The organism is Bradyrhizobium ottawaense, assembly GCF_900099825.1.
Taxonomy (GTDB): domain Bacteria; phylum Pseudomonadota; class Alphaproteobacteria; order Rhizobiales; family Xanthobacteraceae; genus Bradyrhizobium; species Bradyrhizobium ottawaense_A.
Genome location: NZ_LT629693.1, coordinates 2,925,001 through 3,037,025 on the forward strand (window position 1 = coordinate 2,925,001; position 112,025 = coordinate 3,037,025).

General features: G+C 64.0%; 110 protein-coding genes, 3 tRNA genes, 1 rRNA gene, 1 pseudogene and 1 riboswitch (1 of these 116 running past the window's edge). Of the genes and pseudogenes, 51 read left to right on the plus strand and 64 right to left on the minus strand.

All coding sequences use genetic code 11. The annotated features are described in order from the left end of the window. Positions 1–303: 303 nt before the first annotated feature. The 3 genes from BLR13_RS13625 to BLR13_RS13635 all read right to left on the minus strand — a co-directional run bounded on the left by BLR13_RS13625 (position 304) and on the right by BLR13_RS13635 (position 2,228). Positions 304–379 (minus strand) — tRNA-Ala (locus BLR13_RS13625). 35 nt (positions 380–414) lie between these two features. Then, positions 415–491 (minus strand) — tRNA-Ile (locus tag BLR13_RS13630). A gap of 246 nt (positions 492–737) precedes the next feature. Beyond that, positions 738–2,228: ribosomal RNA gene (locus tag BLR13_RS13635) — 16S ribosomal RNA — on the minus strand. Between the two features lie 885 nt (positions 2,229–3,113). On the opposite strand from BLR13_RS13635, the gene BLR13_RS13640 reads away from it, so the two are divergent. The 4 genes from BLR13_RS13640 (at position 3,114) to BLR13_RS13655 (ending at position 7,919) form a co-directional block, all read left to right on the plus strand. Beyond that, complete coding sequence (locus tag BLR13_RS13640) at positions 3,114–5,189, plus strand: M23 family metallopeptidase (protein WP_074823225.1); 2,076 nt, start codon at positions 3,114–3,116, stop codon at positions 5,187–5,189. Positions 5,190–5,344: 155 nt separating this feature from the next. Beyond that, the gene (locus BLR13_RS13645; RefSeq protein WP_074823222.1) at positions 5,345–6,976 is read left to right on the plus strand and encodes an SMP-30/gluconolactonase/LRE family protein; all 1,632 of its coding nucleotides are present in this window, start codon (positions 5,345–5,347) and stop codon (positions 6,974–6,976) included. 242 nt (positions 6,977–7,218) lie between these two features. Then, on the plus strand, positions 7,219–7,578 hold the full coding sequence (locus BLR13_RS13650) for an SPW repeat protein (RefSeq protein ID WP_074823219.1): 360 nt from the start codon (positions 7,219–7,221) through the stop codon (positions 7,576–7,578). Between the two features lie 65 nt (positions 7,579–7,643). After that, positions 7,644–7,919, plus strand: coding sequence for a hypothetical protein (locus BLR13_RS13655; RefSeq protein WP_074823216.1), 276 nt, complete (start codon positions 7,644–7,646; stop codon positions 7,917–7,919). Positions 7,920–8,010: 91 nt separating this feature from the next. On the opposite strand, the gene clpB is transcribed toward BLR13_RS13655, so the two are convergent. Further along, positions 8,011–10,650, minus strand: a complete 2,640-nt coding sequence (clpB, locus tag BLR13_RS13660; RefSeq protein ID WP_074823214.1) for an ATP-dependent chaperone ClpB — start codon at positions 10,648–10,650, stop codon at positions 8,011–8,013. 221 nt (positions 10,651–10,871) lie between these two features. On the opposite strand from clpB, the gene BLR13_RS13665 reads away from it, so the two are divergent. Both BLR13_RS13665 and BLR13_RS13670 read left to right on the plus strand, forming a co-directional pair. Beyond that, a complete protein-coding gene (locus tag BLR13_RS13665) occupies positions 10,872–11,648 on the plus strand; it encodes an MOSC domain-containing protein (RefSeq protein WP_074823212.1) in 777 nt (258 codons plus the stop codon). Between the two features lie 87 nt (positions 11,649–11,735). Continuing rightward, positions 11,736–12,755 carry a YeiH family protein gene (locus BLR13_RS13670; RefSeq protein WP_074823209.1) on the plus strand — a complete coding sequence of 340 codons (1,020 nt, stop codon included), beginning with the start codon at positions 11,736–11,738 and terminating at the stop codon, positions 12,753–12,755. Between the two features lies 1 nt (position 12,756). Here BLR13_RS13670 and BLR13_RS13675 read toward each other — a convergent pair whose 3' ends face one another. Next, positions 12,757–13,452 (minus strand): TIGR02594 family protein, encoded by a 696-nt coding sequence (locus tag BLR13_RS13675; protein WP_074823204.1) that lies wholly within the window; start codon positions 13,450–13,452, stop codon positions 12,757–12,759. A 227-nt stretch (positions 13,453–13,679) separates the two neighbouring features. On the opposite strand from BLR13_RS13675, the gene BLR13_RS13680 reads away from it, so the two are divergent. Beyond that, positions 13,680–14,546 (plus strand): alpha/beta fold hydrolase, encoded by an 867-nt coding sequence (locus BLR13_RS13680; protein ID WP_074823201.1) that lies wholly within the window; start codon positions 13,680–13,682, stop codon positions 14,544–14,546. Between the two features lie 88 nt (positions 14,547–14,634). Here BLR13_RS13680 and metW read toward each other — a convergent pair whose 3' ends face one another. Both metW and metX read right to left on the minus strand, forming a co-directional pair. Continuing rightward, complete coding sequence (gene metW, locus BLR13_RS13685; RefSeq protein WP_074823199.1) at positions 14,635–15,303, minus strand: methionine biosynthesis protein MetW; 669 nt, start codon at positions 15,301–15,303, stop codon at positions 14,635–14,637. 1 nt (position 15,304) lies between these two features. After that, a complete protein-coding gene (gene metX, locus BLR13_RS13690) occupies positions 15,305–16,522 on the minus strand; it encodes a homoserine O-acetyltransferase MetX (RefSeq protein ID WP_074823194.1) in 1,218 nt (405 codons plus the stop codon). Between the two features lie 84 nt (positions 16,523–16,606). Next, positions 16,607–16,686: riboswitch (SAM riboswitch) on the minus strand. A 183-nt stretch (positions 16,687–16,869) separates the two neighbouring features. Here metX and BLR13_RS13695 point away from each other — a divergent pair. From BLR13_RS13695 to BLR13_RS13705, 3 genes are read left to right on the plus strand one after another with little or no spacing between them, the layout of a single operon-like run. Continuing rightward, positions 16,870–17,718, plus strand: coding sequence for a chorismate mutase (locus BLR13_RS13695; protein ID WP_074823191.1), 849 nt, complete (start codon positions 16,870–16,872; stop codon positions 17,716–17,718). A 57-nt stretch (positions 17,719–17,775) separates the two neighbouring features. Next, the gene (gene hisC / locus BLR13_RS13700; protein WP_074823189.1) at positions 17,776–18,873 is read left to right on the plus strand and encodes a histidinol-phosphate transaminase; all 1,098 of its coding nucleotides are present in this window, start codon (positions 17,776–17,778) and stop codon (positions 18,871–18,873) included. Continuing rightward, positions 18,874–19,815 (plus strand): prephenate/arogenate dehydrogenase family protein, encoded by a 942-nt coding sequence (locus tag BLR13_RS13705; protein WP_074823186.1) that lies wholly within the window; start codon positions 18,874–18,876, stop codon positions 19,813–19,815. 718 nt (positions 19,816–20,533) lie between these two features. Here the strand turns inward: BLR13_RS13705 and BLR13_RS13710 are convergent. The 5 genes from BLR13_RS13710 to BLR13_RS13730 form a co-directional block, all read right to left on the minus strand. Then, positions 20,534–20,782 (minus strand): hypothetical protein, encoded by a 249-nt coding sequence (locus tag BLR13_RS13710; protein ID WP_143039740.1) that lies wholly within the window; start codon positions 20,780–20,782, stop codon positions 20,534–20,536. A 94-nt stretch (positions 20,783–20,876) separates the two neighbouring features. After that, positions 20,877–21,395 (minus strand): hypothetical protein, encoded by a 519-nt coding sequence (locus BLR13_RS13715; protein WP_197679548.1) that lies wholly within the window; start codon positions 21,393–21,395, stop codon positions 20,877–20,879. Positions 21,396–21,410: 15 nt separating this feature from the next. Next, a complete protein-coding gene (locus tag BLR13_RS13720) occupies positions 21,411–22,955 on the minus strand; it encodes a hypothetical protein (protein ID WP_074823177.1) in 1,545 nt (514 codons plus the stop codon). A gap of 191 nt (positions 22,956–23,146) precedes the next feature. Next, on the minus strand, positions 23,147–23,374 hold the full coding sequence (locus BLR13_RS13725) for a hypothetical protein (protein WP_074823174.1): 228 nt from the start codon (positions 23,372–23,374) through the stop codon (positions 23,147–23,149). Between the two features lie 273 nt (positions 23,375–23,647). After that, the gene (locus tag BLR13_RS13730; RefSeq protein WP_074823171.1) at positions 23,648–24,835 is read right to left on the minus strand and encodes a DUF2125 domain-containing protein; all 1,188 of its coding nucleotides are present in this window, start codon (positions 24,833–24,835) and stop codon (positions 23,648–23,650) included. Positions 24,836–25,000: 165 nt separating this feature from the next. Between BLR13_RS13730 and BLR13_RS13735 the strand changes: the two genes are divergently transcribed. Further along, positions 25,001–25,600 (plus strand): gamma-glutamylcyclotransferase, encoded by a 600-nt coding sequence (locus BLR13_RS13735; RefSeq protein ID WP_074823167.1) that lies wholly within the window; start codon positions 25,001–25,003, stop codon positions 25,598–25,600. 7 nt (positions 25,601–25,607) lie between these two features. On the opposite strand, the gene BLR13_RS13740 is transcribed toward BLR13_RS13735, so the two are convergent. The 3 genes from BLR13_RS13740 to ftsE all read right to left on the minus strand — a co-directional run bounded on the left by BLR13_RS13740 (position 25,608) and on the right by ftsE (position 28,093). Next, positions 25,608–26,324: a YdcF family protein gene (locus BLR13_RS13740; protein ID WP_074823164.1), complete on the minus strand. Its 717-nt coding sequence runs from the start codon at positions 26,322–26,324 to the stop codon at positions 25,608–25,610. A 113-nt stretch (positions 26,325–26,437) separates the two neighbouring features. Further along, on the minus strand, positions 26,438–27,409 hold the full coding sequence (locus tag BLR13_RS13745; RefSeq protein WP_074823161.1) for a cell division protein FtsX: 972 nt from the start codon (positions 27,407–27,409) through the stop codon (positions 26,438–26,440). 24 nt (positions 27,410–27,433) lie between these two features. Continuing rightward, positions 27,434–28,093 (minus strand): cell division ATP-binding protein FtsE, encoded by a 660-nt coding sequence (gene ftsE, locus BLR13_RS13750; RefSeq protein WP_074831559.1) that lies wholly within the window; start codon positions 28,091–28,093, stop codon positions 27,434–27,436. Between the two features lie 180 nt (positions 28,094–28,273). Here ftsE and BLR13_RS13755 point away from each other — a divergent pair, with 180 nt between their 5' ends. Continuing rightward, positions 28,274–29,173, plus strand: a complete 900-nt coding sequence (locus tag BLR13_RS13755) for an MJ0042-type zinc finger domain-containing protein (RefSeq protein WP_074823158.1) — start codon at positions 28,274–28,276, stop codon at positions 29,171–29,173. A 39-nt stretch (positions 29,174–29,212) separates the two neighbouring features. Then, complete coding sequence (locus tag BLR13_RS13760) at positions 29,213–29,587, plus strand: response regulator (protein WP_074823156.1); 375 nt, start codon at positions 29,213–29,215, stop codon at positions 29,585–29,587. Positions 29,588–29,717: 130 nt separating this feature from the next. Here the strand turns inward: BLR13_RS13760 and BLR13_RS13765 are convergent, their stop codons facing one another. Next, positions 29,718–32,315, minus strand: coding sequence for a TIGR02302 family protein (locus BLR13_RS13765; RefSeq protein ID WP_074823153.1), 2,598 nt, complete (start codon positions 32,313–32,315; stop codon positions 29,718–29,720). 168 nt (positions 32,316–32,483) lie between these two features. Between BLR13_RS13765 and BLR13_RS13770 the strand changes: the two genes are divergently transcribed. Both BLR13_RS13770 and BLR13_RS13775 read left to right on the plus strand, forming a co-directional pair. After that, positions 32,484–32,864, plus strand: a complete 381-nt coding sequence (locus BLR13_RS13770; protein WP_074823150.1) for a carboxymuconolactone decarboxylase family protein — start codon at positions 32,484–32,486, stop codon at positions 32,862–32,864. Between the two features lie 129 nt (positions 32,865–32,993). Then, on the plus strand, positions 32,994–33,902 hold the full coding sequence (locus BLR13_RS13775) for an NAD(P)-dependent oxidoreductase (RefSeq protein WP_074823147.1): 909 nt from the start codon (positions 32,994–32,996) through the stop codon (positions 33,900–33,902). Positions 33,903–34,178: 276 nt separating this feature from the next. On the opposite strand, the gene BLR13_RS13780 is transcribed toward BLR13_RS13775, so the two are convergent. Beyond that, on the minus strand, positions 34,179–34,556 hold the full coding sequence (locus BLR13_RS13780) for a hypothetical protein (RefSeq protein WP_074823143.1): 378 nt from the start codon (positions 34,554–34,556) through the stop codon (positions 34,179–34,181). 153 nt (positions 34,557–34,709) lie between these two features. Here BLR13_RS13780 and BLR13_RS13785 point away from each other — a divergent pair, with 153 nt between their 5' ends. Continuing rightward, positions 34,710–34,922, plus strand: coding sequence for a hypothetical protein (locus BLR13_RS13785; RefSeq protein ID WP_074823140.1), 213 nt, complete (start codon positions 34,710–34,712; stop codon positions 34,920–34,922). Between the two features lie 113 nt (positions 34,923–35,035). Here the strand turns inward: BLR13_RS13785 and lysA are convergent, their stop codons facing one another. The 3 genes from lysA to argH all read right to left on the minus strand — a co-directional run bounded on the left by lysA (position 35,036) and on the right by argH (position 38,143). Beyond that, complete coding sequence (lysA, locus tag BLR13_RS13790; protein WP_074823137.1) at positions 35,036–36,301, minus strand: diaminopimelate decarboxylase; 1,266 nt, start codon at positions 36,299–36,301, stop codon at positions 35,036–35,038. 69 nt (positions 36,302–36,370) lie between these two features. Further along, positions 36,371–36,643, minus strand: coding sequence for an LPS translocon maturation chaperone LptM (gene lptM, locus BLR13_RS13795; protein WP_074831558.1), 273 nt, complete (start codon positions 36,641–36,643; stop codon positions 36,371–36,373). Between the two features lie 102 nt (positions 36,644–36,745). Further along, positions 36,746–38,143 (minus strand): argininosuccinate lyase, encoded by a 1,398-nt coding sequence (gene argH, locus BLR13_RS13800; RefSeq protein ID WP_074823134.1) that lies wholly within the window; start codon positions 38,141–38,143, stop codon positions 36,746–36,748. Positions 38,144–38,251: 108 nt separating this feature from the next. Here argH and tlpA point away from each other — a divergent pair, with 108 nt between their 5' ends. After that, on the plus strand, positions 38,252–38,941 hold the full coding sequence (gene tlpA, locus BLR13_RS13805) for a thiol:disulfide interchange protein TlpA (RefSeq protein ID WP_074823131.1): 690 nt from the start codon (positions 38,252–38,254) through the stop codon (positions 38,939–38,941). Here the strand turns inward: tlpA and BLR13_RS13810 are convergent. The 6 genes from BLR13_RS13810 to BLR13_RS13835 form a co-directional block, all read right to left on the minus strand. Beyond that, positions 38,938–39,135, minus strand: a complete 198-nt coding sequence (locus BLR13_RS13810; RefSeq protein ID WP_074823128.1) for a hypothetical protein — start codon at positions 39,133–39,135, stop codon at positions 38,938–38,940. The two genes, tlpA and BLR13_RS13810, sit on opposite strands and share 4 nt — an antisense overlap. Before the next feature lie 176 nt (positions 39,136–39,311). Next, positions 39,312–40,193 (minus strand): 3-hydroxybutyryl-CoA dehydrogenase, encoded by an 882-nt coding sequence (locus tag BLR13_RS13815; protein WP_074831557.1) that lies wholly within the window; start codon positions 40,191–40,193, stop codon positions 39,312–39,314. 190 nt (positions 40,194–40,383) lie between these two features. Beyond that, positions 40,384–41,334, minus strand: a complete 951-nt coding sequence (locus BLR13_RS13820) for an electron transfer flavoprotein subunit alpha/FixB family protein (protein WP_074823125.1) — start codon at positions 41,332–41,334, stop codon at positions 40,384–40,386. Then, positions 41,334–42,083 (minus strand): electron transfer flavoprotein subunit beta/FixA family protein, encoded by a 750-nt coding sequence (locus tag BLR13_RS13825; RefSeq protein ID WP_074823123.1) that lies wholly within the window; start codon positions 42,081–42,083, stop codon positions 41,334–41,336. The genes BLR13_RS13820 and BLR13_RS13825 overlap by 1 nt, the downstream gene beginning before the upstream one ends. 127 nt (positions 42,084–42,210) lie before the next feature. Continuing rightward, positions 42,211–42,783 (minus strand): cob(I)yrinic acid a,c-diamide adenosyltransferase, encoded by a 573-nt coding sequence (locus tag BLR13_RS13830; protein WP_074823120.1) that lies wholly within the window; start codon positions 42,781–42,783, stop codon positions 42,211–42,213. 12 nt (positions 42,784–42,795) lie between these two features. Then, positions 42,796–42,990 (minus strand): twin transmembrane helix small protein, encoded by a 195-nt coding sequence (locus BLR13_RS13835; protein ID WP_074823117.1) that lies wholly within the window; start codon positions 42,988–42,990, stop codon positions 42,796–42,798. A 169-nt stretch (positions 42,991–43,159) separates the two neighbouring features. Here BLR13_RS13835 and BLR13_RS13840 point away from each other — a divergent pair, with 169 nt between their 5' ends. Further along, on the plus strand, positions 43,160–44,020 hold the full coding sequence (locus tag BLR13_RS13840) for a YihY/virulence factor BrkB family protein (protein WP_171945050.1): 861 nt from the start codon (positions 43,160–43,162) through the stop codon (positions 44,018–44,020). On the opposite strand, the gene BLR13_RS13845 is transcribed toward BLR13_RS13840, so the two are convergent. Both BLR13_RS13845 and gluQRS read right to left on the minus strand, forming a co-directional pair. Beyond that, positions 43,947–45,239, minus strand: coding sequence for an ATP-binding protein (locus BLR13_RS13845; protein WP_074823111.1), 1,293 nt, complete (start codon positions 45,237–45,239; stop codon positions 43,947–43,949). The genes BLR13_RS13840 and BLR13_RS13845 overlap by 74 nt on opposite strands. A gap of 83 nt (positions 45,240–45,322) precedes the next feature. After that, entirely contained in the window at positions 45,323–46,195 is an 873-nt protein-coding gene (gene gluQRS / locus BLR13_RS13850) for a tRNA glutamyl-Q(34) synthetase GluQRS (RefSeq protein ID WP_074823108.1), read from the minus strand. Between the two features lie 97 nt (positions 46,196–46,292). Between gluQRS and BLR13_RS13855 the strand changes: the two genes are divergently transcribed. Further along, entirely contained in the window at positions 46,293–47,030 is a 738-nt protein-coding gene (locus tag BLR13_RS13855; protein ID WP_074831555.1) for a DNA-3-methyladenine glycosylase family protein, read from the plus strand. Here the strand turns inward: BLR13_RS13855 and BLR13_RS13860 are convergent. Next, positions 46,987–47,874, minus strand: coding sequence for a LysR family transcriptional regulator (locus BLR13_RS13860; RefSeq protein ID WP_074831554.1), 888 nt, complete (start codon positions 47,872–47,874; stop codon positions 46,987–46,989). The genes BLR13_RS13855 and BLR13_RS13860 overlap by 44 nt on opposite strands. Before the next feature lie 155 nt (positions 47,875–48,029). Here BLR13_RS13860 and BLR13_RS13865 point away from each other — a divergent pair, with 155 nt between their 5' ends. From BLR13_RS13865 to BLR13_RS13890, 6 genes and pseudogenes are all read left to right on the plus strand, one after another. After that, positions 48,030–49,004, plus strand: coding sequence for an NAD(P)H-dependent flavin oxidoreductase (locus BLR13_RS13865; RefSeq protein ID WP_074823106.1), 975 nt, complete (start codon positions 48,030–48,032; stop codon positions 49,002–49,004). 46 nt (positions 49,005–49,050) lie between these two features. After that, complete coding sequence (locus BLR13_RS13870; protein ID WP_074823102.1) at positions 49,051–50,238, plus strand: ABC transporter substrate-binding protein; 1,188 nt, start codon at positions 49,051–49,053, stop codon at positions 50,236–50,238. A 30-nt stretch (positions 50,239–50,268) separates the two neighbouring features. Next, a pseudogene (locus BLR13_RS13875) lies at positions 50,269–51,740 on the plus strand (AMP-binding protein). 193 nt (positions 51,741–51,933) lie between these two features. Continuing rightward, a complete protein-coding gene (locus BLR13_RS13880; RefSeq protein WP_074823099.1) occupies positions 51,934–53,016 on the plus strand; it encodes a DUF2855 family protein in 1,083 nt (360 codons plus the stop codon). Positions 53,017–53,199: 183 nt separating this feature from the next. Further along, positions 53,200–54,984: a flavin-containing monooxygenase gene (locus BLR13_RS13885; protein WP_074823096.1), complete on the plus strand. Its 1,785-nt coding sequence runs from the start codon at positions 53,200–53,202 to the stop codon at positions 54,982–54,984. Positions 54,985–55,096: 112 nt separating this feature from the next. Then, on the plus strand, positions 55,097–56,065 hold the full coding sequence (locus tag BLR13_RS13890; RefSeq protein ID WP_074823091.1) for a peptidyl-alpha-hydroxyglycine alpha-amidating lyase family protein: 969 nt from the start codon (positions 55,097–55,099) through the stop codon (positions 56,063–56,065). On the opposite strand, the gene BLR13_RS13895 is transcribed toward BLR13_RS13890, so the two are convergent. After that, positions 56,062–57,819, minus strand: a complete 1,758-nt coding sequence (locus BLR13_RS13895; RefSeq protein ID WP_074823089.1) for a chloride channel protein — start codon at positions 57,817–57,819, stop codon at positions 56,062–56,064. The two genes, BLR13_RS13890 and BLR13_RS13895, sit on opposite strands and share 4 nt — an antisense overlap. A 190-nt stretch (positions 57,820–58,009) precedes the next feature. Between BLR13_RS13895 and BLR13_RS13900 the strand changes: the two genes are divergently transcribed. Beyond that, positions 58,010–58,567 carry an HNH endonuclease gene (locus tag BLR13_RS13900; RefSeq protein ID WP_074823087.1) on the plus strand — a complete coding sequence of 186 codons (558 nt, stop codon included), beginning with the start codon at positions 58,010–58,012 and terminating at the stop codon, positions 58,565–58,567. Positions 58,568–58,677: 110 nt separating this feature from the next. Here the strand turns inward: BLR13_RS13900 and BLR13_RS13905 are convergent, their stop codons facing one another. Next, positions 58,678–59,709, minus strand: a complete 1,032-nt coding sequence (locus BLR13_RS13905; RefSeq protein WP_349517845.1) for a DUF1236 domain-containing protein — start codon at positions 59,707–59,709, stop codon at positions 58,678–58,680. A gap of 109 nt (positions 59,710–59,818) precedes the next feature. On the opposite strand from BLR13_RS13905, the gene BLR13_RS13910 reads away from it, so the two are divergent. The 6 genes from BLR13_RS13910 to BLR13_RS13930 all read left to right on the plus strand — a co-directional run bounded on the left by BLR13_RS13910 (position 59,819) and on the right by BLR13_RS13930 (position 64,684). Further along, positions 59,819–60,160: a hypothetical protein gene (locus tag BLR13_RS13910; RefSeq protein WP_171944962.1), complete on the plus strand. Its 342-nt coding sequence runs from the start codon at positions 59,819–59,821 to the stop codon at positions 60,158–60,160. A gap of 151 nt (positions 60,161–60,311) precedes the next feature. Then, complete coding sequence (locus tag BLR13_RS40125; RefSeq protein ID WP_154070830.1) at positions 60,312–60,467, plus strand: hypothetical protein; 156 nt, start codon at positions 60,312–60,314, stop codon at positions 60,465–60,467. Positions 60,468–60,618: 151 nt separating this feature from the next. After that, positions 60,619–62,136: an AMP-binding protein gene (locus tag BLR13_RS13915; RefSeq protein WP_074823083.1), complete on the plus strand. Its 1,518-nt coding sequence runs from the start codon at positions 60,619–60,621 to the stop codon at positions 62,134–62,136. Positions 62,137–62,349: 213 nt separating this feature from the next. Then, complete coding sequence (locus BLR13_RS13920) at positions 62,350–63,321, plus strand: S1C family serine protease (protein WP_074823080.1); 972 nt, start codon at positions 62,350–62,352, stop codon at positions 63,319–63,321. Positions 63,322–63,352: 31 nt separating this feature from the next. Continuing rightward, on the plus strand, positions 63,353–64,423 hold the full coding sequence (locus tag BLR13_RS13925; protein WP_074823078.1) for a phospholipase: 1,071 nt from the start codon (positions 63,353–63,355) through the stop codon (positions 64,421–64,423). Between the two features lie 54 nt (positions 64,424–64,477). Continuing rightward, complete coding sequence (locus BLR13_RS13930; protein WP_074823076.1) at positions 64,478–64,684, plus strand: hypothetical protein; 207 nt, start codon at positions 64,478–64,480, stop codon at positions 64,682–64,684. Between the two features lie 80 nt (positions 64,685–64,764). Here BLR13_RS13930 and BLR13_RS13935 read toward each other — a convergent pair whose 3' ends face one another. The 5 genes from BLR13_RS13935 to BLR13_RS13955 all read right to left on the minus strand — a co-directional run bounded on the left by BLR13_RS13935 (position 64,765) and on the right by BLR13_RS13955 (position 68,001). Continuing rightward, positions 64,765–65,445 (minus strand): DsbA family protein, encoded by a 681-nt coding sequence (locus tag BLR13_RS13935; protein ID WP_074823074.1) that lies wholly within the window; start codon positions 65,443–65,445, stop codon positions 64,765–64,767. A gap of 39 nt (positions 65,446–65,484) precedes the next feature. Then, positions 65,485–66,264, minus strand: coding sequence for a sulfite exporter TauE/SafE family protein (locus BLR13_RS13940; RefSeq protein ID WP_074831549.1), 780 nt, complete (start codon positions 66,262–66,264; stop codon positions 65,485–65,487). 91 nt (positions 66,265–66,355) lie between these two features. After that, positions 66,356–67,078, minus strand: a complete 723-nt coding sequence (locus BLR13_RS13945) for an LrgB family protein (protein WP_074823072.1) — start codon at positions 67,076–67,078, stop codon at positions 66,356–66,358. Further along, positions 67,075–67,461 carry a CidA/LrgA family protein gene (locus BLR13_RS13950; protein WP_074823069.1) on the minus strand — a complete coding sequence of 129 codons (387 nt, stop codon included), beginning with the start codon at positions 67,459–67,461 and terminating at the stop codon, positions 67,075–67,077. Before BLR13_RS13950 ends, BLR13_RS13945 begins: the two co-directional genes overlap by 4 nt. Before the next feature lie 60 nt (positions 67,462–67,521). Continuing rightward, a complete protein-coding gene (locus BLR13_RS13955) occupies positions 67,522–68,001 on the minus strand; it encodes a PaaI family thioesterase (RefSeq protein WP_074823066.1) in 480 nt (159 codons plus the stop codon). Between the two features lie 94 nt (positions 68,002–68,095). On the opposite strand from BLR13_RS13955, the gene BLR13_RS13960 reads away from it, so the two are divergent. Further along, a complete protein-coding gene (locus BLR13_RS13960; protein WP_074823062.1) occupies positions 68,096–68,680 on the plus strand; it encodes a TetR/AcrR family transcriptional regulator in 585 nt (194 codons plus the stop codon). Between the two features lie 125 nt (positions 68,681–68,805). On the opposite strand, the gene BLR13_RS13965 is transcribed toward BLR13_RS13960, so the two are convergent. After that, the gene (locus tag BLR13_RS13965; protein ID WP_074823059.1) at positions 68,806–69,291 is read right to left on the minus strand and encodes a hypothetical protein; all 486 of its coding nucleotides are present in this window, start codon (positions 69,289–69,291) and stop codon (positions 68,806–68,808) included. Between the two features lie 188 nt (positions 69,292–69,479). Between BLR13_RS13965 and BLR13_RS13970 the strand changes: the two genes are divergently transcribed. After that, positions 69,480–69,758, plus strand: a complete 279-nt coding sequence (locus tag BLR13_RS13970; RefSeq protein WP_074823056.1) for a PsiF family protein — start codon at positions 69,480–69,482, stop codon at positions 69,756–69,758. 118 nt (positions 69,759–69,876) lie between these two features. Then, complete coding sequence (locus BLR13_RS13975; protein ID WP_074823054.1) at positions 69,877–70,962, plus strand: AbrB family transcriptional regulator; 1,086 nt, start codon at positions 69,877–69,879, stop codon at positions 70,960–70,962. Between the two features lie 665 nt (positions 70,963–71,627). On the opposite strand, the gene BLR13_RS13985 is transcribed toward BLR13_RS13975, so the two are convergent. Further along, positions 71,628–72,167 (minus strand): disulfide bond formation protein B, encoded by a 540-nt coding sequence (locus BLR13_RS13985; RefSeq protein ID WP_074823051.1) that lies wholly within the window; start codon positions 72,165–72,167, stop codon positions 71,628–71,630. A 148-nt stretch (positions 72,168–72,315) separates the two neighbouring features. On the opposite strand from BLR13_RS13985, the gene BLR13_RS13990 reads away from it, so the two are divergent. Beyond that, positions 72,316–72,400 (plus strand) — tRNA-Leu (locus BLR13_RS13990). A 145-nt stretch (positions 72,401–72,545) separates the two neighbouring features. Here the strand turns inward: BLR13_RS13990 and ltrA are convergent. Then, on the minus strand, positions 72,546–74,078 hold the full coding sequence (ltrA, locus tag BLR13_RS13995) for a group II intron reverse transcriptase/maturase (protein ID WP_171944961.1): 1,533 nt from the start codon (positions 74,076–74,078) through the stop codon (positions 72,546–72,548). A 795-nt stretch (positions 74,079–74,873) separates the two neighbouring features. On the opposite strand from ltrA, the gene BLR13_RS14005 reads away from it, so the two are divergent. After that, positions 74,874–75,626, plus strand: coding sequence for an SDR family NAD(P)-dependent oxidoreductase (locus tag BLR13_RS14005; RefSeq protein ID WP_074831546.1), 753 nt, complete (start codon positions 74,874–74,876; stop codon positions 75,624–75,626). 88 nt (positions 75,627–75,714) lie between these two features. Here BLR13_RS14005 and BLR13_RS14010 read toward each other — a convergent pair whose 3' ends face one another. Then, positions 75,715–76,728, minus strand: a complete 1,014-nt coding sequence (locus BLR13_RS14010) for an adenosine deaminase (RefSeq protein WP_197679549.1) — start codon at positions 76,726–76,728, stop codon at positions 75,715–75,717. A gap of 200 nt (positions 76,729–76,928) precedes the next feature. Next, entirely contained in the window at positions 76,929–77,855 is a 927-nt protein-coding gene (locus BLR13_RS14015) for a LysR substrate-binding domain-containing protein (RefSeq protein WP_197679550.1), read from the minus strand. Positions 77,856–77,960: 105 nt separating this feature from the next. Here BLR13_RS14015 and BLR13_RS14020 point away from each other — a divergent pair, with 105 nt between their 5' ends. After that, positions 77,961–78,941: a Bug family tripartite tricarboxylate transporter substrate binding protein gene (locus BLR13_RS14020; RefSeq protein WP_074823042.1), complete on the plus strand. Its 981-nt coding sequence runs from the start codon at positions 77,961–77,963 to the stop codon at positions 78,939–78,941. Here the strand turns inward: BLR13_RS14020 and BLR13_RS14025 are convergent. Further along, on the minus strand, positions 78,935–79,189 hold the full coding sequence (locus BLR13_RS14025) for a hypothetical protein (protein ID WP_074823039.1): 255 nt from the start codon (positions 79,187–79,189) through the stop codon (positions 78,935–78,937). The genes BLR13_RS14020 and BLR13_RS14025 overlap by 7 nt on opposite strands. On the opposite strand from BLR13_RS14025, the gene BLR13_RS40130 reads away from it, so the two are divergent. Continuing rightward, on the plus strand, positions 79,178–79,327 hold the full coding sequence (locus BLR13_RS40130) for a hypothetical protein (RefSeq protein ID WP_157793699.1): 150 nt from the start codon (positions 79,178–79,180) through the stop codon (positions 79,325–79,327). The two genes, BLR13_RS14025 and BLR13_RS40130, sit on opposite strands and share 12 nt — an antisense overlap. 15 nt (positions 79,328–79,342) lie before the next feature. On the opposite strand, the gene BLR13_RS14030 is transcribed toward BLR13_RS40130, so the two are convergent. The 3 genes from BLR13_RS14030 to BLR13_RS14040 form a co-directional block, all read right to left on the minus strand. After that, positions 79,343–79,981, minus strand: coding sequence for a hypothetical protein (locus BLR13_RS14030; protein WP_074831545.1), 639 nt, complete (start codon positions 79,979–79,981; stop codon positions 79,343–79,345). Positions 79,982–80,108: 127 nt separating this feature from the next. Next, positions 80,109–80,831, minus strand: a complete 723-nt coding sequence (locus tag BLR13_RS14035) for a hypothetical protein (RefSeq protein WP_074831543.1) — start codon at positions 80,829–80,831, stop codon at positions 80,109–80,111. Between the two features lie 121 nt (positions 80,832–80,952). Next, entirely contained in the window at positions 80,953–81,198 is a 246-nt protein-coding gene (locus tag BLR13_RS14040) for a hypothetical protein (protein ID WP_074831542.1), read from the minus strand. Between the two features lie 150 nt (positions 81,199–81,348). Here BLR13_RS14040 and BLR13_RS14045 point away from each other — a divergent pair, with 150 nt between their 5' ends. Then, the gene (locus BLR13_RS14045; protein WP_079586346.1) at positions 81,349–81,993 is read left to right on the plus strand and encodes a hypothetical protein; all 645 of its coding nucleotides are present in this window, start codon (positions 81,349–81,351) and stop codon (positions 81,991–81,993) included. Here the strand turns inward: BLR13_RS14045 and BLR13_RS14050 are convergent. Then, positions 81,990–82,928 carry a DMT family transporter gene (locus tag BLR13_RS14050; protein ID WP_244525175.1) on the minus strand — a complete coding sequence of 313 codons (939 nt, stop codon included), beginning with the start codon at positions 82,926–82,928 and terminating at the stop codon, positions 81,990–81,992. The genes BLR13_RS14045 and BLR13_RS14050 overlap by 4 nt on opposite strands. Before the next feature lie 77 nt (positions 82,929–83,005). On the opposite strand from BLR13_RS14050, the gene BLR13_RS14055 reads away from it, so the two are divergent. Further along, positions 83,006–84,448, plus strand: a complete 1,443-nt coding sequence (locus BLR13_RS14055; RefSeq protein ID WP_091976488.1) for a PLP-dependent aminotransferase family protein — start codon at positions 83,006–83,008, stop codon at positions 84,446–84,448. A gap of 7 nt (positions 84,449–84,455) precedes the next feature. Here BLR13_RS14055 and BLR13_RS14060 read toward each other — a convergent pair whose 3' ends face one another. Then, positions 84,456–85,430, minus strand: coding sequence for an NAD(P)H-dependent flavin oxidoreductase (locus BLR13_RS14060; RefSeq protein ID WP_074823032.1), 975 nt, complete (start codon positions 85,428–85,430; stop codon positions 84,456–84,458). 100 nt (positions 85,431–85,530) lie between these two features. On the opposite strand from BLR13_RS14060, the gene BLR13_RS14065 reads away from it, so the two are divergent. Beyond that, positions 85,531–87,093, plus strand: coding sequence for an AMP-binding protein (locus BLR13_RS14065; protein ID WP_074823030.1), 1,563 nt, complete (start codon positions 85,531–85,533; stop codon positions 87,091–87,093). A 13-nt stretch (positions 87,094–87,106) separates the two neighbouring features. Here the strand turns inward: BLR13_RS14065 and BLR13_RS14070 are convergent, their stop codons facing one another. From BLR13_RS14070 to minC, 6 genes are all read right to left on the minus strand, one after another. Next, the gene (locus BLR13_RS14070; protein WP_074823028.1) at positions 87,107–89,164 is read right to left on the minus strand and encodes a hybrid sensor histidine kinase/response regulator; all 2,058 of its coding nucleotides are present in this window, start codon (positions 89,162–89,164) and stop codon (positions 87,107–87,109) included. Then, positions 89,161–90,660: an ATPase domain-containing protein gene (locus BLR13_RS14075; protein WP_074823025.1), complete on the minus strand. Its 1,500-nt coding sequence runs from the start codon at positions 90,658–90,660 to the stop codon at positions 89,161–89,163. Before BLR13_RS14075 ends, BLR13_RS14070 begins: the two co-directional genes overlap by 4 nt. Positions 90,661–90,718: 58 nt before the next feature. Next, the gene (locus BLR13_RS14080; protein ID WP_157793700.1) at positions 90,719–91,189 is read right to left on the minus strand and encodes a GFA family protein; all 471 of its coding nucleotides are present in this window, start codon (positions 91,187–91,189) and stop codon (positions 90,719–90,721) included. A gap of 80 nt (positions 91,190–91,269) precedes the next feature. Next, a complete protein-coding gene (minE, locus tag BLR13_RS14085; RefSeq protein ID WP_074823017.1) occupies positions 91,270–91,566 on the minus strand; it encodes a cell division topological specificity factor MinE in 297 nt (98 codons plus the stop codon). Then, positions 91,563–92,378: a septum site-determining protein MinD gene (gene minD / locus BLR13_RS14090; protein WP_074823014.1), complete on the minus strand. Its 816-nt coding sequence runs from the start codon at positions 92,376–92,378 to the stop codon at positions 91,563–91,565. Before minD ends, minE begins: the two co-directional genes overlap by 4 nt. 18 nt (positions 92,379–92,396) lie before the next feature. Then, entirely contained in the window at positions 92,397–93,095 is a 699-nt protein-coding gene (gene minC / locus BLR13_RS14095; RefSeq protein WP_074823011.1) for a septum site-determining protein MinC, read from the minus strand. Between the two features lie 545 nt (positions 93,096–93,640). Between minC and BLR13_RS14100 the strand changes: the two genes are divergently transcribed. Continuing rightward, positions 93,641–94,246, plus strand: a complete 606-nt coding sequence (locus BLR13_RS14100; RefSeq protein ID WP_079586345.1) for a hypothetical protein — start codon at positions 93,641–93,643, stop codon at positions 94,244–94,246. 69 nt (positions 94,247–94,315) lie between these two features. Next, the gene (locus tag BLR13_RS14105) at positions 94,316–95,857 is read left to right on the plus strand and encodes an ABC transporter substrate-binding protein (protein WP_244525176.1); all 1,542 of its coding nucleotides are present in this window, start codon (positions 94,316–94,318) and stop codon (positions 95,855–95,857) included. A 10-nt stretch (positions 95,858–95,867) separates the two neighbouring features. Here BLR13_RS14105 and BLR13_RS14110 read toward each other — a convergent pair whose 3' ends face one another. The 4 genes from BLR13_RS14110 to BLR13_RS14125 all read right to left on the minus strand — a co-directional run bounded on the left by BLR13_RS14110 (position 95,868) and on the right by BLR13_RS14125 (position 99,055). After that, positions 95,868–96,641, minus strand: coding sequence for a thioesterase family protein (locus BLR13_RS14110; RefSeq protein ID WP_074831536.1), 774 nt, complete (start codon positions 96,639–96,641; stop codon positions 95,868–95,870). A gap of 175 nt (positions 96,642–96,816) precedes the next feature. Continuing rightward, positions 96,817–97,377 (minus strand): dihydrofolate reductase family protein, encoded by a 561-nt coding sequence (locus tag BLR13_RS14115; protein WP_074823008.1) that lies wholly within the window; start codon positions 97,375–97,377, stop codon positions 96,817–96,819. Between the two features lie 49 nt (positions 97,378–97,426). Continuing rightward, positions 97,427–98,206, minus strand: coding sequence for an ArsR/SmtB family transcription factor (locus BLR13_RS42415; protein WP_074823005.1), 780 nt, complete (start codon positions 98,204–98,206; stop codon positions 97,427–97,429). Between the two features lie 111 nt (positions 98,207–98,317). Then, positions 98,318–99,055, minus strand: coding sequence for an SDR family NAD(P)-dependent oxidoreductase (locus BLR13_RS14125; protein WP_074823002.1), 738 nt, complete (start codon positions 99,053–99,055; stop codon positions 98,318–98,320). 115 nt (positions 99,056–99,170) lie between these two features. Between BLR13_RS14125 and BLR13_RS14130 the strand changes: the two genes are divergently transcribed. After that, a complete protein-coding gene (locus BLR13_RS14130; protein WP_074822999.1) occupies positions 99,171–99,677 on the plus strand; it encodes a DUF1543 domain-containing protein in 507 nt (168 codons plus the stop codon). Positions 99,678–99,780: 103 nt separating this feature from the next. Here BLR13_RS14130 and BLR13_RS14135 read toward each other — a convergent pair whose 3' ends face one another. The 5 genes from BLR13_RS14135 to BLR13_RS14155 all read right to left on the minus strand — a co-directional run bounded on the left by BLR13_RS14135 (position 99,781) and on the right by BLR13_RS14155 (position 103,202). Further along, a complete protein-coding gene (locus BLR13_RS14135; protein WP_074822996.1) occupies positions 99,781–100,749 on the minus strand; it encodes an NAD(P)H-dependent flavin oxidoreductase in 969 nt (322 codons plus the stop codon). Between the two features lie 157 nt (positions 100,750–100,906). Further along, positions 100,907–101,506 carry a hypothetical protein gene (locus BLR13_RS14140; RefSeq protein ID WP_244525177.1) on the minus strand — a complete coding sequence of 200 codons (600 nt, stop codon included), beginning with the start codon at positions 101,504–101,506 and terminating at the stop codon, positions 100,907–100,909. 60 nt (positions 101,507–101,566) lie between these two features. After that, a complete protein-coding gene (locus BLR13_RS14145) occupies positions 101,567–102,166 on the minus strand; it encodes a YqaA family protein (RefSeq protein WP_074822993.1) in 600 nt (199 codons plus the stop codon). Between the two features lie 44 nt (positions 102,167–102,210). After that, positions 102,211–102,651 carry a phosphoribosyl-ATP diphosphatase gene (gene hisE / locus BLR13_RS14150; RefSeq protein ID WP_074822990.1) on the minus strand — a complete coding sequence of 147 codons (441 nt, stop codon included), beginning with the start codon at positions 102,649–102,651 and terminating at the stop codon, positions 102,211–102,213. Positions 102,652–102,764: 113 nt separating this feature from the next. Next, positions 102,765–103,202 (minus strand): hypothetical protein, encoded by a 438-nt coding sequence (locus BLR13_RS14155; protein WP_074822984.1) that lies wholly within the window; start codon positions 103,200–103,202, stop codon positions 102,765–102,767. Positions 103,203–103,458: 256 nt separating this feature from the next. Between BLR13_RS14155 and BLR13_RS14160 the strand changes: the two genes are divergently transcribed. The 6 genes from BLR13_RS14160 (at position 103,459) to BLR13_RS14185 (ending at position 111,233) form a co-directional block, all read left to right on the plus strand. Continuing rightward, complete coding sequence (locus BLR13_RS14160; protein WP_074822981.1) at positions 103,459–104,523, plus strand: ABC transporter substrate-binding protein; 1,065 nt, start codon at positions 103,459–103,461, stop codon at positions 104,521–104,523. Between the two features lie 225 nt (positions 104,524–104,748). Beyond that, positions 104,749–106,527, plus strand: coding sequence for a glucan ABC transporter ATP-binding protein/ permease (locus BLR13_RS14165; RefSeq protein ID WP_074822978.1), 1,779 nt, complete (start codon positions 104,749–104,751; stop codon positions 106,525–106,527). A 224-nt stretch (positions 106,528–106,751) separates the two neighbouring features. Continuing rightward, the gene (locus tag BLR13_RS14170; protein WP_074822975.1) at positions 106,752–108,134 is read left to right on the plus strand and encodes a D-alanyl-D-alanine carboxypeptidase family protein; all 1,383 of its coding nucleotides are present in this window, start codon (positions 106,752–106,754) and stop codon (positions 108,132–108,134) included. Between the two features lie 252 nt (positions 108,135–108,386). Then, complete coding sequence (locus tag BLR13_RS14175) at positions 108,387–110,069, plus strand: long-chain fatty acid--CoA ligase (RefSeq protein ID WP_074822972.1); 1,683 nt, start codon at positions 108,387–108,389, stop codon at positions 110,067–110,069. An 18-nt stretch (positions 110,070–110,087) separates the two neighbouring features. Continuing rightward, entirely contained in the window at positions 110,088–110,639 is a 552-nt protein-coding gene (locus tag BLR13_RS14180; RefSeq protein WP_074822970.1) for a DUF924 family protein, read from the plus strand. 108 nt (positions 110,640–110,747) lie between these two features. Then, a complete protein-coding gene (locus BLR13_RS14185) occupies positions 110,748–111,233 on the plus strand; it encodes a peroxiredoxin (RefSeq protein ID WP_074822967.1) in 486 nt (161 codons plus the stop codon). A gap of 290 nt (positions 111,234–111,523) precedes the next feature. Here BLR13_RS14185 and rnhA read toward each other — a convergent pair whose 3' ends face one another. After that, positions 111,524–111,985 (minus strand): ribonuclease HI, encoded by a 462-nt coding sequence (gene rnhA / locus BLR13_RS14190; protein WP_171944960.1) that lies wholly within the window; start codon positions 111,983–111,985, stop codon positions 111,524–111,526. Further along, a protein-coding gene (locus BLR13_RS14195; protein WP_074822965.1) for a homoserine kinase crosses the window boundary here: on the minus strand, positions 111,973–112,025 show its final stretch. It continues 928 nt past the right edge of the window; the window shows 53 of its 981 coding nt (coding positions 929–981); the start codon falls outside the window, past its right edge — the gene reads right to left on this strand; the stop codon is at positions 111,973–111,975. The genes rnhA and BLR13_RS14195 overlap by 13 nt, the downstream gene beginning before the upstream one ends.

A 112,025-nucleotide genomic window follows, 5' to 3' on the forward strand; every position in this document is an offset into this window, starting at 1 on the left:
CAGCTTGCTTCGTAAGATCAACCCGATGGCGAGGCGGTCAAGCTTCACCAAAAAGATCATTTACAACTCACTCACCTCACTCATCTTGCGATGAGTTCGATGCGCGAGCGCCGAAATGACCTGGAGATTATGAATTGGATTCCGCAAATTGCTTTGCAGATCCAAAACTCGGATCAATCTCCTCTTTACGATGTCAGAAATCCCGCACGCACATCCCGTAGGATGCGACATGCGAAGTGATGTTTCGCGGACGATGTTTCGAAGCGCCTTGCTGAAAGCAGAGCATCGGTCTTCAATTCCATCTGGTGGAGCCAGACGGGATCGAACCGACGACCTCATGCTTGCAAAGCACGCGCTCTCCCAGCTGAGCTATGGCCCCGTACCAGAAGACGAATGCTTCGCACTCGATCAAAGTGGTGGGCCTGGGAAGACTTGAACTTCCGACCTCACGCTTATCAAGCGCGCGCTCTAACCAACTGAGCTACAAGCCCTAACGCTTTTCCCTTGATAGGGCTCAGCGACTTGCTCGCGCGCAATCGGCTCGCGCCAATGCATCGCACCAGCGCAAGACTCATCGCACAGCGCAAAGTCCTGGCGCGTGTTCGTCCGCGAAGAAAGAGAAACGTAGACGGCGAAATCCCGCCAATGCAGCTCAACAATCCTGACGATCGTTGGCCACTGATGTTTCTAAAACGATCCGATAGTTAGCCGAAGCTAAGCTGAAGGATCATCCTTAGAAAGGAGGTGATCCAGCCGCAGGTTCCCCTACGGCTACCTTGTTACGACTTCACCCCAGTCGCTGACCCTACCGTGGCCGGCTGCCTCCCTTGCGGGTTAGCGCACCGTCTTCAGGTAAAACCAACTCCCATGGTGTGACGGGCGGTGTGTACAAGGCCCGGGAACGTATTCACCGTGGCGTGCTGATCCACGATTACTAGCGATTCCAACTTCATGGGCTCGAGTTGCAGAGCCCAATCCGAACTGAGACGGCTTTTTGAGATTTGCGAAGGGTTGCCCCTTAGCGTCCCATTGTCACCGCCATTGTAGCACGTGTGTAGCCCAGCCCGTAAGGGCCATGAGGACTTGACGTCATCCCCACCTTCCTCGCGGCTTATCACCGGCAGTCTCCTTAGAGTGCTCAACTAAATGGTAGCAACTAAGGACGGGGGTTGCGCTCGTTGCGGGACTTAACCCAACATCTCACGACACGAGCTGACGACAGCCATGCAGCACCTGTCTCCGGTCCAGCCGAACTGAAGAACTCCATCTCTGGAGTCCGCGACCGGGATGTCAAGGGCTGGTAAGGTTCTGCGCGTTGCGTCGAATTAAACCACATGCTCCACCGCTTGTGCGGGCCCCCGTCAATTCCTTTGAGTTTTAATCTTGCGACCGTACTCCCCAGGCGGAATGCTTAAAGCGTTAGCTGCGCCACTAGTGAGTAAACCCACTAACGGCTGGCATTCATCGTTTACGGCGTGGACTACCAGGGTATCTAATCCTGTTTGCTCCCCACGCTTTCGTGCCTCAGCGTCAGTATCGGGCCAGTGAGCCGCCTTCGCCACTGGTGTTCTTGCGAATATCTACGAATTTCACCTCTACACTCGCAGTTCCACTCACCTCTCCCGAACTCAAGATCTTCAGTATCAAAGGCAGTTCTGGAGTTGAGCTCCAGGATTTCACCCCTGACTTAAAGACCCGCCTACGCACCCTTTACGCCCAGTGATTCCGAGCAACGCTAGCCCCCTTCGTATTACCGCGGCTGCTGGCACGAAGTTAGCCGGGGCTTATTCTTGCGGTACCGTCATTATCTTCCCGCACAAAAGAGCTTTACAACCCTAGGGCCTTCATCACTCACGCGGCATGGCTGGATCAGGCTTGCGCCCATTGTCCAATATTCCCCACTGCTGCCTCCCGTAGGAGTTTGGGCCGTGTCTCAGTCCCAATGTGGCTGATCATCCTCTCAGACCAGCTACTGATCGTCGCCTTGGTGAGCCGTTACCTCACCAACTAGCTAATCAGACGCGGGCCAATCTTTCGGCGATAAATCTTTCCCCGTAAGGGCTTATCCGGTATTAGCACAAGTTTCCCTGTGTTGTTCCGAACCAAAAGGTATGTTCCCACGCGTTACTCACCCGTCTGCCGCTGACGTATTGCTACGCCCGCTCGACTTGCATGTGTTAAGCCTGCCGCCAGCGTTCGCTCTGAGCCAGGATCAAACTCTCAAGTTGGACTTGAAACTTTAAACCGGCTGATCACAACGTTTGACGAGGTCCCACCATTTTTTGCCAGCCGAAGCTGACAAGCTGCCTGCGATTCACATCGCGGGCAACGATGGTGTAACCTATGTAAACGTGTACCGCCGAAGTCTTTCGTCCGGCCCCAACACTTCAATACTTGCGTATTCAAGTAATCGAGGCCCGCAAGGACTCCGCCGTCCACGTTTCTCTTTCTTCATCTTCACTTGTCAAACAGCCCGGGATCGCTGGGATCCCACCCTTCCACTTCTGGAAGGCTCCGCTACACCCTCATTCCGACGACAAATAACAACCGATTGTTATCGGCTGTTTGAGTCACTCACCGTAATGAGGAGCTTCACGGGCACGACCAGATGCCTTGGCCTCAGAGCCAATGCATCGCCGCGCTCAGTGGCCGGGTTATAGGCCCGCCCTATCGGACCTGTCAACAGCCATCGTCAACAAATTGTCGCATCATGTGGAAGAAATTTTCGGCGCCCAGAAGTCCCTATATTTAGGGCCTTTGCGCCGCACTTGAGCCACAATCCTGCGACGTTCTGACGATATGGTATGCATCGAAGCACCGGATGCCAGTGGGGGCTGCCGGTGTCGATCTACCAGGGCGATCTTCTTTCTACCCGGGAATGGCGATTTTCACGTGAACCCGTCGCCTTTCCCTCGCGGCCGAGAACTTCGAGAGATTTGCACACCATTGACGTTCGAGACTCCGGCCGGTCTTCTTCTGGCCTCTGATTCCCGAATATTTATGCGTGCGGCACGCCATGCTCCGGGATCGCTCCCGATAAAGGGGCGAACAATGCGGTTCTGGAACGGGCGAAGGTCTTGTCGAATGTGGATGGAATTTGGGGGGATACGGGGTTGAGCCAGAAGGCGTCACGCGGGAGCGGCTATGGACGCGAGACCGGGATCATCGATCTCGGTCACGAGCCGCCACTTTCCGTCGATGGCTCCGAGGCCGCGGTAATCGATCGCCGCCGCGTCTCCGTACAATGGTTTAGCGGCACTATCCTGACTGGTCTGTGCGGCGCAGCTCTCATCGGCGGCGCCGTTTTTGCGTCGCTCGACGGCGAAATGACCTTTGCCAAGGTTCCGGAACGCGTCGAAGGCGCCTTGCGCGGCGCGTTCGGCGCCAACGACCGCACCGTCAGCCTGCACAAGAGCGACCGGCTGCCGCCGCCCGGCGAATCCAGCGCCTCGCGCAACGTGGTGCGGGTATCCACCGTCACCCGCGTCGGCAACCGCGACGTCATGCGGGTGCGGCCGTTCATCCGCATCTCCGGCAACCTGTCGATGACGACAAGCGACCTTTCCGCGAAAATCCCGCCGTTCAACGCCCAGCGCATGCTGACCGATGTCGGCAGCGCGGCGCCGGCCGCCTCCGACGATTCGAACACCGCCGACGCCGCCGAACCCGATGCCGAGGTTTCCTTCGTCACCAAGGACCTCGCCACCGTGCTGCCGAAGGCAAAACTCGCGGCCGTGGTCGCGCTCGACGAAATCCTGCTGCGGGTGCGCGACGCCGCAAACTGGCGCGGCGCCGGCGCCGGCGTGCGCTACACCGCGCTCGCCAACGCCACGGCCGACGCCAGCGGCGGCCAACCCGATCTCAAGCTCGCTTATGCCACCGAGGGCAACGTCTCTGATCCCTATGCCGGGTTTGAAACCCGCGTGGTGCCGGAAAACGTCACCCTGCTGGCCAAGACCAAGGAACAGATCACCGGCGGCAATCCCTCCGGCGAACGCGTTCATGTCGTGAAAAAGGGCGATACCGTCACCTCGGTCCTGCGTGATCAGGGCGCCACCCCCGATGAGGCCAAGGCGATCGCGGCCACCCTCGGTCCCCGCGGCCGCGATGGCGGCCTGAAGGAAGGCCAGAAGCTACGGATCCTGATGGCGCCGGCAAGCCCCGGACCCGGGGTCCGGCTGCAGCCCTTTCGCGTGATCGTCGCCAACGACACCACCATCGAAGCCGTCGCCGCGCTGTCGGACATCGGCAAATATGTCGCCGTCGACGTCCAGAGCATGAATACTATCGCCGAGCCCGCCGACAGCAAGGACGACGACGATGATGATGACGGCACCGGCGTCCGGCTCTACCAGAGCATCTACGAGACCGCGCTACGCAACAAGGTGCCGGCAACCGTCATCGAGGACATGATCCGGATCTACTCCTACGACGTCGATTTCCAGCGCAAGGTACAGCCCGGCGACTCCTTCGACGTGTTCTATGCCGGCGAAGACGAAGGCGCGGCGATCACCGAAAAGACCGAGGTGCTGTTCGCGGCCCTCACCGTCGGCGGCGAAACCAAGAAATACTACCGTTTCCAGACCCCCGACGACGCCGTGGTCGACTATTACGACGAGACCGGCAAGAGCGCGAAGAAGTTCCTGGTCCGCAAACCCGTCAACAACGCCATCATGCGCTCGGGCTTCGGCGGAAGGCGCCATCCGATCCTCGGTTACGTCAAGATGCACACCGGCGTCGACTGGGCCACCTCCTACGGCACGCCGATCTTCGCTTCCGGCAACGGCGTGCTCGAAAAGGTCGGCCCCGAGGGCGGCTACGGCAAGTATATCCGCATCAAGCACAACAACGGCTACGAGACCGCCTACGGCCACATGTCGGCCTTCGCCAAGGGCATGGAACCCGGCAAGCGGGTACGGCAGGGCCAGGTAATCGGCTTTGTCGGATCGACCGGCCAGTCGACCGGACCTCACGTCCACTACGAAATTCTGGTCAATGGTCGCTTCGTCGACCCGCTGCGCGTCAAGCTGCCGCGCGGCCGCTCGCTCGAGGGGCCCATGATGGCGGGCTTCGAGAAAGAACGCGATCGCCTCGATGCCCAGATGAGCAACCGCGGCAATGCCGCGCGCGTCTCCGATGCGACCGGTACGGCCGGCGCACCGCCGGTGCGACAGGTCAGCAACCGCTGAATTTTCGATAAGATCCTGACGAACTGAAATCACCGGCCCACGATGCCGTGTGTCGATTTTGTGGCTGCGGCACAGTGGTTTTCGCGACAGGTTTCGTTTGCCAAACCGTCATCCTGGACGAATACTCTCCCCCAAAATCAACGGGAGGTAGCGTCATGACGAGCAGGCTTGCATGCAGCACGACTGTTGCTGCGATTATTTTCTGTACCACCACGATCAGCGGCGCTTCGGCCCAGACCTATGAGGTCACGCAACTCGTCCCCGGTTCGGCTTTCCATGGCGTGCACGGGCTCGGCATCGACAAGTCCGGGCGCCTGTTCGCCGGCAGCGTCGCGGGTGCCGCGCTCTACGAGGTCGATCGCGCCAATGGCACGGCAAAGATTGCGATCCCGACGCCGGAAGGCATGGCCGACGACATCGCTTTCGCCCCCGACGGCACCATGGCGTGGACCGGCTTTCTCACCGGCGACCTCTACGCGCGCAAGGGCGACGGCCCGATCAAGAAGCTCGCCTCGGGGCTATCAGGCATCAACTCGCTCGCCTACCGCAAGGACGGAAGGCTGTATGCGACGACCGTCTTCCTCGGCGACGCCCTCTATGAGATCGACGTCGAGGGCGTCAAACCGCCGCGCAAGATCATGGAGAAGATGGGCGGCCTCAACGGCTTCGAATTCGGGCCGGACGACATGCTGTACGGCCCGTTGTGGTTCAAGGGCCAGGTCGCCAAGGTTGACGTCGACAAGGCCGAACTGACGGTGGTTGCCGACGGCTTCAAGGTTCCGGCGGCGGTCAATTTCGATTCCAAGGGCAATCTCTGGGTGGTCGATACCGCGCTCGGGCAACTGGTTCGGGTCGATCCCAAATCCGGCACCAAGAAGATGGTCGCACAGCTCAAGCCCTCGCTCGACAACCTCGCGATCGACGACAAGGACCACATCTTCGTCTCCAATATGGCCGATAACGGCATTCAGGAGGTCGATCCGGAAACCGGCGCCGCCAAACAGGTAATCTCAGGCAAGCTGGCGCTGCCCGGCGGTATCGGCGTGGTCTCCGACGGGGACAAGGACACCATCTATGTCGCCGACGTATTCGCCTACCGCACCGTCGACGGTACCACCGGCGAAGTCTCCGAGCCCGCCCGCATGCATGCCGACGGCGTGACGCTGGAATATCCGATGAGCGCCACGGCCAAAGGCAACGACGTGCTGCTGTCAAGCTGGTTTACCGGCACGGTGCAGGTGATCGACCGCAAAACCGGCAAGACCACCGAGATGCTGCACGACTTCAAGGCGCCGCATGATGCCATCAGGCTCAGCGACGGCAGCATTCTGGTCAACGAGCTCGGCAGCAAATCGCTGATCCGCGCCTCAGGCGAGCACGGCAAGGACCGCACGGTCGTGATCGGCGGCCTCGAAGGTCCGGTCGGGCTGGTCGCGGGATCCGGCGGCGCGGTCTATCTGACCGAAGCCTTTTCCGGGCAGGTGTCGAAGGTCGAAAGCAACGGCGAGAAGACCGTGGTCGCCAAGGACCTGAAAATGCCGGAAGGCATCGCGCTGGCGCCCGACGGCAAGCTGGTCGTCGCCGAGGTCGGCGCCAAGCGCATCGTCCAGATCGATCCGGCGAACGGCACCGTCACCGAGATCGCCGCCAATCTGCCGATCGGCCTCGCCGGCGCCCCCGGCGGATTGCCGACCAACATCCCGACCGGCGTCGGCGTCGGCGCATCGGGGGTGATCTATTTCTCGTCCGATATCGAAAACGCGATCTACAAGATCACGAAGAAGTAGCCGAAGCGTATCGGCGACCTCAAATCGCCGGTCATCCAGCACACGCCGCCGCCCCGGTTCCGTCACGGGCGCGGCGGCGCGTTCCGCAGGAACACAGTCTTGCACTCCTTCAGGAGCTGGCCGTCCGGCACGGACCGCGACCGCCCGGCTCATTTGTTTCATCAAATGTTCCGCTATCGTGGAACCCAAACGGCCGGTCCCCCGTTAATTTCCGTTGGCAAATCTTCAATGGAGGATGTGTCATGGAAAATTGGACGAATGCAAAATTGTGCGACGTCGCCAACCTTGTCCTCGGCGCGATTCTGGTCGCTTCGCCGTGGCTATTCGGCTTCGCCGCCGGAAGAGTCTCCGAGAACGCCACCATTTCCGGCCTGGTCATTGCGATTCTTGCGATCGCAGCGCTGGCTGCGTTCGCGGTCTGGGAAGAGTGGCTGAACCTGGTCGTCGGATTGTGGACGCTGGTATCGCCTTGGGTATTGGGCTTCCAGGGAACCACAGCCATGACGGTTCATGTGCTGATCGGCGCCGCCGTGGCGCTGCTTGCGGCGATCGAAATCTGGATGATCACCCAGAACCCGCCGCGGCTTACCACTGGCCGATGAGACGTTTGCGCGCCCGGTTCGCCGTCATCGACGGCAGGCGGCGCAGCCTCACGGAATGAGCAGCCATGAAACGCGTTACTCGGGACGATGTTATCAAGGCGATCAGCGGAGCTGACGATGTCACCATCGCTCAGATCATCGGGATCGGCGCGAGCGTGGACGAGCTGGCAGAAGCCCAGGCCTGGATGATTAATGACGAGCCGCTGCTGAATGCCGGCAAACCGCTCGCAACCGGCCGCGTTCGCGAACTGGTCGATATCCTCTCTGAGCTTGAGCCGAGCGAGGATGAGGATGACAGGGGCGGCCCGGCGATCGGCAGCCCGACAATCGATCAGGCCTGACGGAACAGCAAACCCGCCTGGATGCACCCTGTGCTGACAGGATGCATCCAATCGCCTGATCGATTGCCTGACACTTGGCCTAACACTTGGCCTAGTTCAGCTTCCGTTTCGGGACCGGCGCCTCGAATGGCGCGATCTCGGCGGTTTGAGGCGCCTTGCCGTTGAAGGTCAACACGTTGCCCTCGGTAGAGATCACGACGCGATCGCCATCCTTGACCTCGCCGGCCAGGATCATCTCCGCCAGCGGATCCTGCAGGCTGCGCTGGATCACCCGCTTCAGGGGCCGGGCGCCATAGGCGGGATCCCAGCCCTTGGCCGCCAGCCAGTCGCGCGCCGCGGCATCGAGCGTGAGCACGATCTTGCGCTCTTCCAGCAGCTTCTGCAGGCGAGCGAACTGGATCTCGACGATCCGGCCCATCTCGCTCTTCTGCAGGCGATGGAACAGGATGATCTCGTCCACACGGTTGAGGAACTCGGGCCGGAAATGCGCACGCACCGTGCCCATCACCTGCTCGCGCACTTCGGAGGTGTCCTCGCCTTCCGGCTGGTTGACCAGGAACTCCGAACCGAGGTTCGAGGTCATGATGATCAGCGTGTTGCGGAAGTCGACGGTACGGCCCTGGCCATCGGTCAGGCGGCCGTCGTCGAGCACCTGCAGCAGCACGTTGAAGACATCGGGATGCGCTTTCTCGATCTCGTCGAACAGCACCACCTGATAGGGCCGCCGCCGCACCGCTTCGGTCAGCGCCCCGCCCTCGTCGTAGCCGACATAGCCCGGAGGCGCGCCGATCAGTCGCGATACCGAATGCTTCTCCATGTATTCGGACATGTCGAGGCGGACCATCGCGGTCTCGTCGTTGAACAGATATTCCGCCAGCGCTTTCGTCAGCTCGGTCTTGCCGACGCCGGTGGGTCCCAAGAACATGAACGAGCCCATCGGCCGGTTCGGGTCCTGCAGGCCGGCGCGCGAACGGCGCACGGCGGTCGCCACCGCGCGCACAGCCTCAGCCTGGCCGATCACGCGGTTGCCGAGACTGCCCTCCATTTTCAGGAGCTTGTCCTTTTCGCCTTCCAGCATCTTGTCGACGGGCACGCCGGTCCAGCGCGACACCACCTGCGCGATGTGGTTGGCGGTGACCGCCTCCTCCATCATTTCGCCGGGATTTTCTTTGGCCTCGGTATCGGCGAGCCTTTTTTCGAGCTCGGGAATCCGGCCATAGGCCAGCTCACCGGCGCGCTGGAATTCGCCGCGGCGCTGCGCGTTGGCGAGTTCGATCCGCAGGCCGTCGAGTTCGCTTTTCAGCTTCTGGGCGTTGGAGAGCTTGTTCTTCTCCGCGCTCCAGCGCGACGTCAGCGCCGCCGATTTCTCCTCGAGATCGACGAGCTCCTTCTGCAGCGTCTGCAAGCGGCTCTTCGAGCCGGCATCGGTTTCCTTCTTCAGCGCCTCCTGCTCGATCTTCAGCCGGATGATTTCCCGATCCATCGAATCGAGTTCTTCCGGCTTGGAATCGACCTGCATCTTCAGCCGCGCCGCCGCCTCGTCCATCAAATCGATGGCCTTGTCGGGCAGGAAACGGTCGGTGATGTAGCGGTTCGACAGCGTAGTCGCCGCCACCAACGCGGAGTCGGTGATGCGCACGCCGTGGTGCTGCTCGTATTTGTCTTTCAGGCCGCGCAGGATCGAGATGGTGTCCTCGACCGTGGGCTCAGAGACGAAGATCGGCTGGAACCGGCGCGCCAGAGCGGCGTCCTTTTCGACGTGCTTGCGATATTCGTCGAGCGTGGTGGCGCCGATGCAATGCAGTTCGCCGCGGGCCAGCGCCGGCTTCAGCAGGTTGGAGGCATCCATCGCGCCGTCGGCCTTGCCGGCGCCGATCAGCGTATGCATCTCGTCGATGAACAGGATGATGCTGCCTTCGGCCGAAGTGACCTCCTGCAGCACGGCCTTCAACCGCTCCTCGAACTCGCCGCGGTATTTGGCGCCCGCGATCAGCGCGCCCAGATCGAGCGACAGCAGCTTCTTGTCTTTCAGGCTTTCCGGCACGTCGCCGTTGAGGATCCGAAGCGCCAGACCCTCGACGATCGCGGTCTTGCCGACGCCGGGCTCGCCGATCAGCACGGGATTGTTCTTGGTGCGGCGGGAGAGCACCTGGATGGTGCGGCGGATTTCCTCGTCACGCCCGATCACGGGGTCGAGTTTGCCGTCGCGCGCGGCCTGGGTGAGATCGCGGGAATACTTCTTCAGCGCGTCATAGGCGTTTTCGGCGGTGGCGCTGTCCGCGGTGCGTCCCTTGCGCAGCGCCTCGATCGCCGCGTTGAGGTTCTGCGGCGTGACGCCGCCCTTGCTCAGGATGGCGCCGGCGTCGCTGCCCTTCTCGAGCGCAAGCCCGAGCAGCAGCCGCTCGACCGTGACAAAGCTGTCGCCGGCCTTTTCGGCGGCTTTTTCCGAAGCGTCGAAGGCGCGCGCCAGATCGGGGGCCAGATAGACCTGGCCCGCACCGCTTCCGGAGACTTTGGGCAGTTTGTTGAGCGCATCCTCGGTGGCTTTGAGGATGGCGCGGGAATTTCCGCCGGCGCGGTCGATCAGACCGCCGGCAAGCCCCTCGCTGTCGTCCAGCAGCACTTTCAGCATATGCAGCGTCGAGAACTGCTGGTGTCCGTCGCGCACCGCCAGCGATTGCGCAGACTGAATGAAACCGCGCGCCCGCTCGGTGTATTTTTCAATATTCATCGTTGATTTCCCTCGGCCTGCCACGACCACCCCTAAGGCATGATTGCGGCATCTTCATTGGGTTTCCGCGCGGCCGCGTTGACATTCCTCAACCGGCCGGCGGTCGTCGCCATCATTTTATAGGCTTGACGCAAATGTGGGCATCGGCGGCCGAAACGGAAGGGGCCGGCCTGCAATTTCGGGGCAGTGGCGGGGCTTGAGGGAATCCCCTACAAGGCCGAATGACCCCGTCCCCCTCGGCCAAGATCGCCGGTATCTACCGCTATCCCGTCAAAGGCCTCTCCCCGGAGCCGCTCGACCGCGCCGAGCTGCTCCCCGGCCAGACCCTGTCGGCCGACCGCCGCTACGCCATCGAGAACGGCCCCTCCGGCTTCGATCCGGCCGAGCCGAAATGGCTGTCAAAGCCGCATTTCCTGATGCTGCAGCGGGACGAATGGCTGGCGCCGCTGCGCACCCATTTCGACGATGCGAGCCACGTCCTGACCATCCGCCAGAACGGCGCGGTCGCGACCGAGGGCGATCTCGAAACATCCGAGGGCCGGACCGCGATCGAGCAGTTCTTTGCCAGCCGATATGCCGGCGAGATCAAGGGACCGCCCAGGATCCTGACCAGTCCGGGCCACAGCTTTTCGGATGTCGCCCGCAAGGTGGTCTCGATCATCAATCTGGGAAGCGTCCGCGCCATCGAGAGCATGGTCGACCACCCGGTCCACCCGCTTCGATTCCGGGCCAACCTCTATGTCGAGGGCTGGCCGGCCTGGCACGAATTCGAGCAACTCGACCGGACGCTCGCCATCGGCGACGTCAGGCTCAAGGTGGTCAAGCGCATCGTCAGATGCGCGGCGGTCAATGTCGATCCCGACACTGGCGCGCGCGACCTCTCGATTCCGAACACGCTGATGCGCCGCCTCGGCCACAACGATTGCGGGATCTATGCCGAGGTCATCTCCGGCGGCAGCATTGGCGCGGGCGATGCGATCGCGCCAACAGAGGAATAGAATTAGCCGCAATTCCGATATCGTCGTCGGGAGTGCGGGAACCGGGGTTGTCCATTGATCCAAGGCGCAATCCGTCTCCTGCCCGGCATGCTGCTCTGCGTAGCCGTAACCGTCGTTGCGATGCTGCTTGAAAGGGTGGAAGTCGAGTTTGCAGGCCAGCCTTATCTGGAAGCGCTGGTGATCGCGATCGTGCTTGGGGTCGTCATCCGAACGGCCTGGACACCCGGCCCGACCTGGAACGGCGGCATCCAGTTCAGCGCCAAGATCTTGCTGGAGGTCGCGGTAGTCCTGCTTGGCGCGTCCGTCAGCGCCAGCGCCGCGGCCGCGCTCGGGCCGGCCCTGATCCTGGGGATCGCCGGCATCGTGGTGGTCGCCATCGCGACCAGCTACGCGATCTGCCGCCTGCTCGGCCTGCCCTTGCGCATGTCTATTCTGGTGGCGTGCGGCAATTCGATCTGCGGCAACTCGGCAATCGCGGCGGTCGCGCCGATCATCGACGCCGACGGTGACGATGTGGCCTCCTCGATCGCGTTTACGGCCGTGCTCGGGGTTGTCGTTGTGCTGGGCCTGCCGTTTCTCGTTCCGCTGCTGAAGATGTCATTGACGCAATACGGCGTTCTGGCCGGCTTGACGGTCTATGCGGTGCCGCAGGTTCTGGCGGCTACCCTTCCGATCGGAGCGCTCAGCAATCAGGTCGGCACCGTGGTCAAGCTGGTCCGCGTGCTGATGCTAGGCCCGGTGGTGCTCGGCCTTTCCCTGATCAGCCGCCGCCTGCCACCCGAACCCCGGGCCGGCTCGAACGTGACCGAGAGCAGGATAGCCAGGCGCTCCGGCCCGGCGCTTCATGAGCTGGTTCCGTGGTTCATCCTCGGTTTTCTGATCGTCGCCGCGATCCGCTCTTTCGGCTTGATTCCGCAAGCCATGCTGGTGCCGCTGGCCACCACGGCCAGCCTTCTCACCACCGTGTCGATGGCCGCACTCGGATTGGGCGTGGATGTGCGGGTCGTGGCCAGCGCCGGTGTCCGCGTCACAGCCGCGGTCACCGCTTCGCTTGTCATCCTGGGCCTCATCAGCCTCGGCCTGATCCGCCTGCTGCAGATCGCCTGATCTAGCCCGTCGGCATGACGTAGGCGTAGATCCGGCCGCGCGAGATCGGCGCTTCCTTGACCCGGTTGCCGTTATTGCCCGAGATCATGATCGGATTTCCGGCCGCATCGATGCCGGTGATGATGCCGACATGGCCGCCGCCGCGCCGTCCCATCACAGCGATGGCGCCGACCTGCGGACCGGAGACGCGCTGGCCGTAATGCGCGAACGAACTCGCCATGTCGGAGCCGGTGCCGCGATAGCCGGAGTGCTGCAACACAAGATTCATGAACCGTGCGCACCACAGGCTGCCGCGGCCGGTCGGATTACCGCCGATGTAACGGCGCGCTTCCGCAACGACGTTCGACGAACCGAAGCTCGACGCCATCGCGCCTCCAGTCGGCGTCAGGGTTGAATTCGGATCAGCGCTTGCGTTCGGTGCGAAGCTTGCATTCGTGTTGGTAAAGCCCCCCGCCTGCATTTGCGCCATCCCGCGCTCCCAGCGCGAAGCTTCCGTCAGGTGCCGACGATGGATGTGGGCGTAATGCCGCCTCGCGTGATGGCCGGCGTGATAGGCGCGCGCATGTCGCCCAGCGCCATGATGAGATCGTGCGTGAGCCGGCGTGACGGATACGGCGATCGACGCCGAACACAGCGCCAGCGCCAGAACTCGAAGCGAGGCACGAAGCGATTGGCGAAACGCAAGCAACTGAACCATGGATTATCCTCTGTAGCACCCCACACCCCCGTCGCGTTCGTGCGAGACCAACGCGGCGGCGGTTTTGAAAGGCGGGGCGTGACGAGAGGAAGATTTCATGTGGCAGTGCGGAAACGATTTCGGGGTCATTCCGCGATGATTCAGTGGCCGGAAGCGATCGATGGTGCCGCATTGCCGCCGCGAGAATTAACTGCAAATCTGGGGCCGGCCAACGAGAGGAAATGCCAATGCCCCATGCCGTTACGAAAGATAATGTCCGCCTGTATTTCGAAGAGGCAGGAAGCGGATCCCCGATTATTTTCCTGCATGAATTCGCGGCCGACCATACCAACTGGGAACCGCAGATGCGCTACTTCTCGCGCGGCCACCGTTGCATCGCCTATTCGGCCCGCGGCTACACGCCCTCCGACGTGCCGCCGACATCGGACGTCTACACCTACCGGCATTTCTACACCGACGCGCTCGCCGTGCTCGACCACCTCGGCATCGCCAAGGCGCATTTCATCGGCCTGTCGATGGGCTCCTATTCGTCGCTTCAGGTCGGCCTCAACGCGCCGCAGCGCGCGCTGTCGATGATGCTGGCTGCAGTCGGCTCAGGCTCGAGCCTCGAGAAGCTCGAGGCCTTTCGCAAGCAGTGCCAGGCCAATGCCGAGCAGTACGAGACAATCGGTTCGGTCGAGGTCGCGAAAGCCACGCGCGAGGCGCCGAGCCGGATTCCGTTTCTGTTGAAGGACCCGCGCGGTCACGCCGATTTCTATGCGGCGCTGGCGCGGCACGACGCCAAGGGATCCGCGAATACCATGCGCAGCTTTCAGGGCGGCCGGCCCTCGATCTACACCATGACCGACGCGATCCGGAAGGTGCCGACGCCGGCGCTGATCCTGTGCGGCGACGAGGACGACAATTGCGTCGAGCCCAGCCTGTTCCTGAAGCAGCACCTGCCGGCCGCGGGGCTGTCGTTCTTCCCGAAGTCAGGTCATGTGCTCAATCTCGAGGAGCCCGCATTGTTCAACGAGATGGTCGAGCGTTTCATTGCGCTGGTCGAGGCCGGGAGGTGGCCGGTGCGTGATCCCCGCTCGATGATGGCGGGGTGATCGTCATTGCGAGCGAAGCGAAGCAATCCATCGCGCCCACGCAACAAGTGTGGATTGCTTCGTCGCTATCGCTCCTCGCAATGACGCGTCACTTCGTTTTTTCAGCCCTGGACAGCAAAAACACGCCCTGCTCGCCGAACATGTTCCAGACCCACCAGGGCAGGTTCAGCGGCACCGGCCGGCCGTAGAGATCGAGCGCCACCGCGCGTTCCATCTTGACGTTGATCTCGTCGCAGAGCTCGACGAAATCCTTGATGGTGCAGAAGTGGATGTTCGCCGTGTCGTACCAGGTCGCCGGCAGGTTCTCGGTGCGCGGCATGTGGCCGCCCACCAGCAACTGCAATCGCATCTTCCAGAAACCGAAATTCGGGAATGAGACGATGGCGCGCTGTCCGATCCGCAGCAGGTTTTCCAGTACCACCTTGGGCTGCCGTGTCGCCTGCAGCGTCTGCGACAGGATCACGTAGTCGAAGGCGTCGTCGGGATAGTTGACGAGATCGGTGTCGGCGTCGCCCTGCACCACCGCGAGCCCCTTGGCGACGCAGCGGTTGACGCCCTCGCGCGACAGCTCGATACCGCGGCCGTCGATGCCGCGGCTCTCGAGCAATTGCAGCAGTTCGCCCTCACCGCAGCCGACGTCGAGCACCTTTGAGCCGGGCTCGACCATTCCGGCAACCAGCAGATGATCGGTGCGGTATTTCCCGATGCGTTCGGGCGCGATGCCGCCGAGCGGCAAAGTCTGTTCCTGCAGCGCCATCTCAGCCACCTGTTGACCCAAGCCCAGTTGAACCAAGTCCACGCGCCTTGCCTGCGGACTCCAGGAAGGCTCGGGATATGTCGAAAAATTCGGGAACGTCGAGCAGGAAGGCGTCGTGGCCGCGATCGGTTTCGATCTCGGCGAACGACACCCGCGCGCTCGACGCGTTCAGCGCATGCACCAGCGCCCGCGATTCCGAGGTCGGGAACAGCCAGTCGGAGGTGAACGACACCACGCAGAAGCGGGTCTTGATGCCGCGAAACGCCTGCGCCAGCACGCCGTTGTGATCGCCGGCAATATCGAAGTAATCCATCGCCCGCGTCAGGTAGAGATAGCTGTTGGCGTCGAAGCGTTCGACGAACGACGAACCCTGATAACGCAGATAGCTCTCGACCTGGAAATCCGCGTCGAACGAGAACGTCGGCAAAGCGCGATCCTGCATCCGCCGTCCGAACTTGCGGTGCAATGCGGCGTCCGACAGGTAAGTAATGTGCGCCGCCATCCGCGCTACCGCGAGGCCACGATGCGGCAGGGTGCCGTTCTCGGCGTAACGGCCCTGGTGCCAGTTCGGATCCGCCATCACGGCCTGCCGGCCAAGCTCGTGAAACGCGATGTTCTGCGCCGAATGACGCGTCGCGCAGGCGGTCGGCATCGCCGAAAACACCCGCTCCGGATAGGCCACCGTCCACTGCAACACCTGCATGCCGCCCATCGATCCGCCGACCACGCAAAACAGCGTGTCGATGCCGAGACGGTCGAGCAGCATCGCCTGCGCGCGCACCATGTCGGGGATGGTGACGACGGGAAAATCCAGTCCCCACGGCTTGCCGGTAGCCGGGTTGGTCGAAGCCGGCCCCGTCGAGCCCATGCAGCCGCCGATGACGTTGGCGCAGATGATGAAGTAGCGGTCGATATCGAGCGGAAGGCCGCGACCGACCATGTTCGCCCACCAGCCCGCCTTGCCGGTCATCGGGTGCACATTGGCGACATGCTGATCGAGCGTCAGCGCATGGCAGATCAAAATGGCGTTGGAACGGTCCGCGTTCAGTTCGCCATAGGTTTGATAGGCGATCTGGAACGGCGCGAGATCGATGCCGCAATCGAGTTTGAGCGGCTGCTCGATGCCGAACTTCGCCAGCAGCGACGTCGGATGGTCGGCCTCGTGGGCGCGATCCTCGCTGTGGATCGATGGGCTGGGTATCGACTGCACGTTGGTCATATCGGCACCGATCCTCCTCGCGGAGGCTCTCCAGACAGAATCAGGCCAATAAAAAACCCGGCCTGAAAAAAGGTTCGGCCGGGATCACTTCTGTCCCCGGCCTGTTTAGCGAATTGTTTTACGTGGCTGCAAGCCGGCCGGCTCAAATGACCACGGAGAAGCTCAAAGCTAGTCCGAAGCGGGCATTTCGTCAAGGCAGGCCCTTGGTTAACAGGGCGGGCCGGCCTGATGGCGCGGCGGCGCCCTTGCGTCATCTCGAACCATGGGGGAGAACGGGTTTCATCCTGCGCGCCGTGGCGTACGCGCCGCGCTGCAGGATAAGGCAACGCTCTCGCTAGGTTATTCGCATGTCCAAGGCCCCCCCGGCTCCGCCCTCGCTGCAGGAGCTGCGCAAAGAGATCGACAGCATCGACGAGCAGGTCCACCGCCTGCTGATGGCGCGAGGCGACATCATCGACCGGCTGATCCAGGTCAAGCAGACCCAGGAAGTCGGCTCGGCGTTCCGCCCCGCGCGCGAGGCCTCGATGATGCGCGAGCTGGTGCGGCGCCATCGCGGCATCCTGCCGCTCGACACCATCGAGAGCATCTGGCGCGTCATCATCTCGACGTTCACCTATGTCCAGGCGCCGTTCGCGGTGCATGCGGATGTTTCGGTGAGCGAGCCCGCGATGCGGGATTCGGCGCGGTTTCATTTCGGCTTCGTCGTGCCCTATGTCGCGCATTTCAGCGCCCAGGCCGCGGTCGAGGCGGTGGCGAAATCCAAGGGCGATCTGGCGCTGGTCTCGGCGATCTCGAGCCGCACGCCATGGTGGATCGCACTCGAAGCCGACGGCGCGCCGAAGATCATCGCCCGCCTGCCGTTCCTGGAGCGCGCCGACCATCCGGCCGCGCTGCCGGTGTTCGTGATCTCGCGGGTTGCCGACGACGCCATGGTGACCGAGGTCCAGATGTGGAGCGTTCGCGTCTCCGGCTGGAACGCGGATATTGCGCGCGCGCTGGCGCCGCTGGCCGAAATCGTTGCCGTGCCCGATACCGCTTTCGACGGCGCGGCGCTCCTGGTGTCGGATGCCGGCACTGGCCTTGAGAAGATCAAGATGGCCCTGATTGCGGCCGGTGCGTCGGTGCGCTCGTCGGCCCTCGTCGGCAGCCATGCAACGCGCTATACGGTGCCCCCGAACGGGGCCGCCAGATCTTGAACTGCCAGATCCTGAACTGCCAAATCCTGAAACGACCCTGAATACCCGGAGTTGACGATGTCCCGCCCCGTGCCGAATCCCGGCATTCTCGATATTGCGCCCTATACGCCCGGCAAGACGCCGGTGCCTGAGCCGGGCCGCAAGGTATTCAAGCTGTCGGCCAACGAGACCCCGTTCGGACCATCCCCCAAAGCCAAGGAAGCCTACAAGCAAGCTGTCGCAGGCCTGGAGGATTATCCGGAAGGAACGTCGCGGGTGCTGCGCGAAGCGATCGGCCGTAGCTTCGGGCTCGATCCCGATCGTATCATCTGCGGCGCCGGCTCGGATGAAATCCTCAATTTGCTGGCGCACACCTATCTCAAGCACGGCGACGAGGCGATCTCCACCGCCCACGGTTTTCTGGTCTACCCGATCGCGACCATGGCGAATGGCGCCAAGAACGTCGTCGCGCCCGAGACCGACTTCACCGCCGACGTCGATGCGATCCTCAAACGCGTGACGCCGAAGACCAAGCTGGTGTGGCTCGCCAACCCGAACAATCCGACCGGCACGTATATCCCGTTCGACGAGGTCAAGCGGCTGCGCAGCGGACTTCCGCCGCATGTGCTGCTGGTGCTCGACGCCGCCTATTCCGACTACGTGTCGCGCAACGACTACGAACTCGGCATCGAGCTGGTGGCGACCAACGAAAACACCGTGGTGACGCATACCTTTTCCAAGATTCACGGGCTCGCCGCCTTGCGGATCGGCTGGATGTTCGGCCCCGCCAACATCATCGACGCCTGCAACCGCATTCGCGGACCGTTCAACGTCTCGACCCCTGCGATGCTGGCCGCGGTCGCCGCCATCGAGGACACCGCGCATGTGCAGATGTCGAAGGCGTTCACCGAGCAATGGCGCAACTGGCTGACCGAGGAAATCACCAAGCTCGGCCTCAAGGTGACGCCGAGCGTCGCCAACTTCGTGCTGATCCATTTCCCGCTCGACAACGGCAAGACCTCGACCGAGGCCGACGTGTATCTGACCAAACGCGGCCTGGTGCTGCGCGCGCTGAACAATTACGGCCTGCCGCATTCGCTGCGCATGACCATCGGCACCGAGGAAGCCAATCGCCTCGTCGTCGATGGCCTGCGCGACTTCATGGCGGGCAAGTAAGTGAGCGCCGCGCCGCTGTTCAACCGCGTCGCGCTGATCGGCTTCGGGCTGATCGGCGGCTCGATCGCGCGCGCCGCGCGGGCCCAGGGGCTTGCCGGCGAAATCGTCACCACCGCGCGCTCGGAGAAGACCCGCGCGCGAGTGGCCGAACTCGGCATCGTCGATGCCGTGGTCGCGACCAACGCGGAAGCCGTGAAAGACGCCGACCTCGTCATTCTCTGCATTCCCGTCGGCGCCTGCGGCCCCGTGGCGCAGGAGATCGCGCCGTTCCTCAAAGCCGGCGCCATCGTTTCCGACGTCGGCTCGGTCAAGGGTGCGATCGTCCGCGAGATCGCGCCGTATCTTCCCGCCAGTGCGCATTTCGTGCCGGCGCATCCGGTCGCCGGCACCGAGCATTCCGGCCCGGATTCCGGCTTCGCCGAACTGTTCATCAACCGCTGGTGCATTCTCACCCCTCCCGAAGGCACGGACGCTGCCGCCACCGAGCGCCTGCGCGCGTTCTGGGCCGCCATGGGCGCCAAGGTCGAGATCATGACGCCCGACCACCACGACCTGGTGCTGGCGATCACCAGCCATCTGCCGCATCTGATCGCCTACACCATCGTCGGCACCGCGGACGAACTCGCGCAAGTCACGTCGTCCGAAGTCATCAAGTTCTCCGCCGGCGGCTTTCGCGACTTCACCCGCATCGCGGCTTCCGATCCGACGATGTGGCGCGACGTGTTTCTCGCCAACAAGGAAGCCGTGCTGGAAATGCTCGGCACCTTCAACGAGGACCTCTCGAAACTCACCCGCGCGATCCGCCGCAACGACGGCGAGGCTTTGTTCGAACACTTCACCCGCACCCGCGCCATCCGCCGCGGCATCGTCGAGATCGGCCAGGATTCGGCGGCGCCCGATTTCGGCAGGCCGCATGCGAATCTGGCGAAGAAGCCGGAGTGAGTGCACGACTTTATCGCCGCGCGAAGAATCCTTCAGGCGTCGTCCCGGCGAAGGCCGGGATCCATAACCACAAATCTCGATTGCTGAAAGAAAGCCGTCGACCATCTCGCTAGACAATCTCCGCCGCAGCGTATGGGTCCCGGCCTTCGCCGGGACGACGATAGATACGACTTCTCATTCTCGCGGCGCGATGCGCCCGAAGTTTTGCTGGAAACCTTGCCCTCTGAAACGGAGGGCGCGGGGAAGACCGGGTGCGCGCCGCACCCGCGGTCTTGCGTGCGATAGATGCAACAAGATGTGCACGCAAGCATACAGGTTTGGCGGAGGCATCCGGCCTTCCCTGCGCAATGGCTTTACGGCTTATACGATTTCGTCCTGGTGACCGGCTCTTGCCACCATCATCCGCTGGAAACGTTAGCTCCCCACCGACTTGACGCCAGCACCGGGGCGTCGGACCCAAACGATTTCACCGTACGCAACAGCAGCGTTCGTCTTCGCCGCCATCACGTCCACCGCTCCCTGCCCCTCGTTTGCGACGATGGCCTACGCCCCTCTGGTGGGACAGGATGGCGGGAGTCCTAAATCTGATTTGCCCGACGGCCCAAGCGGAATATTTTTATTCGAGGGGCTGGACAGACTTTTGGTGATTTGCCCGTCGTGCCAATTTGTCGCGGACCTTGTGGGTTGCGTCGTCGGGCAAATCACCCCGTCGAACGCCTCAGTTCACATGGCCCGAACGGGCATGCCTTGCGCGATGCGGCCTGACAGTCACCACCCGGTCGGTGTCGGCGCGGTACGCGGCCAGCGCATCCGCTGCCGGACGCGGCGATCCGGCGCGAAGCACGTCGCCGTCCGGATGATAAAACGCATACGCGCCGGGCTCCTGAATCGCGGCCTGGGCAAAAGCTGTCGTTGCTGACGCCGCCGATAGAACCAACGTAGCGGCTAATATCCTCAAACCAGTCATTTGTTCTCTCCATCCATTCGACCCGTCGCACGCGGCGGATGCTTGAAACGATGATGAGGAGATGTGCGTCCATTGGCCTTCGGCCAGAGCGAGTTCAATCACAGTGCCGCGACTGCTGCCTCTCCCGTACTTTACCGCCATCGATCACGGCGCGTTGCGCGACGCGCGAACTTGCGCGCTGCCGTCCGATGAACCCGGCGGTAACTTGCATGGTCACGCCGCCGAGCCACCACGAGGTCACCACGAATTCCCAGACGCGTTGCGGGGCTTCATCGAACACGAGCGCGTACACCGAGACCAGCGCGGCCATCGTCGCCAGGAACGTACCGGCGGCGCTCAGCATTTCGACGGCATCGACGCCTTCGCGTTCGGAAACCTGCCTGGCCGGCGGTCGCGGAATATCGATCCCGAGATAGAATCCGGTTATGCCGGCCAGCACCATCAACGCGATGAATCCGCCCGAGTCGAACAGGCCGACATTGGCCTTGGACATCTGTGCGGCAACGAACGTGCCGCACATCGCGCCCGCCATCGCGAGGGCGCTGCGCTCGATCACGTGCGCGAGCCGGCTGATCAAAACATAATCCTGCATCGGGGTATTTCCCTCTCGCATGACACACTCCTGTTGTCAGAACGGATAGTAACGAACCTGGGTCATGACGATGTGATCGTCGGTCTTCGGCGCGCCGCCGACGCCCGCGAACGCAAAGCGCTGGTTGTAGGAATACTGCACGCCGAACTTGACCGCGCCGTAGTCGCCCTTCAGCACGGTGTCGTAGAAACCCGCGGTATATTGCCGGACTTCCGAGGTGTTGCCGTTGCAGGTGGCGGCCGGCGAGTTTTCGATATTGCAGCCGGTGTTGTTGTAGAGCGGATTGCCGTAACCGAACGGCACCGTGCCGACGTTGGAGAAGGTGGCGCGGGTTTTTTCCAGGCCCGCATAGGCATAGAGGTCGAGCGACGGCGTGGTGTGCCAGACGGCGCCCGCCTGCAAAGCGGTGATCGGAAGCACCTGCATCGAACCGTCCTGCCGCAACGTCACGTCCGGGAACGGCGCCGCGGTAAAGCGGCCGAGCGCGCCTTGCGCCGCCGAGAAGGTCAGATCCACCGTCTTCGGGATGACTTCCAGCGCCAGATGGCCGCCGTAGCTCACGGTGCCGATATTGTGGCTGGCGAAATTGAAGCGATCGTAGAACTCGCGGTACAGCACCCAGCCTTCGGCATGAAATTTGGTCGGCCCGAGCCGCGGATCCCAGGCCGCCTTGATCGTCACGTCGGGCACGCGGTTCAGGCTGAGATTGTTGGCATTGTTGAAGAAGCTGCCGCCGGGGCCGGTGAGGTTGATCAGCAGATTAGGGTTCAGCACGCCTTGCGGACCCGTCGCCGGCGTGCCGACGAACGGCACGTTGCCGCCGACGAAAGATGTCGCGGCGTTTTCCGCCGACAGCGCCAGCTTGAATTCGGGTCCGAAATCCTTCCAGACGCGGACGCCGGGCTGGCGCGCGGCGAGGAAGCCGGGCACGGATTCGAAATCGATCACGCCTGGCGCGTCGACCGCGCGCGGATCGATGCCGACCCGGCTCGGCGCATTCAACGACCAGGATTGTCCGGCGAGAAAATGCAGGCCGAGATCGGTGCGATCGATCTCGAGGCTGGCCTGCCGCATCCGCGGATTGAAGGAATTGGTCGCAACCGAGTTCGCGGTTTGCGCAGCACCTTCGAAATCGATTTCGCCGTAGCCCGCCAGATGCGTATCGGCGCCGGCATCGGCTTCGGCCAGCAGCGAGAAGCGGGTTTGCCGCGCCGAGAACCGCGTCTCCGGCGTATTGAAGTTCTTGCTCTGCCGGAACGGGATGAACGCATAGACCGAGCCGGTGTCGGAGGCGAGGTTGCGGCTGCGGTAGATGCCGGCGAAATCGACCCAGCCACCGAATGTCAGCGTGACGCCCTTGTAGCAGACCTTGCCGGCGGGGCACGGATCGAACGGCGACGGCGCCTTGGTGGCGATCTTCGCCTGCGCCTGCTGCCTGCGCCCTTGATCGTCGATGCGCTGCTCGAGCTGCTTCAGCCTCGCCTGCAGCGCGTGAATTTCCGTTTGAGCGTCGTCTGCCGCGAACGCCTGGCCAGCCGAGAGCGCGACACTGCCGAGCAAAATACCCCAGAGTATTTTCACGTTAACCTCCCATGCGAGGATGTTTCCTCAGAAGGAGAGAGCGGCGGTCGCGTGCCGATATTCGCGGGTTCACGGCGTTTTCGTTTCACAGTTTTGTGCGGGAATATTTCGGAATCAGAACAACAGCACCGCGCAAACGACGCGGGCTCAGCCCTCACGGGCTGAGCCCGCCTCGATTCGAAGCGCTGATCTCACTTGACGGATCGGACCTGCCGCGCCGGCAGCAGCGGATGGCGCATCATCAGCCGCGGCGCCATCGCCTGGGCATCGGCCGGCGGCCTCGACGATGCGATGCCGAGATCACCATTCGGATGATAGAATGCGTACATTCCCGGCTCGTCGATCACATGCGCCGATGCCGAAGATGCGATCAACGCCGACAGAATGGTCGCCGCGGCAAGAAATTTGAAACTGGTCATCTCTGCTCTCCTCGTTATCGACCCACGGTGATGTCAGTGGATCGTCGGAGAGCAAGACTTCGATCGGCGACGCAACATTCCCGGCGCGCCATCACGGTTTGGCGAGCGGGAGTTTACCAGGGTCGATTGGTTTACTTGTAGATGGGTTGAGCGGAGCGAAACCCATCGATTGCGCGGCACGAAGGTGATGGGTTTCGCTGCGCTCAACCCATCCTTGCTACGAACAATTTCGCAACATTGGCGGTTGTGGACCCCGGCGTTCGCCGGGACGGGTCAAAACAGCGGCGGAAGCTGCGCGACCTTGATCGGGCCGAAAAACACCGCGCCGTCGACGAAGCGCAGCGGGAAGGCGCGGGCCTTCTTGCCTTCGAGTTCGGCCGCGGTGCCGAGCGAGTTGATGCCGGCGGCGACGCCGACATTGGCGTTCTGCTTGACGACCTTGCCGAGACCCGGGATTGCCTTGTCGAGCGCGCCGAAGAGATTGTTGAGGTCCTGGCTCTTGACGCCGGGCGCGACGCGATCGAGCGTCGCCTGCGGCACGCCCTCCTCCAGCATCTTCTCGATCCCCAGCGCCGGAATCACCTTCTCGATTCCGGCAACCGTCATCTGCAGTTCGCCGTCGATCCGGCCGTTGGCGTTGAGGCCCAGCGTGCCCGCGGCAATCGCGATCAAGTCGCCCTGCTGGATCCGCGACCGCACGATCTCGACATGGCCGCCGGCGGCCTGGATCTCGCGAAACCGTTCCGGCCACGGTTTTGGCGAAAAATCCTTCAGCCCGCTCAATTTGGTTTGAACGTCGGCATCGAACGGCTGCGCTAACAGCGGATGCACTTCCTGGATGGTGCCGCCGGCGATCTGCAGCACGGTCTCGATCACCGGATGATCCTGCGGCGAACCCTCGGCGATGCGGCCGTGCAGTTCGACATGGCCGGCCTTCGCCAGCGGCGTCTGCACCGGGCCGTTGACGCGGTCGATCGCGGGATTGTCGAACACGATGGAAGCGCGCTGCGGATTGTTCGGCAGTCCGGTGATGCTGCTGCGGCCAGTGGTCCAGTTCACCTTCATCGACGGCGGCTGGCCGCGATCGGCAATCGTCGCCGGCGGCTTGAAGTCGGCAATCAGCAGGTTCGGCTGGTAGATCTGCGCGATCACCATGATTTCGCTCAAGCGCGCGGTGAAGGCCGACGGCGCGCCCGCCGTCTGCGACACCAGCGCCACGCTGGCGTCATCACAGCTCACTTCGAGCCGGAACGGGTAGCCGGCGACCGAGCGCTTGCCGCAATCATAGACCCGGCCGGATTTGGCCTCCCTGGCCCGCCAGGCGTCGGCACGGGCGCCGACCTCGGAGGCCGCATAGAACCAGAACGCGCTCCAGCCGATGGCGGCGACCACGAGCAGAGCGGGCATGATGAAGAGGCGCCAAAGCGGGCGACGGCGCGGTGCGGGGGTCATGTCAGGCATGCGGCGTCCTTTGGCCGTTGATTTTGTCAAATGTAAGCGCTTGGACATCACAACAAAAGGCGCTGAATCCACTTCGCATTGTCGCCTTGTTCTGGTAGCGGTCCTTGTTTGACGCGCTTTCTTAACGCGAACCGGCGTCCACTTCGCTCGAAAACGCTTTGCCAAATGTCCTCGATTACCTTGCAAGATACGGAATTCCCGACAGGCGACCTCTGGGTGTTCGGCTACGGCTCGCTGATATGGCGGCCGGGCTTCGAATTCATCGAACGGGTCCCGGCGCGGCTGATCGGCGAGCACCGCGCGCTCTGCGTTTACTCCTTTGTTCACCGCGGCACACCGGAAAAGCCCGGCTTGGTGCTGGGGCTGGATCGCGGCGGCGCCTGCCGCGGCATCGCGTTCCGGGTCGCGGAAAAGCACCGCAGCGCCACCATCGCCTATTTGCGCGAACGCGAGCAGGTCACCTCGGTCTATCGCGAAGTGAAACGTTCGGTGTGGCTGGAGAACGAGGCGCGTCAGCGCGTCAGCGCGCTGGCCTATGTGGTCGATCGCGGCCATGTGCAGTATGCCGGGCGGCTGACGCTGGCGGAGCAATTACGTCATGTACTGCAGGGCCACGGCCAATCCGGCATCAACCGCGACTACGTTCTGGCCACCGTAAAGGCGATCGAGGCGGAAGGCTTTCGCGACCCGCAACTGCATCAGCTCGCCATGATGCTGCACGACCAGCATGTGCCGGCGGCGCGGGACAGCAAGAGCAACCTCTGAAAATCGGTCAATTCGCCTGCGCCGTCGCCGGCCGCTGCGGCGGCGAACCGGTCGGCTGATCCGCCAACTCCGGCACCAGGTCGATACCGAGGCCGGCCAGCCGCACGCGCAATTCCACGGCAACGTACTTCGCGTATTCCGACAGCAGCAAGCGGAACGTAGCACCACTGGTCCACCACGGCTCGTCGCGCCATTTGTCGCCGACCACCGCGAACGGAATCAGCGTGATGTCAGGCATCGCATGCGATATTTCAGCGATGGCGCGCGGCATGTGGTAGTTCGACGTCACCACGATCAGCGACTTGAAACCGCGCTCGCGGGCCCAGCGCCGCGTCTCGGCGGCGTTGCTGCGCGTGTTGATGGCGGAGCGGTCGAGGTCGACGCAGCAGCCGAGCAGCGACTGGTTGTCGGGCAGCGAGCGGGAAATATCGCTGGCCGCATTGGTCGGGTGCACGCCCGAGATCAGCAGACGCTTGCCGTAACCGCCGGCCAGCAATTCCATCGCATCCGACACCCGCGACGAGCCGCCGGTCAGAACCACGATGCCATCGGCGTTGCGGGCCGGCTGGGTCTCGACGCCGCGCAATTGGGCGAGAAAGGCAACGAACCCCGCGGCCGCGCCGACGAAGACGATGGCGAGCGCCGCGACGACAGCCGCACGCAGCCGGCCGCGCGGCGGCGCGGCCTGCGGTTCAGGCGACCTATCGTCGGGCGGCACGTTCATGCGGTTCTGCTGGTCCTCTCCCCCGCTCAATTCTATCGTGTTTTCGGGCGAAGTGGAGTCTCCCCGGCACATGCTTCAACCGGATTGAATCATCCACTTTTCCAGATCACGCGCTAGTCGATATCATCCAGCGTCGCAAACAGCGTGCGCCGCGAGGCCCAGGCGGTAATCGCGGCGATCAGCACGGCCTGCGCCGCCAGCGCCAGATAGCCTGACGGGCGCAGCGAAAACGTCCCCAGCAATGCGGCGAACTGGTCGCCGACCGGGGTGCCGGAAAACCAGCCGGCGATCGATTCGGAGAAGCCGAACCCCAGCATCGCGGCGCCGCCGCCGATCAGGCCGCCTTCAAGCCCGAGCCTGAGAAAGTGCCGCAGGAAGCGGTTGGCGATGTAGGTGTCGCCGGCGCCGACGAAATGCAGCACCTCGACGATCGGACGGTTCGCCGCCATGGCGCCGCGGGTCGCAAACGAAACCGAAATGATGGTGGCAATGATCACCAAAGCGAGAATGCCGATGCCGGCGAACACGGTGGCGCCGGTCATCGAGCGCATGCGCTCGATCCAGGCGCGGTGATCGTCGACGCTGGCCGATGGCGCCACCTGCGTCATCCGGCCGCGCAGCGCGGCAAGGTCGAGCACTGCGCCGGGCTGGACGCGCGCGACGATGACGCGCGGCACCGGCAACTGGTCGATCGACAATCCGCTGCCGAGCCACGGCTCCAGCAGTTTCGCCGACTCGTCCTTGGTGAACGGCCTGACCTGGACGATGTTGGCTTGCGTACGCATCGCCTCGGCGGCTGCCGCCGTGTCGCGATCGAGATCGCGGCCGGCAGCCGGGCGTACCTGCACGGTGATTTCGCTGGCGACTTCCGACTGCCACTCGGCGGCCGAGGCGCTCACCAGCAACACGGCGCCTGTGGTGATGGAGGCGAGGAAGGTCATGATGGCGACGACCGCGACGAGCGCGCGGCCCGAGATCGAGGCCCGCGGCACGATCGGCGACATGTTGCGCGCCTGCGCTGAGACCCGCGGGCGTTCGTGCCCGAGATCCACCAGCGGGACATGCTCTTCGCCAATTCTAGCCATCAATTTGCCTAGCCATCAATAAGCCTACTCATAGATATGCAGCCGTCCCTGATGCAGCACCAGCCGCCGCGCCTCGTACTGGTCCATCAGCGTGATGTCGTGGGTCGCGATGATGACGGCGGTGCCCGACTTGTTCAGTTCGATGAACAGCCGCAGCAGGCGCCGGCCCAAGGTCGGATCGACGCTGCCGGTCGGCTCGTCGGCCAGCAACAGTTGTGGCCGCGAGATCACCGCGCGCGCGATCGCCGCGCGTTGTTTCTCGCCGCCCGACAGGATCGGCGGCAGCGCATCCATGCGCTCGCCGAGGCCGACCCATTTCAAAAGATCGATCACCTCGCGGCGGTAACTGGATTCGTCGCGGCCCATCACCCGGAACGGCAGCGCCACGTTCTCATAGGTCGTCATGTGGTCGAGCAGGCGAAAATCCTGCAGCACGATGCCGATGCGCTTGCGCAAATCGGCGATCTGCTCCTTGCCGAGCAGTGAGACGTCGTGGCCGAACAGGTTGACCAGGCCCCGCGTCGGCCGCATCGACAGGAACAGCAGCCGCAGCAGCGAGGTCTTGCCGGCGCCCGAGGGGCCGGTGAGGAACTGGAAGGAATGAGCCGGGATCAGGAACGACAGGTCGCGCAGAATCTCCGGGCCGAGCCCGTACCGCAAACCGACATTTTCGAACCGAACCACGCTCAGCTCCGCTCGATATGAACCGTGGCCGGAAACCCCGGATTTGAACCTGAACTTCGGGCCCGCCGGCCGCAGATGGAAGCCCCGTCCGGACAAAACGGTTTTGCGGCCGTTATGGTTTCCGATTCGTTAACGGTCGCTCTGTAGCATCCGGGCAAAGACACTGTGGAAACGGGCTCCATGCACATCGTTTGCCCCCATTGTACAACATCCTACGCCATCAATCCGAGCACCCTTGGGGCTTCCGGACGTACGGTGCGCTGTTCCCGCTGCAAGGAGACCTGGCTGGCCAGGCCCGAGGACGCGGTCGAGATGGCGGTCGCAGCCCCCATGGCATCGCGCCAGGCGGCCGAAAACGATGCCGCCGCCGAATGGGACGCGATGGCGCGCGAGGAAAGTGGCCAAGAAACTGGTCAGGACACCGGTCACGACACGCCCGTGGTCGACAGCCCCTCGATTTCCGCCGACTGGCCGGCCGAGGGCGAAGGCGCCCCCCAAAGCGGTGATTCCGACTGGCCGACCATCGCCCGTCTGGATGCCGAAGGCCATGAGGACATCCCGATCACCAGCCATCGCGAGCGGCTGGCCAAGCTCTTCAAGTTCAAGCTGCCCGCCCTGCCCCGCATTCCCTTCATGCCCGCGGTCGGCCTGCCGACTGCCTGTGCGGCGATGGGCGCGCTGCTGCTGGCGCTGGTGATCTGGCGCGCCGACATCGTCCGCCTGCTGCCGCAGACCGCGACCTTCTACCGGATGGTCGGGCTGGAGGTGAACCTGCGCGGACTGGCGTTCAAGGACATCAAGATCACCAACGAAACCGTCGAAGGCAAACCGGTGCTGGTCATCGAAGGCATGATCGTCGGCCAGACCGGCAAGCCGGTCGAACTGCCGCGGCTGCGCTTTTCCGTCCGCGACGAGCAGGGCGCCGAGATCTACGCCTGGAACGCCGTGCTCGAACAGCCGGTGCTGAAACCGGGCGAACGGGCTTATTTCAAGTCGCGGCTGGCCTCGCCGCCGCCCGAAGGCCGCAATATCGATGTACGTTTCTTCAACAAGCGGGATCTGGCCGGCGGCCACGCCTGAGCCCGATCCAGCGACCCGCTCGCGAATGAGCCGAAAGCAATGCCGCGGATATTGATCGCCGACGACGAGGATTCGATGCGCACGCTGGTGGCGCGCGCGATCGCCATGGATGGCCATGAAACCATCACCGCGGAAGACGGCGCCGAAGCGCTCGAACTGCTGACCCGCGAGGGCGGCGCGTTCGACCTGCTGCTGACCGACATCCAGATGCCGGTCATGGACGGCATCGCGCTGGCGCTGGCGGCGGCGCGCGATTTTCCGGACCTGAAGATTTTGTTGATGACGGGGTTTGCCGACCAGCGCGAACGCGCCTCCGGCCTCAATGCGATCGTGCACGACGTGGTGACGAAGCCGTTCTCGGTGGCGGACATCCGCACCGCGGTGGCGGATGCGCTGGCGGCGCGGAAGGTGTAGCGCACTCCGCTCGTCGTCCCCCGCGAAGGCGGGGGATCCAGTACGCCGCAGCCTCTCGATTCTACCGCTGACGCCCCTGGAATACTGGGTCACCCGCCTTCGCGGGCGATGACAGCGGTATGCTGGGCTTTCAATAATCCTTCAGCAGCCGCTCGATGTAATCGAGCTCGATCTGCGGGCGGGACGGGTCGGCGAGACGGCGGCGCAGTTCTTCCAGGATCCGGCGCACCCGCTGGACGTCGATTTCGCCGGGAATCTTCACCGAAAAATCATCCGAAAATTCATTGTGGCGCATCGGGCGGCCGAGCGGGTCGGTGCCGTTCTGCGCGCCCTGCTGCCGGCCCTTGGCGTTGCCCGGGGCGTCGCCGGGCTGGTCGCCATCGCCCTGCTGCATCGCTTCGGCGAGACTCTGCGCCCCCTTGCGCAGCGCTTCCAGCGCCCTGCCTTGCGAATCCACCGCGCCGTCGGCATTGCCCTCGCCGAGCCGGCCGCTGGCGTCGCCCATCGCGGAATCGGCCTGGTCGAGACCATCCTCGCCGTCGCCGGGCTCGCCGCCTTGCTGACCTTCTTGTCCCTGTTGACCCTTCTCGCCGCGCTGGGCCGGGCCCATGCCGCGCTTGGCCAGTTCTTCCTGCAGCTTCTTGAGCCGGTCGCGCAGGCCCTGCTGGTCCTGCTGCAGGTCGCCCATGCTCTGGTCGCCCTGCTTGCCACGCATGCGGTCGCGCCGGGAATCCTGGCCCTGCTTGAAGGTCTTGTCGCGCAACTGCTGCTGCTTGCGGATCATGTCGCCGAGTTCGTTCAGCGCCTGCTCCATGTCGCCGTCGCCGGACTGGCCGGGCTGCGCCATCTGCAGGTTTTCCAGCATCTGCTGCAACTGCTCGAGCAATTGCTTGGCGGCATCCTTGTCGCCAGAGCGCGACATCCGCTCCAGCCGGTCGAGCATGCTCTTGAGATCCTGCTGGCTCAGCATTTTGGTGTTGGGATCGAGCGGCCGGGCCAGTTGCTGCGGATTGTTGCGCATCTGTTCGGCGAGCTGGCGCAGGAAATTATCCAGTGCGGCGCGCAGATTGTCCGTCAGCTTCTTGATTTCCTCGTCGCTGGCGCCGCGCTCCAGCGCTTGCTTGAGCGCCTCCTGCGCCGCGCGCAGCGCCTTGTCGACATCGCTGATGTTGCCGTCCTCGATGGTGACGGCGAGCGCCCAGATGCTGGCGACAACCTCGCGCAAGGCGGCATCGGTGCGCGCGGCTTCCAGTTGCCGCGCGACGCTGTAGAGGCCGAGGTAATGGCCGGTTTCCGGCGTGAACAGTTCCGGCGCGATCATCAGCGCGTCGAGCGCCGCGTAGACCTGCGAATTCTGGTTGGCGTCGAGCGCCAGGATGCGGCGCTGCTCGATCAGCGCCCGCGCCAGCGGTTTTGTAAATAGCCGCTCCGGCAGGCGCATGTTGAAGGGCTCGCTCCTGCCTTCGTTGCCGGCCTCGTCTTTCGCGGTCAATGTCAGCGTCACGTCGGCGCCGGCATAGGGATCTTCGCTGAGATCCTTGACGGTCTGGCCGACGCCGTTGCGGGTGCGCGCGTTCGGCAGCACCAGCGGAAACGACGGCGCCTCGAACAGCGGCCGCGGCTCGGCCGCCTTGGTATCGTTAGCCTTGGCATCGTTAGCCACGGGCCGGCCGGATTCAGTTGCCTCGGTGCGGCGGGCGGCGAACTGGGCGCGCGCTTCGGTGACGCCGTAATCGTCCTCGAGCTTGTAGGACATCTGCAGCGAGCCGCGGGCCTGGCGCTCCGGATCCTTGACGAGCGAAATCGTCGGCGCCCGGTCGGGCGTCGCGATGAATTTCCATTGCGGCTGGCCGGCCGGCGCGCGGACATGCGCGGTGCCGTCGCCGGTAATCTTGAAATGGCGCTCGTTGGTGCCCTGCGGCGCCGCTTCGCCTGGCGCGATCTCGGTCACGCTGCCGCCGACCACGACGTCGATGGTGCCGCCGCTGGAGCGCACCAAGAGCGTACTGCCTGCCGGAACCGACAACGGCCCGCCATCGGGCGCGCCGGCATCGCGGTTGGCCGCGGAAAGGATGATCGGGGGTTTGCTGGTATAGACCGGCGGCGTCACCCAGGCGTCGACCCGGACATTGGCCGGCGCCAGCACGCCGTTCCAGTCGAACGCCGCGGCCACCCGCATCGTGCGCTCGTCGCCGGCGGCGACACAGGACGCCACCAGCATCACCATGACCAGCGCGCGCAGCGCCCAGGGATCGTGGATCGCCAGCCGCGGGGAAGGCAGGCCGGCGCGGATGCGCTTCAGCGAGGCCAGCGTGCGTTCGCGCTGCGCCTGCCATAAAGCCTGCGCGATCGGGTCTTTGGTCGCCAGCGTGTCGGTCAGCGCGGTCGCCGGACGGTGCCGGATGCCGGTGCTGCGGTCGAGCCGGGCCAGTGCGGCCTCGCGGGTCGGCCAGCGGAATCGAATGAGCGGCAGCAGCGCGCCCAGCGCCAGCACGACGAACAGGGCAATGCCGATGGCGCGCGCCAGGAACGGCAGCGCCAGCCACAATCCGGTCCAGGACACCACCAGGAACAGTCCGACCACGCTCAGGAACCGGGCGAGACCCGGCCAGGCGCGCTCCCACGCGATCGCATAGGTGGCCCGTTGCAGGGCCTGCGTCAGCTGAAGCCGCGCGACAGCATCCGGCTCGCGCGCGGGCTGTGAGGGGTCGGGGGTGGCACCGTTCAAAAAACTCTCCGGGTTGCCGGCAAATCACCCTAGCACGGCGGCGGCATTGAGGCATCCCGCTTCAAGGGGGTTCCCACACCCGGAAATACGCATAACACGAAGGCGTGACTGCCGGGCCCGCAGCCCGTAACGTCCGCCGCCAACCGTAAAAATACCTGAGGAAACGTCATGGACAAGAAGACCTACGAAAAGGGCCTCGAAGTACGCAAGGCCGTGCTGGGCGAGGCCTATGTCAACAACGCCCTGAAGAACGTCGACGACTTCAACCGTCCGTTTCAGGAAATGCTCACCGAATATTGCTGGGGCGCGGTGTGGGGCCGCGACGAGTTGCCGCGCAAGACCCGCAGCATGCTCAACCTCGCCATGATCTCGATTCTCAACCGGCCGCACGAATTGCGGACCCATATCAAGGGCGCGCTGACCAACGGCGTCACCCGCGACGAGATCCGCGAGATCTTCATGCAGGTCGCGATCTATGCCGGCGCGCCCGCCGGCGTCGACAGTTTCCGCATCGCCCGTGAAGTATTCGCCGAACTCGACAAGGCCTGAGGGCTTTCCACCAGCTCACCGTAATTTCAATCCGTCATTGCGAGCGAAGCGAAGCAATCCATCTCGCCGCGTCAAGAAGAGTGGATTGCTTCGCTGCGCTCGCAATGACGAAATCAAGGAAAGACCACCATGGAAATCGGATTTATCGGCCTCGGCAAAATGGGTTTTCCGATGGCGCGCCGCCTGATCGAGGCGAAGCATCAGCTCACCGTGTTCGATACGCGCAAAGAGGCCGTCGACAAACTGGTCGCACTCGGCGCGCAGGCGGCCTCCTCGCCGAAGGACATCGCCGACCGCTGCGAGACTGTTCTCGCCAGCCTGCCGTCGCTGCAGGCCTCGCTTGAGGTTGCGACCGGCACCGGCGGCGTGAGCGATGGCAAGCGCGTCAAGCGCTTCATCGATCTCTCCACCGTCGGCTCGCACATGGCTACGAAGATTCACGGCCTGCTGGCGAAGAAGAACATCGTCCAGCTCGACAGCCCCGTAAGCGGCGGTGTCGGCGGCGCCGAGAAGGGAACGCTGGCGGTGATGGTCTCGGGCCCGCGCGCCGATTTCGAGATTGCCAAGCCCGCGCTCGACGTCATCGGAAAAGTGTTCTTCATCGGCGAAAAGCCGGGCTCGGCGCAGACCATGAAGCTCGCCAACAATTTCCTGTCGGCGACCGCGATGGTGGCGACCTCGGAAGCCGTGGTGATGGGCGTCAAGTCCGGGCTCGATCCCGCCGTCATGATCGACGTCATCAACTCCGGATCGGGGCTCAATACCGCCAGCCGCGACAAGTTTCCGCGCGCGGTGCTGCCGCGCACCTTCGATTTCGGCTTTGCCACCGGCTTGATGGTGAAGGACGTCCGGCTGGCGCTGGAAGAAATGAAATCGCTGGGCCTGTCGATGGAGGTCGCGGAAGCGGTCGGAAGACTCTGGGAAGTGGTGATCCGCGACCAGGGCGCGGACAGCGATTTCACCGAAGCAATCAAGCCAATCGAGAAAGCGGCGGGCGTGATTGTCGGAGGATCGAAGGGCCCTCACGCGGCGAAGTGACCGAACAGGCAGGATTGATAGAGCGCAGCGATACCCATCAACTTGCATTCGTGATGGGTTTCGCGAGAACTCAACCGATCCCTGCGGTCAGGTGATGTTCGCTGCCGGGGCTACACGGAACTCTACCGTACAAGAGGGTCCGCCACGACAATCGCAAAGCCCGCTTCGGTAAGCGCTGAAACGATGCACTTTGCGATGTGCTTGGCCACTTCCGGATCAATTCGCGGGTCAGGATCGTCCTTGAGACAATCGCAAATTGCGGTAGCGATCGTTGAATTAACCTGATGCTGATCTGTCATGTGATGCGTCCCCGGCTAAAGTCTGGAGCGGATCCCGTCGAGGCGTTGAGCCGGCATACCTGTCAACGAAGTCTCTCAAATGCTCGGGCACCGGCAAGCCATCCATATCGGATTGGCTTTGAATTTCCGCCGCAACGTCTCGCGACACGTCCGCGGTCCAATGCTCAAGGGTATTGAAGGCGACAATACGGATGGGACAGTTGAACTGACCCGACAAGAGGTCCCTGATGACGGCCTCAAGATCGGCTCGCTCGAATTCCGTCTCTCTGCCTGCGCCCAGGCTGTCCACGACAACGTAGGCGGTTTCATCGGCGCCATAAGGCACGACTGGACCTGATCGGCTGGCTTCGGGCATGACCGGGCTCCTATCCTGGGAACCTGGACTCAAGCCGATCGAGGCTTTCGGGTTCCACCGTCTGCCAGATTTTCCCGACGGCAAAAACTGATATCATCCCTTGGTAAAACTGCGCGGAAGGGATGCGACTACGGCCGGCGGGGGAGTTGTAACATGACCAAGCTCGATGAGCGGACGATTGCAAACATGGAAGTCGCGCTGGAAAAAGCCTGCCGCCGCTTTCCCAATGGTGGCGACCACGCAAGTCGCAAATACGTCGCCGTCAAACTGATGCTCAGCGCCAGGAGGGGAAACACCACCCTCGGCGGATTGGACGTTGTCGCGCATCGGGCGCTGGAGGAATTCTCGAAACAGAAATCGACGTAATGGCGTGAAGGGATTTTCCCGCATGCCTCGTCGCGCCGGTCGAGCGAAGCGCGAGCCGCTATCATCCCCACCCCCGTGCGCCATTGCGCACCAGGCGGGGACGACGGCTCAATTCACAGCCACGGCGCCGGTCGATCCATCGCGATCAGTTCCTCGACCTCGATGCGCGGACGAACGACCGCGAATTGGTCATCCTTGACCAAGACTTCCGGCACCAGCGCGCGGGTGTTGTAGCTGCCGGACTGCACTGCGCCGTAGGCGCCCGCCGTCATGATCGCAATCAGATCGCCGGCCTTGGGCTCGGGCAGTTGGCGGTCGAGCGCGAGGTAGTCGCCGGTTTCGCACACCGGCCCGACCACATCGGCGGTGATCATGCGCGCACCCTTCGCAGCCTCGCGAACCGGGAGGATGTCGTGATGCGCCTCGTACAGCGTGGGGCGGATCAGATCGTTCATCGCGGCATCGATGATGACGAAGTTCTTGGCCTCGCCCGGCTTCACATAGATGACGCGCGCAACGAGGATGCCGGCATTGCCGACGATCATCCGGCCCGGCTCGAACATCAGCGTGCAGCCGAGATTATGCGTCACCCGCTTGACCATCGCGGCATAGGCCGACGGCAGCGGCGGCGCTTCGCGGTCCATGTGATAGGGAATGCCGAGCCCGCCGCCGAAATCGATATGCGCGATGTTGTGGCCGTCGGCGCGCAGCGTCCGGACGAATTCGGACAGAATCCGGAACGCGGTTTCCATCTTGGAGAGATCGGTGATCTGGCTGCCGATATGCATGTCGGTGCCGGTCACCTCGATCCCCGGCAGCTTGGCCGCGCGGGCATAGACCTCGCGGGCACGCGCAATGGGAACGCCGAACTTGTTCTCGGACTTGCCGGTGGCGATCTTGGCGTGGGTGCCGGCGTCGACATCGGGATTGACGCGCACCGAAATCCGCGCGGTCTTGCCGGTCTCGACCGCGAGCTTCGACAGCAGTTCGAGTTCGGGCTCGGACTCGACATTGATGCAGAGAATATCGTTGGCCAGCGCCGCGCGCAGCTCGGCTTCGGTCTTGCCGACGCCGGAGAACAGGATCTTGTTCGGCGGAATTCCCGCCGCCAGCGCCCGCTTCAGCTCGCCGCCGGACACTACGTCGGCGCCGGCGCCGAGTTTCGCCAGCGTGCGCAGCACCGACTGGTTGGAGTTGGCCTTCATGGCGTAGCAGACCAGCGTCTTCTCGCCGGCAAAGGCCTCGGTGAAGACCCGGTAGTGGCGCTCCAGCGTCGCCGTCGAATAACAATAGAACGGCGTGCCGACGGCCTCCGCGAGCTCGATGAGATTGACCGCCTCGGCGTGCAGCACGCCGTTGCGATAGTCGAAGTGGTTCATGGCAGGTGTTCCGTCGCGACGCCAAGCCGCGGATAGACCGTGGCGAAAATCAAATCAACCGCGCCCGGCTCAGTTGCCGAGCAGCGGGTCCAGAATAAACGGTTTCTTGCGACCCTTCGCAGCCGCAGGACCGGTCTCGGACCCATAGGTCGAATTGAAGACGCCGGGTTGCGCGGCGCGCTCGGTCTCGCTGTCCGCGGTCGCAGGCGCGGCCGCCAGCGGCGGCGCGTTCGGCGGCAGGTCGAGGCCGGCCTTGCGTCCGCAGCCGCCCAGCGCGAGCGCGGTCACGCTCAGCAGGATGATGGCCCATCCCGACGATGTCGGCCGGTAGTTACTGATCACGACGAATTCCCCAATGCGCGGGCGCACCATACAAAGATTGGCGCAGTCTGGCGAGACCCGAAGGCTCCCGGATAACCATGAAATTGCAGCGAAATTTTTGCCTCAGCCCAATTTTCGCTCTTTTTCCAGTCGCTTCAGCCAGGCTTTCGCCTGCGCCGTCACGTTCTTCGGTGCGGTGCCGCCATAGCTGGTCCGGCTCTTGACCGAGGCTTCCACCGACAGCACGCGCAGCGCTTCCGCCGTGATCTTGGGCTCGACCTCCTGCATCGCCTTCAGCGGCAGTTCATGCAGGGCCACGCCCTGCTTCGACGCCAGCCCGACGATACGCCCGGTGACGTGGTGGGCGTCGCGGAACGGCATTTTCAGCGTCCGCACCAGCCAGTCGGCGAGGTCGGTGGCGGTGGCATAGCCCTCGCCGGCCGCCGCCTTCATCCGCGCCTCGTCGGGCACGAGGTCGATCACCATGCCGGTCATCGCCCGGATCGCCAGCGACAACGCGGAAAACGCTTCCATCGCGCCCTGCTTGTCTTCCTGCATGTCCTTTTGATAGGCGAGCGGCAGCCCCTTCATCACGATCAGCAGCCCGGTCAGCGCGCCGATCACCCGGCCGGTCTTGGCGCGCACCAGCTCGGCGGCGTCAGGGTTGCGCTTTTGCGGCATGATCGAGGAGCCGGTGGTGAATTTGTCGGACAGCCGCACCAATCCGACCAGCGGCGAGGTCCAGATCACGATCTCCTCGGCGAAGCGCGACATGTGCACGGCCGCGATCGACGCCGCCGACAGCGTTTCGAGCACGAAGTCGCGATCGGATACCGCATCGAGCGAATTGGCCATCGGCCGGTCGAAACCAAGCGCCTTGGCGGTCGCGGCACGATCGATCGGAAACGAGGTGCCGGCCAGCGCCGCAGCCCCGAGCGGCGATTCGTTCAAACGCTTGCGCGCATCGGCAAACCGGCCGCGGTCGCGCGCGGCCATCTCGACATAGGCCAAGAGATGATGGCCGAACGTCACCGGTTGCGCGGTCTGCAGGTGGGTGAAGCCCGGCATGACCGTGCCGGCATGTTCCAGCGCCCGCTCCACCAGCGCATGCTGGAACGCCGCCAGGGCCGCGTCGGTCTGGTCGATGGTGTCGCGCACAAACAGACGGAAATCGGTCGCCACCTGATCGTTGCGCGACCGCGCGGTGTGCAGCCGTCCCGCGGCGGGGCCGATCAGGTCGGTCAGCCGGCTCTCGACATTCATGTGAATGTCCTCGAGCGCGCGCTTGAACTCGAACGATCCGTTGCCGATTTCTGACAAAATCGTGTCTAGACCCTTGCCGATATTTTTCGCATCACTCGCGGTGATAATGCCTTGCGCTGACAGCATCGCGGCATGGGCCTTGGACGCGGCGATGTCCTGGGCATAGAGGTGTCGATCAACGTCGATCGAGACATTGATTTCCTCCATGATTGCATCGGGACGCTCGGTGAACCGGCCGCCCCACATCTTGTTGCTCATGACTTCCCGTGCCCTGTCGTCTAAAGCCTTGATTATCGTCGAACCCAGCGAAACGCCGTGCCGGTTTCATTCGTAATATGGGCACTGCATAGCCGTATCTGACACAGGATGACAAACGATATGCCCGATTTGCCCACCCCCCGCCCGGCCGCCTCGCGCCGGATCCCGCTCGCCATCGGCGCGGTCGCGGTCGGGGCACTGATCGGTTTTGCCGCGGTCTACGGCTTCGGCGCCTTCAAACGCGGCCCGGCCGGCGATTCCGCCTGCAACGGGGCCGTCGACCTCGCCCGCAAGATCGCGCCGCTGGCGCAGGGTGAAGTGGCGGCGCTGACCATGGCAACCACCCCGCTGCGGCTGCCCGACCTCGCCTTCGAGGATGCCGACGGCAAGCCCAAAAAGCTGTCGGACTGGCGCGGCAAGACGGTGCTGGTGAACCTGTGGGCGACCTGGTGCGTGCCCTGCCGCAAGGAAATGCCGGCGCTGGACAGCCTGCAGACCAAGCTCGGGGGCAAGGATTTCGAGGTGGTCGCCATCAACATCGACACCCGCGACGCCGAAAAGCCGAAAAACTTCCTGAAAGACGGCAACCTGGCCGGACTCAGCTATTTCAGCGACCAGAAAGCCAAGGTTTTTCAGGATCTTAAGAACATAGGCAAGGCGCTGGGGATGCCGACCTCGGTGCTGGTCGACGGCCAGGGCTGCGAGATCGCCAACATTGCCGGTCCGGCCGAATGGGCCAGCGACGACGCCATCAAGCTGATCAAGGCCGCCGTGCAGCCGGCCAAGGCGGGGTTTTAGGCCGTAATATTGAGGTTGCCGCCAACACCGGCACCAAGATTGGCCGTGGAAGGCGAGGCTTGGCCGCCGAGCAGGGTCTGAACCGCGAACTTTTCGGCGTCCGAGTTGGACTTCATGATCGAAGTCGCGACCTGCATCTGCGTGTTGCCCGCCTGCATGGCGAGCATGCTCGATACCATTGCCATCATATCCATACGCAGAACTCCCGAACGCGGGGGAGACCCTAGCGCGAGGGGGTTAATGAATTCTGGAAATGGACGCGCGACGCGGCGCGCTCAATCGTCATACGCGGGCTGGACCCGCGTATCCATCAATCTTCGTAAAAGCATCTTTGCAGATGGATTGCCGGGTCAAGCCCGGCAATGACAATCTACCTTGTCGGGACCGGCTTGTCGCCGCGGTAGTCGTAGAAGCCGCGTTGGCTCTTGCGGCCGAGCCAGCCGGCCTCGACGTATTTCACCAGCAGCGGGCACGGCCGGTACTTGGAATCCGCCAGCCCCTCGTGCAGCACCTGCATGATCGACAGACAGGTATCGAGCCCGATGAAATCGGCCAGTTCCAGCGGCCCCATCGGATGGTGCGCGCCGAGCTTCATCGCCGCGTCGATCGCCTCGACATTGCCGACGCCTTCATAGAGCGTGTAGATCGCCTCGTTGATCATCGGCAGCAGGATGCGGTTGACGATGAAGGCCGGGAAATCCTCGGATACCGCGATCTGCTTGCCGAGCTTGGTGACGAAGGCCTTGGCCGCATCGAAGGTCTCGTCGTCGGTGGCGATGCCGCGGATCAGTTCGACCAGCTCCATCAGCGGCACCGGATTCATGAAATGAATGCCGATGAAGCGCTCGGGCCGATCGGTCGAGGCGGCAAGCCGCGTGATCGAGATCGACGATGAGTTGGAGGCGACGATCGCTTCCGGCTTCAGCACCGCGCAGAGATCGTGGAAGATCTTGCGCTTGATTTCTTCCTTTTCGACCGCGGTCTCGATCACGAGATCGCAGTCCGCCAATTCGTCGAGCGACTCTGCGGAAACAATCCGGTCCAGCGCCTGCTTGCGCGCGTCCTCGGTGATGAGCTTCTTCGAAACCTGGCGCGACAGGTTGCCGTTGATGGTCGCCATCGCCGATTTCAGCCGGTCGGCGGATAGATCGTTCAGCACCACATGGTAACCGGCCAGCGCCGCCACATGCGCAATACCGTTGCCCATCTGGCCCGAGCCGATCACGCCGACCTTCTTGATTGTCACCGCCATCTTGCCATCCACCGGAACGGCGCGCAGTCAGCGCCTGTTCATCTCTGAATCCCGTTTCCGATATAATCAGAATCGAGACTTCAGTCCCACCTTTGGCGCGTTTTCTTCACGCAAAGGCGGTATCCGCTTCGCTTGAAAACGCCCTGAAACAAACCGGCCGGACGTTTTCACATCCGGCCGGTCCCGTCCGTTACTTGCCGAGCTTGCCGAGTTCTTCGGTCAGTTCGGGAACCGCCTGATAGAGGTCCGCGACCAGGCCGTAATCGGCAACCTGGAAAATCGGCGCGTCCTCATCCTTGTTGATCGCGACGATCACCTTGGAATCCTTCATGCCGGCCAGATGCTGGATCGCGCCGGAGATACCGATCGCGATGTACAGTTCCGGCGCCACCACCTTGCCGGTCTGGCCGACCTGCCAGTCGTTCGGCGCGTAGCCGGCATCGACGGCGGCGCGCGAGGCGCCGACGCCGGCGCCGAGCTTGTCGGCGAGCGGCTCGATATATTTGGCAAAGTTCTCGCGGCTCTGCATGGCGCGGCCGCCGGAGACGATGATCTTCGCCGAGGTCAGTTCGGGACGGTCGCTCTTGGCGACTTCCTCGCCGACAAAGCTGGAGAGGCCGGGATCGGCCGCGGATGCGGCGTTCTCGACCGACGCGCTGCCGCCTTCACCTGCCGCGGCAAAGGTCGAGGTCCGTACCGTGATGACCTTCTTGGCGTCCTTTGACTTCACGGTCTGGATCGCGTTGCCGGCATAGATCGGGCGCTCGAAGGTATCGGGCGCAACCACCTTGATGATTTCGGAGACCTGCATGACGTCGAGCAGGGCCGCGACGCGCGGCATCACGTTCTTGAAGCGCGAGGTCGCAGGCGCAACAAAGGCGTCGTAACCGGGGGCAAGTGCCACGATCAGCGCGGCCAGCGGCTCGGCGAGGTCGTGGGCATAGGCTTCGCTCTCGGCGACCAGCACCTTGGTGACGCCGGCGAGCTTCGCCGCGGCTTCGGCCGCAGCCTTGGTGCCCTGACCGCCACCGGCGACCAGCACGTGAACCTCGGCACCCAGCTGGGTGGCCGCGGTCAGCGCCTTGTTGGTGGAGTCCTTGAGGACCTCGTGTTCGTGTTCGGCAATCAACAGCGTGGTCATCAGAGAACCCCGGCTTCGGTCTTGAGCTTCGAAATCAGTTCGGCGACGTCCTTGACCTTGACGCCTCCCTTGCGGCCGGGCGGTTCCGATGTCTTGAGCACTTCGAGATGCGGCGTGAGGTCGACGCCGTAATCGGATGCGCTCTTGTCGTCGATCGGCTTCTTCTTCGCCTTCATGATGTTGGGCAGCGAGGCGTAGCGCGGCTCGTTCAATCGCAAGTCAGTCGTTACGATGGAAGGCCCCTTCAGTTTCACGGTCTGCAGGCCGCCGTCGACTTCGCGCGTCACCTTGAAATCGGAACCGTCGACTTCGAGCTTTGAGGCGAAGGTCGCCTGCGACCAGCCGAGCAGGGCTGCCAGCATCTGGCCGGTCTGGTTAGAGTCGTCGTCGATCGCCTGCTTGCCGAGAATGATCAGGCCGGGCTTTTCAGCGTCGGCGATGGCTTTCAGAATCTTCGCAACCGCCAGCGGTTCGACATTGCCTTCGGCCTTGACCAGGATGCCGCGGTCGGCGCCCATCGCAAGACCGGTCCGGATGGTTTCCGAGGCCTGCGCCGGGCCGATCGACACCACGACCACCTCGGTCGCCTTGCCGGCTTCCTTCAGCCGCAGGGCTTCCTCGACGGCGATTTCGTCGAACGGATTCATCGACATCTTCACGTTGGCGAGTTCCACGCCCGTTCCGTCGCTCTTGACGCGGACCTTGACGTTGTAATCGACCACCCGCTTTACCGGCACAAGAACCTTCATCGATCCTCTTTCGCTTGAATTCTGGGGTTTGATTGGCTTGGGCGCGGAACCTAAAGGTCCCGCTACCGGTGGTCAACGCGCGAAAGCCAAAAATCGGCCCTGCAATGCCCCGAAGCCGATAGGTATTTTAACGATTCTGACCGGGCACCCACAGCACGTCGCCGGCCCCATTGTCGTTCACGGCGCGGCTTGCCACGAACAGGAAATCCGACAGGCGGTTGATATATTGTATGGCAGCCTCGCTGACCGGCTCGGCCGGATTGGCGGCCAGTTCCACCATGATCCGCTCCGCCCGGCGACATATGGTGCGGGCGAGATGCAGGTATGCCGCGGCGGGGGTGCCGCCCGGCAGAATAAAGGACGTCAGCGGCGCCAGCTTTGCGTTGAGGCTGTCGATGTCGCGCTCGAGCCGCTCGACTTGGCTCGTCAGCACCCGCAGCCGTTCCGCCTTGCCGTCGCGCTGCGGCACCGCGAGGTCGGCGCCGAGATCGAACAGATCGTTCTGGATCAGGCTCAGCATGGTATCGAGTTCGGGCGCACCGGCCAGATGCAGCCGCACCACGCCGATCGCGGCATTGGTCTCGTCCACGGTGCCATAGGCTGAGATGCGCAGATCGAATTTCGGCCGCCGCTCGCCGCTGCCAAGCGCCGTGGTGCCGTCGTCGCCGGTTTTGGTATAGATGCGGTTGAGCACGACCATCGGCCCGTTCCCCTATTTGCCCATCGCCCAGACGGCGATCATGGTGATGACGATGGCGACGAACTGCAACAAGACCCGTAACCGCATCAGTTGCTGCGACCGGTTCGGCGAGCCGCCCCGCATCATGTTGATGAGGCCGAGCAGCAGCACGATGGCGACAGCCGCAACGGCAATGGGGAGGACAATCGAACTCAGAAAGGATGCCATTGGCGCTACATAACACCGTGCCGGGCGGACTGCTACACGTTCACGTCAGGCTCAACGATCTGGCTTTTAACCCAATAATATCAGAAGCTAGCCGGATTCCCGGGCGGAACCGTCGTCCGCAAGCGCAAGGTGAGATGTGAGGCAGATACGCTACGTCTACCACGTCGTGATGGATGCGTTTTACACCTTCCTTGCCGACGACGGCTGGGCGATCGCGAGCCATATCGCGCTGTCGACGCTGATGGCGCTGTTTCCGTTCCTGATCGTGCTGACCTCGCTGGCCGGCTTTTTCGGCTCCAAGGAACTGGCCGACCAGGCGGTCAGCCTGTTGCTGGAGGTGTGGCCCAAGCAGGTCGCCGATTCGCTGTCGAGCGAAATCCACGACGTCCTGACCACCACGCGCGGCGACATCCTGACCATCGGCGCCGTGCTCGCGGTCTACTTTGCCTCCAACGGCGTCGAAGCGCTGCGGGTGGCGCTGAACCGCGCCTATTCCGTGATCGAGCCGCGGCGCTGGTACTGGCTGCGGCTGGAGTCGATCGGCTACACGCTGGTGGCGGCCTTCACCTCGCTGGCGATGGCGTTCCTGATCGTGCTCGGGCCCTTGATGCTGGAAGCGGCGCGGCGCCACATTCCGTTCTTCGTCGAGACCAACGAGCACTTCCTCAATGTCAGCCGCTACGGCATCACCATTTCGGCGCTGATCGTGGCGCTGTTCATCCTGCACGCCTGGCTGCCGGCGGGGCGCAGAGGGTTTCTGCAGATCCTGCCCGGCATCATCTTCACCCTGGCGGCGTCACTGGTGTCGGGCATCGTGTTCGGCCAGTACCTGGCGCGGTTCGCCAACAACTACGTCACGATGTATGCCGGCCTCGCATCGGTCATCATCGCGCTGGTGTTTCTGTATTTCATCGCCGCGATCTTCGTCTATGGCGGCGAGTTGAATGCGGCGATCATCAAGTCGCGGCTGCCGCACGGCGTATCGCTTCAAGCAGCGCAGTCGCTAGCGCACGTGGAGACACAGGCTTGACCAGGAAGGCGTCGGCGCCGGCATCGCGCGACGCCGCCTCGTCGTCGCCGCGGCCGGACACGCCGATAACAGCGATGCGGCCGTGGGGCGGCTCCAGCGCCCGAATCCGCCGGATCGCCTCGATGCCGTCGATGCCGGGCAGCACCATGTCCATCAGCACGGCGTCGAATGCGCCCTGCGCGATCCGCTCCGGTGCGGCTTCGCCGCGGCCGATGAATTCGGTCTGATGGCCGAGTTCGGTCAGGATGGCGTTGAGCACGACGCGGCCGAACGGATTGTCCTCGACGCTGAGCAGTTTGAGCGGCCGCTGGCCGGGCATCGACAGCTCGCCATCGGTACCGCCGCCGCCGGCTGTCCTGGAAGCCCGGGCGCGCGTCAGCGTCACCGCCAGCGTGAAGGTGGTCCCGCCGCCGCGCCGCGCCGCGACCATGATGTCGCCGCCCATCGCGCGGGCGATCTGCTTGACCGACGCCAGCCCGAGCCCGGCGCCGCCGAAACGCGAAGCAATGCTGACATTGGCCTGCGAGAACGGCCGGAACAGCCGCTTGACCTCGTTGAGCGTGAGCCCGATGCCGCTGTCCGATATCGCGAAGGCGACACCGACCTTGCCCGCGGCAGCCCGCAGCGGCGTCGCGGTAAGCTCAATGGCGCCCTGCTCGGTGAACTTGGCCGCGTTGTCGATCAGGTTTTCCAGCGCCGCGCGCAGCCGGACGGGATCGCCGACCACGAACGCCGGCAGTTTTTCGGAAATCTCGACGGACCATTGCAGCCCCTTGGCCGCCGCCCGTCCCGCCAGCGAATCGCCGGCGTTGCGCGCGAGCGCCGGGAGGTCGAACAGATCCTGGCGTACCCCGGCGCCCCGGCTTCGTGCCGCATCGACGAACAGGGTCGCCAGGCTCGACAGATGTTCGGCGCCGGCCTTGATGGTATCGGCCCAGCGCCGCTCGCGCTCGTCGAGGTCGGATGTCGCCAGCAGATTGCTGATGGCCAGAATGCCGGTCAGCGGCGTGCGGACCTCATGGGCAAATGCCGCCAGCGCGGCTTCGACCATGTCCGGTCCCGAGACGGCCGCGGGCTTGCGACGTGGCTTGGCTGGCAGTTTCCTGGCCAGCAGTTTCTTGGTCGGCAGCTTCTTGGCCGCCCGCTTTTTGGCGCGCTTCTTCGCCGGCCGCCTTTTGGTCGCCCCTGTCAAACGCCGTGAGCGTGGTTTTGCCGCCATGGTCCCGTATCCCCGTGGTGCCAGCATGCCATGTCACCGCCGCGCGAGTCACGGGCGGGTTTGCGGTTACCACAGCCGGCAAACTAAGGCAGTTGCGCCATCCGCCGGATGTCCGCCGGGGTTGCCCCGGCCGCGCGCAGTTCGCGCAACGCCATGGCCCCGGTCGATTTCGAGAGCTTTTGCCCCGCAGCATCCGTCATCAGTGGGTGGTGACGGTAGAGCGGTTGCGGCAATCCCAGCAGCGATTGCAGCAGCCGGTGCACGCTGGTCGACCAGAACAGGTCCCTGCCCCGCACCACATCGGTGACGCCCTGCAGGGCGTCGTCGATCACGACCGACAGGTGATAGCTGGTCGGCGTCTCCTTGCGCGCCAGGATGACGTCGCCCCAGTCCTCCGGGCGGGCGGTGACGGCCCCTTGCTCGCCATCGGGGCCTTCGCCGTGCTCGGTCCAGACGAGATGCTTTGCCTGCGCGCAGGCCGCTGCCATGTCGAGCCGCAGCGCGTAAGGGGCGCCGGATGAGATCAGGCGCTCGCGCTCCTCCGGCGCGAGTTGTTTCGCGACCCCCGGATAGAGCGGCGCTCCGTCGGGATCGCGCGGCCACGGTGCACCGGCTTCCTTCTGCGCGACCAGCCGGGCAATTTCCGTTCGGCTCTCGAAACTCGGATAGATGAGACCCTCGGCCTGCAATCGCTCGACCGCGTCGCGATAACGCGCCAGCTGCTCGGACTGCCGCCGCACCGGCGTTTCCCAGGATAGTCCGAGCCAGGCGAGATCCTCATAGATTGCGGCCTCGAATTCCGGCCGGCAGCGCGTCGTGTCGATATCCTCGATGCGCAGCAGGAACCTCCCGCCGGTTTCGCGCGCCAGGTCGAAGTTCAGCAATGCCGAACGGGCGTGACCGAGATGGAGGTAGCCGTTCGGGCTCGGCGCAAATCGGAAAACGGGTGGCGGCATCTGGCAACACTCGTCACGAACCAAGACTCTGTTACGATAGGAGATGGATGCGCGGGTCAAGCCCACGCATGAGCAGACGGGCGAGCCGACCTATTCAATGACCATCCATCTCAACACCCAGGACGACCTCGAAGACGCCATCGGCAAGCTGGTCGCGCAGGACACGCGACTGAAGCCGATCCTCGACCTCACGGGCATGCCGGCGCTGCGGCAGCGCGAGCCGGGGTTTGCGGGTTTGGCGCACATCGTCTGCGGCCAGCAGGTGTCGACCGCGAGCGCCGCGGCGATCTGGGCCCGGCTCTCGGCGGCATTCGACCCGTTCGATCATTCAGCCATCCGCAAGGCCCGCACCGACCGCCTCGGACGGCTCGGCCTGTCCGGGGCCAAGATCAAGACGCTGAAGAACATCGCGCGCGAACTTCACCTTGAGCGTCTGAACCTCGACGTGCTGGCGGAAGAGGACGCCGACGCCGCGCACAACACGCTGACGGCGCTGCACGGCATCGGCCCATGGACCGCCGACGTCTATCTGCTGTTTTGCCTCCGTCATGCCGACGCCTGGCCGGCCGGCGATATCGCGGTGCAGGAAGCCATCAAGATCGGGCTCGGTCTGGCGACGCGCCCGACGCCAAAACAGATGGCGCCGCTGGCGGAGCCGTGGCGTCCGCTGCGTGGCGCTGCCGCGCATCTGTGGTGGAGCTACTATCGCGTGTTGAAGAAGCGCGAGGGCGTGCTGGCGGAAAAGACCAGCCCCGCCAAGGTCAGCCCCGCCAAACCTAGCCGCTCCAAGCCTAGCCTCGCAAAGTCACCCGGTCCTCGCGCGCGCAAGCGGTGACGAAGTCGATCACCGCGCGTACCACGGGAAGATCGACCAGGTCCGGATGGGCCAGCAGCCAGAGGTCCGCGACGCTGACGAGTTTTTGCGGCGCAACGCGCACCAGGTCGGGATCGGTGGCGGCGACGAAACAGGACAGCGCCGAGATCCCGAGACCGGCCCGTGCCGCCGCCAGCATGTCGCCCTGCGACGAACAGCGCAGCACCACGGATCCCTGCCGGGTGATGAAATCGCTCCAGCGCGCCAGCCGCTCGTTCGAGGCCCGGTCGGCGAAGCCGATGACGCTGTGCCCCTTCCACTCGTCGCGCCGTTCGGGCAGCGGCCGCCGGGCCGCATAGCCGCGCGAGGCGTAGAAACCGGTGCCGAGACGGCCGATCCTGCGGCCGATCAGGTTCTCCTCGCCGCTGTCGACCGGGCGCAGCACCACGTCGGCCTCGCGACGGCGCACGCTGGCCGGAAACGGATGGGTAATGATCTCGAGCTGAATATGGTCGTGCGCGCGCAAAAACCCCCCGAGCCGCGGCATCAGCCAGTGCGAGGCCAGCGTCGCCCCGATCGACAGCTTGACCACACCGCGGGCCTGCGCGCCGGTCGCCGACACCGCGGCCTCGGCGCGCAACGCCGCCGCCGCCATCGCCTCGACATGCTCGCGAAACTTGCGCCCCTGCGAGGTCAGCGACAGCCCGTCGTTGGAGCGCGCAAACAAGGGGATGCCGAGCTGGTTTTCCAGTTCGGCGACCTTGCGGCCGACCGTCGGATGGCTGGAGCGGAGCTGGCGCGCAGCCGCCGCAAAGCTGCGGGTTTCCGCCACCGCGACGAAGGTCTTGCAGAGGTCCCAGTCCATCGACTTCTCCCGCCGGAACGTGTTCATAGCTGGATAGCCATCTGTTCAATATTGAACAGGGCGGCCCTGTCGTCCAGCGCTATAATGCGCCGCATCAATCAACATGACAGACGCGTTCCGGATGCTCGCGGACCGCGTTCCCAGGGAGAGACCGCATGCCGCTGCCCGCCTCGCTTGTGAATACGCTCGAACTGCCGGTGGTCGGATCGCCGTTGTTCATCGTCTCCGGGCCCGAGCTCGTGATCGCCCAGTGCAAGGCCGGCATCGTCGGCTCGTTCCCGGCACTGAACGCGCGCCCGGTCGAGAAGCTCGGCGAATGGCTCACCCGGATCGAGAACGAGCTCGGCGAATACAAGGCGCTGCACCCGGAAAAGAAGGTCGCGCCCTACGCCGTCAACCAGATCTGTCACGCCTCCAACGACCGGCTGATGAAGGACATGGAGACCTGCGTGAAGCACCAGGTGCCGATCATCATCACCTCGCTGCGCCCGCCGCAGGAAATCGTCGAGGCCGCGCATTCCTATGGCGGCGTCGTGTTCCACGACGTCATCAACGTCAAGCACGCGCGCAAGGCCGCCGAACAGGGCGTCGACGGCCTGATTCTGGTCTGCGCCGGCGCCGGCGGCCATGCCGGCACGCTGTCGCCGTTCGCGCTGGTGCGCGAGGTCAAGCAATGGTTCAAGGGCACCATCCTGCTGTCGGGCGCGATCTCCGACGGCTGGAGCGTGGCCTCCGCGCTCGCGCTCGGCGCCGACCTCGCTTATGTCGGCACCCGCTTCATCGCCACCGCGGAAGCCAACGCCGATCAGGCCTACAAATCAGCGCTGATCGAACACGCCGCGCACGACATCGTCTATTCCAACCTGTTCACCGGCGTGCACGGCAATTATCTCGGACCGTCGATCGTGGCCGCCGGCCTCGATCCCGACAACCTCCCGGTCGCCGACAAGTCGAAGATGAATTTCGGCTCCGGCGGCAACACCAAGTCCAAGGCGTGGCGCGACATCTGGGGCTCGGGCCAGGGTATCGGCCAGATCGCGGACGCACCGCCGGTTTCCGAACTGGTCGAGCGCATGAAGGCCGAGTTCGCCGACGCCAGCGGCGACTTTCTCAAGCGGGCGCGCGCTTAAAATCCGCGCGACCTGCTTTCAATAAAGAACTGATAAAGGGACGGGAATGATAGGACTCTCGCGGCATGTCATAACGGTCGCGTTCGCCTTGCTGGCGAGCGCTGCGGCCAACGCCGAGGACAAGAGCGAAATCCGCATCGGCCAGACGCTGCCCTATAGCGGGCCGCTGTCGGGCTTCGGCATCATCGGGCGGGCGGAGGAGGCCTATTTCGAGAAGGTCAACGCCGAAGGCGGCATCAACGGCCGCAAGATCAAGTTCATCAGCCTCGACGACGCCTATTCGCCGCCCAAGACCGTGGAGCAGACCCGCAAGCTGGTCGAACAGGATGAAGTCCTTGTCATGTTCGGCTCATTGGGAACCGCGACCAACAGCGCCGTGCATCGCTACCTCAACAACAAGAAGGTGCCGCAACTGTTCGTGCTGAGCGGCGCCACCAAATGGGCCGATCCGAAGAGCTTTCCGTGGACCATGCCGGGCATGGCGGCCTACCAGTCCGAGGGCGTGGTCTATGCCAAGCACATCCTGCAGACCAAGCCCGACGCCAAGATCGCCATCCTGTCGCAGAACGACGATTTCGGCCGCGACTATGTCGCCGGCTTCAAGCGTACGCTCGGCGACAAGGCCGCGACCATGATCGTGGCGGACGCCAGCTACGAGACCAGCGCGCCGACCATCAGCTCGCAGATCGCCACGCTGAAGGCCTCCGGCGCCAACGTGATGTTCGGCGTCGTGCTCGGGAAATTCACCTCGCAGATGATCAAGGGCACAGCCGAGATCAACTGGAAGCCCGACCTGTTCTTCGTGCCGGCCTCGGCGTCGTCGATCTCGTTCCTGGAGCCCGCCGGCCTCGAAAACGCCGTCGGCCTGATCTCGTCGGGCAACCAGAAGGACGCGATGGACGTTCAATGGGCCGACGATGCCGGGGTGAAGGCGTACTTTGCCTTCATGAAACAGTATCTGCCGAACGCCGACCTCAACAATTCGAACTATGCCGCCGGCTACGCCTATGCCAGCCTGCTGATGAAGGTACTGACGGCGTGCAAGGACGATATCAGCCGCGACAACATCATGAAGCAGGCGGCCTCGCTGCGCGAGGTACCGCTGCCCTTGCTGCTACCGGGGATGACGGTTTCGACCGATGCCGACGATTATCTGCCGTTCCAGCAATTGAGACTCCGCCGCTTCGACGGCAAGAGCTGGGTCGGCTTCGGCGAAATTCTGGATGACCGCTGAGCAGAGATCTGGGAGAGCAACGTGACATCGATCATCAGCGGCGACCGCAGCATCAGCTATCCCGAGATTCACGCCCGCATCGCGCAGGCGGCGACGGGATTCGGGGCGATCGGCCTTGGCGGCGGGACGCCCGTCGCGATGATGCTGCGCAACGATTTTGCGCTGTTCGAGGTTTCCGGCGCGGCTGCGGCGCTCGGCAGCCCCGTGGTGCCGATCAACTGGCATCTGAAGGCGGAAGAAGTCGCCTACATCCTCGCCGACAGCGGCGCCGAGATCCTGGTCTGCCACGCTGATTTATTGCCGCAGATCAGGGACGGCCTGCCCCCTCATTTGAAGCTGTTCGTGGTAACGACGCCGCCGGAAATAGCGGCGGCGTTTGACGTCGCGACGCCGCTGACGCGCGTCCCCCAAGGCCTGACCGACTGGGACGACTGGCGCGACACCCACGCCCCATCGCAGGCGCCCGCGATCGGCAGCGCGCCGATGTTCTATACGTCGGGCACCACAGGCCTGCCGAAGGGCGTGCGCCGCAAGCCGATGCAGCCCGAACAGCAGGCGGCATCCGCGCGCGTCGGCACCATCGCCTACGGCATCAAGGCCGGCGACGACCAGGTGATCCTGATGAACGGCCCGATGTACCATTCGGCGCCGAACTCCTACGGCATGCTGGCGTTCCGCAGCGGCTGCACCATCGTGCTCGAGCCGCGCTTCGACCCCGAGGACATGCTGCAACTGATCGCGCGCCATCGCGTCACCCACATGCACATGGTGCCGACGATGTTCGTCCGCCTGCTGCGGCTGCCGGATGAGGTCAAGCGCCGTTACGATCTGTCGTCGCTGCGCTTCATCGTGCATGGGGCGGCGCCCTGCCCGCCGCAGGTCAAGCGCGCCATGATCGACTGGTGGGGCACTCGGCCGAGGAGGCATTAACAAAACCCGGCACCGTCGGCCGCGCCATCGAAGGCGGCATCGTGAAAATCTTCCGCCCCGACGGCGAACTGTGCGAGGTCAACGAGCCCGGCGAGATCTTTATGCGCCAGGTCGCGACCTCGGATTTCGATTATCACGGCAAGGCCGAGGCGCGCGCCGAGGCCGGCCGCGACGGCCTCATCAGCGTCGGCGACGTCGGCTATCTCGACGCCGACGGTTATCTGTTCCTGTGCGACCGCAAGCGCGACATGGTGATTTCGGGCGGCGTCAACATCTATCCGGCGGAAATCGAGAACGCGCTGATCGGCATGGACGGCGTGCGCGACTGCGCGGTGTTCGGCATTCCCGACGACGAATTCGGCGAGCGGCTGTTCGCCTGCATCGAGCCGGAAGCGAATGCTTCGCTATCGCCTCGCGCGGTGCAGGAATTCCTGCGCGGCCGGCTCGCCAACTTCAAGGTGCCGAAGGACATCCAATTTCTCGACGCCCTGCCGCGCGAGGCCAGCGGCAAGATATTCAAGCGCAAGCTGCGCGATCTCCATGCCGAAGGCGGCCTGCGCTCGGCGACGTGAGAGTCGTCATTCCGGGGCGCGTCGCAGACGCGAACCCGGAATCTCGAACTTCCGGGTTCGACGCTTCGCGTCGCCCCGGAATGACGAACCGAACAGCGTTTGAAACGAACAACGTTTTAAACGGCATCCGCTGTTGCAAAGCGGTCATCGAACCGGGCAATGATCGCGCACCACATGAGCAGGGATCAAGCCAATGCAGTCCACCGACTTCGTCGTCGCCCGCAACGATCTGCAGCAATGCAAGATCATCGAGACGCAACTGCCCGACGCAGGATCGCTTCCCGATGATGCACTGCTGGTCAAGGTCACGCGGTTCGCGTTGACCGCCAACAACATCACCTACGCCGTGCTCGGCGATCAGCTCAAATACTGGCAGCTATTTCCAGCGCCAAAGGAGTTTGGCAACATTCCGGTATGGGGATTTGGCGAGGTGATCGCCTCGAAACATCCCGGCATCGCCGCCGGCGAAACCCTGTTCGGCTATTTCCCGATGGCGACTTATCTTGTGATCGAGGCCGCCGATGTCAGCAAGCGCGGCTTGCGCGACGGCGCCGCGCACCGGCAAGGGGTGGCGCCGGTCTACAACGCCTATGCGCGCGTCAGCGGCAATCCGGCGTTCGCGGGCAGGCAGGGCGATTATCAGGCGCTGCTGCGGCCGCTGTTCATGCTGTCGTTCCTGGTCGACGATTTCCTCGCCGAGAATGACGACTATGGCGCCAAGCGCGTGATGCTGTCGTCGGCCTCCAGCAAGACCGCGTTCGGCCTCGCCCATCTCTTGCACGCGCGGGGCGTCAAGGTGATCGGGCTGACCTCGGCCGGCAACACCGCGTTCGTCAAATCGCTCGGCTGCTACGACGAGGTTGTGACCTACGATCACGTCACATCCATTCCCGCGGACTCACCCGTTGCATTCGTCGACATGGCGGGGAACAGCGACTTGCGCGAACGATTGCACCGGCATTTCGGCGACCAGATGAAATATTCCGGACAGGTCGGCCTCACCCACCGCGGCGTTTCGCCTGACGAACCGCAATTGCCCGGCGCCAAGCCGACCTGGTTCTTCGCGCCGGACCAGATCCGCAAGCGGGCCAAGGAATGGGGCCCGGGCGGCGTCGATATCAGGTTCGGTGCCGCATGGTCCGGCTTCGCGCCAAAACTCGATCGATGGCTCGACGTGACCGAGGGTCGCGGGCCGGCCGCGGTGCAGGCGGCCTATCTCGATACCCTCAACGGCCGGGTGCCGCCGAATCTGGGGCACATTCTTTCGCTCTCATAGCGTTTTCAAGCGAAGTGGACCCGGTTCGCGTTAAGAAAATGCGTCAGAATAGACCCGCTCGGCCTTGTTCAGTCTCCAGCGTATAGGCGATATCTCCTCGCGCCCTTTCTGCGCCGTCCCGAATGGGTATAGGGTCGCAGCCAGGGAAAACGCCGCATAGACGGCCGGTGACGAGAAACGCTCATGCTCGACAAGACCGACGATATTTCGGTTGCGGCCGACAACTGGCTCGCGCAATTCGAAGAGGCGCTAGCCAAGCTGGACGATGGCTTGCTGAAAGCCCTGTTTTGCCAGGACAGCCATTGGCGCGACGTGCTGGCGCTGAGCTGGAACATCCAGACCATCAACGGCGCGGACGGAATCTTGCGCGAACTCAAGGCGCTTGCGCGCAAGGCGGCGCCGCGGGCCTTTGCGATCGATCCCGATCGCCGCGCGCCGCGCAAGGTGATGCGCGCCGGCACCAACAGCATTGAAGCCATCTTCAAATTCGAAACCGCGGTCGGACGCGGCAGCGGCATCCTGCGGCTGGTCCCGGATGCGACCGACGGCAGGCTGAAGGCCTGGACGCTGCTGACCGAGCTTGGCGAGTTGAAAGGTTTTGAGGAACAGGTCGGCGCCCAGCGCCCGCGCGGCAGCGCCTATTCGCGCGATTTCCGCGGCCCCAACTGGCTCGATCTGCGCAACGCATCCAGCGCCTATGCCGACCACGCCCCCACCGTGCTCGTGATCGGCGGCGGCCAATCCGGCCTGAGCATCGCCGCCCGGCTGAAGCAACTGAACGTCGATACGCTGATCGTCGATCGCGAAAAACGCATCGGCGACAACTGGCGCAAGCGCTACCACGCGCTGACGCTGCATAACCAGGTTCAGGTCAACCACCTGCCCTATATGCACTTCCCGCCGAACTGGCCGACTTACATTCCGAAGGACAAGCTCGCCAACTGGTTCGAGTCCTATGTCGAAAGCATGGAGCTCAACTTCTGGACCGGGACCGAGTTCGAAGGCGGCAGCTATGACGAGACCGAAGGCCGCTGGACCGTGACGCTGCGCCGCGCCGACGGCAGCAGGCGCACCATGCATCCGCGCCATGTCGTACTGGCGACCGGCGTCAGCGGCATTCCGAGTATTCCCGAAATTTCCGGCCTGAAGGATTTTGCCGGCAAGGTGATGCATTCCAGCCAGTATGATGACGGCGAGAACTGGAAGAGCAAGCGCGCCATCGTTGTCGGCACCGGCAATAGCGGCCACGACATCGCGCAGGACCTGCATTCGAGCGGCGCCGACGTCACCATGGTGCAGCGCTCATCGACCCTGGTCGTCAGCATCGAACCGTCGGCGCAACTGGTCTACACGCCCTATAACGATGGCACGCTCGAGGATAACGACCTGATCGCGACCTCGATGCCGCTCCAGGTCGCGCGCAAGAGCCATGCGTTGACGACCGATAAATCCAAGGAGCTCGACAAGGACCTGCTCGACGGCCTCGCGCGCGCCGGCTTCAAGCTCGATTTCGGCGAGGACAATACCGGCTGGCAGTTCAAATATCTCACCCGCGGCGGCGGTTATTATTTCAACGTCGGCTGTTCCGACCTGATCGTGAAGGGCGCTATCGCGCTGAAGCAATTCGCCGACATCGACAAATTCGTCGCCGCCGGCGCGCAGATGAAGGATGGCAACACCGTCGCCGCCGACCTGGTGGTGCTGGCAACCGGCTACAAACGCCAGGAAGAACTGGTGCGCAAGCTGTTCGGCGAAGGCGTGGAGAAGCGCGTCGGCACGATCTGGGGATTCGGCGACGGCCAGGAACTGCGCAACATGTACACGCGCACCGGCCAGCCCGGCCTGTGGCTGATCGCCGGCGGCCTCGCCCAATGCCGGATCGGATCGAAGCATCTGGCGCTGCAGATCAAGGCGATCGAGGAAGGGCTGTTGCCGCGGGGCGTGGGGCCGCGGGCGAATCCTGCGTAAATCCATCCGCTGTCATTCCGGGGCGATGCGAAGCATCGAACCCGGAATCTCGAGATTCCGGGTTCGATGCTTCGCATCGCCCCGGAATGACAACACATTGGGGAAAACACACATGCCGACCATTCTCGGCTCGGGCGACCACCGTTACCGCGTGGTGGAGAATTTCGCGAAACTCCCTACCGGCTGGAGCCTCACCGACGTCGCGTCCGTCGCGGTCGACAGCAAGGACCGCCTTTATGTCTTCAACCGCGGCGCCCATCCGATGGTGGTGCTGGACCGCGCGGGCAATTTCATCACCAGCTGGGGCGAAGGGCTGTTCAACCGCGCCCATGGCCTGCACATCGACAGCGACGACCATCTCTATTGCACCGATGACGGCGACCACACCGTGCGCAAGTGCTCGACCGACGGCAAGGTGCTGCTGACGATCGGCATCCCGAACAAGCCTGCGCCGTTCATGAGCGGCGAGCCGTTTCATCGCTGCACCCATACCGCGCTGTCGCCGAAGGGCGAGATCTACGTCTCCGACGGTTACGGCAATGCCTGCGTCCACAAATATTCGCCGGACGGCAAGCTGTTGAAGACCTGGGGCGAACCCGGCACCGATCCCGGCCAGTTCAACATCGTCCACAACATCGCCACCGATGCCGACGGTTTCGTCTACGTCGCCGACCGCGAGAACCACCGCGTGCAGGTGTTCGACGGCAACGGCAAATACGAAACGCAGTGGAACAATCTGCATCGCCCCTGCGCGCTGTGCCGCTGCGGCGGCAAGCAGCCGACCTTCATCATCGGCGAACTCGGCCCGGGCATGAACGTGAACCGCAAGTCGCCCAATCTCGGCCCGCGGCTTTCCATCGTCGACGCCAAGGGCAACCGCATCGCGCGTCTCGGTGGAGAAAATGGGCCGGGCATCGAGGCCGGCAAATTCCTGGCGCCGCACGGCATCGCGATGGATTCCAGAGGCGACATCTATCTCGGCGAAGTCGGCGTCACCGACTGGAAGACCAGCTTTCCGGACACCCCGATGCCGCCGGAGGTTGGCGTCACGCGCTGCCTGCAGAAGCTGGAGAAGATCTAGTCCCCGACGGCCTCGCGCCGGCGCTGTTCGGATTCTTCCGCGTAGCGCTTCATGGCGTGGGCTTCGGTGAGAATTCCGAGCGGGCTGCGTTCGCCGCCGGCTTCGACCACGACCAGCGTTTCGGCTTCGGCGGCATCGAAGACCGCAATCGCTTCCTGGATGTTCATGGCCGGATGCAGCACCACCTCGCGGTGATGCAGGATATCGACCAGGCTTTTGCTCTCGTCGACATCGGGTGCGTGCGCTTCGGCGATCAGCGCCAGCCCGACATAATGGCCCGCGCCGTCGACCGCGACCACCTGCGTCTTCGAGCCCAGCGGAAATTTCTCCCGGAATTCCTCGATTTTCATGTTCGCCATCACGGTGGTGAGATCGGGCCGCATCAGCCGTCCGACGGTCAGATCCCGGATCCAGCCGACATCGGCGGCGCTGCGAATGGTCTCGCCGCGCAGATGCAGCCGCCAGGTCGCAAAGGAGTAGCCGAACAGTTCGCGGGTGATCAGCGTCGAGATGATGACCGCGACCAGCACGGCGGTGGTAACCCAGAGATTGCCGGTGGACTCCAGCGCAATGAACGACATCGTCAAGGGACCGCCAACCACCGAGGCCGACAACGCGCTCATGCCGATCACGGCATAGACGCCGGGTTCGAGATGAAAGCCGGGCACGATCGCATCAAAGCCGGCGGCAAACAGCCGGCCGCCCAGCGCACCCATCAGGAGCGTAGCAAAAAATAATCCGCCGCGAAAACCGCTGCCGAGCGAGACGATCGAGGCCGCGGCCTTGAGCAGGAACACGCCGGCGATCACGGCCAGCGGCAAGGAGACGATCCCAGTGAAATGCAGCGCGCCGTGCCCCGACGACATCACCAGCGGCGTCCACAGCGCCATGGCGCCGACGGCGAGACCGCCGAGCGCCGGGCGCAGCGGCGACCACAGCCGGATCTTCGCCAGCAACGCCTCGCACAGCGCCACGCCGCGCATGATCGCGATTCCGAACAGCCCGGCCAGCAGGCCGAACAGGGCGGCAATCGCCAGATCGCGCCCGCGCACGTCGCCGAACGATTCGATGCCGATGCCGAGCGACAGCGCCGAAAAGCCGTGGGTGACGAAATAGCCGGCGACGGCGGCAACGCCGACCGGGGTCAGGCTGGCCGGGGTATAGCCGCCGATCACCAGCTCGAACGCGTAGAACGCACCGGCCAAGGGCGCGCCGAACGCGCCGGCAATCGCCGCGGCAGCACCACAGCCGACCATGACGCGCTGGTCGGCCCGGCGCAGGTGAAATCCCCGCCCCAGCGAGGCGGCGAGGCCACTGGCGAGCTGGGTATAGCCGGCCTCGAGGCCGACGGAGGCGCCTACGCCGCTCGACCAAATCGTCTGCAGCGCCACGATCACGCTGCCGCGAAACGACATTCGCCCGCCATGCAGGGCATTGGCCTCGATCGGGTCGATCTCGCGCGCCGGCCGCCAGCGCGAGATCAGCAGGAAGGCGATGCCGAGCACGAGCCCGCCCAGGCTCGGCACCAGCAGGGCCCGCAGCGGCTCGATCGAAAGCTGGCTCGAAAGCCGTTCCCGGATCGAAATATTGAACAGGACGGCGTGAAGGCCCGCGACCGCCACGCTCATGGCGACCACCACCGCCCCGCTGACGGTTCCGACCAGCGCCGCCAGGATCACCAGGCTGATTTCATGCGCGCGGACGAAGGCCCGCAGCCGGCGTGGCGCCTCCAGGTAGCGGGGCTTGGTGGTCATCGGGCGGGTCCGTCTGCGGCGGGAGCGGTCTTGCCGCCCGGTTTAGCGGTGTTTGCGCCGGTGATGCAATTGGGCAGGATCGTGGCAGCCCCGGATAAGGACCGGAACGCTCTTCACAATCCCGTCACGCTGACTGTAGTATGCAGACACAATGCTGCTTCGCAGCTAACATGGGAGTCAGGAGCGTTACTTGAACGCACATGTCTCGCAAGGCGGTTGGCCGGTACTGGTGCTCAACGCGGATTTCCGGCCGCTGAGTTATTACCCGCTGTCTCTCTGGTCGTGGCAGGACGCGATCAAGGCGGTGTTTCTCGATCGCGTCAACATCGTCGAGCACTACGACCGTGCGGTGCACAGCCCGACCTTCGAGATCCAGCTGCCGAGCGTGGTGTCGCTGAAGTCGTTCGTCAAGCCGACCACCCACCCCGCCTTCACCCGGTTCAACGTCTTCCTGCGCGACCGCTTCGTCTGCCAGTATTGCCACGCGCATGACGACCTCACCTTCGATCACATCATCCCGCGCAGCAAAGGCGGCCAGACCACCTGGGAAAACGTGGTCGCGGCCTGTTCGCCCTGCAATCTGCGCAAGGGCAACCTGACGCCGCAGCAGGCACGGATGTTTCCAAGGCAACACCCGTTCGCGCCGACGGTGCATCAGCTGCACCGCAACGGGCGGCTGTTCCCGCCGAACTATCTGCACGATAGCTGGCTGGATTATTTATACTGGGATACCGAGCTCGATCCGTAGGGGGACGAGACTGCGGCTCCCGATTCCTGCTGGGCAATCAAAGCGGGACAACGAAAAAAGGCGGCCCACCGGGCCGCCTTTTGTATCTGTCGGCGCGCAACCGCCTCATATCAGTCGATTTCTTCGATCACCCGGCGCTCGCCCGGATCGACCAGATAGGTCCGGTTCTCGCGATGAACGTAGCGGTATTCGCGCAAGGAAGGCGCCTCCCGGTAGACCGTTTCGGGAAATTCCTCAAACTCGACCGAGTCCGGCAAACGTTCGCCGCGGCGGATGACCACCTTGGCCGTGCTGCCCGTCGTCTGGTGTTCGGTCGTCCTCGTCTTGATGTGCTTGCGCACGACATCGCGATCCTTGTCGGTAAACGAGACCTTTGAATGCGACGAGGCCGGCGCAGCGGCCGTCGCTCCGCCGGAGCGCGGCAGAACCGTCACGATCTTGTAGGTGGACGGTTCGACGATGACGATCTCATCGCGCACGACGAAGAAGCTGTATCCGCGGTATTGCGGCACGACTTCCACGACATCGGCCGGCAGGGTCTGCAGATGGACATCGCGAGGAACGGCGGTCCCGACCGTCAACGAGAAATTGACGTTGTTGACGGGCTGCACGTTCAACCGCGTGATCGACTCGTTGACGCGCGTGCGTTGCTGATCGTTGATGTTGACGGAAGCATTCACGCCCGTCGACGCCGACTGTGCCGTATTCGCAGGCGCTGACGACTGAGCCGGCTGCTGCGCCGTCGTGGTCGAGGTGCCGCTGGCGGGAGCCTGCTGCGCCTGGCCGGTGGACGGTGCCGGGTTGGCGGTTTGCGCCTGCGCCGGCTGGGTGGCCCCGCTCGGGGATGCGGGAACGGTGGTTTGCGCCTGCGCATTGCCGGTGGAGGGGCTCGGAGCCGTCGACGTGGAAGCGGACGGCAGCGGGGTGGTCGGGCTCTGGGTTTGTGAAGTGGTCGGGGCAGTGGTCGTGGAACTGGGCGATTGCGCCAATGCTGCCGTAGCAAAGACCAGGCCCACGGCCGTACTTATCAGAAAACGTGTCTTCATCTGAAGATCCTCTGTTGTTGTGGACTGCATGAACGGACCGGCAAGCCCGTTGTTCCAATCGGGAAAACCTGGCAAGCGGCCGATATCGAAATGCATTCGGTGAATAATCCCGGCCGATCCCCGGTTCGCCGTGATTCGCAATTTCGTTCGGGAACATTCGGCAATACGGCGGGTTGGTGCGCATCCCAATTGGAGGAGTCAGATCATGAAAAACGTAGCTATTTCTCTCGCGATCGGCGTCGGCGCCTTGCTTTCATCCGGAGCCAACGCAGCACCACTCACGGTGAGCCCATCGATGATGCCGGACAACGGCGTCGAGAATGTGCGAATGGTCTGCGACGAGTACGGCCGCTGTTACCGCACCCGCGGCGGTCGGCGCGTCGTGATTCAGCAGGAATATGGCGACAGCTATAACTATGCGCCGCGCGAGCGCTACATCGAGCGGCGCGGTTATTACAATGACGGCTATGACAATGGTCCGAGCGTCGGTATCGGCGTGGGTCCCGGCGGCGTGGGCTTCGGAGTCGGCGTAGGCCCGCGCTGGTAACGTTTGTCGAGAAGCGGAGGAAGGCTGCGGAGAAATCCGCAGCCTTTCACGCAGGCGGCCTTTGGCCTTTCACGCAGGCGGCCTTTGGGCAGTGCGAGCCCGTTTACTCCCACGCGGCGCTCGTCCGGGTTCGGCGACTTGCCGGCCGATCATGACCGCGAACGGCGCTGCTGTTCGCGCTGCTCGGACTGACGTTTGCCCCGGCCTCGCGCGCTGGATCACGGTGACTTACTTTATTGCGCTGGCGATCGTCGTCACGGCCTTGTTGCTGGTGCGCCGCTCCCTGAAGTGGCGCTATCCGATCTAGAGACATGCGTCCGGGCGGCATCGCGTTTCCGTAAGACAGGCGGTCTTGACTCATCACGGCTTCCGTTGGTGAAGTGCGCGATGTGACGGCCTCCCGCCACATACGAAGCACAAGAGCGGCATCAAGACGCCTCCATCACGGAAACGCCCCCATGCTGATTCCCATTGCCGACGTGCCCCTCTGGTATGCCGAACGCAAACCGAAGGATGCCGTCGCGGTCAGCCATGGCGCCGATGAACTGACCTGGGAGCAGCTTGAGCGCAACGCCAACCGCCGCGCCCGCGCCTTTGCCGCCAAGGGCGTCAAGCCCGGTGACTTCGTCGCCATTGGGCTACCCAACAGCAACGCGTTTTTCGAGACCACCTTTGCGGTGTGGAAATGCGGCGCGACGCCGACGTCGCTGACCTGGCGGCTGCCGCGCGGCGAGGCCGCCGCCGTGCTCGATATTCTCAAGCCTTCGCTGGTGGTCGGCGGCCAGCCGGACTGGAACGCGCCGAATTCGCTGCCGGCCGATTTCTTACCCGAAGGTTTCTCCGACGAACCACTGACCAACCCGGTGGCGCGCTACTGGAAGGCGATGACCAGCGGCGGCTCGACCGGGCGGCCGAAGGTGATCCTCGATCATATGCCTGCGGTCCACGACACGGCAGTCGCGTCGGGGCTTGGCATTCCGCAGAACGGGTCGCTGCTCAATCCCGGCCCGCTCTATCACAACGCACCGTTCATCGCGACGCATGTCGCGCTGTTTTCGGGCAGCCGCGTCACCGGCCTGGTCAAATTCGACGCCGAGGAAACGCTGCGCCTGATCGAGGCCAACAAGGTGCAATGGGTCAATTTCGTGCCGACCATGATGCATCGGATCTGGGCGCTGCCGGACGCAGTGCGCAACGGCTACGATCTTTCCAGCCTGCAGATCGTGTTTCACATGGCCGCTCCGATGCCGCCGTGGCTGAAGGAAAAATGGATCGAGTGGCTGGGGCCGCAGCGGATCTATGAACTCTATGGCGGCACCGAGCGCCAGGGCGCCACGATCATCACCGGCGTCGAATGGCTGGGGCACAGGGGCTCGGTCGGCAAGATCGGCGACACCGGCCGCCTGAAGATCGTCGGCGAGGACGGCAACGAGGTCGCCACCGGCGAGACCGGTGAGATCTATTTCCTGCCCAATGACGGCGCCGGCAGCACCTATCACTATCTCGGCGCCGAGCCGAAGCGCCGGCCCGACGGCTGGGAATCGCTCGGCGACATCGGCAGGCTCGATGCCGACGGCTATCTCTATCTCGGCGACCGGCTCGCCGACATGATCCTGCGCGGCGGCGCCAATATCTATCCGGCCGAGATCGAGGCCGCGGTCACGGCGCATCCGCACGTCCGCTCCTGCGTCGTCGTCGGCCTGCCCGATCCGGAATTCGGACAGCGCGTCCACGCCATCCTCGAACTCGACCCGGCGACCGATGCGCAGGCGGTCGCCGACGGCATGGGCGCGTTCCTCGCCGATCAGCTCAGCCGCTACAAGCATCCGGAGAGTTTCGAGATCGTGCGCGTCGGCCTGCGCGACGATTCCGGAAAGGTCCGCCGCACCATGCTGCGCGACGAGCGCGCCGGCTGGATGCAGCAAAATCGCGATTTCAGGATCATGCCGGCCGGGGCGCGGGCCAAGGTGGAGTAAGGCGAAGTAAGGCGGCGCGTTGATGGGCGACCGCGGACCTGGCCGCCCGGCGCCACCACTGGCAGTGGAACATGTGTGAATAGGCCCCTTGTGAGTCGCGCCGCGACCCGGTTTGCGAGACACCTTTAAAGGCGGCCGGTTGCAGCATAGATTGTCATCAGTTTCACGCACTTTCGTTGCACGGAAGCACACCTGTTGGCCAGGAGACCATCAATGCCCTCTTTGACCGAATGGAAGGTGCCGCCGGCCAACCAGCCCCGTCCGGGCGACTACAGTTTCGACCTCGACCGCACGCTGTCGTCGGTGGTCGGGCTGCATTCGATCGTCCCGCCCGATGCCTTCAGCGCCGAAACGCTCGGCACCGAACGCGCCGGCAACGGCGTGCTGATCGATGACGGACTGGTGCTGACCATCGGCTATCTCATCACCGAGGCCGAATCCGTCTGGCTGCATCGCGGCGACGGCCGCGTGGTCGAGGGACACGCGCTCGGCTTCGATTTCGAATCCGGCTTCGGACTGGTGCAGGCGCTCGGCCACCTCGATCTCGATCCGCTGCCGCTCGGCTCTTCCGCCGCGGCCCAGATCGGCGACCGCGTGGTGGTCGGCGGCGCCGGCGGTCGCACGCGTTCGGTCGCCAGCCAGATCGCGGCCAAGCAGGAATTCGCCGGCTACTGGGAGTATCTGCTGGATGAAGCGATCTTCACCCATCCCGCGCATCCGAACTGGGGCGGCACCGGACTGATCTCGAGCAGCGGCGAACTGCTCGGCATCGGCTCGCTGCAGCTCGAACGCGAGCGCGAAGGCGAGGCCGAACATGTCAACATGATCGTGCCGATCGACCTGTTGAAACCGGTGCTCGACGATTTGCGCAAGTTCGGCCGCGTCAACAAGCCGTCACGGCCCTGGCTCGGAATGTTCTCGACCGAGATCGACAACCGCGTCGTGGTGGTCGGCATCGCCAGCAAGGGTCCGGCGGCGCGCGCCGAACTCAAGACCGGCGATGTCATCCTCGCGGTGAACGGCGACAAGATCACCAGCCAGACCGGCTTCTACCGCAAGCTATGGGCGCTCGGTCCCGCCGGCGTCGACGTGCCGCTCACGGTCTACCATGAAGGCGTCACCTTCGACGTCACTCTGACCTCGACCGATCGCGCCAGGCTCTTGAAGGCGCCAAGGTTGCACTGAACACGGCTGCATTGAACCGAGAAAGTTGCCCATGAGCGAGGCCGTGGTGGACGACATCGTGGCCGTGCTGCCGCCGCTGTTGCAATCGCTGGAGTCGCTCGGCTTCGTTGCGCGCCATCTCAACCCGCCGGATTTCGGCCGCGTCATGGAAGCCGCAGGCTCTCCGGACGAGGCGTTGCGCGCGGTTCGTCCGCGGCTGGCGCAATGGCCTGAGGAATTCGCCGGCATCGGAACGTCACTTGCATCGGCCAGCGATGCGGCACTGGCCGCGTTCGAGGGCCTGCGTGCCGTGCAGAACGGCAACGGCGATCTCGTCAGCGTGTTCAAGGCATTGCGTTACGCGCCCCGCGCGCAGGAGGCGCTGTACGCGCTGTCGGCAAAACTGCCGCCGGTCAGCGAATTCTTTGTCGATCCGCAGTTGCGTGGTGACGCCGGTCTTGCGGCCCGGCTCGCCGCGCCCGCCAACGACAACACCGGCATCTTTCACGACGCCAACGAACCGGGCAGCCGCGGCGGCTTCTCGGTCTACGTTCCCGAATATTACGCGCCCGATCGGCCTCTTCCGCTGGTGATGGCGCTGCATGGCGGCAGCGGCAATGGCCGCGGTTTCCTGTGGAGCTGGCTGCGCGATGCCCGCAGCCGTGGCGCCATCCTGATCGCGCCGACCGCGACCGGCCAAACCTGGGCGCTGATGGGCGACGACACCGATACGCCGAACCTGATGCGCATCCTCGAGCAGGTGCGCTCGCGCTGGAATATCGATGCGAAACGAATGCTGCTGACCGGCATGAGCGACGGCGGCACCTTTTGCTACGTGACGGGATTCGAGAGCGCCTCGCCCTTCACCCATCTGGCGCCGGTGTCGGCAACCTTCCACCCGCTGATGGCCGAAATGGCCGATGCCGAACGGCTGCGCGGGCTTCCGGTCCATATCGTGCACGGCCGGCTCGACTGGATGTTTCCGGTGCAGGTGGCGCGGCAGACCAGCCAGGCGCTATCGGCTGTTGGCGCCGACGTCACCTATCGCGAGCTCGACGACCTCAGCCATTGCTATCCGCGCGAGATGAACGCGGAGATCCTGGATTGGCTCAACCGCGCATAGCCATGGAACCATCTTCGGCGCACCACGTTATCAGTGCAACCGGAGGAATTACCAATGCAGACGTTTTTCGGAATGATCTTGGGCGCGCTGCTGCTGGTCTGCGGTGTCTATGTCTATGATTCCATGCAGACGTCGAGCGTGGCGAACGGCCAGGTCGCGCAGGCCAACCGCACCATCGTCAACTGGGACGTGGCCGCCACCGACTGGGCGGCGCTGAAGACACGCGCCCATAACGACTGGATCAGGATTTCGTCGAAGTAACCGCGGCACCACTTGCCGTCACAATCAGGGCGCCCTCGTCGAGAGACGAAGGCGCCTTTGTCTTGTGTGGCGGTGAGGTGCTAGCCCTTGAGGGCCTTGGCCTTGCGGGCGTCGGCGATCACCAGCTCGAATTCCGCCATGGTCAGGACACCCGGCACGCGGAATTTTCCGACGATGAAGGATGGCGTGCCTTTGAATCCGAACGCCAGCGCCTGATCGTTATTGCGGGCGAGGATGGCGTCGATCGCCTTCGCATTGGTCTGAAGATCGCGCTTGAGGCGCTCCATGTCGATGCCGGCACCCGACAGCAGTTCGCCGAGACGCGGTTCGGTCAGTTTCGAACTGACGCCGATCATCGCCTCATGCGCGGCCATGAACTTGTCCTGGTACTTGGCGGCCAGCGCCATCCGCGAAGCGACCTTGGAGACCGGCCCCAGGATCGGCCAGTCCTTCAGCACCAGGCGGACCTTGCCGTCATCCTGGATGACCTGCCGGAGTTCCGGATCGATCTTGCGGCAATACGGGCAATTATAGTCGAACCATTCGACGATCGTGACGTCGCCGTCAACGTTCCCCGCCGCGGGAATTTCGGGGTCGCGCAGCACCAGTGCTTCCGTCAGAACCGTCTCGTCATCCGCGGCAACCGCCGGGCGCGACAGCGCGGCCGCACCCAGCAGCGCCGCGCTCACGCCAAGCAAGCCGAGCGCTTCGCGGCGGCTGTGTTCCGGACGGTTCCCGGCTGGATCGTTGGTTCGGCTCATTTCGGGGTCTCGCTGAGGGCTCTGCTGCCCTAAATACGATCAGAGCAGGGATATGTTACGCGCCAGCATATAGAGCGCCACCGCAATAATGACCACCGCGAACACAATGTTGAGTGCACCGCGCCTTTCCGCGAGGTGTCGCGCCGAGCGCGTACCGGCCAAACCGCCCAGGATTCCGCCCGCCACGAACAATCCCGCCAGCGCCCATGACACCAGGCCGGACCAGGCATAGCTGGCGGCCGTGGTCATGCCGAACGCGGTAACGGCGACCAGCGAGGAACTGACCGCATTCATGATCGGCATTCCCGTCGCCAGCATCAAGGCCGGGACGATCAGGAAGCCGCCGCCGATGCCGAAGAAGCCGGACATCGTGCCGGTCGCCAGGCCAAGCCCGACGATGGCCGGCATGTTGGACATCGAGATCTTGACGTCGGGCAGCCCGATCCGCGACCGCGTCTTCAGCATCAGCATGGCGATGACCAGCATGATCAGCGCGAACAGCGCCAGCAGCTTCTGGCCCTCGACCATCTTGCCGAGGATCGAACCGCCGAAGGCGCCGACGATGCCGGCCGCGGCAAACACCAGCGCGCAGGACCAGATCACGGTGCCGCCGCGCGCGTGGTTGGAGAGGTTGATTGCAGCGTTGGTGGCGACCGCGATGGCGCTGGTGCCGATCGCGACATGGGGTTCGGGCACGCCGACCACATAGACCATCAGCGGCACGGCGAGAATCGAGCCGCCGCCGCCGACCAGACCGAGCGAGAACCCGACCAGCAGGCCCGATGCCAGTCCAAGCAGGCTTTGCGTCGTGGAGATTATCAAGGCGCGAGACTCACGTTTGCGGCGCGACCATAGAAGGATTTTCTTTATGTCGCCATGGCTGCAGCACAAAGCTGCACTGCAACAGCGCTCAGCGCACCAATAATGTCACCGCGAGCGGCACCAGCAGCGACGTCACCAGCGCATTCAGGCTCATGGCGATGCCGGCGAACACGCCGGCCACCGCGTCGACCTGGAAGGCGCGCGCGGTGCCGATGCCATGGGCGGCGAGGCCGACCGCGAAGCCGCGGGCGCGGAAATCGGTGATGCCGGTCCGGTTCATCAGCGGCGTCACGATGATCGCGCCCATGATGCCGGTCAGCACCACCGAGACCGCGGTCAGCGAAGGATCCGCATGCAGGGATTCGCTGATGCCCATCGCGACACCCGCGGTGACCGATTTCGGCGCCAGCGACAGGATGATCCCGCGCGGCAGGCCGACGGCTTCTGCCAGCAGCACCACCGAGACGATCGCGGTGACCGAGCCGACCAGCAGCGCCACCAGCATCGGCAGGATCGCCGCCGCGACGACTTGACGGTTTTCATAGAGCGGCACCGCCAGCGCCACGGTGGCCGGCCCGAGCAGGAAGTGCACGAACTGCGCACCGCCGAAATAGGTGGTGTAGGAGGTGCCGGTGACGAGCAGAAAGGCGCCGATGATCCACATCGAATGCAGCACCGGATTGGCGAGCGGATGCCGGTGGGTTTTCAGCGAGACCGCGTCGGCCACCGCATAGGTCAACAGCGTCACCGTCAGCCAGAGCAGCGGCGACTGCGACAGGTAGACCCACAGCGAGAACGGATTTTCGCTCATGGCGTTTCCTGTCCGCGCGTCATCAGCCGGCTCGCGACCAGGAAGGTCGCGACTGTCACCAGCAGGGTGATCACGACGGAGACCGCGAGGATCAACAGGATGGCGACGCCGTGTTCGGCGAGCAGGTCGAGCTTCTGCACCACGCCGACGCCGGCGGGGATGAACAGCAGCGACAGATGCGCCAGCAGCCCGCGGCTGGCCCCCTCGACGCCGTCGCCCTGCAGCGGTCCGCGCGCCAGCATGGCGAAGCGGTCCCGCGCCAGCAGGAGCAGCAGCAGGATGATCAGCCCGACCACCGGTCCCGGCATCGGCAGGCCGAGCCCGCGGACCATGACTTCACCGGTCAATTGGCAGAGCAGGATCAGGCTGAGGCTGGCAATCATGCGACCGTCCGCGTTGGGGTAACCGCCGCATCAGGTCGCCGCCGCGGACGCTTGTCAACGTCAGGCCGGTGCGTGGGCCCTCTCCGGCGCGGACGCGGCCTCGCGGCGCGGCAACGCCATCATCGTGGCGCTCATGGTCGCGATCAGGGTTTCGGCGCCGTCATGGATCGCATAGGCGCGGCCTTCGCATACCGTCAGCGTGCGGCCGGGCTTGACCACGGTGCCGCGGAAGACGAAGCGCTCGCCGCGCGCGGGCGCCAGCAGGTTGGTCTTGAACTCCACGGTCAGGATATCGAAGCCGGCCGGCATCAGCGTGAACGCGGCGATGCCGCAGGCGCCGTCGAGCCCCGCGGTAACGATCCCGCCATGCACGAAGCCGTTCTGCTGGGTGAATTCGGCTGCGTATTCCATCGCAAGGTCGACCTCGCCCGGCTCCATCCGCGCGATCGACATGCCGAGCGTCCGCATCGCGCACTGCCGCTCGAAGGTGTCGGTCGCGACGCGGCGGAAGTCCGGATTTTTCGGCTGGAATTGTGACATCTGCGCTTACGTCATTGATTCTGATACGGTAGCGTATCAGGGCCGTTGCGGGCTAGCAATACGGTACCGTATCAAGAGTCAGTGAGGGCGAACCATGACCGGCAGCAGGGCCGATACGCGGACGGAGACGCGGACAGTGACTTGGATCGAGGCCGGTTTTGCCGAAATCGCCCGCTCCGGCGTCGAGGGCGTGCGGGTGGAGGTGCTGGCGAAAAACCTCGGCGTCACCAAAGGCGGCTTCTATCGGCGCTTCCGCGACCGCGCGGCGCTGCTCGAAGCCATGCTGGAAAGCTGGCGCGAGGGGCGCATCGCCGCGATCGAACAGCAGACCAGCCTCGACGGCACCAACGCGCGCGAACGGCTGAAGGCGCTGATCGCGCTCTATTCGGAGCGCATGAACACCGAAGGCATGGGGATCGAGCTCGCGATCCGGCAATGGGCCCGCTCCGACGAGGTGGCTGCCACGGCCGTCGCCGGGGTCGACGCCGCGCGCCTGAAGAATGTCGGGCAGCTCTATCGCGCCACCGGCCTGAAGGCTGAGGAAGCCGACGCGCAGGCGTTCCTGTTCTACTGCTTCATCTTCGGCCAGAGCCTGCTGTTCCTCGAGCGGGGCCCGCGCAAGCGCGCGCAGCTGGTGGCGAAGTCCGCCGAGAAGCTGATCGAGGAAGACAGCGCATGATCCGCCAAAGCATGCCCTCGGGCTTGACCCGGGGTGTGAGCGGTTTGGCGATAAGATCATGCGCCAAGCATAAAAGCGCGGCCGAAGGGTTGATCCGGCCGCGCCTGGATGCGTGAGCGTGCGGCTTAGGCGGCAGGCTTCAGCTTCTTGTTGCACTCGCTGTAATAGCCGCCGCCTTTCTGGATCCACTTCATGCCGCCATTGCCGCCGGTCGCCTTGTTGGCGTTGTACTGGTCGACGCAGGTATGCATGCGGCCCTTGCCGGCGGTTTCCTTGGCGTATTTCGGATCCACCGCGCTCGGAAACACGGCCGGTCCGGACGGCGCGGCCGGAGCCGCCGCAGGTGCGGCTTCCTTCTTGGCTTCCTTCGGCGCGGGAGCAGGCGCCGGAGCGGCGGCGGGCGCAGCCGCGGGGGTCGCTGTCGCGTCCGCACCGCAATTGGCTTTGCGGAAGTCGTTCCACTTCTGGCCGGCGAGCGTGCCGGCGGTCTTGGCAGCCTGGTATTTCGCGCTGCATTCCTGCGTGGTCAGGGCCTGCACCGGTGACGTCGCCGCAAATGCAACAAAACCCGACACCGCAACTGCACACAATATCTTGGCTTGAATGGTCATCCTTGGTCTCCTTGGGACAGTCATCTGCACCTCCCATCCTAGCGCACCCGGAACTTGCGACAACGCGCCGGACGATCCGGCGCTCAAAATATTGTGGCGACGAAAACGCCCTATGCCCCGATCCATTCATTTGCGGTTCAGCATTGCGGCGCGACGGTTGCCGCCTTGTTTCAAACCGAGGTACCCCCATGACCAAGATTTCTGCCTTTGCCACCGCGACCGCCGTCGCTTCGCTGCTGCTGATGGGCGCCGCCTCGGCACAGACCACCGCCCCCGCCAAGACCGAGGCACCCAAGGCCGACACCAAGGCGCCGGCGGAAAAGAAGGCCGAGAAGCCCCGCACCGCGGCCTCGCTCGAATGCTCGAAGGAAGCCGACGCCAAGGGCTTGAAAGGCAAGGAACGCAAGAAATTCCGTTCGGAATGCAAGGCCACCGCCGCCAAGGCCGACAAGCCGGCCGCGAAGTAGCTGAGTTTACCCTCCCCTCACCCTCCCCTGGAGGGTGAGGGTTTCTCGCGACGCGGTGCGCATTGCTGCACCGCGTTCGCGCATTTGTCCCGCCACGGCGGATTTGCCATAAGGTGGCGTGAACCTGATCCCCGCATTGAAGGCGGTCGCCCTTCCCGACCGCGCCAGACTGCTGTCGACCCTCGAGACGCTTTTGATCGGCGCGACGGGCGGTCTGCTGTTTTTGTGGGCAGGCCTGCCGGGCGGGCTGATCTCGGGCGCGATGACTGCGGTCGGCATCGCAGCACTGGCCGGACGGCCGCTCGCGGTGCCGCCGCTGCTGACCCAGACCGTGCTGGTGCTGCTCGGGATATCGCTGGGCTCGCTGGTGTCGCGGCAACTGATCCAGCATGTCAGCTCCTATCCGCTGACCATTGGGCTCCTCGCGCTCGCCACCTTCTGCTCGACCTTCGGCAGCAGTCTTTACCTGCAGCGCGTTCACGGCTGGGACTCGACCTCGGCGCTGCTGGCCGGCAGCCCGGGCGCGCTGTCGCAAATCACCATTCTCGCCGTCGAGAAGGGCGCGGATGTCGCCGGGATCGCCGTGGTGCAGACCATGCGCGTGATCATCCTGACCGCGGCGCTGCCGCTGCTGGTGGCGCTGAGCGGGATCTCGGCACAGCCCTCGCCGGTCTTCGGCACGGCCACCGCCTCGCCGCTCGAACTCGCCGCCCTGATCGCGGCTTCGGTCGGAGTAGCGCTGCTGCTGCGGCTGGCGAAATTTCCGGCGAGCTGGATGTTCGGCGCGATGATCGCCTCCAGCGTGCTGCACGGCACCGCGCTGATCGAGGGCGGCCTGCCGAACTGGATCCGCAACATAGCCCTGGTCGGCATCGGCGCCCTGATCGGCTCGCGCTTCGCGCGAATGCGAATCTCGACCCTGCTCAAGCATGTCAATGCCGGGCTCGGTTCGTTTGCGGTCGCGATCGTGATCTCGGCGATCTTCGTCGCCGTCATCGTGCTGACCACGCATGTCCGCTTCGCCGACGTCGTGGTGGCGTTCGCGCCGGGCGCGATGGACGCCATGCTGGCGCTGGCGCTGACCCTGCACATCGACCCGATCTTCGTCGGCGCCCATCACCTCTCCCGTTTCGTGTTCGTCTCGATCACGACCCCCGGCATCGTCCATCTGTTCGGACGGCCGCAGGAAGATGTCGACGATTGAAGGGGGCTCGCTCTTGTAGCCCGGATGAGCGCAGCGACATCCGGGACGGCGTGCGAGTTTTCCCGGATATCGCTTCGCTCATCCGGGCTACGAAAATGAATACGACTTCGCCATCTCGCGGCGCGATGCGCCCGGAGTTTTGCATTTCGTTGGCCCTCTCAGAAATCAGAGGGCGCAGGGAAGACCGGGTGCGCGCTGCACCCGCGGTCTCGCGTGCGATGGCACAAAACAAAACTGCACACGAGCATACAGGTTCAGCGGAAACACTCCGGCCTTCCCCGCGCAATGGCTTTACGGCTTATACGAGTTCGTCCTGGTGACCGGCTTTCTTGCCACCATCGTCAGCGTGGGCTTTCGCTTCCGCCAACTTGACGCCAGCACCGGGGCGTCGGACCCAAACGATTTCGCCGTACGCTGCAGCTCGTTCGTCTCGCGTGCTGCCGCGTCCACCGCTCCCTGCCCCGCGTTTGCGACGATGGCCTACGCCCCTCTGGTGGGACAGGATGGCGGGAGTCCTACGGTTGATTTGCGCGACGGGAAAAGCGGAATATTTTTGCGCAAAGGGCTGGACAGACTTTTGGTGATTTGCCCGTCGGGTTGATTTGTCGCACCCGCTCGCTCAACATCGTCCTTGCGCGAGGAGGCGACTCGGCGGCCGAAACAATCTACGCCCGCTTCGTCGAAACCAGGCCCCACGCCGCGATCGCGGCCATCAGCAGCGAGATCAGCACGTTGTAGCCGGCGAGCGAGAGGCCGAGAAAACGCCACTGCACCTCGTCGCAACGGATCACCTTCACGGTGTCGAGGCGATCGAGCAGGCTGCCGGCGCTGCCGAAATTGCCGACCGGGCCGGTGCAATCGGTGGGGCCCTGCCAGAACTTCCATTCGACACCGGCGTGGTAGGTGCCGAGCCAGGCATTGGCGAGCGCCGCGACCACGAGCAAAGCGAGACCCGCCAGCAGCACCGGGCGCGGCGCCTCGCGCGAGGCCACGAAGGCGACCAAAAGGCCGAGCGGGACCGCCAGGTAATAGGCGTAGCGCTGTTCGAGGCAGAGCGGACAGGGCACGATGCCGAGCACCAGTTGGAAGAACCAGGCGCCCGCCAGGGTCGCCGCGGCAATCAGCGCCACCGCCAGCGCGGCCACCAGCGCGGGATTGGCGGAAAGGCGCGGATGCGACGGATGTGCGGTGGCATAGGATGTCACGGGCTTTTCTCCTGCAAAATGGTCCTATCCCGCAGACGCGGCACTGTCGAGGCAGGGAACAATCACATCCGCGCGGGTTGACCCGCGAGAGCCTACAGCTATATTCCGCCCGCTTCGCGACACCGGCCCCCAGGGCCGGCGCCCGGAGGCCCCTGTGGCGGAATTGGTAGACGCGCTCGACTCAAAATCGAGTTCCGCAAGGAGTGCTGGTTCGATTCCGGCCAGGGGCACCAAGGAATTTTCCCTATCATCATTTCATTCTGATCAGAATGTCTCCGCTTATTGAAAGAGCGAGTTGCAACCATCCTGCGTGTATCCGGGCCAATCTCGCGGATGGGTCATCGGTTCCGACGGCCACTTTCGCGGTAGGGACGCGAGTTACCTCGCGCCCCCCGCACAGATCCGTACGGGCCCAATTCGGGCATACGGCTCCCACCTTGGGTGTCTGACGGCGAAGCGACTCTCTGGCCACGGATGAAGGATTCGCGGTTTCGGGAGCCAGTGGTCGGCCAACCGCTTGATCCGCTCCCAGGTCATCCCATCTTTTTGGCTCCGCCACTGCAGCGTTCGCCGCCAGAGATTGGTAACGTGGAATAGGAACGCGGACAGTGACGAACTGTTTGTCGGCACCGCGTGGTAGTTGAAGTAACCGGTGACGACCTGCTGCAACCATCTTCCCTGCTGGGGAATCGGCTGATGCATGCTCCGTCGCAGTTCCTGTTTGATGGCTTGCAACTTTGCCTGCATGCGATCGCGCCGGGACTTTCGTTTGATTTGGAATTTACCCCGACGAGTCTTGCTGCAGATAAAGGTGAAGCCCAGGAAGGTGAAGGTCTCCGGTTTACCGAGCCCGCACCGCTTGCGGTTTTCCACCGCGAAGCGTCCAAACTCGATCAGCCGGGTCTTCTCCGAATGAAGCGACAGTGCAAACTCCTGTAACCGCTTACGCATCTCGTCGAGGAAGCGACGGGCGTCGGTCTCGTGCTCGAAGCCAACAATGAGGTCGTCGGCGTAGCGCACGATGATCATATTGCCCGCTGCCTCACGCCGTCGCCAGCGCTCGGCCCAGAGATCGAAAACGTAGTGTAAGTAGAGATTGGCCAGAAGCGGTGAGATCACCGATCCCTGCCCGGTCCCCTTGTCACTGACCGTCACGATTCCGTCTTCCAGGACGCCTGCCTTGAGCCATTTCTGGATCAGGCGGATGATACGTCGGTCGCCGACGCGATGTTCCACAAACCTGATGAGCCATTCCTGGCTCACCGTGTCGAAGAACGAGCGGATGTCGGCGTCCAGTATCCAGTTCACCTTTGTGCTGGTGATCCCGACCATGAGCGCATCCATCGCATCGTGCGTGCTGCGTCCGGGCCGGAACCCATACGAGAACCCGAGGAAATCTTCCTCGTAGATCGCGCTCAGCACCGCAGCCGTAGCCCTCTGGACGATCTTGTCCTCAAGGGCGGCGACCGCGATCGGGCGTTGCCGACCATCCGGTTTGGGTATGTAAACCCGCCGCGACGGTAGTGCCCGATACGCTCCCCGATGGACGCGAGCATGCAGGTCCTCAAGATTGCGCTCAAGGTGCTGCTCGTAATCCCGACATGTCAGCCCATCCACTCCAGCTGCAGCATTCCCCTTGAGTTCAGAGAATGCCTCTGCGAGATGGTCAATACTGACGTGATGGAAGAGCGCGGTGAACTTCTCCTTCTTCCTTTGCCTTGCGGCTTGCCGTATGCGCTCCAGCGCCTGTGACACGGTTCCCCGGTACTGTGCCCGGCCCGTGCTTTGCTGACGCACATTCCCCTCGGCCCCCGCCCTTGGCTCCACCAACTCCACAGCCGGTTGCCCGGCTTTGTTCGTTGGCTTCACAGCTACTATGGCGGGGTCAGACTTCTCATGATCGTACATCATCGGCTACGGCTCCTCGCCTTCCCGACGCGGGCCAGTGCAGCACGCATACTGGTGCTGGCCGACCATGAGATCTCCCGGTTCCCAAGCAAGAGCGTGCGCACATGCCAGTGTCTAAGACCACGCCGGGCCGTCTGGGCGCTCGCGTTATCGCGCCCATCCGTGTTGCCTTCCGTCACCGGAACGACGTCGGCACCCAGAATGAGGGTACTTTCGCGGCTCAATGGCTGGCCTATGCGCTTCCCTGTCAACGCTTCGCCGAGGCCCTCGCGGGCATCTGCGCATGACTCGGGGTCGATGCGGTTCGCTACTCCTTCATCGTGATGGACTTCCACCATCTACTCCTTGCCGGTCTCCCGGCGCACTCCGGTCTACCCCAAACAACGGACATGCCGAGGCGGTAGCGCGGCGTCTCATAGCGCCACATTGCGTCTCGCCAAAGAGCGTCAAATGTGTGAGTACGTCTGTGAGTAGAGCAATCAACGCTTACAAATCCAAGCTTAGTATCAATCGCTTACAGAGCAGCTCGATTCCGGCCAGGCACCACGCTTCGCCCTTTCGGGCTTCGCGTGGCGCAGCCACGCTAGGCCGAAAGAGCGAAGCGTGTCCGGCGAAGCCTCTTGGCGAAGACGGACTGACGACGCCTCATCCGCTTTTCAATCGCCCACTTGTCCTGATCAGCAATCAGCAGTCCCCCCCCCCCTGCGCTATCGCTTCTGCAATTTCCGTGCTCCAATGAAAATTATAACTCGACTGTTCTTTGCGAGGACAGCGCATTTGAATGACGGGATGGACGCGATGGATCTGAAAGGTGCAGTTGCACTGGTGACAGGCGGCAATGGCGGGCTGGGACAGCGCATCTGCCATGCGCTCGCGCGGGAGGGCGCCCATGTCGCTGTGATGTACGCGCGCAGCCGCGACCAGGCGGAAGGCGTAGCTCGCGAACTGACGTCGCGTTATCAAGTCAACGCCCGGGCTTTCGCCTGTGACATCACCGACGACGCGGCGGTAGATCGGTTAATCGGCGAGATAACCCAGGCCTTCGGCCGTCTCGATATTCTGATCAATGACGCCGCTTACAACGTTTCGATCCCCTTTGGCGATCTCGACAACCTGACGGTTGAGGTATGGGAAAAGATCATGGCCACCAACCTGACGGGGCCGATGCGCCTGACCAAGGCGGTAGCCCCTGTCATGAAGGCCCAGGGGCGAGGCCGCATCGTCAACATCGCTTCGGTCGCAGGGCTCAGCCCAACCGGCTCTTCCATCGCCTATGCCGTGTCGAAGGCGGGGCTCATTCATCTGACCCGCTGCATGGCGGTGGCACTGGCGCCCGAGACGCTCGTCAACTGCGTGGCGCCGGGCCTGCTGGACGGCACCCGCGCGACAGCCAATCTCCGGCCCGAGCAGGTTGAACGCTCCGCGTCGAGCTCGCTGCTGAAGAAGCCCGCCGACAAGGACGACTGCGCCGACATGGTGGTCGCCATGTGCCGCACCGAGACCATGACCGGCCAGACGGTCGTCATCGACGCGGGGCGCATTTTTCATTGAGATGACGGGCTTAGCCGGATCGCTTCGTGTTCGATTCCGGCCAGGGGCACCACGCTTCGCCCGTTCGGCTTCGCGTGGCGCAGCCACGCTAGAGGTTCACCTCATCTACCACCCGCTCGATCTCCGCAAACGCCTTGCTCTTCTCGTCCGCCGTCATCAGCGACGCCTCAATTCCGTTGCGAACGATCGCGACGATCTCGTCGCGACCGAGTCCCAACGCGTCCGACACCGCGCGGAGATTCTGGTTCACGTAACCGCCGAAATAGGCCGGGTCGTCGGAGTTGACGGTCACCATCAATCCCTTGTCCAGCATCCGCCGCAGCGGGTGTTTGGCGAGGTCGTCGACCACCTTCAATCGTAAATTGGACAGCGGGCACACGGTCAGCGCGGTCTTGTCCCGCGCCAGCCTTCCGACCAGCACCTGGTCTTCCATCGAGCGGATGCCGTGATCGATGCGGGCGACGCCGAGCACGTCGAGCGCTTCCCAGATGTACTCCGGCGGCCCCTCCTCGCCGGCGTGCGCCGACAGGAAGAAACCGGCCTCGCGGGCGCGGTTGAAGACGCGCTTGAACTTGCTCGGCGGATGTCCGGCTTCCGACGAATCGAGGCCGACGCCGACGATGCGATCCCTGAACGGCAACGCGGCATCCAGCGTCTTCTCCGCATCGGCCTCGTCGAGGTGGCGCAGGAAGCACATGATCAGGCTGGCGCGGATGCCCAGCGTTTTCTCGGCATCGACGATGGCGCGATGCAGACCATTGATCACGGTGGAGAAGGCAACGCCCCTGGAGGTGTGGCCCTGCGGATCGAAGAACATTTCGACATGCACGAGATTGTCGGCGCGCGCCCGCTCCAGATAGGCCCAGGCCAGATCGTAGAAATCCTGCTCCGTGATCAACACGGACATGCCCTGATAATAGATGTCGAGGAAATCCTGCAGCTTCGAAAACCGGTAGGCCCGGCGCAGCGCCTCGACCGACGCATAGGGCAGCGAAATGCCGTTGCGGCGCGCCAGCGCAAACATCAGTTCCGGCTCGAGGCTGCCCTCGATGTGAATGTGCAGTTCGCATTTGGGCAAACGCGTGATCAGGGTTTCAATCATAGGCATATCACCGCGTATTGTTGCCAGGATTGGCACTCCGAGGGGCGAAACAGCGAGCTTGCATATATCATGCCGGCGAATCATAATTTTCATTAGTTTGGCCGGGCACGGGCAGCGATCGCGCGGCCATGTAAGCCAATAATCAATTTCGGCCCGACGCCGTGAAAATGGTTACGCCATTGTGAGCGCCGCCGTTCGGGCTATGCCGCTTTTTCTGAATCGGCGTGAAAGTTTTTCGCAGTTCGCCTGACCAGGCTCAAGAAGTTACGAACCACCGCTGAGGGGTCGCCGCGGCGCGATGCGAGAGTCAGAACGGCCTTCGGTTGCGCGGCGCCCTTGAGCCGACGGTAAGCTACACCATCCATCGCCATTCGCTGCATCGAAGCCGGCACGACAGAAATGCCAAGTCCGGCAGCGACGAGACTCAGCGCCGATGTGATGCGAGGCGCTTCCTGGCCGAGGCGTGGGCTGAAGCCTGCCTTGAGGCATGCCGCAGTGGTCGCATCAAACAGTCCCGGCCCATGTTGGCGCGCATAGACGATGAAGGTTTCGCCGGCGAGGTCTTTCAATGACAATGCCGCGCCGTCGTTCTGGGCCAGCACATGAGCGTTGGGCAAGGCCACCACCATCGGTTCCTCGATCAAGGGGGCGATGACAAGGTGCTCCGGCTCGGCCATGGGCGTTCGTAGAAAGGCTGCGTCCATCTGCTCGTTTCGGAGCCGTTTGAGGAGTTCCGGGCTGAGGCACTCCTCCAATGTCAGGCTCACCAGCGGGAAGGCCTCCCGGAACGCGCGGACGACACGCGGCACGAACGGATGAAATGGACCGGTGGGCGTAACGCCCACGCAAAGCCGGCCCTGCTCGCCTCGCGCCGTGCGCCGTGTTGATTCGATGGCTCGCTCGTTTTGCGCGAGCATCGCGCGCGCATGGTCCAGGAAGACGCGGCCGGCTTCGGTCAACTCGACACCGCGCGCCTTGCGGCGAAAGAGCTGAACGTCAAGTTCGCGCTCGATCGCCTTGATCCGTTGGCTGAGCGGCGGCTGCTGCATGCCGAGCCGCTCGGCGGCTCGCGTGATGTGTCCCTCCTCTGCGACGGCGATGAAATACCGGAGATGTCTCAACTCCATTGCCATATCCAATTCAATATGAATTTCCCTTGATCTATATTATATCTCGTCTTTCTTGGGGGTGGTATCCTAACGCGGCGTTTCCCGACAGTTCGGACGGCCGTCATGAAACTTATGCGCCGGCAATTTCTACAGCTCTCCGCGGGAGCGGCCTTCGCGCCTGTTCTAGCGACGGCTGCGTCGGCGCAAACGTATCCGACGCGGCCGGTGCGGGTGATCGTTCCTTACGCAGCCGCCGGTCCGACCGACATCCTGGCGCGCCTCATCGCGCAAAAATTGTCCGACCATCTCGGAAAAGCGTTCTACGTCGAGAACATCGGAGGTGCCGGAGGCAATATCGGCATCGGTCAAGGAGCGAGAGCGGCACCCGACGGTTACACCGTCCTTGTGGTTCCGCCGAACATCGTCGTCAACCCGGCGATGTACGACACGGTACCCTACGATCCCTACAAGGACTTCGACCCGGTCACGATTGCAGTCACCTCGCCCACGGTGCTCACGGTCCATCCGTCACTGGCAGTCCGAACTGTCAAGGATCTCGTTGCATTGATCAAATCCGGTCCCGCCAAATACAGCTTCGCTTCTCCGGGGACCGGGACACCGCCACATCTCATCGGCGAGCACTTCCGTCTGTCGCTCGGCCTCGACCTTGTCCATGTGCCCTTCAACAGCGCTGGCTTGGCGGTCGGCTCGACGCTCGCGGGGCATACACCCATTGCCTTCACCTCGTTGCCACCGGCCGTGCCGCAGATCAACGAGGGCAAGCTGCGCGCGCTGGCTGTGACGAGCAAGCTGCGGTCGCAGGCACTGCCGGAGGTGCCCAGCATGGCGGAGGCCGGCTATCCTGATGTAGAGGGCGAGGGATGGTTTGCGTTCATCGTTCCGGCCGGAGCGCCGAAGGAGATTACCACGCTGCTTCACCGCGAGATCGTCAAGATCATCGCGCTGCCTGACATCATGGAGAAAATGGCGACGCTTGGCTTCGTGGCGGTCGGCAATACGCCTGACGAGGCTGCTGCCCTGTTCAGGACCGAAGGCGCCAAATGGGCAAAGGTCATTCGAGAGGCGGGCATCAAGACTCAGTGATGCCGCATTACTGCCGCGTGGTCACGCGCCGCCGGAAACACCGGATCCTCCGCTGCCCAAGCCATCAGCACCGGTTTGCGGAAGTCCGCGATCAGCGTCTCGGCGGCGCGCTGCACATGGGTTTCCGACGCCGAGCGCATCGCCTTGGCGATATCGTGCAGGAGGCGATCGTCCTCGAGCACCGGCAGCGCATAGCTGTCGAACACGTCGGTGCGATGGTCGAGCGGCCGGTCGACATGCTCGCGCATATGATCCTCGGCGCGTTGTCGGAAGCGGCGATGGAGATCGCGCGGTCACCGCATCCCAAAAAGGTGCTGAAGGATGCGCTCCGCGAGTTCGATATTCTGATCGACGGTGTGACCCGGCACGCCGGGACCGCTCCCTGAACGGGGAAACTCCGATCACTCCTCGCCGAACAGCCTGATCCTGGGCATATCGAGCCTCGCCGGCTCGGCCATGAAGGCCTGCCGCGGCTCGGTCACTTCCCGGACGCTCTGCTCGACCGCCTCCAGTTCCTGCTCGCGGGGCTGACGATCACGGCGCTTGTCGGCCCATTGCTGATGGCGCTCGGTGCGCCGCTTCTCGGTGGCCGCGCGCTTGATATCGGCGTCGCGTGCTCTGGCAACCGCCTCGCGCGGCGAGGCGGCGGGCTCACGCGCGGCTGGCTCGGCCGGCGCCTGCGGTGGGGACGTAACCTGCTCGGCCGCGGCAGCATTGCCCGCCGTCTTCGCGTCAGCCGGCGCCGCTGCGACAGTTGGTGATGGCGGCGTTTGCGGCTCGGTCTGCGCCGGCGCGGCTGCGACCACCGGATTTGTCGCCGCCGCTTGCGTGGCGGCTAGATAGGGCGTCGGTTCCGACGGCGCCGATGTCACCGGTATCGACCGGGCTCCCATCCGCTGCTCGAGCTTGGTCGGTTCCGCCGCATATTTGGATTCGTGCGGGGCGACGATGTTGCTGAACAGCAATCCGCCGCCAAGACCGGCGGCGATCGCTACCGCCACGGTTCCCACGCCTGCAAAATAAGCTGTCGTTGTGCGCATGGTATCGGCTCCCTGATTCACGCGGGCAACGCGCTGGAGGGCACCGATGTTCCGGGAACATGGAGCGGAGAAGCCAATTGGAACCGGCGAAGCCTGCGGCCGGCGACGCACCTCAGATCCTGGCGCCTCAGATCATGGAGGCTACTTTTTCCAGCCCGATGATGCGGGCGAGCGAGCGCACTTCGCTCTTCTGGTCTTCGCGGAGCTGGAACAGCAGCGGCATCGCCGCCGATTTCAACTGCTGGACTTCCTCGGCGTCGGGGTCGATCGGCATACCGCCCGCACCGGGATTGGCCTGGCGGCCGGCGTGGATCTTGCGGGCGACGGCGCGCAGCGCGTTCTCCACCGGCGGCCAGTAGGATTCCTGCGAGGACGAAAGCTTCAGCCGCTCCTTGATTCCGGCGATCTGGATGTCGCTCAGCAGCGCATAGTTCTTCTGCGGCTGCGGCTTGGCGACAGCCTTCGGCTTCGGCGGCAAGGCGGCGGTGACGGCGGCGGGCGCCGCAGCCGGTGAAGCGGAAGGCTCAATCGCCTGCGGCACTCCGAGCGCCTGCGGCACTCCGAGATCGGCGGGCGACGTCGATGCATAGGCCCGGCGCAGCGACTCGTTCAGCGCAGGGTCGGTCTGCCCCGGTTCGGTCCGTACCTGCTCGAACGCGGCCAGCGCCTGGCTGACGACGGCGAGCTTGTCTTTCTTGTTTTCCCGGTTCGCAACCGGGGCGTCGGAGCGGGAAACGGAAGCCAGTTCGAAGCGCGCCAAGGGCACGCTGTCGCGACCGAGAATGCTGGTGGCGGCGGCGCCGACCACGAGAAAGCAGGTCAGCGCAACGATGGTCATGGCTCTGGTCAAAAAGGTCTCCATCCGCCCTTGCCGGTTGTTCGATACCTGAATGGTAATTAAGGCTTTACCATGCCGCCTGAACGGCGAGAACGGCTGGCAAATGCCGAGAATTGCTCCGAAATGATACGAATCAGGCCGCGACGGCGAGATCGTAGGCCTCCTGGATATCGGCGACGATATCGGAAGCCTCCCACAGCGCGTCGGGGGCGACCGAGCGCAGGCTGATGGTCCAGTTGCTTTTGCCGGTGCGGGGCATGCTGACGATGTCGAATTCGACGTTGCGGCACAGCGGATGGCGGTCGAGCGCGCGCGTCACCCGCCACCTGATCTCGTCGAGGGTCGCCGGCGTCTTGGTGAAAAGCTGATCGAGGTCCAAGTGACGGTCCATGTCGCACCCCTGATCCATTGCGGTCGGGCCCGGCCGTGGCGGCGGGCCATCCTCTGGGGCTATTGTTGGGGCGGTTTTGGTTAATGGCCGGTTAAACCCGAACGGCCAAAGGCGGCGCGACACACCCGAATGACGAAAATGACGACACCAGCGACAACGGCCGAGGCAAGACCGTCGGTCCGCGCCGCGCTGATCGCGGCGCTGGTCATCTCGGCCGTCACGCTCGGGATCGCGACCTTCGAACTGGCGATGGCCGACTGGCCGTCCGGCTTCGTCCTGCTGGTGCTGGTGCCGCTGACGGCGCTGACCTTCATCGGCTGCGGCCTGTGGTCGATGACGCTGCTGCTGCGCATCCGAAGCCACGGCCTGAAGTTCGCAGGCCCGTTCCTGGTCTACGCGCTGACGCTCGCAGCCCTGGTCTACGCGCCGCTGCAGGAGATCGCCTTGCAGCGGAATTTTGCCTGGCACCGGGCCAGCCGCGAACGCATCGTCGCCCGCGTCGAGGCCGGCGAACTCAAGCCCAATATCGCTACTAACGAAAACCTGATCGCGCTCGGCAACGGCGAGGCCAACGTTTCGGCGGGAGGTAACGACATCGTGGTCGATCAGGCCGAGAACGGCAGCTATGTGCTGTTCCTGACCTCGCGTGGCCTGAAGCACACCTTCACCGGCTTCCTGCACGTGCCCGCCGGCGCCGACCCCAAAGACTTCTTCGAATTCGACGACAAGCCACCAAGCCGGCTCGTGCGCTACGACAAGGACTGGTATTTTGTGGCGAACTAAACTTTTGCGCCAGCCGCCAGTTGCGACCGGCCGCCGCCGACCGCGCCGAGCGTGATCCCGCCGATGATCAATGTCATGGCCAAAAACAGCGACGGCTCCAGCGGCTCACCCAAAAACACGGTCGCGCTGACGATCCCGAGCAGCGGCGTCGCCAGCAGGCACAGCGACGTGGTGACGGCCGGCAGGCTGCGGTTAACCATCGTCATCGCCCAATGCGCGAACGCGGTGCAGACGATCCCGCTATAGAGCATCAGTGCGGTGAGGTGCGCGGTCCAGACGATACGCGGCGCGCCTTCGGTGAACCCTGCGATCACAGACAACAAGGCGGCCGCCAGAAGTACCTGCCAGAACACCAGTTGAAACGGCGTCGAAATCCACCGGTGCGCCCTGACATAGACGATGTTGGCGGCCCAGCAGAACGCCGCGATCAGGATCAGGCCGCTGCCGGACAGCGCGTTATGATCGCTCCAGTTCAAGGTGGCGGGATTGAAGATCACGGCAAGGCCGGCGAGGCCGAAGCCGATACCGATCGCACGTCTGCCGGTGATCGCTTCCGACAGGAAGATCGAAGCCCCGATCGCGACCCAGAGCGGCGTCGTATAGCCGAGCACGATCGCCCTGCCCGCCGGCACGAATTGCAGCCCGGCCGCGACCAGCGCGGAAAACGCTACCATGTGCAGGATCGAGGTGCAGAGCACCACCGGCATGTCGCCGCGCTTCGGAATGATGAAATCGCCTTGCGCCCATAACAACGGCGCCAGCGCCGCGGCCGCGATCATGCAGCGGATCGCCGTCGACCATAGCGGCGGCACCTCGTGCACGATCAGCTTCGTCACCGGCCAATTGGTTCCCCAGGCGAGCACGACCAGGGCAAGCAGGCCCACAGCATTGCGGGTTGAAAGTCCACCGGTCATCTCGCGTTCTACGTCCTTCATCGTCCCGACCCGCATTGCCTAGCGCCCAAACTGGCCCTAACAAAAGAACCAGTTCGAAAAGGATATGGGTGCCAGTCATGGACGACCTGTTACCCGGAATGCTGCATCTGACGCGCGACGGTCGTGAAACGCTGATGCGTCAGCTCACCGACCAGTTGCGCCTGCTCATCACCGGCGGACGTCTCGCGCCGGGCCAGCACCTGCCGTCGAGCCGGCATCTGGCACAGGCGCTCGACCTGTCGCGCAACACCGTCTCGTTTGCGATCGAACAACTCGCGGCCGAAGGCTATGTCAGCCTTTCCGCCGGACGCCGGCCGCAGGTCGCCGACGGCCTGTCGCTCGATGGCGGCAAAGGGCCGTCAAAAGGCAGCCGCCCGCCGACCGAGCGGCTGCCGCTATCGTTATGGGCGCGCGGACTGCAGCGGGCGAGCTGGCCGCCGGTCTACGATTCGCGGCCGCGGCCGTTCCAGCCCGGGCTCGCCGATGAACGGGAGTTTCCGCACGATCTGTGGAGCCGTTGCCTGCGGCGCGCGGCGCGCAACGCGCTGTCACGCCGCGACCGGTCCGCCAACCATCCGCCGTTGCAGCAAGCCCTGCTTGCGCATCTGGCGGTTCATCGCGGCATCAAGGCCCAACCTTCTCAGATCCTGATCGTGCCGACCGCGCAGGCCGGACTTGCCATGATCGCCAACGCACTCATCGAGCGCGGCGACCATGCCTGGATCGAAAGCCCTGGCTATGGCGGCGCCCATGTCGCGTTGCAGGCGGCCGGCGCCGTGGTCACGGCGATCCCGCTCGACGAACATGGCATCACGGTTCGCGCGCGCAAACATGCGCCGCGGCTGATCTTCGTCACGCCGTCACACCAATATCCGACCGCGCGGATGATGCCGATCGGACGCCGGCTCGAGCTCATTCGTTACGCCGACGCTGTGGGATCGTCCATCATCGAGGACGACTATGACGGCGAGTTTCACTATGAAGCGCGTCCCGTCGCCGCCCTGCAGGGCCTCGCGCCTTCGGGCCGCACTTTCTATCTCGGCACTTTCTCGAAATCGACCTATGCGGATATTCGTCTCGGCTATGTCGTGGTGCCCGAAGCGCTGGTCGGCACGTTCGAGCTGGCGCAGCGCCACATGGGACTGCTGACGCCGATCACGACGCAGGACGCGCTGGCGGAGTTCATCGCGTCCGGCGCCTACCTCGCGCATCTGCGCCGGATGACGCGGCTCTACAAGTCACGGCGCGACCGCATGCTGCAGGCGCTCGCCACCGAGGCCGGCGACCGGCTCAAGGTCGAAGTGCCCGCCGGCGGCATGCAATTGTTGGCCCGCTGCCGCGCCTCAATGAATGACCAGCGTCTTTCGGCACGGCTTCGCGAGGCCGGCGTGGTCAGCCGCCCGCTGTCGAGTTTGTTTTTCCACAAGACCACGGAGCAGGGATTGTTTCTCGGCTTTGCTGCGTGGAACGACGAGGAGATCGATCAGGCGGCACGCATCCTCGGGCGGATCGTCCGCTGAACGCGTGTTACCGCAGGCGCAGATCGGCCGCGCGGTACTCCGCCACAGTGCGCGCGATCATCTCGTCGACGGACAGCACTTCCGTGACGCCCGACGTCGAGTGGCCGCCGCTCCAGATGTCCTTCCAGCGCTTGGGGCGGTTTTCGCGGGCGCCGATATCGATGTCCTTGCCGATGTCGATGGCGCCGCGCGCCGGCAGATCGTCGGGGTCGAGGCCGGCGGCCTCGATCGAGGGCCGCAGCATGTTGGTCTGCAGGCCGGTGAAAGCGGTAGTTAGCAAAATATCGTCGGCGCTGCTGGCAACCAGCATGTCCTTGTATCGCGAATCCGCCATGCTTTCGCGGGTGGCGATGAACTTGGTGCCCATATAAGCGAGATCGCAGCCGAGCGCCTGGGCGGCGCGCAGCGCGTGGCCGTCGCTGATGCCGCCGGCGAGCACTAGCGGCCCGTCGAAGAACGCCCGCACCGCGCGCACGAACACGAACGGATTGAGCCAGCCGGTCTGTCCGCCCGCGCCCGCCGTCAGCAGCACCAGCCCGTCGGCGCCGGCAGCCACCGCGCGTTCGGCGTGGCGGATGCTGGCGACGTCGGCCAACACGATCGCGCCGGCATCGTGCAACGGTTTTAGCACCGGCGCCGGCGATCCCACCGACGTGATCACCATCTCCGGCTTGTGGCGCAACAACACCTGCAGATCCTGCTCCAGCCGCGCGTTGGAGCGATGCACGATCAAATTCGCGCAAACCGGCGCTGCGGGTTTGCCGGTCTCGTCGGAATGGCGGCGCAACCGGCTTTCGATCTCGCTGAGCCATTCGTCGAGCTGCTCGGGACTGCGGCAATTCACCGTCGGGAATGAGCCGATCACGCCGTTGCGGCATGCGGCTACCACGAGCTCGACGCCGGAAACGAGAAACATGGGAGCGGCGATCAGCGGCAGGCTGAGGCGGTCGCGAAAGCGCGAAAGCGGATCGATTGTTGGCAAAGTGTTCTTCCCGGCTTGAGCAGCAGTCTTGTTGTGCTAGCGTCGCCGCGAACTTGGCACACCAAAAGCCAAAGGCAAAGCACGCAAGGGAGCAATCAGGATGAGCAACCCGCTCTACGCATTTCCGACGACATGCGAACAGACGCTGCGGGCGCTGGCGCGCTACCCGTCGCGCACGGCGTTCAGCTGGCCGGGCGGATCGCTGACCTATCAGGGCGCGACCGACATGATCGGCCGCATGCAGGCCGTGTTCATGCAGCTCGGCTTTGCGCCCGGCACCCGCGTCGCCTTTCTCACCGCCAACCGCGCCGACACCTGGTGCGCCGGCGTCGCCGCGCAATTGGCGCGGCTGTCGATCACCTGGCTGCATCCCATGGGTTCGCTGGACGACCAGTTGTTCCAGCTGGAGGATTCCGAAGCGCAGATGCTGATCGTCGACGGCGTCACCTTCCGCGATCGCGGCGGCGAGCTTGCTTCCAAGGCGACCGGCCTGAAGACCGTGTTCACGCTAGGTCCCGCCGCTTACGGCGCCGACCTGCTCGCGGCGATCGAGGCGACCGGCAGCGCCACCGCGCGCTCGTTCGCCGGGCCTGACGACATCGCGACGCTGAACTACACCGGCGGCACCACCGGCAAATCCAAGGGCACAGTGCGCCACCACCGCGAATTGGGCGGCTTCGCCAACGCCATCCTGGCCGATTTCGAAATTCCGCCAACGCCGAGCTATCTCGCGGTGGCGCCGATCAGCCACGTTGCCGGCACCAAGGTGCTGCCGACCCTGATGCGCGGCGGCACCGTGCACATGCTGAAGGGGTTCGACCCCGACGCGGTGTTCAAGACCATCGAACGCGAAAAGATCAATTTCACGCTGTTCGTGCCGACCATGATTTACGTCATGCTCGATCATCCCGCGCTCGACAAGACCGATCTCTCTTCGCTCGAACTGCTGCTGTATGGCGCTTCCGCGATGTCGCCGAGCCGGCTGGTCGAAGGCATCGAGCGGATCGGGCCGGTGTTCTCGCAACTCTACGGCCAGACCGAATGCTATCCGGTGTCGGTGCTGCGCAAGGCCGATCACGATCCGAAAACGCCGGAACTGTTTTTGTCATGCGGCTTCCCGATCGCGGCCTGCGAGGTCAGGATTCTGGACGACAACGACCAGGAAGTCGCGATGGGCGAAGCCGGTGAGATCTGCGTGCGCGCCACGCATGTGATGGCCGAATACTGGAAGCGGCCGGAACAGACCGCCGAAACCCTAAAGAGCGGCTGGCTGCACACCGGCGACATCGCGCGCAAGGACGAGCGCGGCTACATGTTCATCCTCGACCGCAAGAAGGACATGATCGTCTCCGGCGGCTTCAACATCTTTCCGCGCGAGGTCGAGGATGTGCTGTCGCAGCACGCCGACGTCGCGATGGTCGCCGTGGTCGGCGTGCCCGACGACAAATGGGGCGAAGCGGTCACCGCGGTGGTCGTGCCACGCGAAGGCGCCCGGCCGAGCGAAGAGGAGCTGATCGCGCTGGTCAAGGCGCGCAAGGGTTCGACGCACGCGCCCAAGCACATCAAGTTCGTCACCGAGCTGCCGATGACCGGCGTCGGCAAGGTCGACAAGAAGGTGCTGAAGGCGGGCTTCTGGACCGGCCGCGACCGGATGGTGGGGTAAAACTGCGTGGCTCCTAGCCCAGCAGCTGATCGAGCCGTTCGCGCAACTGGTCCTGGTGATAGGGTTTCGCCAGACGGGGCAGATCGAGCTGTGCGCCCTCCGGCAATTCGGCATAGCCGGTCGCCAGCAGGACCGGCAGCGCGGGGCGGACGGCGCGCGACGCCGTGACGAGTTCAAGGCCGGTCATTCCGGGCATCATATGGTCCGTCATCATCAGGTCGATCGGCTGGTCGCTCCGGAGGATTTCGAGCGCGTGCAGGCCTGAATTAACCCCGATCACGTGGTGGCCGAGATCTTCCAGCATTTCCGCCGTCGACATCGCAATCAGCGGGTCGTCATCGACAAATAGAATCACTGCCGAGCGTTTGGCTTTCGGCGCTGACGGAGCGGGGCTTTCCACTTCGGGCGCTGCGGTCGCGACCGGGAGCACCAGCGTCGCGCAGGTCCCCTTTCCGACCGTGCTCGTCATTTGCAGCGCGCCGCCAAGCTGGACCGCGAGCCCGTGCACCATCGACAGCCCAAGGCCGGTGCCCTTGCCGAGCGGTTTTGACGAAAAGAAAGGCTCGACCGCCCGCTTGAGCGTCTCGGGTGTCATGCCGGTGCCGGTGTCGACAACGGACAATTTCAGATAATGGCCCGGCTGCAGCGCCGCGTCGCTCTTCTTCGCGCGATACTCCGCAACCCTGATGTCGATCGACCCGCCGTCCGGCATCGCATCGCGCGCGTTGATCGCAAGGTTGAGGATGGCGAGTTCGAGCTGGTTGGCGTCGATGCGCGCCGGCGGCAACTGATCCGGGATATCCCGCCGCAACACGACACGGGGTCCAAGCGACCGGTCGAGCAGATCGGTCATGCCATCGATCAGGGTTTTCAAGTCAACCGCCACCGCGCGTAAATCCTGCTGGCGCGCAAAGGCCAGCAGCCGCTGGGTCAGCGATGCACCGCGCTCCGCGCCCTGCAACGCGCCATCGACCAGGCGATGCAGCCGCGGATCGTCCGGCAATCGCTTGCGCAGCAGATCGAGATTGCCCATGACAGCCATCAGAAGATTGTTGAAGTCATGCGCGACGCCGCCGGTGAGCTGGCCGATTGTCTCCATCTTCTGCGCTTGCCGCAATTGTTCCTGCGCCTTTTCGCGGGCAGCAACCTCCTTCATCAGTTCGGTGGTGCGCTGGTCGACGCGCTGTTCGAGCGTGGCGCTCAATTCCGCCAACGCCGTGCGCTCTGCTGCCAATTGCCCCAGCAGATTGTCGCGCTCGATGTCTGCGGTCTTGCGCGCGGTGATGTCGGAGCAGACGCCAACCAGGGACTTGATGCTGCCGTCCGGCCGGCGCACGACGCGGGCACGGGTGTCCACCCAATGCACCGAACCGTCCGGCCAGATGTTGCGGTATTCGATCCGGTAATCCCCGCCTTCCCTGATGGTCCGCTCCAGCACCTCAAGCCGCCGCTCGCGGTCGTCGGGATGAACCGACGCCTGCAAATCTCCAAAGGAAAACGGTTCGCCCGACTTCCGTCCGAAAAAGCTGACGCAGGTATCCGAGAGGTCGAGCTCGAACTCCGGCAAGCGCAATTCGAGCGTGCCGAGATGCCCGGCGTTCAGCGCCGTCTGCAGCAGGCCTTCGCTTTCGGTGAGATCGGCCAGAATCGCGCGCGCCTGATATTGGCGGCGGCGCCCTCTGACCGCCGAACCGACAATGCTCACCAGCGTGGTCGGGTGAAACGGCCGCTCGATGAAGGTGACGTTGCCCAGCGCATGCCCGAGCCGGTCTGCGTCGGGATTGCGCTCGGGACCTCCGCCCTGATGGGTCAGCAGCACGAATGGAAAATCGGACCATGGCGGCTGACCGTTGAGCCAGCTCACGAGCGCGCGCAAATCCGCCGTCTTGATCGCCTCGTCGGCAATGACGGCCAAGCCGGCGCCACCGTCGATTTCGTGCAGCAATGCGGCCAGATCGCCGCAGACATTGGCATGATAACCCGCTTCCTTGATCAGGGCCGCGGCCACGGCAGCGTCACGGCCCATCGGCGCGAGAATGACGGCCCGTTCGGATGACGGACCGGGTTTCACTGGTCCAGGTCCTCGAGTAGCGGCCTGTCTGCACCGATGTAGATCGGCACCCCACTCAACACGCCCTGGAATCCCTCAAGGGGATCGCCAATGGTGAGACCGCGATTGTCGATGCGGTATTCGCGAATGGTCGCCTCGTGCACGCCGGTACGTTTCTTGATGATCGAAATAGCGCGCCGCACGGTTCCGAGCGCCTCGAAATAGCGCAGCAGGATGACGGTGTCGGCGAGATAGGTAACATCTACCGGCGCCTTCATGTCGCCGACCAACCCATGCTGCGCCACCGTCATGAAGGTCGCGGCGCCCCGGCGGTTGAGATATTGCAGCAATTCATGCATGTGCAGGATCAGGGAGTTTTCCTCGGGCATGGCGGCCTGATAGCCGTTGAGGCTGTCGATCACCACGGTCTTGATGTCATCCTCATCGACCCGCCTGCGAACGCGGTGCGCAAATTCGCCGGGCGACAGCTCGGCGGCATCGACCTGCTCGATGAAAAGATGGCCGCGGCGCTGCATCGCTTCGAGATCGATGCCAAGGCCCTTCATACGCGAAAACAGCAACCCAAGCTCTTCGTCGAATACAAACAACGCCGCCTTTTCGCCGCGCGCAATGGCAGCCACGATGAAGACAATGGCGGTGAGCGATTTTCCCGTGCCGGCCGGTCCGAGAATGAGCGTGCTCGATCCAGTTTCGACACCGCCCCCGAGCAGCCTATCCAGACCGGCAATGCCACTCGACATCGTGCTTCGCACGAAAGTGGATCGGTACTCGGACGCCACCAGCCGGGGAAACACGTTCAGGCCGTCCGTTGTAATCGTGACGTCATGATAGCCGCCACGAAATTTCACGCCGCGATATTTGATGACGCGCACACGACGCCGCTCCGCGCCGTAGGCCGGCGCCAGTTCCTCAAGCCGCACCACGCCATGCGCAACGCTGTGCACGGTTTTATCGGCAAGTTCGGTGGTCAAATCATCCAGCATCAGAACTGTGGTGCCGAACTTCGCGAAATAATGCTTGAGAGCCAGAATTTGCCGGCGATACCGCAACGAACTCTGCGCCAGCAACCTGATTTCCGAAAGGCTGTCCAGCACCACGCGACTCGGTTGCGCCTTCTCGACCGCCTCGAATATCTGCTTGGTGGTTTCGCCGAGTTCGAGATCGGATGAATAGAGCAGGCTCTGTTGCTGATCCGAATCGAGCAGGCTCTCCGGCGGCAGCAGTTCGAACACTTCGATTTTCTCGTCCAGCGACCAGCCGTGCGAAGCGGCGCCGTCACGCAGCTCATGCTCGGTCTCGGAAAGGGTGATGTAAAGGCACTTCTCACCCGCTCGCGCGCCTTCCATCAGGAACTGCAGTGCAATCGTGGTCTTTCCGGTTCCGGGAGTTCCCTCCAGCAGGAAGACATGATGAGGTGAAAACCCGCCCGACAGGATGTCGTCCAGGCCCCAAATCCCTGTTTTGGCCCTGTCGACCTTTGCTTCCGAAAAATTCATGCGACCCCCTGAACCGGGACTAAATCCTGGTGGCGTCAGGGGTTCCTGCGACAAGGAACTATTTTTGCGGAAAAAATTCCGGCCACATCGCGCGCCACTTTGCCGCCAGCGGCCGGAAATCGGGTGGCTGCGTCTCGTGGCATTCGGCGCCGGTGGCAGACTGGATCCAGTCTTGCGCACTGCCGGTAAACAAATGCGCGATCGGGATCAGCCATCTGGTGTCATCGAGCGTGCCGGCACGGACGTTGACCGATTCCGGACGGCTCTGGCGCGCGCCGTAGATTCGCGCGCCGCAATCGCCGCAGAACCAGGACGTCACATTCGCGCCTGACGGCGACGCGTGATGCCACCCCTTCGGCTCGCCCTTGAGGGTATGAAAATCCCGGGTCGATACCGGCAGGTTGAGCGCGAACGCGCTGCCGGACGAGGTCTGGCAGTCCGTGCAGTTGCAGGTGTAGAGCAGCAGCGGAAACGACGCGATCTCGTAGCGGATCGCGCCGCAGGAGCAGCCGCCGGTCAAAGGAAGCACGGGTCGTTTCGGATTCATGGTCGGGCCGGGGCTGAGTTATCGCCCCACCCTACGATGCCGTCCTTTAACCGGCCAGAGCTTCAGCCGGCCATACGGCGTTGGGAAGCCGCCTTCGACTTCTCGAAATCGTTGGGGACCTCGATATCGACCTCCAGCGTCGAGACGGTCTTGCCGCGCTCCAGCCGGACGATCACCTTCTCCGGATCGAGCGTGACATGCCGCGACACCACCGCGAGGATTTCCTCGCGCAGCGTCGCCAGGAGATCGGGCTGGCCGAGCAACCCGCGTTCGTGCGCCAGCAGGATCTGCAGCCGCTCCCGTGCGACGGGGGCGGAAGTATCGCGGCCGCCGAACAGCCGCAGCAATCTCATATTCATGCGGCCCTCCGTCCCAGCAAGCGGTCCATGAAGCCCTTGCGCTCGACCGGCACCACCATGGCGAGTTCCTCGCCCATCAGGCGGCGCGAGGCATCGACATAGGCGCGGGCCGGCGCGCTGTCGGCGTTGTTCAGCGTCACCGGCGAGCCGACATTAGACGCCTTGAGCACGTCCTGGCTCTCGGGAATGATGCCGAGCAGCGGGGTGGCGAGGATTTCCAGAATGTCTTCGATGGTGAGCATCTCGCCGCGCGCCGCGCGCGCCGGATCGTAGCGGGTGATCAGGATGTGCTTCTTGACCCGCTCGCCCTTCTCCGCCTTCACGGTCTTGGAATCGAGCATGCCGATGATGCGATCGGAGTCGCGCACCGAAGAGACTTCGGGATTGGTGACGATGACGGCCTCGTCGGCGTAGCGCATCGCCAGCGTGGCGCCGCGCTCGATGCCGGCCGGGCTGTCGCAGAGGATCCAGTCGAACCGGGCCGAGAGCTCGGCGATGATACGGCCGACGCCCTCGTCGGTCAGTGCGTCCTTGTCGCGGGTTTGCGACGCCGGCAGCAGCCAGAGATTCTCCAGCCGCTTGTCGCGGATCAGCGCCTGCGACAGCTTGGCGACGCCCTGCACGACATTGATGAGGTCGAACACCACGCGGCGTTCCGCCCCCATCACCAGATCGAGGTTGCGCAGGCCGACATCGAAGTCGACCACCACGACGCTTTGACCACCCTGCGCCAGCGCCGCACCGAGCGCGGCCGTGGTGGTGGTCTTTCCGACGCCACCTTTGCCGGATGTAACGACCAGGACTTTGGCCATACGTGATCTCCTTGAGCGTTAGTTCAGCGGGGTAATTTTCATGGTATCGCCCTGCAGCCAGGCCTGCGCCGGCCGGTTGCGCAGCGACGCGTCGATTTCTTCCGCGGTCTGGTAGTAACCGTCGATGGCCAGCAGCTCCGCCTCGATCTTCTGGCAATAGATGCGCGCGGACGCGTTGCCGTTGACGCCGGCCATCGCCCGGCCGCGCAGCGTGCCGTAGATATGGATCGACCCGCCGGCGACGATCTCGGCACCCGAGCCGACCGACCCCAGCACCGTGACGTCGCCCTCGGTGAAGACGATCGACTGCCCGGAGCGCACCGGGCTTTCGAGCAGCAGCGAGGTTGGCTTCGGTTTGGGCTCCTCGGCCTTCTGCAGCGGTTCGTTTCGCGTGATCACACAGGCCCGGCCGCCGGTCAGCAACGGCGGCATGCTGGCCGAAAGCCGGCTTTCGTCCACGCCCTCGATGCCGAGGACGCGAATGCCGCGCTGATCAAGGCTGCCGAGAAGATGGCTGATCGCCGACGCGCTGAGATCGACGGAAGCAAGATCGAGCACGATGGGCTTGCCGACGAAATAGCCCGGCGAGCGCGCCAGCGTGGCGTCGATCTCCGAAAGCCAATCGACGATCGGCACGACGGGGCTGAACACGAACGCGACATAGGACCGGCCGCGCAGCCGAACCAGTTGACGCGTGGGATCCGCTCGGACGTCCATGTGCTCGACTCGCCTTTCTTATTGAATGGTTAAGAATCAACGAAGTTGGTTAACGAGTGATTAATGCCGCACGAGGTTTGCCCGGCGCGGTGGCGCCCGACGCCAGCGAATCCGGCGCAGATGTGGCAGCTCCGGTTCGCGCCAACAAACAATCGATGGCATGCTGAATGCGGCCTTCACCATGAAGCGTCAAAGTGATGGAACAAAAATCACTCACTTTGGTCACGATTCGAACCAAGATTCGTCATCGCGCGGTTCCATCAAAAACAGGTGAACTCTCGGAATATCCCCGATAGTTCATTCCGTTATGTCAGCGGACGGTTGCCAGGGGACGGGCAATGGGAGCGGTGGGAAGCGTGTCATCGCGGGAGCTGATCCCGCAAACTGGCGTGGTCCGGAACGGACGCGACGCCCGCGCCTTTGACTCAAATTTTCAACCCAAGCTTAGCGGTTGATGGAGAGCCGCGGTGGAATCATGGCGCCGCTCCTCGAAGCAACCTGATCGTTCGTCGCGTAACCAGTCCCGTATCATGAGGAGTAAGCGTATGAGTGCCCTGAGTGAGCAAGAACATCTCAATCCCCGCGATCCCCGCTACTACGCACCGCGCTGGCTGCGTGAAAAAGCCGGTTCCACGCCGATGAAGGAAGCCGCACCGGGCACGCCGTTCGCACCTGCCTCGTTCGACGCCCAGCTCGAGGGCGCCGTATCCAACGCGCTGCGCCATCCCCATCCGCTCGATCCCGAGGTGATGCAAGAACCCGGCTATCCGAACGAGCTGGATTCGCGCAGGGCGCTGCGCAGCATCACGGTGCGCTTCGCCGCGGCGGTCGGCGTCTCGGCTTTGGTGGCGTTGTTCTTCGTCGTCGCCGTACCGGCATCGCGGCAGGCCGACGGCGAAGCCTCCGGTCCTTCCGGGATCGTGCAGTCGATCAAGACCGCTCTGTTCCAGCCCGGCGAGGCCAACATCGCGCCGCCGCCGGCAGCTGCTCCCGCGGCTGTACCCACGACTGCAGCGACCGCTGCACCCAGTGAGTTCAACTCTCTTCTGGCCTCGGCTCAAGCCAACACGCCGGCGCCAAAGGGTCAGTCCGGCCAGTTGCTCAAGCAGTTCATGCAATGGGGTCAGAAGCCTGCTCCCACGACGCCATAGCGCGCGAACAAGAAATCCAGACGGAGGAACCAAAATGCCCGCCACGATCCAGATCTCACGGAGATTGCCATGACCTCGCGCAGGATATGGCTGGTGCTGGCGGCGATGCTGTCCAGCACGGCCGCGGGCGCCGGCGACAACACCGACATCGTGCGCGATCTCGCCATTCGCGTCGGACCGGTGGTCGGTTCGGCGCTGGCCTGCCGCGACATCGCGCGGCCCCGCATTCAGGCCGTGGTCGAGAAATTCGCGGTCGTGATCCGCGACGCCTCCGCGAACGAAGCGGAACGTTCCGACCTCAGCCAAGTCCTCGACCGCAGCGTCAATGACGGCCGCGCCGCGGTGACGGCGGGACGGATCGACTGCAAGGTCGCCGATCGCCAGCTCGCCGATCTCGAACGGTCGATCGCGGGCCCGAGCCTCTCCAGCGTCCTCGGACCGTCCAGTGCTGCCGCAGCCACCTCGACCGCGTCGGTCACGGCCGGTCCGTTGCCGCGCGGAATCACCGATAAGGAAATCCGTTTCGGCATCGCCGCCCCGTTCTCCGGCTCCGCCCGCGAGCTCGGACGCCAGATGAAGCTCGGCATCGATACCGCCTTCAACCGGGTCAACGATGCCGGCGGCGTCGACGGCCGGATGCTCAAGCTGTTTGCCGCCGACGACGGCTATGAGCCCTCGCGCACCGGCGAGGCGATGAAGCAGCTCACCGAAAAGGACCAGGTGTTCGGCATCATCGGCAATGTCGGCACGCCGACCGCGGCGGTGGCGGTGCCCTACTCGCTGGAACGCCGGATGCTGTTTTTCGGCGCTTTCACCGGCTCAAACATTCTGCGTAACGATCCGCCGGATCGATATGTATTCAACTATCGCGCCAGCTACGCCGAGGAAACCGACGCCGTCGTCCGCTACCTGGTCAAGTTGCGCAAGCTGCAACCGCGCCAGATCGCGGTTTTCGCGCAGCAGGATTCCTATGGCGATGCGGGCTTTGCCGGCGTCGCCAAGGCGTTTCGCGCACTCGGCGTCAACGATACCGCGATCGTGCGGCTCAACTACGCCCGCAACACCGTCGACGTCGACGAGGCCGTCAACCATTTGAAGATCCAGAAGCCGCCGATCAAGGCGGTCGTGATGGTGGCGACCTATCGGGCCGCGGCACGTTTCATCGAGAAGACCCGCGATCTCTATCCGGCGATGATCTATTCCAACGTCTCGTTCGTCGGCAGTACGGCACTGGCCGACGAACTGAAGCTGTTGGGGCCGCGCTACGCCAACGGTGTCATCGTCACCCAGGTGGTGCCGGCGGTGGCCGGCTATTCGTCGGCGGTGCTCGAATACAAGAATGCGCTCGCCAAGTATTTTCCAGGCGAAGCGCCCGACTACGTTTCGCTCGAGGGCTACGTCGCCGCCAACGTCCTGATCCAGGCGATCAAGCGGACCGGGCCGCAGCTCGACACCGAAAAGCTGATCGACACGCTGGAAACGACGCGCAACCTCGATCTCGGCCTTGGAACTCAGCTCGGCTTTGGCCGTTCCGAGCACCAGGCCTCGCACAAGATCTGGGGCACCGCGCTTGACGAAACCGCGCGCTATCAGCCGCTCGAACTCGAATAGCGCTTAGCGTTTAGCGCTTTTCGATCACCAGGCTCTGGACGGCGCGGCCGAAATAGCCGCGTTCGTCGGCCAGCCGTGCCATCGCCAGCCCCGCACCGTCAGGACCGATCCAGGATTCCGCGTCGAGCAGGATCCAGTCGCCGACCGGCTGGCGCGCGAAATTGACCGTCAGGTCGGCGTTGAGAAACGTCCATTGCCGGAAATCCAGCACCGACGAGGTGCCGTTGGAGAAATCCGCGGCGATCATCGCCCGCATCGCCTGCGAAATCGGCGCCCCCTCCACGATCGGCCGGTCGGCGCGATACCAGATCGCGCCCGGCCCCGGCACGCCGAATTTTCCGCGCGCCGCGCGCAGCGACATGCCGGTCACGAACGGGCTGGAGGAGAAATCAACATCCTCGACCGGCGACTGATCCGGCCCCGGCAGTTCGACCGGATGAATCACGGCCTCGGGCGGCAACTCATTCGTCTGCACCTTGATCTTCAGCACGGTGGCAGCGACCACGACGACGCCGTTCGCCGATAGCCTGACGGCACAGAGCTGGATCTTGCGTCCCTCGCGCAAAACCTCGCTCTCGATCGTCAGCGGCGCCACCGGCACCGGGCGCATCAGATCGACGGTGACGCGCGCGATGCGCATCCCGGTCTGGGTCGGGATTTTCTCCGCCGCCCAGACCACCAGCGCCGCCGGCGGCGAGCCATGCTGCATGCTCGGGTCCCACGGCCCCGCGGCATTGGGGCTGGTGACGACATCGTTGCCGTCGACGCGAAAGATGGCGTCCATCAATGAGGGATCCTGCTGGCTGTCCATATCGGCTTTTTGCCTGCTCGACCGGCGGGAGTCGAGGGCGCGGCGCGGGCCATCCCGTGCAGGGTGCGGGTGACGTATTCCGTGCAACGGAAGCGCGCATGACGTCAGATCAACGCCATGCCGCCATTCGGGACGATGGCCTGCCCGGTCAGGCGGCGGGCTCGTAGAACAGTACGACATTTCCATTGGCGAAGGGGCGCGATTTGGCGAGCTTCATCGGCAGCTTGCGCTGGACGCCTTCGAACAACGTCCGGCCCTGGCCTACGACGAGCGGATTGAGCACGATCTGGTATTCGTCGATCAATCCGGCCTCGGCCAATTGGGCGACGACGCTGCCGCTTCCCATCACCACGATATCGGCACCCGCCTGCTGCTTCAGCTTGCGGACTTCCGCGGTCAGGTCGCCCTTCAACAGCGTGGTGTTGTTCCAGGCCGCCTGCTCCAGCGTCGTGGAGCATACGAATTTCGGCAACGCATTGAGCCGCTCGGCGACAACAGGATTGCTTTGCAATGCAGCTTGTGTCGACCAGAAGCCCGCCATCAATTCGTAGGTTATCCGGCCGAACAGCAACTGGCCGCCGCCGCTGGCGTTCTCCTTCACGAAGGCCTGCCATTCCGGATCCTGCTTGTGGGCCCAGCTCATATCGCCGTTGGCGTCGGTGAAGTATCCGTCGAGCGACATCGCATTGTAGACAACCAGCTTTGGCATGTTCAGTCCCTATTCGAAATTGCGGTCGATCGTTCGCGCGCGTTACCGATCACGTCACTTCGGGCAGATGCGCCTTGTCGCCCTCGAGCCAGCGCAGCGATCCCGGTGTCGTCAGCATCTCGCCGGATTCGAGCAGCGTCTTCAGTCCGGAGAGGATCATCGGCCAGCCGCCGTAGAGCTGGTCGTTGGCGCCTTCGCGCAATTGATCATGGGTGACCGTGAGGCGGCAGGAATCGCCGATGGGCACGATCTCCCAGGTTACCCGCGACGTGCCCTCGGCCTTGACGTCGTCACCCCAGACCGCGCGAAAGTTCTGCACCAGCCGGCGCGGCGGATCGACTTCCAGATTCTCGCCCTCGAAAATCAGGTTGCCATGGCCGCGACCCTCGTAGCGCGAACCCTTTGCCCAGTCCGATGTGACGATGGCGCCGAACGTATATTTGCTGCGCATCTCGGTATCGGTAATGGCGTGCCAGAGACGCTCGGGCGTCGTCTTGATGTAGATTTCGAACACCTTCTCCATCGTCTTCTCCAGTTCGCGCTTGAGGCCGCTCAGTCCGGCGGCCCACGGCTCGGCGTATTTGCTCACCCAGCGATCGTGGACGAGGCGGATCGGAACCGGGTTCAGAAAGTGCAGCTTCTCGCGGCCGCGCCGTTTGCTGACGACGAGGCTGGCCTCCTCCAGCACCTTGAGGTGTTTCATCACCCCAAAGCGTGTCATCGGCAGCCGCTCTTCCAGCGCGCTCAGCGTCTGTCCGTCTTGGCGGAACAGTTCGTCGAGTAGGCTTCGGCGGGTCGGGTCCGCGAGGGCCCTGAACACAGCATCCATGCGTCAACCATAGGTGACCATTTAGTCACCTGTCAAGGGGAGCTGCGCCCGTCGCGCTGAGAGACCTGTCAGCCCTTCCCGGTTACCGCAGGATTCACAGGAGTGACGCTCTCAAATGAACGCCATGCCGCCATTGAGAACGATGGTCTGCCCGGTCATGTAGTCGTTGCCCAGCACCATGGTGACGGCGTGCGCCACTTCGGCTGTATGCCCCATGCGGCCGAGCGGGATGTTGCGCGCCAGATCGGTCCGCCCGCGCATCATGTCGGTTTCGATCAGCGACGGCGCGACCGAATTGACGGTGATGCCTTCCTTCACCAGCCGCGCCGCATAGCCGCGCGTCAGCCCCTCCATGCCGGCCTTGGAGGCATTGTAGTGCGGGCCGATGGCGCCGGCGCCGCGCGCCGCCCCCGAGGTGATGTTGACGATGCGGCCCCATTTTCGCGCCCGCATCGCCGGCAGCACCGCCTGCGTGCACAGGAACGCCGATTTCAGGTTGACCAGGATGGTGCGATCGAAATCGTCCTCGGTCAGCTCATCGACGCCGCGCACGATGGCGATCCCGGCATTGTTGACGAGAATGTCGACCGGACCGAGCGACGCCGCGACCTGTTCGACCATTTTGGTCACGGCCGCCGCCTGCGAGACATCGGCCGCGACCGCCATCGCGCGGCCTCCCTTGGCCGTGATGGCGGCGACAACGGCATCGGCGTCTTGCGCGCGTTCGCGATAGTTGACCGCAACCGCAGCACCGGCATCCGCGAGCGCCGCCGCGACCGCAGCCCCGATGCCGCGAGAACCACCCGTCACCAGCGCGACATGCCCGCGAAGATCCTGCCCTGATGCCATCGATCCAACCTCGCCCGCCGTGAAAGACGGACGCGACTATATCATCGCGGACATGCTGGAGTCGAAGCACGGACTATGTGAAAACTCGGCGAGAATTGGCAAAGCGGGACAACAGATGAAGCTCTACATGTTCTACGTCGGCGGCAACTGCGGCAACTCGAATGTCGAGTTGCACGACGTGCGCTTTTCGATCGGCGAGACGCCGGAGGATTGCCACGACGATCTGCGCAAGCAGTGGTGGGGCGATCCCAAGAGCCTGCATCTGGATTGCTGGGGCGCGGTCGAGCAGGCCGACGGGTTCGATATCGCGCTGACAGAGCACGCTCCGCACGACGGCGGCGACAAACTGTTCTTCGTCAATCTCGGCGGGTACGACGCGCGCGAATTCAGCGAGCTGCATCGCAACGTCCTGCTGGTGGCGTCCGATGCGAAGGCCGCGAAGGCCAAGGCGCTGAGCCAGATCAAAAGCTGGTCGCTGCCGCACAAGGATAGTCTGTTCGAGGTCGAGAAGGCGATCGACGTCACCGCGCAACTGCAGGCTTGCGGATATTCCCTGAGCCTGAAGCCGGCGACGGAGGAAAAACCGTTCACCTTCGTCTGCGATTATCTGCCGATCGCGTGAAGCATTTCCCCGGATCGCGCATGGCAGATCCGGGGTCTGCTCTTTTGTTTGACGCGTTTTCTTGACGCGAACCGGTATCCGCTTCGCTCAAAACGCTATGGCATCACAGCGGCGGGTCGATCGCCTCGTCGTACTCTTTCTTGAACCGCGCGATCAGCTCGGCCGCGGGCAATATCTTGGCGACGCTGCCGACGCCCTGGCCGGAGCCCCAGATTTCCTTCCAGGCCTTCGGCTTGGCCCGTTCGCCCGACGCGTCGGTGCCGAAGCTCATTTTCGACGGATCGGAGGTCGGAAGATTGTCCGGGTCCATGCCGGCCGCGACGATCGACGGCTTGAGGTAATTGCCGTGCACGCCGGTGAACAGGTTCGAATAGACGATGTCTTCGGCGCCCGAGGCCGTGATCATCTGCTTGTAGCCCTCGACCGCATTGGCCTCCTTGGTGGCGATGAAGGCGGAGCCGATATAGGCGAAGTCGGCACCCAAGACCCGCGCGGCGCGGATGGCGCGGCCGTTCGCAATCGCGCCCGACAGCGCGATCGGGCCGTCGAACCAGGCCCGCGTCTCGGCCACGAAGGCGAGTGGCGAAATCTCGCCGGCATGGCCGCCGGCACCCGCGGAGACCAGCACCAGCCCGTCGGCGCCCTTCTCGACCGCCTTGTGCGCAAATTTCTGGTTGATCACGTCATGGAATACGACGCAGCCCCAGCCATGCGCCGCCTGGTTGAGTTCTTCGCGCGCGCCGAGCGAGGTGATCATCATCGGCACCTTGTGCTTCTCGCAAAGCGCCAGATCCTGATCGAGGCGGTTGTTCGACTTGTGCACGATCTGGTTGACCGCGAACGGCGCCGACGGCCGCTCGGGATGCGCCCTGTCATAGGCGGCGAGTTCTTCCTTGATCCTCGCCAGCCATTCGTCGAGCAGCGCCGGCGGCCGCGCGTTCAGCGCCGGAAACGATCCGACCACCCCGGCCTTGCATTGCGCGATCACGAGATCGGGCACCGAGATGATGAACAGCGGTGCTGCGATCACGGGTAACGACAGGCGGCCCTTGAACAAGGCAGGCATGGACATTCGAAGCGATCCTTATGGGTTTCGACAAGCGTAAGGCACCGTCCGGCGATGGATGCCGGGCGTCATACCAACAAGGCAATCTTTCCAGTGTCAAGTATTGCGTCTTGGCGCTGGCGCGGGATGACACTTCGTGGCCCATTCCGCCCTCCGGATCAGGCTACTGGCAGAGCGCCCGGATCACGTAATTTTCGGTCTTGCAGTCGCCCGGCTCGCGCTGGCGGCCGGGAATGAACACTTTCGGCGAGCATTTCTCGGCGGCGTCGGTGTCGAGGCTCTTGCCTTCCTTGTAGCCCTTGCTCTGGCAGAGCTTGTCGGCGCCCGCCTTGCAGTCCGGCGCGCCGTTGGCGGCGACCACGCAGGCCGCCCGTCCCTTCACCATGGTCGACGGCTTCGCGATGTTGGTCAGGCCGTCGCCGGCATCCTTTGCAGCATCCTTGGCGCGCGCGTTGAGGTCGTCGATGGTCTCGCCGGGGCTCTTGATCGTGGGCAGCAACGATTTGGATTTCTCGAACAGTTTTCCAATTTCGTTGATCAGGCCGGGATTTTCAGCGGGCGCCGCCGGCTGAGGCTCGATCTGCTGCGGCGCGCCTTGGGCGGGCAGCGGTTGCTGCGCCGGCGACTGCAGGCCGAGCGAGGCAGGCGGCGCGGCCTGCGGCCAGGCGGCGCGAGGGGCGAGCGCGAACAGCGACAGCGCAAGGGCTGACGTCGCGATCCGGATCACGCAGAGCTGCATCAGATGGCCGATTCGATCGGGCATGTCGGGAAGCGTAACCTGAAGGCCACGTAACTTGAAGCCTTGCCCGGGCAAAGCCCTGCGTCAGATGAGCCGGAATGCAATATAGAAGCCGAGCACCAGCACCGCGGCGCCGAGGCCGACCCACAGTCCGAGCCGCTTTTCGAGTTCCGCCCGGATCACGTCGCCGTAGCGGTTGAGCAGGACCGCGACCACGAAGAAGCGGCCGCCGCGCGCGACGATCGAGCACAGGACGAACAGCCAGATGTTGTAGCCGGCAAAGCCCGAGGTGATGGTCACGAGCTTGTAGGGAATCGGCGTCAGGCCTTTGACCAGGATGATCACCGCGCCCCATTCGGCATAGGAGGCGCGAAAGGCTTCGACCTTGCCGCTCAGGCCATAGAGCTCGATCAGCCAGTGCCCGATCGAGTCGTAGAGCAGCGCGCCGATCGCGTATCCGAGCAGGCCGCCGGCGACGGAGGCGACCGTGCACACCGCGGCGAACCACCATGCCCGCTTCGGCCGGGCCAGCGACATCGGCAGCAGCATGATATCGGGCGGCACCGGGAAAAAGGAGCTTTCCGCAAAGGATACTGCGGCCAGTATCCAGAGCGCGTAGGGCTTGTCGGCGGCGCCGATGCACCAGTCGTATATTCGTCTCAGCATGGCCGCATGAACCACCATGGCGCGGATTTGTCCATGCCGGGAAAAAGGGGTTTTTGGGGCCCCTAATGCCGCTTGCGGAGACCGCGGGCCTCCAGCGCGACAATTCGTCGCCGCGCCGCGGGCTGGGCGGTGGCGTCGTTCGCAACGGCCTTGGACAATTCCTTGGATATGTCTTGGCGCAGCTTCCTCGCCGACTTCGGCAGCTTCTCGGCGATCCCCTGCAGGCGCTCGCGCCGTTCCATCTCGCGCCAGACGTCCTCCGGCTTGACGCCGGCGGAGGCCCACAGAACGGTCAGGTTGTAGAGCAGGTCGGCACTCTCGCGAACCACGGCAGGGGCGTCGCCGTTGACGGCGTCGATCACGACCTCGATGGCTTCCTCGGCGAGCTTCTTGGCCATCTTGGACGGGCCGCGCTGAAACAGCCGTGCCGTGCGCGACGTCGCCGGGTCGAGATCCCGGGCCGCAAGCACCGCCTGATACAGCCGTTCGAGCGAATCACTCATCCTTCGAGCCTAATTGAAAGCCGTGGCCGGCGTGTTAACGGCCGGCTCGACAACCCAAAAAAAAAGCCACCGGCTGGTTAAGCCGGTGGCTCCATTTTCATGAAAAGTCGCGACTACCAGCTGGCGAGCGGATGGCCGCGATAGTGCGGCACGCCCGAGTAACGACCACCGTAACCACCGTAACCACCGTAATACGGGCCGCCACCATAGTAGGCCGGTCCGCCGCCGTAATAGGCCGGCGGGGCGTCGTAGTAGCCGTAACTGTCATAATAGTCGCGGCGGTTCTGGCTGGCCGCAATCGCAATACCCGTGCCGACGATGCCGGCAAAGGCCGCGGCTGCCGCGGCACCGCCGCCTCCGCGATAATAGCGGCGACGGGCGCTGATATCGGTTGCGCCGCTGGTGCCGCTGGTTGCCGTTATGCCGTTGCCTTTCGGCGCCGAGCTGGCGAACGCCATCGACGGCTCGACCGCCGTCAGCGCTACCGCCATCACCGTCGCCACTGCGCCGGCGCGGCCCATCAATGAAAACACACCTTTTCGCGCAAACATCTCAATACCCTCCGTGGTCGCGTGGCCTGACAGGCCCTGGATGACTAACCACCGAGCGCACTTTAGGTTCCCCAATCCGAATGCAGGCTGAACGATCTCTGGCGAAATCGTGGCAGTCATCGACCATTCAGAATGGATGCGGCACAATGCCCGTGTTTCCGGCTTGTATTGCCGTGCGCGGTGTCATGAAACAGGTGTCATGAAACGGACATCGCCGGCGCGGCAACTTGTCCCATCTCCTGCTGACGTAAGCCCCATGCGTGCCATCCGCTGCAACATCCTCCGCTCCGTTCTGGCCTCGCTGCTCGGCCTGTGCGGAATGGCGGGTGCAGCTCTGGGCCCGGTGCGCGCGGCCGATGAAGCCCGGCCACCGCTCGCGATCCAGTTCTCGCTCGACCGGCCGATCGATGCGGCGGCCGCCCCGTTCGTGATGGCGGCGACCGGCGGCCTGTTTACCGCGGAGGCGCTCAGCGTCACGACCAACATCGCCGCCGGATCGCCGGACGCCATCGCGCGCGTCGCCGCCGGCACCAGCGATTTCGCCCTCGTCGACATCAACGCGCTGATGCGGTTTCGCGATCGGGACAAGCAGGGCGTCCCGCCGGTCAAGGCGGTGTTCGTGCTGTTCAACAAGGCGCCCTACGCCATCATCGCCCGCAAGAGCCGCGGCGTCAGCTCGCTGTCGGATATCGAGGGCAAGAACCTCGGCGTCGCCGAAGGCGATCTGTCGATCCGGCTGTGGCCGGCGGTGGCCAGACTGAACGGCATCAAGACCGCAAGCGTCAAGCAGAGCAGCATCAGCGCCGCGGTCCGCGAGCCGATGCTGTCGGCCGGCCAGATCGATGCCGTCACCGGATTTTCCTATCTGTCGGCGATCAATTTGCGGGACCGCGGCGTCCCGGCCGACGATCTGGCGGTGCTGAAATTCGCCGACTATGGCTGCGAGGCCTATGGGTTTGCCGTCATCGTCAACCCGACGCTGGCGACCGCCAAGCCGGATGCCGTGAGGGGATTTGTGCGTGCGGTGATCCGCGGCGTGAATCTCGTGATCAAGGATCCGATGAAGGCCACCATCGAAGTCGTCAGCCGCATGGACGACGGCTCGCGCGAACAGGAGCTCGAACGCCTGCGCACCATCCTGCGCGACAACATCCTGACCGGCGAAGTGAAGCGCAGCGGCATCGGCGGCATCGATCCGGCGCGCTTCGAGCGTTCGATCGAGCAGGTCGCGGAGGACTTCAAGTTCCAGAAGCGGCCGCAGGCGTCCGATATTTTCGACGACCAGTTCCTGCCCCCGCTCAATGGGCGGCTGATTAACTGAGTGAAGCCCTATCCCTCATGGTGAGGAAGCGCGCAGCGCCGTCTCGAACCATGAGGCCCGTGGCCCATCCTTCGAGACGCGCTTCGCGCTCCTCAGGATGAGGTCGGTGGGTGTGGTCAACAGCGATCAAGCTCAAGTCGCCGCTGGTTCTCAACCGCGATCCCTGATTAGAATACGTCTCCACCGATCGCGTCCCGCCATCCCGGCCCCTGAGTCCGCAACCCGATGTCCCTGGTCCGCCTCTATACCCGCGTCCTCGAATTGCTCGGCAAGGAGGCACGGCTGGGCTGGATTCTCGCCGGCGCCAACCTCTTGCTGGCCGGAGCGCAATTCGCCGAGCCGGTGCTGTTCGGCCGCATCGTCGACGTGCTGTCCGGCAAACCGCAGACCGGTCCGCTGACCGCCAACTCGGCCTGGCCGCTGCTCGGCGCCTGGGTGGCGTTCGGCCTGTTCACGATTCTCTGCAGCGCCGCGGTCGCCCTCCACGCCGACCGGCTGGCGCACCGCCAGCGCCAGGCGGTGCTGACCGGCTATTTCGAGCACATCATGCAGTTGCCGCTGACCTTCCACTCCGGCACCCATTCCGGCCGGCTGATGAAGGTGATGCTGAACGGCACCGATGCGCTGTGGCGGCTCTGGCTCGGATTTTTCCGCGAGCATTTCGCCGCCATCATGTCGCTGGTGGTGCTGCTGCCGCTCTCGCTCTACCTCAACTGGCGGCTCGCGATCCTGCTGTTCGCGCTGTGCGTGGTGTTCACCGTGCTGACGACGCTGGTGGTGCGCAAGACCTACGGCATGCAGAGCGAGGTCGAGGCCCATTACAGCGACCTCTCGGCGCGCGCCTCCGACGCGCTCGGCAATGTCGCGCTGGTGCAGAGCTTCGTGCGCATCGACGCCGAGGTCCAGGGGCTGCGCTTCGTCGCCGACAAGCTGCTGGCGGTGCAGATGCCGGTGCTGTCGTGGTGGGCGCTGGTCACCGTCATCACCCGCGCCTCAACCACCATCACGGTGCTCGCGATCTTCACCGTCGGCATCATCCTGCACCAACAGGGACTGACGACGGTCGGCGAAATCGTGATGTTCGTGAGCTTCGCGACCATGCTGATCCAGAAACTCGAACAGGTCGTGAGCTTCATCAACAACGTGTTCATGGAGGCGCCGCGGCTGCAGGAATTCTTCGACGTGCTGGACGCCGTGCCCGCGGTGCGCGACCGGCCCGGCGCGATGGATACCGGACGGCTGTCGGGGCTGGTCGAATTCAACGACGTCTCGTTTTCCTATGACGGCAAGCGGCCGGCGGTCGAGGACCTGTCGTTCACCGCTCTGCCCGGCCAGACCATCGCGCTGGTCGGCCCGACCGGCGCCGGCAAGTCGACCGCGATCGCGCTGCTGCACCGCGCGTTCGATCCGCAGTCCGGCATCATCAAGATCGACGGCATGGATATCCGCGGCCTCAAGCTGACGGCGCTGCGGCGGAACATCGGCGTGGTGTTCCAGGAGGCGCTGCTGTTCAACCGTTCGATCGCCGACAATCTGCGGGTCGGCAAGCCGGATGCGACCGAAGAGGAAATGCGCACCGCGGCGTCACGCGCCCAGGCGCTCGAATTCATCGAACGCAGCGAGAAGAAATTCGAAACCCATGCCGGCGAACGCGGCCGCATGTTGTCCGGCGGCGAACGTCAGCGGCTGTCGATCGCACGCGCCCTGCTCAAGGACCCGCCGATCCTGATCCTCGACGAGGCCACCAGCGCGCTCGACGCCGTCACCGAGGCCCGGGTCAACGCCGCTCTCGATGAAGTGATGAGGGGCCGGACGACATTCGTGATCGCGCACCGGCTTTCGACCATTCGCAACGCCACGCGCATCCTGGTTTTCGACAATGGCCGCGTGATCGAAAGCGGAACTTTCGATGAACTGGTGGCAAAAGGCGGCCGTTTTGCCGAACTCGCCAAGGCCCAGTTCATGGTGCAGGAAACTGCACGCGCCAGCATCGATGCCAAATAGGGTGCGCGCAACCGCTGCGTAATTGAAATATCTGCCGAATTTAAGCCCATTTCGTCTACGATTTAATCGCCCGGCCTCTGTTCTGGATCGGCAAGTCGGTATAGGTTGCGGCCAGCCGTAACGCGACGGTGCAAGTTATGTTTCAAGATCGCACGCTTGAAACCCGAACGTTGATGACTGGACCTGCTTCTCGAAGGCGGGTCTCAAAGGACCGGAACGGAAAAGTGCATTTTCTTCGCCCGCTGCTTCGCAACCCGTCATTGAAATGGATATTCATCGTCGCGGCGCTTGTCGTGGCGACGTCGCGCTCAGCTTCCGCCGAGGCGCTGCTGGTCGTCGAAGCCGATACCGGCAAGGTGCTGCAGGCCGACAACGCGACGATGCCGTGGTACCCGGCATCCGTCACCAAGATGATGACCGCCTATGTGACGCTGAAGGCGGTCAAGGAAGGGCGGATGACGCTCGAACAGCTGGTGACGGTGTCGCCGGTCGCCGCATCGCAGGCGCCGTCGAAAATGGGGCTCCGTCCGGGCACGCAGCTCACCGTCGAAAACGCACTGGCGATGATGCTGGTGAAGTCCGCCAACGACATGGCCGTGGTGCTGGCCGAAGGCGTCGGCGGCTCGATCGACGGGTTTTCCGCGCTGATGAACCAAAACGCGCAGCGGCTGGGCATGACGCAGACCAGCTACGTCAACCCGAACGGGCTGCCCGCCGACGGCCAGATCACCTCGGCGCGCGATCTTGCGATCCTCGCTCGCGCCATCATTCGCGACCTGCCGGAATACGAATATTTCTATCACATCCCCTCGATCCGTTTTGGGCGCAGGGTCACCAACAATTTCAACCATCTGATCGGGCGCTATCCGGGCGCCGACGGCTTCAAGACCGGCTTCATCTGCGCGTCCGGCTACAACCTGGTGGGATCTGCGACGCGCAACGGCAAGCGGCTGATCGCGGTCGTGCTCGGCTCGTCCTCCGGCCACCAGCGCGCGGTGCGCGCCGCCCAGTTGCTCGAGCGCGGCTTTGCCAGCAACGGGCTCGGCTGGCTGCGCCCCTCGCTCGGCACCGTCGACAATCTGGTTCCGATCGACGCCTCGCCGCCGAATTTGCGCGACGAGATGTGCGGCGGAAAACGCAAACGTCCCGCCAGCGACGAGGATGAGGATACGACGATCGCCTCCTCGGGCAGTGCCAGCGGCGAAAGCCCGGCGATGTTCTTCACCTCGGGGCTGCAGGCGCCGATGGCGAAACCTTCGGAATTGCTGGCGACGGGGCCCGCGGCTTCGGAACCCATGGTGGTCTATACCGGCCCGAAGAAGACCGGCCCCGCTTTGATCGCGGCCGTTGCGGTCGATACCGAAAAGCAGACGCCGGCCAAACGTGGCAAGAAATTGCGCGTCGCGGTGCACAAGCCTGCCGCTGCGGCGGCGCCCAAGGCAGAGGCCAAACCCGATGCCAAGCCGGCCGCGGTCCGCCATGCCAGCGCCAGGCCGGATGCCGCGGCCAAGCCCACCGAAAAGCCGGCGGCGTCTGCCGAGAAGCCGAAGCCCGCCAAGCCAAAGGCCGCCGCGAAGCCCAAGAGCGACGCCAAGCCGGCCGGTTAACCGCCCGCATATTCAGGCAATTTTTGCGCGTTCCGGGCGGCCGCGGCCGATCCCTTGATGCGTCCAGAGCGCGCAGCCGCTTGCCATCGGCGGCGGCATTCTCAATACTGCCAAAAACAAGGCGTCCCGGCCGAAACAACCAGGGAAAATCAGTTGCGTTTTCGCGTGCAGAAGACGCTTCAAACAAAGAATGAGGGCCTTGGCTCCGATCCGATCGGAACCAGAAGGGCTCTAAACCAGAGGGGAAATACCATGGAGCGGATCTGGCTCAAGCAATATCCGGCCGGCGTGCCCGCCGATATCGACGTCGCCCAGTACTCGTCGCTGGTCGAGCTGCTGGAAGAAAGCTTTGCGAAGTTCAGCGATCGCAAGGCCTTCATCTGCATGGACAAGTCGATCAGCTACCGCGACCTCGACGAGATGTCGGCAGCCCTCGGCGCCTATCTGCAGAGCAAGGGCCTGCAGAAGGGCGCCCGCGTCGCACTGATGATGCCGAACGTGCTGCAATATCCGGTCTCGACCGCCGCCGTGCTGCGCGCCGGCTATGCGGTGGTCAACGTCAATCCGCTCTACACCCCGCGTGAGCTCGAACATCAACTCAAGGATTCCGGCGCTGAGGCGATCGTGGTGCTGGAGAATTTCGCCACCACGGTGCAGCAGGTTATCGCCAGAACCGCGGTCAAGCATGTGATCGTCGGCAGCATGGGCGACCTGCTCGGCCTCAAGGGCATGATCGTCAACCTGGTGGTCCGCAAGGTCAAGAAGATGGTGCCGGCCTACAACATTCCGGGCGCCGTCAGCTTCAACGAAGCGCTCGCCGCCGGCCGCGGCATGAAGCTTAACAAGCCGCAGCTCACCCGCGACGATGTCGCCTTCCTGCAATATACCGGCGGCACCACCGGCGTTTCCAAGGGCGCGACGCTGTTGCACAAGAACATCCTCGCCAACGTGCTGCAGAACGACGCCTGGCTTCAGCCGGCGCTCAAGAAGCCGCCGATTGTCGATCAGATGGTCATCGTCTGCGCGCTGCCGCTCTATCACATCTTCGCGCTGACCGCGTGCTACCTGCTGGGAGTCCGCACCGGCGGCACCAACCTGTTGATCCCGAACCCGCGCGACATGGCCGGCTTCGTCAAGGAGCTGGCGAAGTACCAGGTCAGCTTTTTCCCTGCCGTCAACACGCTCTACAATGGTCTGTTGAACACGCCAGGGTTCGACAAGCTCGATTTCTCCAAGCTGAAAATATCCAACGGCGGCGGCATGGCGACGCAAAAACCGGTTGCCGAGAAGTGGCTGAAAACCACCGGCTGCGCGCTGTCGGAAGGCTATGGCTTGTCCGAAACCTCGCCGACGCTGACCTGCAACCGCGCCGACATCGAGCAGTTCTCGGGTACGATCGGCCTTCCCGTGCCGTCGACCTATCTCTCGATCCGCGACGACGACGGCAACGAGGTGCCGATCGGCGAGGCCGGCGAAATCTGCGCCAAGGGTCCGCAGGTGATGGCCGGCTACTGGCAGCGGCCGGAGGAGACCGCGAACGTGATGACGGCGGACGGCTATTTCCGCACCGGCGACATCGGCGTGATGGACGCCGACGGCTATACCAAGATCGTCGACCGCAAGAAGGACATGATCCTGGTCTCCGGCTTCAACGTCTATCCCAACGAGATCGAGGAAGTGATCGCAAGCCACCCCGGCGTGCTGGAATGCGCCGTGATCGGCGTCCAGGACGCCAAGTCGGGCGAGGCGGTCAAGGCCTTCATTGTCAAGAAGGACCCGAACGTCACGCCGGAGGAAATCATCAAGTACTGCGGCACCCAGCTCACCGCCTACAAGGTCCCCAAGCAGATCGAGTTCAGGGCGGATCTACCCAAGACCAATGTCGGCAAGATCCTGCGCCGCGAACTGCGCGACGAGAAGAAGGCCGCGGCCTGAGCATGCGGACCTCTCGGCATGACCGAGACTGACGTCGCGCCAGCCGGTATTCTGGCTTTCTGGCGCGACGCCGGCCCTGACCGCTGGTACACGCGCGACGACGATTTCGATGCCGGTGTACGCGGGCGGTATCTGGGCCTGTGGCAGCGAGCCGTGGCCGGTGAATTGGCGTCGTGGGAAACGAGCGATGACGGCGCGCTGGCGCTCGTTATCGTGCTCGACCAGTTTCCCCGCAACATGTTCCGCGGCAGCTCGAAGACCTATGCCAGCGATGCGCTGGCGCGCGATGTGGCGCGGCGCGCCATCGCCCGCTGCGTCGACACGCGGATCGATCCGGGCTTACGTGAATTTCTCTATCTGCCCTTCATGCATTCGGAAGAATTAGCCGACCAGATGCGCTGCATCGAGTTGTTGCAGCGGGCGGGTCTGGCTGAAAGCGCGAAATGGGCGGAGCACCATGCCGATATCATCCGCCGCTTCGGGCGTTTCCCGCATCGCAACGGCATGCTCGGCCGCGCGAACACCGCCGACGAGCAAGCTTTCCTGGACGAAGGAGGCTTTTCCCCCTGATGACGGAAGCGTGAACAGGCATCACCGTTGCCGTTTCCGCCCCGCTCAATATTGTGCCAGCCGCCTGCCCGGTCTAAGAAACACCCGCACATTCAAGGAGAATTGACGATGACCATCAGTGTTGGCGACAAGCTGCCGGAAGCCAAGTTTCGCGTGATGACGGCGGAAGGTCCGCAGGTCAAAACCACCGACGATATTTTCAAGGGCAAGAAGGTCGCGCTGTTCGCGGTGCCCGGCGCCTATACCGGCACCTGCCACAAGATGCACCTGCCCAGCATTTTCCTGAACGCCTACGCCATCAAGGACAAGGGCGTGAACACCATCGCGATCGTCTCCGTCAACGATGCCTTCGTCATGAACGCCTGGAAGCGCGACACCGACCAGCGCGACGAGGCGGTGTTCCTGGCCGACGGCAATGCCGACTTCACCAAGGCGATCGGCATGGAGCTCGACGCTTCCGGCAACGGCCTCGGCATCCGCTCCCACCGCTATTCGATGCTGGTGGAAGACGGCGTAGTCAAGAAGCTCAACAAGGAGCCGGCCCCCGGCAAGGTCGAAGTCTCCGGCGGCGATACGCTGCTGGGTCAGCTCTGATCGCCGATTAGAGCCGATTATATCCACGAACGACGTCATGCCCGGGCAGAAGCGCGAAGCGCGTCTTCGCGCTAGGTGTCCCGGGCATCCACGTTTGGGGACCCCGTGAAAGAGAAGTCGTGGATGGCTGGATCAAGCCGGCCATGACGGAGAGCTAGAGGCGTAGCAACCAGTAGCTCCTCATGGTGAGGAGGCGCGCAGCGCCGTCTCGAACCATGTGGCCCGTGGCCATCCTTCGAGACGCCGCTTCGCGGCTCCTCAGGATGAGGGCCTCAATCACCCTACGAATCCTACGCCTTCAACTTCGCCATCGCCACGCCCTCGCGCGCCAACTGGTCGGCGCGCTCGTTTTCGTCGTGGCCGGCGTGGCCCTTGATCCAGTGCCAGTTCACCTGATGCGGTTTTAGCGCGGCGTCGAGGCGCTGCCAGAGGTCGACGTTCTTGACCGGCTTCTTGTCCGAGGTGCGCCAGCCGTTTCGCTTCCAGCCATGGATCCAGCCGGTGATGCCCTGGCGCACATACTGGCTGTCGGTGGTGAGGTCGACGACGCAGGGCTTCTTCAGTGCCTCCAGCGCCGAGATCGCGGCCATCAGCTCCATGCGGTTGTTGGTGGTGTGCGCCTCGCCGCCCTTCAATTCCTTTTCGGTGTCGCCGAATTTAAGGATCGCGCCCCAGCCGCCCGGCCCGGGATTACCCGAGCAGGCGCCGTCGGTGAACACCGTGACGTGAGGCAATTCGCTCAAGCGACGCATCCCGGCTGCGTCAGGCCGTAATCGCGCACACTCTCGACGC

Excerpts from the sequence above, each read along its gene's own strand:
- BLR13_RS14185 (WP_074822967.1), top strand. The coding sequence starts at position 110,748 with ATGACCATCAGTGTTGGCGACAAGCTGCCGGAAGCCAAGTTTCGCGTG.
- BLR13_RS14075 (WP_074823025.1), bottom strand. The coding sequence starts at position 90,660 with ATGAATTTTTCGGAAGCAAAGGTCGACAGGGCCAAAACAGGGATTTGG.
- BLR13_RS14140 (WP_244525177.1), bottom strand. The coding sequence starts at position 101,506 with ATGCCCGATCGAATCGGCCATCTGATGCAGCTCTGCGTGATCCGGATC.
- BLR13_RS14175 (WP_074822972.1), top strand. The coding sequence starts at position 108,387 with ATGGAGCGGATCTGGCTCAAGCAATATCCGGCCGGCGTGCCCGCCGAT.
- BLR13_RS13865 (WP_074823106.1), top strand. The coding sequence starts at position 48,030 with ATGCCGCTGCCCGCCTCGCTTGTGAATACGCTCGAACTGCCGGTGGTC.
- BLR13_RS13745 (WP_074823161.1), bottom strand. The coding sequence starts at position 27,409 with ATGGCTAGAATTGGCGAAGAGCATGTCCCGCTGGTGGATCTCGGGCAC.
- rnhA (WP_171944960.1), bottom strand. The coding sequence starts at position 111,985 with ATGCGTCGCTTGAGCGAATTGCCTCACGTCACGGTGTTCACCGACGGC.
- BLR13_RS42415 (WP_074823005.1), bottom strand. The coding sequence starts at position 98,206 with ATGGATGCTGTGTTCAGGGCCCTCGCGGACCCGACCCGCCGAAGCCTA.
- BLR13_RS13845 (WP_074823111.1), bottom strand. The coding sequence starts at position 45,239 with ATGGCGGCAAAACCACGCTCACGGCGTTTGACAGGGGCGACCAAAAGG.
- BLR13_RS13695 (WP_074823191.1), top strand. The coding sequence starts at position 16,870 with ATGTCCAAGGCCCCCCCGGCTCCGCCCTCGCTGCAGGAGCTGCGCAAA.
- minE (WP_074823017.1), bottom strand. The coding sequence starts at position 91,566 with ATGAATATGAGATTGCTGCGGCTGTTCGGCGGCCGCGATACTTCCGCC.
- lysA (WP_074823137.1), bottom strand. The coding sequence starts at position 36,301 with ATGAACCACTTCGACTATCGCAACGGCGTGCTGCACGCCGAGGCGGTC.
- BLR13_RS13895 (WP_074823089.1), bottom strand. The coding sequence starts at position 57,819 with ATGACCACCAAGCCCCGCTACCTGGAGGCGCCACGCCGGCTGCGGGCC.
- BLR13_RS14025 (WP_074823039.1), bottom strand. The coding sequence starts at position 79,189 with ATGCGCGAGCATGTCGACCGGCCGCTCGACCATCGCACCGACGTGTTC.
- minD (WP_074823014.1), bottom strand. The coding sequence starts at position 92,378 with ATGGCCAAAGTCCTGGTCGTTACATCCGGCAAAGGTGGCGTCGGAAAG.
- BLR13_RS13825 (WP_074823123.1), bottom strand. The coding sequence starts at position 42,083 with ATGAAGGTTCTTGTGCCGGTAAAGCGGGTGGTCGATTACAACGTCAAG.
- BLR13_RS13775 (WP_074823147.1), top strand. The coding sequence starts at position 32,994 with ATGGAAATCGGATTTATCGGCCTCGGCAAAATGGGTTTTCCGATGGCG.
- BLR13_RS13760 (WP_074823156.1), top strand. The coding sequence starts at position 29,213 with ATGCCGCGGATATTGATCGCCGACGACGAGGATTCGATGCGCACGCTG.
- BLR13_RS13780 (WP_074823143.1), bottom strand. The coding sequence starts at position 34,556 with ATGCCCGAAGCCAGCCGATCAGGTCCAGTCGTGCCTTATGGCGCCGAT.
- BLR13_RS13810 (WP_074823128.1), bottom strand. The coding sequence starts at position 39,135 with ATGGATATGATGGCAATGGTATCGAGCATGCTCGCCATGCAGGCGGGC.
- BLR13_RS13755 (WP_074823158.1), top strand. The coding sequence starts at position 28,274 with ATGCACATCGTTTGCCCCCATTGTACAACATCCTACGCCATCAATCCG.
- BLR13_RS13735 (WP_074823167.1), top strand. The coding sequence starts at position 25,001 with ATGTCCTCGATTACCTTGCAAGATACGGAATTCCCGACAGGCGACCTC.
- hisC (WP_074823189.1), top strand. The coding sequence starts at position 17,776 with ATGTCCCGCCCCGTGCCGAATCCCGGCATTCTCGATATTGCGCCCTAT.
- BLR13_RS14160 (WP_074822981.1), top strand. The coding sequence starts at position 103,459 with ATGCGTGCCATCCGCTGCAACATCCTCCGCTCCGTTCTGGCCTCGCTG.
- BLR13_RS14110 (WP_074831536.1), bottom strand. The coding sequence starts at position 96,641 with ATGGACGCCATCTTTCGCGTCGACGGCAACGATGTCGTCACCAGCCCC.
- BLR13_RS14050 (WP_244525175.1), bottom strand. The coding sequence starts at position 82,928 with ATGAAGGACGTAGAACGCGAGATGACCGGTGGACTTTCAACCCGCAAT.
- BLR13_RS14165 (WP_074822978.1), top strand. The coding sequence starts at position 104,749 with ATGTCCCTGGTCCGCCTCTATACCCGCGTCCTCGAATTGCTCGGCAAG.
- BLR13_RS13680 (WP_074823201.1), top strand. The coding sequence starts at position 13,680 with ATGCCCCATGCCGTTACGAAAGATAATGTCCGCCTGTATTTCGAAGAG.
- BLR13_RS13815 (WP_074831557.1), bottom strand. The coding sequence starts at position 40,193 with ATGGCGGTGACAATCAAGAAGGTCGGCGTGATCGGCTCGGGCCAGATG.
- BLR13_RS13725 (WP_074823174.1), bottom strand. The coding sequence starts at position 23,374 with ATGACCAGTTTCAAATTTCTTGCCGCGGCGACCATTCTGTCGGCGTTG.
- BLR13_RS14010 (WP_197679549.1), bottom strand. The coding sequence starts at position 76,728 with ATGATTGAAACCCTGATCACGCGTTTGCCCAAATGCGAACTGCACATT.
- BLR13_RS14015 (WP_197679550.1), bottom strand. The coding sequence starts at position 77,855 with ATGGAGTTGAGACATCTCCGGTATTTCATCGCCGTCGCAGAGGAGGGA.
- BLR13_RS13915 (WP_074823083.1), top strand. The coding sequence starts at position 60,619 with ATGCTGATTCCCATTGCCGACGTGCCCCTCTGGTATGCCGAACGCAAA.
- BLR13_RS13870 (WP_074823102.1), top strand. The coding sequence starts at position 49,051 with ATGATAGGACTCTCGCGGCATGTCATAACGGTCGCGTTCGCCTTGCTG.
- BLR13_RS14145 (WP_074822993.1), bottom strand. The coding sequence starts at position 102,166 with ATGGTGGTTCATGCGGCCATGCTGAGACGAATATACGACTGGTGCATC.
- BLR13_RS13885 (WP_074823096.1), top strand. The coding sequence starts at position 53,200 with ATGCTCGACAAGACCGACGATATTTCGGTTGCGGCCGACAACTGGCTC.
- BLR13_RS13935 (WP_074823074.1), bottom strand. The coding sequence starts at position 65,445 with ATGAGCCGAACCAACGATCCAGCCGGGAACCGTCCGGAACACAGCCGC.
- BLR13_RS13645 (WP_074823222.1), top strand. The coding sequence starts at position 5,345 with ATGACGAGCAGGCTTGCATGCAGCACGACTGTTGCTGCGATTATTTTC.
- BLR13_RS13945 (WP_074823072.1), bottom strand. The coding sequence starts at position 67,078 with ATGAGCGAAAATCCGTTCTCGCTGTGGGTCTACCTGTCGCAGTCGCCG.
- BLR13_RS14115 (WP_074823008.1), bottom strand. The coding sequence starts at position 97,377 with ATGCCAAAGCTGGTTGTCTACAATGCGATGTCGCTCGACGGATACTTC.
- BLR13_RS13905 (WP_349517845.1), bottom strand. The coding sequence starts at position 59,709 with ATGCATTTCGATATCGGCCGCTTGCCAGGTTTTCCCGATTGGAACAAC.
- tlpA (WP_074823131.1), top strand. The coding sequence starts at position 38,252 with ATGACAAACGATATGCCCGATTTGCCCACCCCCCGCCCGGCCGCCTCG.
- BLR13_RS13785 (WP_074823140.1), top strand. The coding sequence starts at position 34,710 with ATGACCAAGCTCGATGAGCGGACGATTGCAAACATGGAAGTCGCGCTG.
- BLR13_RS13930 (WP_074823076.1), top strand. The coding sequence starts at position 64,478 with ATGCAGACGTTTTTCGGAATGATCTTGGGCGCGCTGCTGCTGGTCTGC.
- BLR13_RS14065 (WP_074823030.1), top strand. The coding sequence starts at position 85,531 with ATGAGCAACCCGCTCTACGCATTTCCGACGACATGCGAACAGACGCTG.
- gluQRS (WP_074823108.1), bottom strand. The coding sequence starts at position 46,195 with ATGCCGCCACCCGTTTTCCGATTTGCGCCGAGCCCGAACGGCTACCTC.
- BLR13_RS14005 (WP_074831546.1), top strand. The coding sequence starts at position 74,874 with ATGGATCTGAAAGGTGCAGTTGCACTGGTGACAGGCGGCAATGGCGGG.
- BLR13_RS13675 (WP_074823204.1), bottom strand. The coding sequence starts at position 13,452 with ATGGTTCAGTTGCTTGCGTTTCGCCAATCGCTTCGTGCCTCGCTTCGA.
- BLR13_RS13820 (WP_074823125.1), bottom strand. The coding sequence starts at position 41,334 with ATGACCACGCTGTTGATTGCCGAACACGAACACGAGGTCCTCAAGGAC.
- ltrA (WP_171944961.1), bottom strand. The coding sequence starts at position 74,078 with ATGATGTACGATCATGAGAAGTCTGACCCCGCCATAGTAGCTGTGAAG.
- BLR13_RS14130 (WP_074822999.1), top strand. The coding sequence starts at position 99,171 with ATGAAGCTCTACATGTTCTACGTCGGCGGCAACTGCGGCAACTCGAAT.
- BLR13_RS40130 (WP_157793699.1), top strand. The coding sequence starts at position 79,178 with ATGCTCGCGCATATGATCCTCGGCGCGTTGTCGGAAGCGGCGATGGAG.
- BLR13_RS13710 (WP_143039740.1), bottom strand. The coding sequence starts at position 20,782 with ATGACTGGTTTGAGGATATTAGCCGCTACGTTGGTTCTATCGGCGGCG.
- BLR13_RS13670 (WP_074823209.1), top strand. The coding sequence starts at position 11,736 with ATGCTGCTCTGCGTAGCCGTAACCGTCGTTGCGATGCTGCTTGAAAGG.
- minC (WP_074823011.1), bottom strand. The coding sequence starts at position 93,095 with ATGGACGTCCGAGCGGATCCCACGCGTCAACTGGTTCGGCTGCGCGGC.
- BLR13_RS13860 (WP_074831554.1), bottom strand. The coding sequence starts at position 47,874 with ATGGACTGGGACCTCTGCAAGACCTTCGTCGCGGTGGCGGAAACCCGC.
- BLR13_RS13955 (WP_074823066.1), bottom strand. The coding sequence starts at position 68,001 with ATGTCACAATTCCAGCCGAAAAATCCGGACTTCCGCCGCGTCGCGACC.
- BLR13_RS13960 (WP_074823062.1), top strand. The coding sequence starts at position 68,096 with ATGACCGGCAGCAGGGCCGATACGCGGACGGAGACGCGGACAGTGACT.
- BLR13_RS13920 (WP_074823080.1), top strand. The coding sequence starts at position 62,350 with ATGCCCTCTTTGACCGAATGGAAGGTGCCGCCGGCCAACCAGCCCCGT.
- hisE (WP_074822990.1), bottom strand. The coding sequence starts at position 102,651 with ATGAGTGATTCGCTCGAACGGCTGTATCAGGCGGTGCTTGCGGCCCGG.
- BLR13_RS14045 (WP_079586346.1), top strand. The coding sequence starts at position 81,349 with ATGACGACACCAGCGACAACGGCCGAGGCAAGACCGTCGGTCCGCGCC.
- BLR13_RS13970 (WP_074823056.1), top strand. The coding sequence starts at position 69,480 with ATGACCAAGATTTCTGCCTTTGCCACCGCGACCGCCGTCGCTTCGCTG.
- BLR13_RS14125 (WP_074823002.1), bottom strand. The coding sequence starts at position 99,055 with ATGGCATCAGGGCAGGATCTTCGCGGGCATGTCGCGCTGGTGACGGGT.
- clpB (WP_074823214.1), bottom strand. The coding sequence starts at position 10,650 with ATGAATATTGAAAAATACACCGAGCGGGCGCGCGGTTTCATTCAGTCT.
- BLR13_RS13925 (WP_074823078.1), top strand. The coding sequence starts at position 63,353 with ATGAGCGAGGCCGTGGTGGACGACATCGTGGCCGTGCTGCCGCCGCTG.
- BLR13_RS13835 (WP_074823117.1), bottom strand. The coding sequence starts at position 42,990 with ATGGCATCCTTTCTGAGTTCGATTGTCCTCCCCATTGCCGTTGCGGCT.
- BLR13_RS40125 (WP_154070830.1), top strand. The coding sequence starts at position 60,312 with ATGACCGCGAACGGCGCTGCTGTTCGCGCTGCTCGGACTGACGTTTGC.
- BLR13_RS13770 (WP_074823150.1), top strand. The coding sequence starts at position 32,484 with ATGGACAAGAAGACCTACGAAAAGGGCCTCGAAGTACGCAAGGCCGTG.
- BLR13_RS14180 (WP_074822970.1), top strand. The coding sequence starts at position 110,088 with ATGACCGAGACTGACGTCGCGCCAGCCGGTATTCTGGCTTTCTGGCGC.
- BLR13_RS14020 (WP_074823042.1), top strand. The coding sequence starts at position 77,961 with ATGAAACTTATGCGCCGGCAATTTCTACAGCTCTCCGCGGGAGCGGCC.
- BLR13_RS13830 (WP_074823120.1), bottom strand. The coding sequence starts at position 42,783 with ATGGTCGTGCTCAACCGCATCTATACCAAAACCGGCGACGACGGCACC.
- BLR13_RS13840 (WP_171945050.1), top strand. The coding sequence starts at position 43,160 with ATGGATGCGTTTTACACCTTCCTTGCCGACGACGGCTGGGCGATCGCG.
- argH (WP_074823134.1), bottom strand. The coding sequence starts at position 38,143 with ATGAGCAACAAGATGTGGGGCGGCCGGTTCACCGAGCGTCCCGATGCA.
- BLR13_RS14100 (WP_079586345.1), top strand. The coding sequence starts at position 93,641 with ATGAGTGCCCTGAGTGAGCAAGAACATCTCAATCCCCGCGATCCCCGC.
- BLR13_RS13715 (WP_197679548.1), bottom strand. The coding sequence starts at position 21,395 with ATGCGAGAGGGAAATACCCCGATGCAGGATTATGTTTTGATCAGCCGG.
- BLR13_RS13890 (WP_074823091.1), top strand. The coding sequence starts at position 55,097 with ATGCCGACCATTCTCGGCTCGGGCGACCACCGTTACCGCGTGGTGGAG.
- BLR13_RS13950 (WP_074823069.1), bottom strand. The coding sequence starts at position 67,461 with ATGATTGCCAGCCTCAGCCTGATCCTGCTCTGCCAATTGACCGGTGAA.
- BLR13_RS13910 (WP_171944962.1), top strand. The coding sequence starts at position 59,819 with ATGAAAAACGTAGCTATTTCTCTCGCGATCGGCGTCGGCGCCTTGCTT.
- BLR13_RS14155 (WP_074822984.1), bottom strand. The coding sequence starts at position 103,202 with ATGTTTGCGCGAAAAGGTGTGTTTTCATTGATGGGCCGCGCCGGCGCA.
- metX (WP_074823194.1), bottom strand. The coding sequence starts at position 16,522 with ATGACCAACGTGCAGTCGATACCCAGCCCATCGATCCACAGCGAGGAT.
- BLR13_RS13855 (WP_074831555.1), top strand. The coding sequence starts at position 46,293 with ATGACCATCCATCTCAACACCCAGGACGACCTCGAAGACGCCATCGGC.
- BLR13_RS14105 (WP_244525176.1), top strand. The coding sequence starts at position 94,316 with ATGACCTCGCGCAGGATATGGCTGGTGCTGGCGGCGATGCTGTCCAGC.
- BLR13_RS13965 (WP_074823059.1), bottom strand. The coding sequence starts at position 69,291 with ATGACCATTCAAGCCAAGATATTGTGTGCAGTTGCGGTGTCGGGTTTT.
- BLR13_RS13650 (WP_074823219.1), top strand. The coding sequence starts at position 7,219 with ATGGAAAATTGGACGAATGCAAAATTGTGCGACGTCGCCAACCTTGTC.
- BLR13_RS14055 (WP_091976488.1), top strand. The coding sequence starts at position 83,006 with ATGGACGACCTGTTACCCGGAATGCTGCATCTGACGCGCGACGGTCGT.
- BLR13_RS13880 (WP_074823099.1), top strand. The coding sequence starts at position 51,934 with ATGCAGTCCACCGACTTCGTCGTCGCCCGCAACGATCTGCAGCAATGC.
- BLR13_RS13665 (WP_074823212.1), top strand. The coding sequence starts at position 10,872 with ATGACCCCGTCCCCCTCGGCCAAGATCGCCGGTATCTACCGCTATCCC.
- BLR13_RS14135 (WP_074822996.1), bottom strand. The coding sequence starts at position 100,749 with ATGTCCATGCCTGCCTTGTTCAAGGGCCGCCTGTCGTTACCCGTGATC.
- BLR13_RS13740 (WP_074823164.1), bottom strand. The coding sequence starts at position 26,324 with ATGAACGTGCCGCCCGACGATAGGTCGCCTGAACCGCAGGCCGCGCCG.
- BLR13_RS13655 (WP_074823216.1), top strand. The coding sequence starts at position 7,644 with ATGAAACGCGTTACTCGGGACGATGTTATCAAGGCGATCAGCGGAGCT.
- BLR13_RS14030 (WP_074831545.1), bottom strand. The coding sequence starts at position 79,981 with ATGCGCACAACGACAGCTTATTTTGCAGGCGTGGGAACCGTGGCGGTA.
- BLR13_RS13730 (WP_074823171.1), bottom strand. The coding sequence starts at position 24,835 with ATGCCTGACATGACCCCCGCACCGCGCCGTCGCCCGCTTTGGCGCCTC.
- metW (WP_074823199.1), bottom strand. The coding sequence starts at position 15,303 with ATGGCGCTGCAGGAACAGACTTTGCCGCTCGGCGGCATCGCGCCCGAA.